We start from the raw sequence: 112,558 nt of genomic DNA on the forward strand, positions 1-112,558 counted from the left end.
GCATCAGCATCACCTTGTGCGGGCCGAGATCGCGCACCAGGCGGACCTGCTCGTCGAGGTCGATGGCGACGCCTTCGTAATCGTGGAACGCCTGACGGTCGTAGAAGCGCATCGCGAACTGGCTGAGCGGCAGCAGGCCCTTCTCCTGTCCGGACACCGCGACGCTGGCATCGGAATGGGTATGCAGAACGCAGGCCGCGTCGTGGTTCGAGGTGTGGATCGCCGCATGGATGACGAAGGCCGCGACGTTGACGGCCTGCGGCGAGTCGTCGAGCTTGTTGCCCTTGGTGTCGATCTTCACCAGGCTCGACGCCGTGATCTCGTCGAACAGCAACCCGTAGGGATTAATGAGGAACTGATCCTCGTGGCCGGGAACGCGCAAAGAAATGTGATTGTAGATCAGGTCGTCCATGCCGAGCTTGGCGACCATGCGATAGCAGGCTGCAAGCTTGATGCGGGCATCCCACTCCGCCGGTTCGATCCCGTGCGGCGCGGACTCCCTTGCTGATATCGCGTTCACTGTGTCTTCTCCTGCACGATGGAGGATTGGAACGACTTCATGCTCTCCTCCTCGATCGCGTCGAGCAGCGTGCGCTTGAGGCGCACGAATTCGGGGGAGGTGACGATCTCGGGCCGGCGCGGGCGCGGGAGATCGACGGTTTGTTCTAGCTTCACCGAGCCGGGACGCGCCGTCATGACCAGCACGCGGTCGCCGAGGAAGATGGCTTCGTCGACGTCATGGGTGATGAAGAGGATGGTGCGGCGGTATTTCTGCCAGACATCGAGCAGCCAGCGCTGCATCATCGCCCGCGTCAGCGCGTCGAGCGCGCCGAACGGCTCGTCGAGCAGCATCAGGTCGCGTTCGAACAAGAAGGTGCGCATCAAGGCGACGCGCTGGCGCATGCCGCCCGACAATTGATTGGGATACTGCTTCTCGAAACCGGCCAGTCCGAACTCGGGCAGCATCTTCAACGCCTTGGCGCGCGCTTGGTCGCGCGGCATGCCCTCGACCTCGAGCGCGAGGATGGCGTTGTCCACCACATTGCGCCAGGGAAACAGCAAATCGCGTTGCGGCATGAAGGTGACGCGGCCGAGCAGGTCGGCGGCATGGCAGCTCTTGCCTTCGAAGCGCAGGATGCCGCCGGCATCAGGCTCTTCGAGGCCCGCGACGATATTGAAGAGAGTGCTCTTGCCGCAGCCGCTGGGGCCGACGACGGTGACGAACTCGCCGGGGGCGACGCTCGCCTCAAGTCCCGACAGCGCCGCGACGGAGCCGAAGGTCTTGTTGATCGCGCGCAGTTCGAGCAGCGGCTCAGGCTTCGGGTGGGCCTGCGGGGCTTCAATGGCCGGTCCGGGATGGGGGAGGCGGGCAGCCTGCACCGGGATGTCCTTGTATAATGGCGGCGGCCATTCGCATACGAAAGCGGACCGCGTCGAAATCTCTTAGCAACTCGTGTGCCAGCGCGATTTCTGGCCAAATCAGGCATAAGATTTGCGAGACCGACGGGGAATAGGTCGGAGTCGCGTGCGCCTCCGAGACAAAATCGGTCGTTTCTCTGGAAGATGGGTGCTTTGTTGTATACTTATATCTTTGTCGGAGAAACATAATGGTCGATATTGGTGCACATGTCGGAGGCAGGCGCGTGAAAAACGGGCAGGAGTCCCTAGCGCCGAGCCCCGGCATGACGCTCGCCGAAAGCCTGCGCCAGAAGCTCGAAGGGGCGATTGCGGCGGGGCACCTCGAGCCGGGCAGCCGGCTCGATGAGCAGGAGATCGCCCAGCGCTTCGGCGTCTCGCGTACGCCGGTGCGGGAGGCGTTCCGCCTGATGGCCGCCAACAATCTGGTCGAGCTGCGCGGCCGGCAGGGCGCGACCGTCCGCAGCATCAAGGCCCAGGCGCTGATCGAGATGTTCCAGGTTATGGCGGAGTTGGAGGGGCTTTGCGCAAGGCTCGCCGCCCGGCGTGTCTCCCAGGCCTGGGGGACTGAAATTGGCGAGATTCACCAGCGGCTTGTGGCAGCAGGCGAAACCGGTGACATCGACGTTTTCTACGACATCAACCAGGAATTCCACGAGGCGATCTACGAGGCCTCGCGCAACACTTTCCTCGCCGACCAGACCCGCAAGCTGCGCAACCAGGTGGCTGCGTATCGCCGCCGGGTGACGCGGATGCCGAACCGGATCGCCGACACCGTTCGCGAGCACGAGGCGATCATGCAGGCGATCCTGGCCCATGATCCGGAGCGGGCGCACAGCGCGATGCGCGACCACGTCAACCTGCTCGGCGACAACCTGCTGGACTTCCTTGCCGCCTTCGAATGACCCCCCGATGTCGCTTGGTATGCAAATTGCTAGACCTTGTATATCTAGCTTGCATCCTGGAGACCCGGAGTGGACCTGAAGCTGACGAACAAGACCGCCCTGATCACCGGCGCGTCGAAAGGAATTGGACTTGCCGTGGCCGAGCTCTTCGCCGGGGAGGGGTGCCATCTGCATCTGGCCGCCCGCAATGGCGAGGCGATGCTCGAGGCCAAGAAGCAGCTCGAAGCGCGCCATGGCGTGAAGATCACGATCCATGCGCTCGACCTGTCGAGCACGGTTGCGATGGAAAAGCTCGCTGCCGAAGTCGGCGATATCGACATCCTCATCAACAATGCCGGCGACATTCCGGCGGGTTCGCTGGAAATCCTCGACGACGCGGCCTGGCGGCGCGGCTTCGATCTTAAGGTGTTCGGCTACATCACGCTGTCGCGTCTCTATTATCCGCGCATGAAGGGCAAGGACGGCGTCATCATCAACATCATCGGCAATTCCGGTGAGAACTGGGACGCGAGCTACATCGCGGGTTCGACCGGCAACGCGGCGCTGATGTCCTTTACCAAGGCGCTCGGTGGCCGCAGCCTCGATCACGGTGTCCGCGTGGTCGCGGTCAATCCTGGCCCGGTGGCCACCGACCGGATGCTCAAGATCATGAAGCGCAAGGCGATCGACATGCTCGGCGACGAGAGCCGCTGGGAGGAACTGTTCGACAAATATCCGGGCAAGCGGCCCGCGACCTCGGAGGAAGTCGCCGATCTCGTCGCCTTCCTGTCTTCGCCGAGGTCCGGCTACATCACCGGCACGGTGGTGACGATCGATGGCGGCATTGCCGCGCGCGGCTCGGTGATCTGAGGCATTGATGTCGAAGCCTCAATCCGCGGCGCTGGTCCGCAACCGCTATTTCGACGAGCTCTCAGCGACGCCGGGACTCTTCTGGCTCGGTCAGAACACCAACCATATCGAGAGCCATCCCGCCGTGCGCGAGGCGATGCTGCGCTCGATCGAGGCGGGCGAGTTCAACGCCTATGCCCCGCCGCTCGGCTTTGAGGCGCTGCGCGCCGCGATCGTCGCCGATCTCGGCGTGCCCGGCGCAGAAGCGCTGGTGACCGAGGGCGGCGTCAACGCGCTGGCGATGATCTGCCGCGCGCGCTGCAAGCCGGGCACAACGCTGGTGACGACCGATCCGACCTGGAAATGGCCGTGCCTGTTCGCGCGCCAGCAGGGCGCCGAGGTGATCGAGATTCCGATCTACGATCCGGCCTGCAATTATCGCCTGACACCGGAGGCGCTGAAGGCGAATGTCGACGAGCGCACCGCGATCATCTATCTCGTCGATCCCAACAATCCGCTCGGCATTCGCTACACCCGCGAAGAGATCGAGAGCTTTGCCGCGATCGCGCGCGATTGCGGCGCACTACTGGTGCACGACTGCACCTATCGCGACTTCGCCGATGGTCACACGCCGGCGCTTCACGTGGCTCCCAAGGGCTCGGTGGTCTCGACCAGCTTTTCGAAATGGCTTGGGCTCGCAGGTCTGCGGATCGGCGCTCTCGTTGCCGCACCTGATCTGTTCGAGGAGTTCGCGCAGACCTCCACGAGCGTGCTCGGCGCGAGCGTCATCGCCCAGCGCGCGGCGCAGGCGGGGCTGTCGGTCAAGACCGAATGGATGAAGAAGGTCCGCAGCACCGACCGGGCCAACAAGACGATGATCCAGGAGGCGGCTGCCGCGATCGAGGGATTGGCGCTGCCGATCATGCCCTCGCACGGAAACTTTCTGGTGCTGGAGACCATCGCGGCAGGCATCCGTCCTGAGGCGCTGGTCGAGTGCTATCGCCGGCAGGGCATCATGATCCGGCAGGGCACCTACCACACTCAGCGCTTCGGCGACCGTTTCGTCAAGATCAGCACCTCGGTGCCGCAGGCCTGGGCCGAGAAGTTCTGCACGCTGCTGCCGGAGATGGTCGCGCAGGCGCGCACGCTCAACGACCTGCCGCCGCAATTCTAGGGACGATTCCGATGACGATGATCACAGCGAAGGACGGCGTGAAACTCTACGTGGAAGAAACGGGTGAGGGCACGCCGATCCTCTTCATCCATGAATTCGGCGGCAATCACGAAAGCTGGGAGCCGCAGTTGCGCTATTTCAGCCGCCGCCATCGCTGCATCAGCTACGCCGCGCGTGGCTATCCGCCCTCGGATGTGCCTGACAGCGTGGAGGCCTATTCGCAGGCGATCGCCGCTGACGACGCTGTCGCCGTGCTCGATGCGCTCAAGCTCGAGAAGGCGCACATCGTCGGTCTCTCCATGGGCGGCTTCTGCACGGTGCATTTCGGTCTGCGCACGCCGGAGCGCGCTTTGTCGCTCACGGTGGCGGGCGCCGGCTACGGCTGTGAAAAGGAGTTTGAGGAGTATTTTCGCGGTGTCTCGCTCGAAGTCGCCGACAATTTCGAGAAGCAGGGCGCAAAGGAATTCTCCTCGGTCTACGCGCTCGGCGCGAGCCGGGTGCAGTTCCAGAACAAGGATCCGCGCGGCTGGCAGGAATTTGCCGATCGCCTTGCCACCCATTCCGATCGCGGCGCCGCCAACACCATGCGCGGCGTCCAGGCGCGGCGACCGTCGTTCTACGACCTTGAAGACGGCCTGAAGACAATGATGGTGCCCACGCTGGTGGTTGTCGGAGACGAAGATGATCACTGTCTCCAGCCAGGCATCTTCCTGAAGAAGACCATTCCGGCCTGCGGGCTCTCGGTCTTCCCCAAGACCGGCCACACCCTCAACCTCGAAGAGCCGGCGGCGTTTAACGCGCTGCTCGCCGAGTTCATCGCCCAGGTCGAGGCCGGACGCTGGCTCCCGCGCGATCCGCGCGCGCTGCCGGGCCAGATCATGCGCACGAAGTAGGGAATCGATGACGACCCGACCTCTGATCGACGCCGATCGGCTCTGGACCCGTTTGATGGCGCTTGCCGAGATCGGGGCAACGCCCGCGGGCGGCGTCAACCGTCAGGCATTGAGCGACGGCGAGATTGCGGCATGGCGTCGCGTTATCGGCTGGGGGTTAGAAGCGGGTTTGACGCCGTCGACGGATGCCGCGGGAAATCTGTTTCTGACGCTGGCCGGGCGCGACCGTGCCGCGCCGCCGCTCCTGCTCGGCAGCCATCTCGACAGCCAGCCGACCGGAGGGAAATTCGACGGGGCGGCCGGCGTCATGGCGGCGCTCGAGGCGACGATCTCGTTGGCTGAACAAGGCGACACGCCGACGCGCGACGTCATCGTTGTTGCCTGGATGAACGAGGAGGGCTCGCGTTTCGCGCCGGGCATGATGGGTTCGGAGACTTTTACGGGCGAGCGTGACATGGCGGCGATTCGCGCCGCGCGTGATACAGGCGGCGTCAGCGTTGGCGAAGCGCTCGATCGGCTCCATCAGGCTTTTCCCGATCTGCCACACCGGCCGCTCGGCTTCGCCGCCGAGAGCTATCTCGAACTGCACATCGAGCAGGGACCGGTGCTGGAGGCGGCCGCCTGCACGATCGGCGTCGTCACCGGCATCCAGGGCAAGAAGACCTTTCAGGTGGTCGTCGAGGGTGCGGAGGGACACGCAGGAACGCTTGCGCAGCAGGAGAGACGGGATGCGCTCGGGGCCTTCGCGCGCATCGCAACAGCGCTTCATGGTGAGATTGGCACCATCGACGCCGACATCAAGTTCACGATTGGCCGCCTCTCCGTTCAGCCCAACGCGCCTTCTGTGGTGCCGTCACGCGTCAGCTTCAGCATCGATCTGCGCCATCCGGACAATTCCGTGCTGGACGCGGCGGGTGCGCGCATCACCGCGCTGTGCGGCCAGCATGCACCGCCGTGCCTGGTGACGGTGACGCCGCTGGTCGACGCGCCTTCGAACGCGTTCGATCCGCGCTTGCGCGAGTTGATCGCGCAGGCCGCGCGCGACCAGGAGTTTCCGGCCATGAGCATCCTGTCGGCCGCCGGTCACGACGCGCGCCATTTGGCCAAAGTCTGTCCGGCGGCGATGATCTTCATTCCTTGCCGGGACGGTGCGAGCCATGTGGAGCACGAATGGGCCGAGCCGGCTGATGTCGTCGCCGGCGCGTCCGTCCTGGCGCAGGTGTTGCGAGAAGTTGCATTCACCACCCGGTCTTTCGCCGCGGGAGGTGAGGTGGGGGGATGACGGAAATTGCCTCAGAGGACTATCGCGATGCGATGGCAGGTCTCGGCGCCGCGGTCAGCATTATCACGACCGATGGGCCGCAGGTCGCGCAGGCTTCACTGCGTCCGCCGTCTGTAGTGTGACCGACGATCCGCCGACGCTTCTGGTGTGCATGAATCGTACATCCTCGGCGTATGCAAGCGTGGCCGGCAACAAATTGGTTTGTGTCAATGTGCTGTCAGCTCAGCAAGAGCCACTGTCACGGCTATTTGGCGGCAAGGTTCCCATCGCGGAACGGTTCGCTGCGGCGGTGTGGTCGACGCTCGAGACGGGTGCACCCGTTCTCAGCGACTGCGCGGTTGCCTTCGACTGCCAGATTGCGAATGTCACCACGGTCGGCACGCACGATGTCTTGTTCTGCCGCGTTGTAGCGCTCCAGAGATCTGGCTTGACGGAAAACCTGATCTATTTAGGCCGCGCCTACCACTCTGTACGGGCGTGCTCCAGTTGAGGTTTTCCAGCCGGACTTCTCACTTCGGGATTTTGGTCCGCGGGTTTGTGCCGGCTAGCCCGATATAGGCTGGATGCTCATCCTTTGTTGAAGGCTTGGACCAGCTGTGCGGACGCTGGACTCCGACTCCTCTCGGCTTACCATTTTTGAACTGGGGGGTTTTCTCTTCTCAGCCCTGATGTTTATTTCAATTGAATTGAAGGCCCGTTCAAGCGAAAGATAGGAGCGAACCGCTTTCCAATAGTCAGGATGCGCCTGCTGGCTCAAGAGATAATTCATTGAAGTCACGAGATTACCGATTTTCCGTTGCACCCATGATGGACTGGACCGACCGGCATTGCCGGGTGTTCCACCGTCACCTGACGAAGCGGGCGCTGCTCTATACGGAGATGCTGATGACGGGTGCCATCATTCATGGAGACCGGCAGCGGCTGCTTGGCTTCGACGTGGTCGAGCACCCGGTCGCGCTTCAGCTCGGCGGGTCGAGTCCGCGCGAGCTGGCGCTGGCGGCGCGGATCGGCGAGGAGTTCGGTTATGACGAGATCAACCTCAACGTCGGCTGCCCCTCCGATCGCGTGAAGGACGGCCGTTTCGGCGCTTGCCTCATGGCAGAGCCTGATCTCGTCGCAAGGTGCGTCGAGGCGATGAAGGGTGCGGTTGCCGTGCCCGTCACCGTGAAGTGCCGCATCGGCATCGACGACCAGGATCCGGAAGTCGCGCTCGACAACCTTGCGCGCGCGGTCGTCGCCTCCGGCTGCGATGCGCTGATCGTGCATGCCCGGAAAGCATGGCTTAGCGGTTTGTCACCGAAGGAGAATCGCGACATCCCGCCGCTCGACTATGAGCGCGTCTATCGCCTCAAGCGCGCGATGGCCGATGTGCCTGTCATCATCAACGGTGGCATCCCCGGCATCGACGAGGCAAGAGCACATCTCGATCACGTTGATGGTGCGATGCTCGGACGGGCCGCCTATCAGGAGCCGTGGCGGCTGCTCTCGGTCGATACCGACATTTTCGGCGACGCGGCGCCGCATGCCTCGATGCAGGATGCCCTCGAGGCGATGATGCCTTACATCGAACAGCAGCTCGCGCGCGGCACGCGGCTGCACTCCATGACGAGGCATTTCGTCGGCGCATTCCACGCCGTGCCCGGTGCGCGCGCCTTCCGCCGCCATCTTGCCGAGCAGGGGGTGAAGCCCGGCGCCGGCCTCGAGGTGCTGCGCGATGCGATTGCGCGTGTCGGTGCCCGCGCGCCGGCAGAGGCGGCGGCCTAGCCGGAGGCAGCCGGATTGCAAAAGTCTAGTCGACTGCCAGGCGCGAGCGGCGGTGACTGGTCTGTAGCTCCGGATAACCGGTGAGCATCAGCTTGTCGGAGCGCACGCCCCAGCTCTCCAGTCGGTCCAGGAAGCTCATGCCGAGCAGGTTGGTCTTCATCTGCCCGCGCTGCACGACGAGGGCCGGCACCGATTTCTCGACGAGGTGGCCGACCGAGAGGCGGTCGATCGTGAGGCGGGCTGCCTTGGTGTGACCGCCCGCGGTTTCGAGATCGACGTCGTATTCGAGCATCTCGAGCGGCAGCCCGATCGCTTTCGCGGTTTCCCAGGTCAGCACCACCGAAGTCGCGCCGGTGTCGATGACCATCGGTGCGGCCACGCCGTTGATCTTCGCGCGCAACGCGAATTCGCCGCCCTGGCCGCGCGGAATCTGCACGGCGGGAGCGGGCGCTGCGGTCTGCGTGCGAAAGATATGCGAGACCTTGCTGCTCGCGCGCGCGATCTGGTCTGAATCGCCATAGGCGACGACGGCACCGGCCGTGCAGGCGAGCATGACGAGAACGAGCAGGAAGCGGATCATTGCGCATCTCCAGATGCGCGCCGACCGGTCAGGTGCGTTCCGGCGATCCCGCGATGGGCGCAAGTCCAGCCTGATTCATGCGCGCCGGCAACAGCGCCATGACCGCGAGCCGTTCCGCGCTCTCCATGGCGTGCCAGCGCGCGATCTCCGGCAATGTGCGTCCACAGCCGAAGCACAGCCTGGTCTTGGGATCGATCATGCAGACGGCCACGCACGGCGTTTCTTCGCTCATTCGGACATAGTGGCGGATGGTCGGGCATGTCTGCAAGCATCTCGTTACGAGCCCGTACCTGCGCTCATGATCGGCTTGCGACGGGGCCGGCGCTTCTCGTCCGCTACCGCGGAACTCTCGGGTTGGAGCGGCGGAGAATCATCCGACATCGGCGCCAGCGCGCTCATCACGCGCTCGGGCGGGAAGGTGACGATCACTTCGGTGCCGATGCGCAGCTTCGATTTCAGCGTGAACGTACCGCCATGCAGGTCGATCAGATTCTTGGCGATCGGCAGGCCGAGACCGGCGCCCTGTTCGGCCGACTTGATCGAGTTGGAGCCTTGGCCGAACGAGGCCAGCACGACGGGGATCTCGTCCTCGGGAATTCCGGAGCCGGTATCCTTCACCGAGAGATATTGTCCGCCTGAGGCCGTCCAGCCCGCCTTGAGCCAGATCTCGCCGCCTTGCGGAGTGAACTTGATCGAGTTGGAGAGCAGATTGAGCACGACCTGGCGGATCGCGCGCTCGTCGGCCCAGAGCCGCGGCATGGCCTGCTCGAACACCTCGTGGATGGTGATGCCACGGCTCGAAGCGCGCAGCTTCATCAGATGATGGCAGTCGGCGACAATGCCGACCAGCGAGACCGCTTCCTCGTTGAGCTCGTAACGGCCGGCCTCGATCCGCGACAGATCGAGGATCTCGTTGATGAGGTTGAGCAGGTGGACGCCGGAATTGTGGATGTCGGCCGAGTACTCCTTGTAGACCGGAACAGCATGCGCGCCGAAAATCTCGCTCTTCATCACCTCGGAGAACCCGAGGATCGCGTTGAGCGGTGTCCGCAATTCGTGGCTCATCTGCGCCAGAAAGCGCGACTTGGCGACATTGGCGGATTCGGCGCGGTGGCGCGCCTCGTCCGAGATCGCCTTGGCCTGTTCGAGCTCGCCGATCAGCGCGTCCTTCTCGGCGCGCGCCTCGAGCGTGGCGAAGGTCGAAGAGTGCAGGCGATGCGCCAGCAGCACGAAATAGCCTTCGGCGGCAAGGGCGAGCGCGGCCAGGATGTAATTGTCCAGCGAGCCGGTCATCACGAAGCTCAGCGCCATCGCGACCGCGACCGGCGCGGTGGCGGCGAGGGCGGCGATCGGCAGATTGGCGGCCAGCATGCTCGACACTGCGATCACCAGCAGCATCAGGAACATCATCAGCGATTCCGTGATCATATCGAGCACGGGATGGATCAGGATCGCCATCCAGCAAAGGCCATAGAGCAGGTCGAGCACGACGAAGCGCGTCTGCCATGCGCGCGTTGCCGCGGGCGAGGCGGGCTCGGCCAGGAAGCGGTGACAGCTGCGGATCATCGCGGCATGGATGCAAAGCATGCCGGCGGTCCAGGCCGCGGCCGGGATCGGCTGCATCCACAGCCCAAACAGAACGCCCGTCGCGACCACAAGCAGCATCACGACATAGGAGGCCGACAGCCGGGTCTGGGCGTAATGGCGCAGCATTTCGGCGTCGAAAGCCGGGCGGGTTCCACTTGTCGACGTTAACTTGTCGCGCGCCTCGCGCACCCGCTGTGCCGCAGCCCGGCGATGGCTCGCCGACGGCACGCTCACCGGCTCGGCCGGAAGCTGCACAACCTCGGGCTTTTCAGCGGGTTTACTCATCGCACAACAACAATTCCTGCCCGCGCGGGACGGGCCTTCTGCATTGTCTATCTCTGGCAAGAAATCCTTAAGAGGTGACTTAAGGAGCTAAAGAATTACGTTAACCCGGCGTTAATTTTGGATCCGGCGTGAGCCGCTCAATGCAGCGCCGCGTGCTGCGCGATGTATACCACGGCGCCCGCCAGATAGCCGGCGAGCGCGGGAACGGCGATGCGGCGGGCGTACCAGAGGAACTCGATGCGCTCGAGCCCCATGGCGGCGACGCCCGCGGCCGAGCCGATGATCAGGATCGAGCCGCCGGTTCCGGCGCAATAGGCGATGAACTCCCAGAGGAAGCTGTCGGCCGGATAATGCGCCAGGTCGTACATGCCCATGGTCGCGGCGACCAGCGGCACGTTGTCGATGACAGCGCTGAGCAGGCCGAGCACGATCACGATGATGTCCTGGCGGCCGATCGCGGTGTCCAGCCATTTGGCCAGCATGGAGAGCAGGCCGGCATGTTCGAGGCAGGCGACCGCGAGCAAGATGCCGAGGAAGAACACGATCGAGCCCATGTCGATCCGCGTCAGCGCATTCGCGAGCGTGAGCGGACCGCGGACATGCTCATCCTTGTCGCGATGAACGATCTCGCCGACCAACCACACGATGCCAAGCCCGAGCAGGACGCCCATGAAGGGCGGCAGGTGCGTGACCGTCTTGAAGGCGGGCACCGCGATCAGCACGCCTAGCCCGAGATAGAACATCACGTTCCGCTCGAACGGATCGACGCCCTGCAATCCGTCCTCTTTCGGCGGCGGTGCGATGGTCTTGCCCTTGAGCGAAAAGCTGATGAACGCGAGCGGTACCAGCAGGTTGAGCAGGGAGGGCAGGAACACCCCGCCCATGATTTTCAGGGGTGAGATCTGTCCGCCGATCCACAGCATGGTCGTGGTGACGTCGCCGATCACGGTCCATGCGCCGCCGGCATTTGCGGCGATGACGATGAGGGAGGCGAACAGCAGCCGGTCGTCGCGCTTGGCGATCAGCCGCTGGATCAGCGAGATCATGACGATGGTGGTGGTCAGATTGTCGAGAATCGCACTGAGGAAGAAGGTCACGAAGCCAATCAGCCATATCAGACGGACCTGGCTGGTCGTGCTGATGCGGGAGGTGATGACTTCGAAACCGTCATGGGCGTCGATGACCTCGACGATGGTCATCGCGCCGATCAGGAAGAACACGATCTGCGCGGTGGAAGCGACGGACTCATCTAGCTGACGGCCGACCAGCGTGTGGTCGCCGGTCGCGAGCGCGTAGATTGTCCAGAGCACGCCCGCGCCGAGGAGCGCAGACGCACTCTTGTTCACCCCGATGGGATGCTCGAGCGCGATCGCCGCATAGGCGAGGACGAAGATTGCGGCGAGTGCGATCAGCAAGGCAGGATCACTTCGTCAGGGGTCAGCGATTGAGGCGCGCGAGCAGGCTCGAGGTATCCCAACGCTTGCCGCCCATCTTCTCGACCTCGGCGTAGAACTGGTCGACCAGCGCGGTCACGGGCAAATTGGCGCCGTTGCGGCGGGCTTCGGCCAGCGAGATCGAGAGATCCTTGCGCATCCATTCGACCGCGAAGCCGAAATCGTATTTGTCCTCGTTCATGGTCTTGTAGCGGTTCTCCATCTGCCAGGACTGCGCGGCGCCCTTTGAGATGGTTTCGATCACGGCCGCGACGTCGAGGCCACTTTTCTTGGCGAAGTGAATGCCCTCGGAGAGGCCCTGGACGAGGCCAGCGATGCAGATCTGATTGACCATCTTGGTCAGCTGGCCGGAGCCGGCGGGCCCGAGCAGTTTGCACATCCGCGCATAGGCGCCTGTGATGATCGGCTCGGCGCCGGCATAGGCGTCCTGCGCGCCGCCGCACATCACCGTCAGCACGCCGTTCTCGGCGCCGGCCTGGCCGCCGGAGACCGGGGCGTCGATGAATTTGAAGCCGGCCTTGGTGGCGGCCGCATCGAGCTCACGCGCGACCTCGGCGGAAGCGGTGGTGTGGTCGACGAAGGTCGCACCCTTCTTCATGCCGGCAAACGCGCCGTCGGCACCGATCGTGACCGCGCGCAGATCGTTGTCGTTGCCGACGCAGCACATCACGAAGTCCTGGCCCTCGGCTGCAGCCTTCGGGGTCGCCGCGGTCTTGCCGCCGAACTTTTCCGCCCACTCCTTCGCCTTGGCCGCGGTGCGGTTGTAGACGGTGACCTCATGGCCCCCTTTTTTCACGAGGTGTCCGGCCATGGGGAAGCCCATCACGCCGAGACCGAGGAAAGCGACTTTAGCCATCTGTGGTGCCTTATCCGTAGTTTGGGTTTTACGGTTCTTGCCGGGCGAGGGGCGCCGGGTTCCGCCATTGCGGCAGATCGGGCGCACCATAAACCCTTGAGGCCGGAGGGCAACGGCTTCGTTTGGCCCCCGCCTGTGCTAGGATGGCGGACCCAAGGACTTCAAAAAAAGGGAGCGAAAGCATGGGCGGCGTAAGCGTGGGCGTGCTCGATCATTTCAACATCCGGACCCGGAATCTGGCCGAGACCGTCCGCTTCTATGAGGACGTGCTGGGCCTGGAAAAAGGCGCCCGGCCGAATTTCGCCTTCCCCGGCGCCTGGATGTACAGCGAGGGTAAGCCGGTGGTGCACCTCGTCGATATTTCTCCGACTGCCGAGCCACAAAAGCCGGATTCCGGCGTTGTCCACCACGTCGCCTTCGCCAGCCGCGGGTTTGACGGCATGAAGCAGCGGCTGGGCTCAAAGGGGATGAAGTTCGACTCCCGCCAGGTGCCCGGCGGCGAACTCTGGCAGATCTTCGTCCATGACCCCAACGGGGTCATGATCGAGCTGAATTACGAGGCGGCCCTGGAGCAGGGCGCGGCGCCCGCCGAGATGGCTGACGATATCGGCAGGCAGTAGCCTTTTGGGCGTTTCCGCTCTAATGGGGCATCTTGAATTCTAGGAGATGCGCTTTGAGCGTGACGCAGCAACAGGTTCTCGACAGCCTCGCCAGGATCAAGTCGCCCCGCGGGGTCGCGCTCACCAATGCCAATGTGCTGAGCGCGATCAGCGCGGCCGACGGCAAGGTGTTCTTCTCGATCAATGTCGATGCCGCCGAGGCGCGAGCCTGGGAATCCGTCCGGGCCGAGGCCGAGGCCGCGGTGCGCGCCATTCCCGGCGTCACCACGGTCATGGTGGCTCTCACGGCTGAGCGCAAGGCCGGCGCGGCACCACCACCGCCGCCAACTCCCAGCCGCGGCACGCCGGGCGTGCAGCCGGTCCACGCCCACAAGCCGCCGCCGCAGGGCGGCGCCCAATCGCCGATGGCGCGGCAGTCCGAGATTCCGGGCGTCGCGGCCGTGATCGCGGTCGCCTCCGGCAAGGGCGGCGTCGGCAAGTCCACGACCGCGCTCAATCTTGCGCTGGGCCTGCGCGATCTCGGCCTCAAGGTCGGGCTGCTCGATGCCGACATCTACGGCCCCTCAGTGCCGCGGCTGACCGGCCTCCACCAGAAGCCGGAGCTGAACGACGAGCGCAAGATGATTCCGCTCAAGCGTTTCGGCCTGGCCATCATGTCGATCGGCTTCCTGGTTGAGGAAGAGACCGCGATGATCTGGCGCGGGCCGATGGTGATGTCGGCGGTGACGCAGATGCTGCGCGACGTCGCATGGGGAGAGCTCGACGTCCTCGTCGTTGACATGCCGCCAGGCACCGGCGATGCCCAGCTCACGCTGGCGCAGAACGTCCCCTTGAAGGGCGCCGTGATCGTCTCGACCCCGCAGGACCTGTCCCTGATCGACGCAAGGCGGGGGCTTGCGATGTTCAAGAAGGTCAACGTGCCCGTGCTCGGCATCGTCGAGAACATGAGCTATTTCCAGTGCCCGCAATGCGGCACGAAATCCGACATTTTCGGCCATGGCGGCGCGCGCCACGAGGCCGAGAAGCTCGGGGTACCGTTCCTGGGCGAGGTCCCCCTGCACATGGCGATTCGTGCCACCTCGGATGCCGGCACGCCCGTGGTGGACAGCGAGCCGGACGGTCCCCATGCGGCGATCTACCGCGCCATTGCGGGACAGGTTCGGGACCAGCTCAAGGGCGTCATCGCCGCCGCCTGAGCGGATCAAGCGAATCCCTTTAAACCAATACCCTGGGGACATGCGACTTTCGTAGAGCCCTGTCATGCCAATGTCGCGTTTCGAAAGCGGGGCTTCCGTGTTAAAGGCCCACGGCAGTCAAGCCCCTTCGGTTCGACGCGGCCCAAGAACGCGTCGCCGGAAATGAGCGGCAGCAAAGAGGAAGTTAGGGGAAACGCCCCAACAAGGAGAGACTGAAGATGAAGCGTCGTGATTTTCTGAAAGTGTCGGCAGCCGGCGCGGCGGCGACCGCCGCGGTGGCCTCGCCGGCGATCGCGCAGTCCTCGCCCGAGATCAAGTGGCGCCTGACATCGAGCTTCCCGAAGTCGCTCGACACCATCTATGGCGGTGCCGAGCAGATGGCGAAGTACGTCGCCGAGATGACCGACAACAAGTTTCAGATCCAGGTCTTCCAGGCGGGTGAAATCGTTCCGGGCCTGCAGGCGCTGGATGCGACGCAGAAGGGCACCGTCGAGATGTGCCACACGGTGTCGTATTATTACGTCGGCAAGGACCCGACCTTCGCGATCTTCGCGTCGGTGCCTTTCGGCCTGAACGCACGCCAGCAGAATTCCTGGCTGTACCAGGGCGGCGGCAACGAGCTCGCCAACGAGTTCTTCAAGAAGACGAACGTGGTGGGTTTCCCCTGCGGCAACACCGGCACCCAGATGGGCGGCTGGTTCCGCAAGGAGATCAAGACCGTTGCCGACCTCTCGGGCCTTAAGATGCGCATCGGCGGCATTGCCGGCCAGGTGCTCCAGAAGGTCGGCGTGGTGCCGCAGCAGCTCGCCGGCGGCGACATCTATCCGTCGCTGGAGAAGGGCACCATCGACGCGGCCGAATGGGTCGGCCCCTACGATGACGAGAAGCTCGGCTTCGCCAAGGTCGCCAAGTACTACTACTACCCGGGCTTCTGGGAAGGCGGTCCGACCGTTCACGCCTTCGCCAACATCGACAAGTGGAACGAGCTGCCGAAGAACTACCAGGCGATCCTCACCAACGCGACCGTCAACACCAACACCTGGATGGCCGCGCGCTATGACATGGTGAACCCCGGCGCCCTGAAGCGTCTGGTCGCCGGCGGAACGCAGCTTCGCCCGTTCACCAATGAGGTTCTGGAAGCCTGTCTCAAGGCGACCAACGAATTGTGGGGCGAGATCTCGGCCAAGAATCCCGATTTCAAGAAGTCGATCGATGCCATGCAGGCCTACCGCTCCGACGAATATCTGTGGTGGCAGGTCGCCGAATACACCTACGACAGCTTCATGATCCGCTCGCGCACCCGCGGCTGATCTTCGAACAAGTCGCAAGACGACACGCCCGGTCTCGTTCGCGAGGCCGGGCTTTTTCTTTGGGACGACGCCGCGGAGCGGCGTTGTCGCCGCGGTAGGGGCGGGGCGTCCAGCAAAAAATCTGAAAAACAACCCCATGCACAGTAGACGAGGGGTGAGAGGACAAGGCGCTGCGAGTGCAGCCAACAGCTTGATGCGATGGAGTTAATTGGCAGGCAGGCCCAGGCATCGCGCGGTCGGTAGGAACTTCGCATTTTGGAGCCAAAAGCGGGGTGGGTCAGGCGTACGAAGCGACTGCTTCAGCGGGACCGTTTGACTCGTCGGGCAAAACAGTGGCAGAAAGGCTTATCGAATAATCCGAAATTGGCGCCTCGGTGGTCAGCCTGGGGTGACGATGAGCTTCGATCCCGATGAGGTTCAAAGCGCGCTGCGCAAGTGGGCGCGGGAAATCAGCTGAACATCAATTCGCAAGACGGTCTTTGCTCATGCGCAGGATGACCACCAAACCCTCTTCCGACCAGTCAAAAGTTATAGCCCCTCCAAGCTGGGCGGCCATACTTCGGTGCACCAACTTGCTTCCAAAGCCTTCGAGCTTTGTTGGAGCGACAACGGGGGGACCACCCCGCTCCGTCCACTTGACCACGACCTCGTCCTCGTGGGCGTTGCACGATACGTCCAGGGTGCCACTTGAAAGCGACAGCGCACCGTATTTCGCAGAGTTGGTTGCCAGTTCATGCATCACCAGGGCGAGTGCTGTGCTGGAAGTCTCTCCCACCTTCATCTTGGGGACCGAGACACGAATACGAACGCTGGCTCCTTCCTCGTCGTACGGCGCAAGCAGAACAGAGATGAGGTCTCCAAGAAGCGTCCCCTCTCTATTTCGTCCTGGCACCGGGCGAACAAGGTCCTGCGCACGTCCAAGAGCGATCAGGCGACTGGTCAGTTCCTGGGCCATATCTTCTTTTGATGCTGCCGAGCGCGAGCTCATTTGAGTCAGCGCCGTTGCGACGGTGAGAAGGTTTTTCAACCGGTGGCTCATCTCGCCCGCCAGTAGCTCGTTGGCTTCCTCAGCTTGCTTGCGTTGGGTTACATCCAGGAAAATACCGAACATAGTTCGATCCGCCATGTCGGCGTCGTCGCCTTGGCCCCGAGCGGAAATCCAGCGGATATCGCTTCCGGTCAGGATACGAAAATCGATCTCGTAAGAGCCCACGACTGCGCGAGTAGCCGCAAATGCCGATCTCACCCTCTCGAGATCGGCGGGGTGGATGTTTTTGGACAGTATCTCGAACGTAATTTTCTGCTGGCCCTTGGGCACCTCCCAAAGGTCGTACGCGGGCTCATCCATGGTGATGGCGTCGGTATCGACGTTCCAGGACCATAGAGCGACACCGGCGGCGCGAGTGGCAGCCCGGAGGTGCTTTTCGTGCCACAACGGCATCGTCACCTGGCTAGGAAACATCGCGCTTTGCTTTCCTGCTGATCGGACCAAATCGGCACCTCTGCCGAAGGGCAATCGACAGATACCATACCCGGTCGAAAAGGTCTTGGTTCGTTCGCAAGGCGGTCCCGCGCCGCAGTTGGCTTAGAAGCGATCCTCAAACGAGCCATGCGGTTCGCCGACGGCCATCAGCGGCGTTGTTCGTCAGCGACTAGCATTGCTTCGCGAACCTTCATTCAGCAATTTTGAGGTGATCTCGATTTTGAGCATGTCTGCGCACTGGTAAGGCAGCGTCGCTGGACGATTGCCCTACGCCGGGTCACCGCGTCCTTTGGAGCACTCGGCTTCTTCTTCGGATAGTCCGGACAGCCGCTTTCTCGCCAACAATCTGCTGTCAGGCGCCGGAAGTCTCTCGGGGCTGTTGTGCGCGTGAGCCTTCCCTTCCGTGAGTCAACACGGCCTCGGCAGCAGCTTCGTCGATGGCCGCCATCACGTCAGCGGTTGCGGAATGATGAATCATGTGTCCCACGCCGTCGATGCGGCGCAATTTGCTCTGCTTGATCTCGCCATGCAGCCTGACCGACTGCTTGATATCGATCAGACGATCGTCCTGGCCCGCGATAATGACCGTGGGCATCTTGAGTTCTGCATAGGTCTTCGAACCTGAGAATGCGGCGGGGATCAACATCGTCGCTTCGGCCGCTGTGGCCCGCATCTGTGATGGACGGAGCGCCAGTTCTTTCGGAAAGCCCGCGAACTTGTTCGGGACCTGCCGGGGGCCGAACAGCTTCCGCAACATCGCGGGCCACATCATCCGACCGGCTAGCGGCGAAATCGTGGAGCTGATGATGTCCCCGACCACCGGTAGGGCGGACAGCACCGACGCGGCGCTGTCTGCGCGGGAAGTGGGAAAATAATAGCCCGAGGCCAGCACGAGAGCCTGCACGAACGAAGGATGTCTTGTCGCCAGCGCAACCGCAACCGACGCTCCCCACGAATGGCCAAGCACAATCGCTTGAGAGACGCCCAGCTGATCGAACGCCTTCTTGAACAGGTCTGCTTGGGCCTCCGGGGTCCAGACGACGTGTCGCGGTCGCGAACTATGCCCAAAGCCGGGGCGATCGAACACCATGACCCTGTAGTTCTCGGCTGCGAGATCGATCAATCCACTCGAGTCGAAATCCTGGACCATGCTGCCATTGCCGTGAAACAAAACCAGCGGCTTGCCGCTGCCGCGTTCCAAATAGTGCAGGCGGACCCCCTCGACGTCGATGAACCGCCCCTGCGGAGGATTATCGCGTTGCGCTTTGTTCGCGAGCTGCCGGTTGATGATTGCGGTAGCCGCGATGAGGGTGCCTGCGGCAGCAAACGCGGTGGCGCGCGGATGTCGCGTGAAGGCGGTCAGGCAGTCGGATAGAAGGGAGCTGGAGCGTGTTCGTCGTGCGAGCCGCATGTGCATTGCCTTAGGTGGTCTGCACGACGCCCCATCAAATGAGAAATGTTGCAGCTGAGTTAAACGGTTCGCGGGGGTGTTCGTTCCTTGGGTGGGTCGATGGGGTGCCGGCAGCGGGGCCCAAGGGGGCAAACGTCCGCGCCATCCGCGACGTCATCCGCAAGTGCCCTGATTGGCTTACAGGAACCTGACTGAAGGAAGCGGCCGGCCAGCCGGGTGCTTTTTCGCTGGCCGAGATGCCCCGGATGGTGGAAGACAGCGACATGCGGCACGAGCCGTGCGGTGGGACCGGAACATCCCGCGGGACAATGCGATGCGCCTTCTGATCGTCGAGGATAATGCCGAGCTGTCGCGGCTCGTTGCCGGCGGGCTGTCGGCGGCCGGCTATGAGAGCGACATCGTCGGCAGCGCCGCCGAAGCGCGCGAGGCGGTCAGCAGCGTCAGCTATGCCGCGATGATCCTCGACCTCGGACTGCCCGACGGCGATGGCCTGTCGGTGCTGCGCGAGCTGCGCCGGCTGATGGAGCCGTTGCCGGTGCTGGTGCTGACCGCGCGCGGCGGCTTGCAGGACCGCGTCAGCGGCCTGCGCAGCGGCGCCGACGACTATCTGGCAAAACCGTTCGCGATGGAGGAGCTGGTGGCGCGGTTGGAGGCGATCATGCGCCGTCCGGGCCAGTTGCTCGGCCGCTCGCTGCGCCTCGCCAACCTCGTCTATGACACCGAGAGCCGCCAGATCTTCGTCAACGACCAGCCGCGCATCATCTCCGCGCGCGAGGCCTCGGTGCTCGAGATATTGCTGCGCCGGCAGGGGCGGGTGGTGCCGAAGAAGAACGTCGAGGATCACATCTTCGGCCTCGACGGCGAGGTCGCCTCCAACGCGGTCGAGGTCTACGTCTCGCGGTTGCGCAAGCAGCTCACCGAGCACGGCGCCAGGGTCGTGATCCACACCATCCGTGGCGTCGGCTATCTCATGGCCGAGGAGAAATAGCGTGGCCCGGATCGGACCTCACGCCGGATTCCGCGCCGGGATCCATGCGAGGTCGCCGACATTCAAATCGCTGATCTGGCGCATCGTGTTCCTGCACATCGTGGCGGTCGCGGTGGTCGCGATCTTCCTGCCGCTGGTGCTGTTCTGGCTGCTCAATTCCGAGATCGACCAGCTGCATCGCGATGCCATGCGCGCGCAGGCCGAGGTGCTGGCCGAGCGGATCGTCGCCCAGCCCGACGGGCTCTTGACGTTCAACCTGCCTGACAGTCTCAAGGGTCTTTATTCGGAAGCCTATGGCCGCTACCAGTACGACATTCGCGATGCCGAGGGGAATCTGCTGTTTTCGTCGCGGCGCAAGACCGGCACTGCCACGGCCGCGCCACCGCCGCTCTCCGAGACGATTTCCGGCGCCGGCGTCACCCGCACCATCGACGGCAAAGTGATGCGTATTCGCGTCGCGGAGGACCTCGGGCACCGCGACGTCATCATCGACGACATCGTGTCGAACTTCTTCCGGCGGGTCGGGTGGATCACCATTCCGATCCTGCTGATCCTGCTCGCCATCGACATCATCATCTTTCGCCGCGCTGTCGCGCCGCTGTGGAAGGCCTCCGAGGAGGCGAGCAATATCGGCCCGGCGCGCACCGACATCCGCTTGCCGACGGAGCAGATCCCGCGCGAGATCATGCCGCTCGTCACCGCCGTCAACCGGGCGCTCGACCGACTCGAGGACGGCTTTCGGGTGCAACGGCAGTTCACCGCCGACGCCGCGCACCAATTGCGCACGCCGCTCGCGATCCTGCGCACGCGGATCGAGACGCTCAGCGACGGCGCTGCAAGGCAGGCGCTGCATGCCGATATCGAGGGCATGAGCCGCATCGTCGCCCAGCTGCTGGAGATCGCCGAACTCGACACGCTGGTGCTCGATCCCGGCGAGACCGCGGATTTGCGCGCGGTCTGCGCCGAGGTGGTCGGTTCGATCGCGCCGCTCGCGATCGCGCAGCACAAGGATATCGCGCTGAGGGGTAGCGAGGCGCCGGTCATGATCCACGGCAATTCCGTGATGCTCCAGCGCGCGATCTTCAACCTCGCCGAAAACGCCATCAAGTTCACGGCAAGGGACACATCGGTCGATGTCGATGTGAGCGAGGACGGCGCCGTGCACGTGCGCGATTGCGGACCGGGAATTGCGGAAGCCGAGCGCGAGTTGATCTTCCAGCGCTTCTGGCGCGCCGACCGCCAGCGCAGCGACGGCGCCGGCCTCGGGCTCTCGATCGTGCGCGCGGTGGCGGATGACCACGCCGCGACGGTTGCGGTGGAGAATCTTCCGGGCGGCGGCGCGCAGTTCACGCTGCGGTTCAGGCTGGCGGAGAAGTCGGGCGACGTTGATTTGAACGGGGTGCGGCACTGACGCTGCACCCTCGCGAGCACTATTTCAGCTTGCCGGTGGAGAGGTCCATGATCATGCGCGTGGTCAGATAAAGCCGCGGCACGATGCTGTTGAGCTGCACGTATTCGGCATCGTTGGAATGCGCACCGAAGCCCGACAGGCCCATACCTTCCACCACGGCTCCGTTGGTCTTGAGCGCGGCAAACGCCGCGTCGGTGCCGCCGCCGGTCGCCTTCTCGTCGACCTTGAGGGACAGTCCGAGCTCTTGATAGATCGTCTTGCCGTGGGCTGCGACGCGGCGTGAGGCCTCGTTGGCCTCCAGCGGCGGACGGCGCACTTCGAATTTCAGGTCGACCTTGGAGTCGGGCAGCAGGTGATTCTTGATCTTCTCCTGAAGCGTCTTCTCCAGCTGGTCGAAATCGGCGACCTTTAGCGCGCGCGCGTCGGCCTGGGCCGTGGCCTCCGCGGGGATCACGTTGCGGTTGGTGCCGGCCTTGGAGACCGTCCAGTTCAATTTCAGGCCCTGTTCTGGTTTGGACAGGTCCTTCATCTGGAGCAGCTGGTGCGAGAGTTCGTACAGCGCGTTGACGCCGCCCTCGGGCCGCGAGCCTGCATGCGACGACTTGCCCTGCACCGTGAGATAGGCCGAGCCGATGCCGCTGGTGGCCAGCCGCAGCGTACCGTCGGTGCCGCCGCCTTCAAACGAGAACACCACGTCCTGATCGGCGGCGAACCTGGTGATGGTGCTGCGCCAGCCCGGCGAGGAGATCTCTTCGTCGCCATTGGTGAGCACCGTGAGCGTGCCGTAATCCCTGAAGCTCAGCTTCTGCAGCAACGCCACGGTATGGAGAATGAGCGCGACGCCCTGCTTGTCGTCGGCAATGCCGAGGCCGTAGGCCTTGTCGCCGTCGATGCGGAACGGTTGATCCTTCAGCATGCCCTTCAGGTACACCGTGTCCATGTGGGCGATCAGCATGATCTTCCTGCTGCCTGTGCCCTTGAATACGGCGTGTACGGCCGGGCCGATCTTCTCGGGCGTGTCGTCCAGGCGATAGACGTCGGTGGGTTGCAGGATCTCTACCGTGCCGCCGAGCTGCTTGAGCTGGCCGGCAACGCGCTCGGCGATCTGGTTCAAGCCTTCGACATCCTTGCTGCCGGATTCGATGCTGACGAGATCGCGCAGTGTGTCGAGCAGCGGCTGCTGCTCCTTTTGCGCCAGCGCATGGATGTCGGCCACGACATTCGCACCGGGCTCCGCATGCGCCGTGGTTGCAGCACATGCCAGCCAGAGCGACGCGATCAACGGACCAACGAGCGATGGAGCAGGGTGCGATCGAGACATGCGCGACGGCCTTAGGTTGGGGGGATGACGCGGTATGCCCGTGTTTCCGGCGCTTGTCACGCGCCCGGCGCACTCGTCAGGCACCGCCCAGGCGGACATGATGTGGAGGGGCAGGGCCGCTGGCCGTCTAAGCCTAAAGTCGTAGGACCGGAGGGCGCTGGAGCTGGGCATTTTCATCCCTCACGTCGTGAGGGATGGAAATCGGGCGACACATGTTCCATGCTGGCCTCCAAGCCTCAACAAGAAGGCCCACCGTCACAATCCATCAGGGTAGGAAATCATGAAAAGACGAGATTTCATCAAGGTCACCGGGCTTGGTGCGGCGGGTGTCGCCACGCTCGCCGCTCCAGCGATCGCGCAGACGACGCCCGAGATCAAATGGCGCATGCCGACGAGCTGGCCGAAATCACTCGATACGCTCTATGGCGGTGCCGAGATGATGGCCAAGATGGTCGCGGAAGCGACCGACAACAAATTCCAGATTCAGACATTTGCCGGCGGCGAGATCGTGCCGGGCCTGCAGGTGCTCGATGCCGTGCAGAACGGCACCTGCGAAATCGGCCACACCGCGTCCTACTATTATTTCGGCAAGGACCCGACCTTCACCTTCGGATCGTCGGTGCCGTTCGGACCGAACATGCGCATCAACCAGGCCTGGTACACACTGGGCGGCGGCAGGGAGATTCTCAACGAATTCTACAAGAAGTACAACGTCGTCTCGCTGCTTGCCGGCAACACCGGCTGTCAGATGGGTGGCTGGTTCCGCAAGGAGGTCAAGACGCCCCAGGACTTCAGCGGGTTGAAATTCCGCATCGGCGGCTTCGCCGGAAAAGTGATGGCCAAACTCGGCGCGGTGCCGCAGCAGATCGCCGGAGGCGACATTTATCCGGCGCTGGAGAAGGGCACCATCGACGCCGCGGAATGGGTCGGACCCTATGACGACGAGAAGCTCGGCTTCGTCAAGGTCGCGCCGCATTATTACTTCCCGGGCTGGTGGGAAGGCGGGCCCATGCTTCTAGCCTTCGTCAACCAGGACAAGTGGAATGCGCTGCCGAAGCACTACCAGAGCATCCTCGAGCAGGCGGGTCATTATGCCAACAACTGGATGATGGCCAAGTACGACCAGTCCAATCCACCGGCGTTGCGGCGCCTGCTCGCCGCCGGCGCCAAGCTGCATCCGTTCTCGCCCGAGGTCATGCAGGCCTGCTTCAAGGCATCAAAGGAGCTGCACACCGAAGTCTCGGCCACCAATCCGGACTTCAAGAAGGTCTATGAATCGCTGACCGCGTTCTCGAACAACGGATATCAGTGGTTCCAGGTCGCCGAAGTCGGCTATGACAACTTCATGGCGCGCAATTCGCAGAGCTGATCGGGCGCGATCGGCCCAAACGAAAGAACCCGGAGCGAAAGCTCCGGGTTCTTTTTTACGGGCGGGCCGGGCGCTATTGCTTCGGCTGGCCGAAGTCGAGCGGCGGCAGATCGATCTGGGGAATGTCGATCTTGATGCTGTTGGGATCGACTGTGGACTGCACGCCCTTGTAGTGCATCACCATCGACGGGAACGTGATCACCAGCAGCACCATGATGAGCTGGATGACCACGAACGGCACCGCGCCCCAATAGATCTGTCCCGTCGTGACCGGCTCCATGCGTTTGCCGGTGACGCGATCGGTATAACGTTCCTTCGGCGCGACCGAGCGCAAATAGAACAGCGCAAATCCGAACGGCGGGTGCATGAACGACGTCTGCATGTTGACGCCGAGGATGACGCCGAACCAGATCAGGTCGATGCCGAGATGCTCGGCAGCCGGCCCGAGCAGCGGGATCACGATGAAGGCGAGCTCGAAGAAGTCGAGGAAGAACGCCAGCACGAACACGAAGGCGTTGACGAAGATCAGGAAGCCGATCTGGCCGCCAGGTAGCGAGGTCAGCAGGTGCTCGACCCAGACGTGGCCGCTGACGCCGTAAAAGGTGAGCGAGAACACGCGTGCCCCGACCAGGATGAAGACGACGAAGGCAGAGAGCTTTGCCGTCGATTCGGTGGCCTGACGAACGAGGTCCCAGGTCAGGCGCCGTTTCATGGCACCGAGAATGAGGGCGCCGGCTGCGCCCATCGCACCGCCTTCGGTGGGCGTCGCGACACCGATGAAGATCGTGCCCAGCACCAGGAAGATCAGGAACAGCGGCGGCACCATGACGAAGGTGGTCTGTTGCGCCATCTTCGAGAGGAAACGGAAGCCCGTCAGCTTGTCGAGGACCCAGTTCGCGATAGCGACGAAGAACGCGAAGAGGATGCCGAAGAACATGCTGAGCACGACGAAGTCGGCGCCGTGGGTCTCCGAATTCCGCATCATGAACCAGCCGAACACACAGCTCGCCAGGAACAGGACGCCGAGCGACCTCAGGCCGCGGTCGCCGCTCTCCTCGCGGAAGCCGATGGCTTCCTTCGGCAGGCCCGGGGCGGCGTTCGGGAAAATCAGGGTCACGAGAAAGGCGTATCCCGCGTAGAGGCCCGCGAGCACGAGACCCGGAATGAACGCGCCCTCATACATGTCGCCGACCGACTTGCCGAGCTGGTCGGCCATCACGATCAGGACGAGCGAGGGCGGAATGATCTGCGCCAGCGTGCCGGAGGCAGCGATGATGCCGGTCGCCATGCGGCGGTCATAGCCGTAGCGCAGCATGATCGGCAGCGAGATCAGGCCCATCGAGATCACCGAGGCCGCCACGACGCCGGTCGTCGCCGCGAGCAGGGCGCCGACGAACACCACCGCGTAGGCGAGGCCGCCGCGGATGGTGCCGAACAATTGGCCGATGGTGTCGAGCAGATCCTCCGCCATGCCGGAGCGCTCAAGCACCAGCCCCATGAAGGTGAAGAAGGGAATGGCAAGCAGCGTGTCGTTGTTCATCACGCCGTAGACGCGCTCCGGCAGGGCCTGGAGAAAGTCCGGGTGGAATTGTCCGAGCTCGACGCCGATGATGGCGAAGAACAGGCCGACGGCGCCGAGCGAAAATGCCGCCGGGTAGCCGAGCAGCAACACGACGACGAGCGTCGCGAACATGATGGGCGCCAGATTGGCGATAATAAACGCGGTCATGACTTCCCCCTAAACCGTCGCCAACGGCTACTTCTTTTCGATCGCTTCGACGAGGTGCTCGACCTCGGCCTCCAGTGCGGACACCTGCGACTCGTGTGGGTCCGGGATCATGCCGCGCATGATCGCGATTCGCTTGATCAGCTCGGAGATGCCTTGAACGAGCAGGAGGGCGAAGCCGATCATGATCAGCGACTTGGCCGGCCATTGCGGCAGGCCGCCCGCATTGCCGGATTGCTCGTTGATCTGGAGTGAGCGCAGGAAGAACGGTACCCCGGTGACGATCATGACGACGGTCAGCGGGATCAGGAAGAAGATGTGCCCGATGATGTCGATGATGTTGCGGACCCGCTTCGGCATCATGCTGTTGAAGATGTCGATCCGGATGTGCTCGTTGTCGAGCAGCGTCCAGGACGCGCACAGCAGGAACACGATGCTGAAAAGCACCCATTGCAGCTCGAGCCACGAGTTGGAGGACGTGTCCAACGTCTTTCGAACGATCGCATTCAGCGCCGAGATGACGACGGCGAGCAGGATCAGCCAAGCCAGACGCTTGCCCGTCCAACGTGTGAACGCGTCAATTCCATTGCTCAGCTTCAGGAGCGCTTGCAAGATTGGTCCTCCCCGATTTGCCCCGGCCGTCTTGACTGCGCCGAGTGGCGCGTTGGCTTGTCTCGCCGCGCAGGCATGAGGCAGCCGCACCAAACCAGCGAGTTTGCCGCCAGTCAATCGGAAGTTTGTTGATAGTTAAGGGGAATAAGCCGCGGCCGGCCAGCCGATGCTAGCCGCCGGTGACGCTCATGTGCCTGCTGACGCTGGGACGGTCGTGGCGGCGGTCGATGATGAAGTCGTGGCCCTTGGGCTTGAGCCCAATGGCGCGGTCGATCGCATCCGCAAGCAGCGAATCGTCGTCCGATGCACGCAAAGGTTTGCGCAAATCGGAGGCATCCTCGTGGCCGAGGCAGGTGTGCAGCGTTCCTGTGCAAGTCACGCGCACGCGATTGCAGGATTCGCAGAAATTATGAGTCATCGGGGTGATGAAGCCGAGCTTGCCGCCGGTCTCGGCGATGCTGACATAGCGCGCCGGCCCGCCAGTGCTCTCGGCCAGATCCGTCAACGTGAATTGCTGGGCGAGGCGCGCGCGCACCAGCGACAGCGGCAGGTATTGATCGATTCGTCCCGATCCGATCTCGCCCATCGGCATGACCTCGATCAGCGTCAGCCCCATGCCCTTGCCGTGGGCCCAGCGCATCAGGTCGGGAAGTTCGTCCTCGTTGAGGTTCTTCAGCGCAACGGCATTGATCTTGACTGCGAGGCCCGCAGCGCGTGCCGCCTCGATGCCTTCCAGCACCTTGTCGATCTCGCCCCACCGGGTGATCTCGCGAAACTTTAACGGGTCGAGCGTGTCGAGCGAGACGTTGATGCGGCGGACGCCGCAATCGGCGAGCTCGCTTGCGTATTTCGCAAGCTGGGTGCCGTTGGTGGTCAGCGTCAGCTCGCTCAGCGCGCCGCTCTTGAGATGCCGCGACAGCGAGCGCACCAGTGTCATCACGTTGCGGCGGACCAGCGGCTCGCCGCCGGTGAGCCGCAGCTTCTTCACGCCCTTGGCAATGAAGGCCGAGCAGAGCCGATCGAGTTCCTCCAGCGTCAGCAGGTCCGCCTTGGGCAGGAACGTCATGTCTTCCGACATGCAGTAGAAGCAGCGCAGGTCGCAGCGGTCGGTGACGGACACGCGCAAATACGAGATGGTCCGCCCGAACGGATCGGTCATCGCGCTCGACAGCGCGGTGCGGGGGCTCGCGGAAAGTCCGTTCATACCAGATGCCTTGTCACTTGCGGCGACGGGAGCAGCTTTGCTTGCGCGGCGCCCTGGACGCAATCTAAGCATCGGCGGCGTCAGAGACAATTGGGGGGATAACGGAGATCAGCGCTTGCCCGCGTTCGGATCGGGAAACGGCGAGCCCGCGGCCGGTGCGGCAGCAGCAGCCGGGGCAGCGGCGGGCGCCGCCGGTTTCGGCTTCTTCGGCCGGTGCGGCTTGCGGACCGGTCTTGGCGGAGTGCTCGGCTGAAGTTCCGCAAAAACCGGGTTGGGGTCAGTGGTGACCGAGGCGGGCGTAGTAAAATCGCCGGGATTCTTGATGACGTTCACCGGCACGCTCGCTGGCTGGTATTTTGGCAGCGCGAAAGCGACCGTGAAGGGGGCGTCGGGGGCGGGAACCGAGACGGAGCAGGGGGTCTTGCAGCTTGCACCTAGTGAAGTCGTGGCGTCAGCACCCGGGGGGTTGGATTCGAGCCGGACCTGGACGGTCGGCGGGGCCGATTTGAACATGTCCCAGGAAGTCGAAGACATCGAGGAGCAGCCGCCAAGACTTGTTGCTCCCAGGAGGCTTACCCCTGCTAACGCAATCGCGATGACACGACGCATGACCACCCACTCTTACTGCGACGAACCGCCACATCCCGCGCGAACTTAGGAGCGTCGTTCCATGCAAGCAATTGGCGGGCCGCGCATAGTTAGCAGATGGTTAATGCGGGTCTGCGAAATAGGCAAGTGATATCAATTGCTTGAGGGGGGCTGCACAGTCATCAGGCTGAGGGCTGCGGCCGGCAGGTCGCGCATGTGATGGATCAGCCGGTCCGGCTTCAGCTCGGCGATCGGCACGTCCGTATAGCCGAAGCTGACGCCGATCACGGGAACTCCGGCGCGCCGGGCCACGCCGACATCGGGTCCGGCATCGCCGACCATGATGCTGGCTTTGACGTCGCCGCCGGCCCGCGCCACCGTTTCGCGGAAAATGGTCGGATCGGGCTTCTGGACGCCAAAAGTGTCGGCGCCGCAGATCGCTGCGAAGCGCCGGCTCAGGTCGAGCTGGTCCAGCAGGCGCTTCGACAGCCATTCCAGCTTGTTGGTGCAGACCGCGAGGCGATGGCCCTGGGCCGCAAAATGGTCGAGCGCGGCCTCCAGCCCCTCGAAGGGACGGGATTCGACGGCGATATTGTCGGCGTAATAGGCGATGAAATCGGCCGTCATCCGGTCCATGTCGGCAACCGTGACGCTGCGGCCCTCGGCCTCCAGCCCCCGCTCGATCAGCTTGCGGGCGCCGGCGCCGATCATGTTACGGGCTGAGGCCATCGGCACGGGCGGCAGCCCTTCGCGGTCGAGCACGTAATTGAGCGCGGTGATCAGGTCGGGCGCCGTATCCACAAGGGTGCCGTCGAGATCGAAGACGATGGTGTGGGAGGAGGTCATGGTCCAGCGCTACCGGCCCGGCCCCGCCCGCGCAAGGGCCGAAGCCATAAGATCACCTTATAAGATCGGTCCGGAAGCCTGTTCCCCCAGACCCTGTTCTCCGAGGGAAAACGAGGCTACACAGGCCGCCGCGAGCCTATCCGGCAGCCACACTCATAATTCAGGGACGGCGCAAACGTGAACATGGACCAGTTGAAGCGGCAGGCTGCGGCGCGCGCCCTCGAGGACGTCCGTGACGGCATGCAGCTCGGGCTCGGCACCGGCTCGACCGCCAAACATTTCGTCGAGCTGCTCGGCGAGCGGGTCCGCGCCGGACTGAAAGTGATCGGCGTGCCGACCTCCGAGGCGACGCGCCTCGATGCAATGCGCTGCGGCGTGCCGCTGACCACGCTGGACGAGATCGACCATCTCGACATCACCGTCGACGGCGCCGACGAGATCGACCCCGAACTCAATCTGATCAAGGGCGGCGGCGGCGCGCTGTTGCGCGAGAAGATCGTGGCGGCCGCCTCGGATCGCATGATCGTGATTGCCGACGACACCAAATGGGTGCCGACGCTCGGCCGCTTTCCGCTGCCGGTCGAAGTCATCCCGTTCGGGCTCGGCGCAACGCGTCGCGCGATCGAGAAGGCGTTTGCGGAATGCGGCGTTTCCGGGCAGATGGCGGTCCGCAAGGGCAAGGACGGCCACGTTTTCGTCACTGATGGCGGCCACTGGATCGTCGATGCCCAGCTCGAAAAGATTGAGGATCCCGCCCGCCTCGCCACGGCGTTGAGCGCGATCCCCGGCGTTGTCGAGCATGGTTTGTTCATCGGCTTGGCCAGCTCGGCTGTTTTGGCGGGTGGCGATGGAATCCGCGTGATTGAACGGCGAAAGCCGAAAGGAGACTAGGAATGAAGAGCGTTTTGAAATTGTTGCCGGTCGCGACTCTCGCTGTGGGACTGGCCTTCTCGGTCGCCCCGGCCGCGGCCCAGCAGGCAGCGCCGCCGAAATCGTCACCGGCAGCCGTCGCGGCGGCCAAGGAGATCCTGACGATCAAGAACGCCAGTGCGATGTACGCCAACGCCGTGCCCGGCCTGGTCGATAAGACCAAGATCGCGCTGATCCAGCAGAACCTCAACTACCAGAAGGACCTCACCGAGGTCGCCCAGATCGTCGCCCAGCAGCTCAAGGGCCGCGAGAGCGAAATCGGTGATGGCATGGCGCAGGTCTATGCCAGCGAGTTCACCGAGCAGGAGCTGAAGGATCTCGTCACCTTCTACAAGTCGCCGCTGGGCAAGAAGCTGATCGAGGCCGAGCCGCGCGCCATCGGGCTGAGCATGGCCTTCATGAACTCCTGGGCCCAGAACTTCTCCGAGACCGTGATGGGCAACTTCCGCGCCGAGATGCGCAAGCGTGGCAAGGAAATCTGACAGTCCCTATCTGATCAGAATCCGGATCATGTTCTGAAAGAGGTCGGAGTGGACAATGGCTGAATTCGACGTCGACCTCTTTGTCATCGGTGGCGGTTCGGGCGGCGTGCGTGCCGCCCGCATCGCGGCCGGTTACGGCGCCCGCGTGATGATCGCGGAAGAGTACCGCATGGGCGGGACCTGCGTGATCCGCGGCTGCGTGCCGAAGAAGCTGTTCGTCATCGGCTCGCATTTCCGCCATGAGATCGAGGACGCCGCCGGTTTTGGCTGGACCGTTCCGCCTGCGACCTTCGACTGGCCGACGCTGATCGCCAACAAGGACAAGGAGATCGCGCGTCTGGAGGCGGCTTATACCGCCAATGTCGAGAAGTCAGGCGCGCAAATCGTCAAGAGCCGCGCGGTGATCGAGGACAAGCACACCGTCCGCCTGCTCGAGAACGACAAGAAGATCACCGCAAAATACATTTTGATCGCTACCGGCGGCGCGCCCAATCATGGCGCTCCGATTCCCGGCATCGAGCACGTGATCTCCTCCAACGAGGCGTTTCACCTGACCAGGCTGCCGAAGCGGATCGTGATCCAGGGCGGCGGCTACATCGCGCTGGAGTTCGCCGGCATCTTCGCCGGCTTCGGCTCCGACGTCACGGTGATCTATCGCGGCGACAACATTCTTCGCGGTTTTGACGAGGATGTTCGCGCCCACGTCCGCGCCGAGATGGAGAAGCAGGGCATCACCATCCTCACCGGCTGCACGGTGGCGAAGGTCGATCGCCACCGCGAGGAATTCACCACGCATCTGTCGAACGGATCGAGCCTCGCCTCCGACCAGGTGATGTTCGCGATCGGCCGCCATCCCGCCGTCGCCAATCTCGGCCTGGAGAAGGCCGGCGTCGCCATCAACCCGCGGAACGGCGGCATCGCGGTCGACCATTTCTCGAAGAGCTCGGTCGACAGCATCTATGCGATCGGCGACGTCACCCATCGCTTCAACCTGACGCCGGTCGCGATCCGCGAGGGCCACGCGTTCGCCGACACCGTGTTCGGCAAGCGCGAGGTGCAGGTGGATCACGCCAACATCCCGACCGCCGTGTTCTCGCAGCCGGAGGTCGGCACCGTCGGCCTCACCGAGACCGAGGCGCGCGCGCAATTCAGCCATGTCGACATTTACAAGACCACGTTCCGCCCCATCAAGGCGACGATGTCGGGCCGCGATACCCGCGTGCTGATGAAACTCGTCGTCGACGGTTCAACCGATCGCGTGCTCGGCTGTCACATCGTCGGCGATGCCGCGGCTGAGATCACGCAGGCGGTCGCGATTGCAGTGAAAATGAAGGCGACCAAGGCCGATTTCGATGCGACGATCGCGTTGCATCCGACCGCGTCCGAAGAGCTCGTCACCATGCGCACACCGACCGCACGCCACGTCCGCCAGGCGGCGGAGTAACTCCGCTCAGCCGTAGAGGTACCCGACCGGCTTGCCCTCGGTGCGCAGGGGACGGATGTCCTTCTGCGTGATGATCTGACCAGCGAGGCCGTCGATCTCGTCGCGTTGCGTCGGCGTCCAGCTGCGGAGGTCGTTCATGCCTTTGAGAAGGCCGAGCCGAAGGACCTGCGTGTTCTCACCGACACCGACGAGGCTTGTGGCGTTCTTGCCTGCCGTCACCACGTCTCCGGCCGTGAGCTCAAAGCTCTCGCCAGACTTGTTCCTGAATTCGGCCGTGCCGCGGATCACGCGGTAGATCACGACCTCGCCCTTGGCGAAACATGTGGTGTCCGCTGCCGCCGATGTGCTCTTGGGCAAGAGCGATTGGCCGCGCGGATCGGTCGCGATGATGTGGCCGGTGACGAGATGGCCGCTCGGGACTTCGATCCCGATATCGCGCACGTAAACCGGCATGGCCGATTTGACCGGGCTGTCGGTGAGAGGCTTGAACAGCGCATCCAGCGCCAACGGGTCCTGGAGCCAGAAGCCTGCGTTCGCAGGGCGATCGTGCAGAGAGTGGCTCCAGGCCACCCGTGGCGTCTCGTCTTCGTTGATCTGATCCGGGCCGACAATAGTCGGGTTTGGAAAGGTCGTCGGATCGGTGATGAAGGCTTCGAGGAATTTGCCGGAATAGCCCATCGAAATCGGATCCGGCGCCACCGTTTGTGGTGTCTTCAAATTCTCTTCGGTCGACAGTCCCGACCAGGTGTAGAACAGCTGGCGGTGCACGATCGCGCTTTGCAGCATCACCGCGCCGGGGCCAACATTGTAGAAGCGCCCATCATAGTCGAAGGTGAACGCGCCCGAGGTGACCAGTACGAGCTGAAAGCCGCCCGGCGGCAGATGAAGATGGAAGTCGGTCGGGCCAGTGTCGGGAAGGTAGATCGGCAGATTGGTCGCGACCTCGTGCAGCAGGAAGGTTTCGTTGTTGGCGTGAAAGCCTTCGTTGGCGCGATTGTAGAGGGCCTGCGGCCGGTACGTCGCCTCGAACTTCGCATTCCGGTCGCGGTCGATCGCCACAAAATCCTGAGCGTTGAGGCGGAGAGGCGCGCCGTCCGGACGGGTGAGGCCGGTGATTTTGAGATCGCCGGCGGCATGCACGTTCATGGCATTCTCCGATCTGGCCCGCTCACCCTCTCTCGGCGCACGCATCTTGCCGCTCCAATCGGGAGCGCAGGGGATCAGGACTGATGCTGCCTTGCGAATTTTGGGCCAATCGAGGTGCTGCGCGGTACGGACGCTTTGCGACTCGCCGCCACGCGAAGAAAAATTGAGGTTGCACCTGAGGTTAGATGACACGCTTCACCGGCCTGCATGGCCATGTTCGCCCAGTCTGCGAACCTGGCGGCGAGACGTGTCTTGTCTAATTTGTCGGCATTCTGGCGCGAACGTGCAGCTGCGCCGATCAGGAGAAGTCGGCGGCCGGGTGTCTGAAGCCGTTCATTCGAAAGATCGACGGACGGTCCGCTCGGGCTTGCCGTACGGGCTGTCAGCCCACTTCGCCATGTCCACTGCACGCGCCTCGATGAGCTCGCACCACAGGCAGCTGAGCTCCGCGCGCCCTTTGGCCGAGAGCATCGGAATGAGGCCATGGCCACAGCCGGCGCAACATTTGACGCGATTCATGGTTCTCTCCGCGACCTTCCGCATTCAGGAGCGGCATTGTTGCTCCCGAAGCTTGCGCGGGCGCTATGAGGGCGCTGCGACGCCAACGGCCGGGGCGCTCGTCCCCGAGATCGTCGAGTCTGCGATCCAGCGCGACACGGCGGCGATGTCTTCCGCATTGTCGCGGAAGGCACGAAGCTGGAATTCAGCCGAGCTGCCGCGCTCGACGATGGTGCGGCAGTGTTCGACCTCGGCGGCGCAGTTCAGCGCGGCGGCGTCTTCGGCGATGTCCTCGATCACGCGGGAGAGCAGCTCGGAGATCTCGACCGGCCCGTCCTTGGAGGCAAAGATGCAATCGGTGCCGTAGCGCTGGGCGCGCCATTTGTTCTCAACCGCAATCGCGCGTTCGACCGCGGTGACCTCTTTCGACAGATGAGGTCGCAGGTAGAGATAGCGGGTCAGGCAGCGATACAGCGAGGCAATGGCAACGGCGTCGTCGACGAAGGTGCAGGTATCGGGTGCACGCAGCTCAAGGGTCGGGTGCTTCATCGAGGGGCGCATGGCCCACCAGATGTGACTTTCATCGGGGATCACGCCCGATCGCTGCAACGCGCCGACATAGTCGTCGTAGTCCCGCCTGCTCTCGAACAATTCGGGCAGGCCGGTGCGCGGCAGCTCGGAATAGGCGGCCAGCCGATAGCCCTTCAGTCCGGTCTTGTGTGAATTCCAGAACGGGGAAGAGGCCGACAAGGCGATGAACAGCGGCAGATGCGGCAGCATCGCTCGCATCACCGCCATGCGTTTTTCGGGATCGGGCAGCTGGACGTGTACATGCATGCCGCACATCAGGTTGCGGTGGCCGATGCTGCGCAGATCCTCGATCATCTCCTCGTAGCGCGGCTTCGGGCTCGGTTGCGACATGCGCCAGACCGCGGTTGGATGCGTGCCACATGCCATGATCACGAAGCCGTATTGTGCCGCGACATTCGCGACTTCCCGGCGCAGGAAGCGAAGCTCTTCGCGCGCGTCGTTGACATCCACGTGAACGTTAGTGGCGACCTCGAGCTGGGACTGCAGCATCTCCCGCATCGCCTGGCCGCCGGTGGACCAGTTCGCCGATTCGAACAGGGCATTTGGAGTTTCGATCGCAACGTCCAAGGTTTGCCGATCGGCGAGGAAATATTCCTCCTCGATGCCGAACGAATATTCCGCGGCCTTGCCGCGTCCGCCGGCCGAGCGAATCACGAGGTGCTGACTGTCCTCGGAGGAATCGAGCCGCAGCAGCTTCAAGACGTCTGATGCAAATGTCATCGTGCCACCCGGCCAAGTATTACCCGCGGGCGATAATCCTTCTGATAGGGGCGGGTTCCGCGTCGGACCCACTGGAAATTGCAAGGTCGAACGGAACAATTTTCGCGCTTTCGGACGCACGTGCGACCAGTGCGTGATTCGGGGGCACTTCCGTCCAGTCCGTTTCCTTGTCGAAAGGCTCGGACACGACGATAACCTCGCCGCCAGCCTCGCGGAAATAGAGCGTATTGGCGGCATCGTTGACCGCAACCCGGAAGGCATAGAGATCCCGGCCGTTGGCGATGGCGCTGGTGAAGCGTAACCGCTCACGAAGCTCGCCTTCATTGACGAGGCCGACGAGGGCTCGCAGCACGCGGTGCGTTGCGCCGAGCGGATCGACGTCGAGCCCCGCGCCCATCATGGCGAGAAACACGGCTTCCGAATCGGTCGTGCCTGTCCGCGAGGGATAATAGGCATCGGGGATCAGCGCCTCGACCTTGCGCCGCAGGCGGTTCCAGCTGCCGACAAAGCCGTTGTGCATGAACATCCACTGGCCGCAGGCAAAGGGATGACAGTTCTGCCGCGTCACCGCCGTGCCGGTGGCGGCGCGCACATGGGCGAAGAACAAATGCGAGCGCAGATGGCGGCAGAGGTAGCGGAGATTCTCGTCCGACCAGGCTGGGCGTGTTTCACGATAAAGACCGGGCTCCGGATGCTCGCCGTACCAGCCGAGTCCAAAGCCGTCGCCATTAGAGCCCGCCGTCGACTGGAGCGAGCGAATGCTTTGCGCGATCAGCGAATGCTCGGGCTCGGTGACGTAGGGTTCGAAAGACGTGGTCTCGCCCCGGTATGCGATCCAGCGGCACATAGGAATCCTGTCAGGAGATGCTTGCTGAAATGTATCAACGAACCTGACAGGACGATGGTTCCCGACAGCGAAAGTCGGGAACCAGGTGGCCACTACACCGGAACCGGAATCAACAGCGCAACCTCGCGATCAGCTGCATTCTCGCTCGCTGCGAGACCTCGTCCGACGCCGACGCGGTCGGCCTCGGGACGGTTCTGGCTCATTTTGCGCTTGCCTTCAAACCGCACGACTGGAATGCGCACGCCGACGATTCCGCGCAGCTGCGCCGCGATGAAATCGGCGGGGGCATCCGTAACGGCCCACGGCTTGGCCCGCGATCCTTCGTGCCTGTTCGTGAGCCGCGTTACGACGTCGAGCAGGCGCTCGGGCTGCTGGAAAAATTCGACGGGGCCGTAGGCATGCACCGCGACGTAGTTCCAGGTCGGCACGACCTTTTCGGTCTCCTGCTTGGTCGCGTACCAGGATGGCGTCACATAAGCGTCGGGACCGCTGAAGATCGCCAGCGCATCTCCGATCGGCGGCAGCTTCCATTGCGGGTTGGCCTTCGCCACATGTCCGTACAGCACGCCAGGCTCGCCTTCGCTCTCATCGAGAAGGAGCGGCAGCGGCGTGGCGACCGGGCCTTCGGTGGTAGCCGTGACCAGACTGGCGAGGCGGGCGCCGTGGATAGTCGCCCGGATGCTCTCGATGTCGTCTTTGAAGGCGGGAGGGATGTACATGGTCTATCTCCGGTGTTGGTCTGGAGATAGCCGGAATCTGGTCTGCAAAAAACTGCCAGTTAGCGTCTATTTGATCAGTCCAGTTCGGCGACGGCCTGTGCGAGAAGCCTGCAGCCGCGCTCGATCTGTGCGACCTCCAGTGCCGAATAGCCCATGACGAGGCCGACCGTCTTCCGCGGTCGACGAGGTCCGACGAACAGTGCCGAGACGGCATAGATGCCAACGCCCTTTGCATGGGCCGCCTTGATCAACGCGTCCTCACGCTTCTGCGGCAGGTCATCGAACCACGCCACGATGTGCAGGCCGGCGGCCGTGCCCTCGATCCGGACGCGATCCCCGAACCGGCGGCGAAGCGCGTCGAGCAGCGCCCGCTGGCGTTCGGCGTTGCGCCGACGCACGCGCCTGATGTGGCCGTCATAGGCGCCGCTTTCGAGCATCGACGCGAGAGCGTGCTGTTCGATCAGCGGCGTGTGCCGGTCCATGATCTGCTTGGCGGCGGCGAACAGGGATCGCAGGGCGGCGGGCGCCACCAGATAGCCGATCCGCAAGGTCGGGGAGAGCGTCTTGGAGACGGTGCCGAGATAGATCACGTTGCCGCCGCCGTCGAGCGCGTGCAGCGGCGGGATCGGCCTGGTGTCATACCGATACTCGCTGTCGTAATCGTCCTCGATCACGAAGGCGTCGTTTGCCCTGGCCCAGGCCAGCAATTGGTGCCGGCGTCCGATCGGCATGACGCCGCCGAGCGGATATTGGTGCGACGGCGTGACATAGGCGAGGCGGGCTTCGACGCCATCGAGCCGCGCTGTCTCCAGTCCATCCACGTCAACGGGAATCGGGATCGTCTCGGCGCCCGTCGCCGCAAAAGTATGCCGCGCCATCTGATAGCCTGGATCCTCCATCACGAAGCGGTCGCGGGCGTCGAGCAGCAGGCGCGCGCAGATGTCGAGGCCCTGCTGCGAGCCGTTCACGACGACGATCTGATCGACCTCACAGCGGACGCTACGCGATCGCCAGAGATAGCCCTGAAGCGCAGTCCGCAGCCGCAGAGCGCCGCAGGGATCGTCATAAGCCAGCCGCTCGGGCTTGCGGGCCATCGCAGCGGTCACGGCCTTTTTCCATGCCTGCACCGGGAAATCCGACGGCGCGAGCTCGCCATAGCGGAAGTTCGCGACGAGGCCGCGCGGCGGCTCGGTCCAGCGCGGCGGGTCCTGAAGCAACCGGTCCCCGAAGGCCGACAGCCGCATTTTCCGCGCCGACGGCTGCGACGCGACGCGCTTGCGTCCCCGTTCGACGACGGCGCGAGCCACACGCGGCCGCGCGCCACGGCGTGTCTCGATGAAGCCTTCGGCGGTGAGCTGTTCGTAGGCCACGGTGACGGTCGAGCGCGCCACGCCCATCTCACCGGCCAGCGCGCGCGAGGACGGCAGCAAGCCGTCGATCCCGTACACCCGCGTCATGATCTGATCCCGCAGGGCTTCGTAAATCTGGCGCGCACCCATGCGGTCGGCACGGGGAACGGGTTTGCTCTTCATCTGGATCATCCACATTGCACGCTGGCATTCGCCCGAGCGGACGATGTCGGAAGTGGTTCTAATCCCGTTCGCCGATCGTTTCGAGTAAGCCTTGCCGTAGGGATGAAATGCTGCTTGCGGCCCTGGTCTCACAGCGCCCTGAGGCCGGCGCACTGTCTCGCATCATGAGTCTCCACTTTCACAGATCAATCACGACATCGCTTTGGGGCCGTGAGCAGCAGATCAGGACGTTGCCGTCCGCCGGTGGATCGAGGGGATCCGGCGCATAATTGACCGCCCCCGCGATCAGCCCGCTCTCGCAATTGTGGCAGACGCCGGTCCGGCACGACCAGCGCACGGGAACGTCGCACGCCTCGGCCAGCTCCAGCAGGCTGGCATAGGATGGTCCCCAGCAGACATTGAGGCCACTGCGGGTGAACGAAACCATCGGTCCGGGGCCGGGGGCGCCGACCGGCGCATGCGCGCGCGTCGGAGGCGCAGCAGCGATGCCCGGTGTCAGCGATGGCTTGCTGCCGAACAGCTCGGTGTGGATGCGATCGGGCGGGACGCCCAATGCAGCGAGGCCGGCGGCGAGATCGCTCATGAAGGCGGCGGGGCCGCAGAGATAGAAATCACCGTCACGCGGTACATCGAGCTGTTCGAGCAGGCGCCGGTCCAGATGTCCGGCGGTGTCGAAATCGACGCCGAGACGATCGGCCGGATCAGGCACGCTGAAGCAGACGTGGCTGTGATGGTGAGCGAGCCCCGCCAACAGCCCGCGCGCCTCGGCGGCGAACGGATGCTCGCGGCCGTTGCGGGTGCCGTGCAGCCACCAGACGTCTTGCGTTGCGCCTTGCGCAGCGAGCGCGTGGAGCATGGCGAGCACCGGGGTGACGCCGATGCCCGCGCTTAGCAGGACGACGGGCCTGGCCGCCGGTCGTAGCGTGAAACTGCCGCGTGGCGCGCCGAGCTCGATGACGTTGCCAGTCTTGAGCTCATCGGCGACATAGACGCTGGCCGCGCCGTGCGTCTCCCGCTTGATGCTGATGCGGTAGGACGCGGCGTCGGTGCGGCGCGACAGCGAATAGCTGCGCGTCATCGCAGACGGGCCGAGCCGTACGACCACGAACTGACCGGGCAGGGCGGCCGCTGCGGGCTGTCCATCGGCGGGTTCGAGGATCAGCGACGTCACGTTGCCGCTTTCCGCGATCTTGCGCGTCACGCGAAAGGAGCGGAATCCGCGCCAGGCGGGAGCTGGGCTCGCCGACGGTCCAAGCCCGGCGTTTCCCGCGGTCTTGTTGTCCTTCTGCTGCTCGAGCAGCGCCTCGAAGGATCGCTGCCAGCCGCGGCTCAGCGCCGGAATTCGCAGCGCGCGCTCAAGGCGGTCGCGCGGATGCGGCGGCATGTAGAGCAGCGCATTGATCTCGAACACGCTCATACGCTCGGGCCCGGCTGCGACCTGATTGATCTCGTCACCGGCCTCGACGTCGCCCTCCTCGATCACACGGAAATAGAATCCGGGCCGGCCGTGCCTGACGAGCAGGGCCGCCATGTCCGGCTCGTCCATGCGAATGCCGAGCCGGTAGCAGGTGACGCGCGGCTGCGTCACTTCGAACAGGGCAGAGCCGATCCTGTAGCGGTCTCCGATGCACACGTTGGTGTCGGCGAGGCCCTCGACCGTAAAGTTTTCACCGAATTGGCCATGGACGAGGTTCGATCGACCGAGATGCTCCTGCCAGTATCGATAGGATTCGTCCTGATAGACGAATACGGCACGATGTTCGCCGCCATGACCGGCCGTATCGCCCTGGCCGTCGCCATCGATGTTGAGCCGGCGCACCCTGCGCGGACCTGTGACCTGTGCCTTCCAGATGCCGGTGTGGATGGTCCGGCCCTGCCAGGCGACGTCGCGCGGCAGGCCGACATTGACCGAAAGCAGACGTGCCATTGCGTGTTCCCAATCTCTCTGCGCGGCTCTGCAACATCTTGCATCCGGAGGGCGTTTTTGGCTCGTTAGTCGTTGTTAGAGGTTGCGAGCAAGTCTTGTCACCGGCGGCCTGCACGCCGATCTGAAATGGCGTAACGAGAACGCAGTCGGGAACACGGGAGATCACGATGGATGATCAGGGCAAGCTGGCCGCGCTCCAGCGCCATTGGGACGCTTCGGATGCGAACGATTTCGAGGCCGAGCACGACATCTATCGCGAGGACGCGGTGCTCGACTATCCGCAATCCGGCGAGCGCCTCCGCGGTCGCAGCAACATCCAGCAGAGCCGGTTCGTGCAGCCGAACAAGAAGCGCTTCACGGTTCGGCGAATCGTCGGCGGCAACGATCTCTGGGTGAGCGAATTCGTGCTGACCTATGACGGGGTGCCGTCTTACGTGGTGAGCATCATGGAATTCCGCGACGGCCTGGTGGCGCACGAGACGCAGTATTTCGGCGACAAGTTCGAGCCGTCGCCCTCGCGGGCGCATCTTGTCGAGCGGGTGGGGTAATACACGGAACCCGATGCGGCGGCTGGTCGCAGTCTCGTCGCCTTGATTCCGACGGCCCCACCTTTATGTGTGGAAGGAACAAGAATCCGGGCCCCTCTGGCGAGGACGCCGACGCTGTCGGCAAAACCTCGTGATGTCGGATGACCTGTCCCGCGCGAATGCGATGGATCGGCCGATCGTCGGGCCTTCTTGAGAGTCTCTCCGACCCAATCGTCCCCATCGCAGCTCCGTGCGGTCATTTCGCAAGATAAGGGAGCAACGATGTCTGACGCCAAGCATTCAAATCCGATCGCAATCGAGATCACCGAGCCGTCCAGCCTGAACGAGCAGGCTGCGGTGGCGCTGGTGATCGTCGGCGCGCTGGTTGCGGTTGCCGACCGCCAAGTTTCGCCGGTCGAACGGGACGAGGTCGTCCGGTTCATCCGGGATCGCAAGCTGGCACCGCACATCCCGGACGACCGGCTCTACGCGATGTTCGACGAGCTTGCCGAACGACTTGAGGAGCCGGATTTCGCCAATGTGGTGATCGACCATTTGCGCCCGGTTTCGGACCTGCCGCTGTCGTCTCACCTCATCGAACTGTCGGAGCGTGTCGCGGCCGCGGACGAGGACGTGCATCCCCACGAAGTGCAGGCGATCAAGCTGTTGCGCCTGCTGACGCTGGTGCTGCCGCGCGCAAAGCAGGTGGCGCCGCGTGCAGTGCGCGCCGAACAGCGCATCGCCGCCGAGGAGTAAGCATGAGCGCAGTTTCGGACGAGGATAAGACAGGGACTGCGGGCGCCGCCGGCCAGATGGCCGGCGGCGACCCGCGCCTCGACAAGCTCGTCCGCCGCCTGCCGCCGCGCATGGGCGACACCGTCACCTATCTGCTCAAGCCGTCCAGCCGCTGGGTGAGAATCCCTTCGGGCGCGCTGCTCATTGTCGGCGGCGTGCTCTCCTTTCTGCCGGTGCTCGGCGTCTGGATGCTCCCGCTCGGCCTCGCTTTGCTCGCGGAAGACGTGCCCGCGCTGCGCTCCTCGCGCGGCAAGGTTCTCGATTGGGTCGAGCGGAAGAAGCCGCAATGGCTCGATCCGTCCGCACCGAAAAATGATCAATCATGACTGAATTCATCACCACCGAAGCGCTGACCGCGCTGCTTCAGGTCGTCCTGATCGACCTCGTGCTCGCCGGCGACAACGCCGTCGTCATCGGCCTTGCCGCAGCCGGCCTCCCGGCAGAGCAGCGCCGGCGCGCCATCGTCGTCGGCATCATTGCCGCCACCGCCCTGCGCATCGTCTTTGCCGGCGTCGCGACCCAGCTTCTGCAAGTGATCGGGCTGTTGCTCGCCGGCGGCGTGTTGCTGCTCTGGGTGTGCTGGAAGATGTGGCGGGAGCTGCGCGAGCAGGCCGCGCATGCGAACGAGCTTGCGTTCAGCCATGGCGGCGGCGGAAGCGCTGCTTCTGCCTCCCGAAAGACCTTCAGGCAGGCGGCCGTGCAGATCGTCGCCGCCGACGTCTCGATGTCGCTCGACAACGTGCTCGCGGTCGCGGGCGCCGCGCGCGAGCATCCCTACATCCTCGCCTTCGGCCTGTTATTGTCGGTCGCGCTGATGGGCGTCGCCGCCGATTTGCTCGGCCGCGTGCTCCAGAAGCAGCGCTGGATCGGCTATGTCGGCCTCGCCATCATCGTTTACGTCGCCTTCGAGATGATCTATCGCGGGTCGCTCGAGCTCGCGCCTGTGATCGCGAGTCTCTGAGGCAACGTGCCTGTCCATCATCCGGAGTAATCAATGACGTCCGAACCCAAAGCACCTTCGGCGGTTTCCGTGCCGGCGCCGCAAATCGGCGCGTTCGCCCAGCTCATCTTTGGCTCGCGCTGGCTGCAGGTTCCGCTTTATGTCGGCCTGATCGTCGCGCAGGCCGTCTATGTGCTGCTGTTCCTGAAGGAGCTCTGGCACCTGGTCGTGCACTCGTTCGACGCCAGCGAGCAGCAGATCATGCTGGTCGTGCTCGGGCTGATCGACGTCGTGATGATCTCGAACCTGCTGGTGATGGTGATCGTCGGCGGTTACGAGACCTTCGTCTCGCGCCTGAACCTCAGCGGTCATCCGGACGAGCCGGAATGGCTTAGCCACGTCAATGCCAGCGTGCTCAAGATCAAGCTTGCGATGGCGATCATCGGCATCTCCTCGATCTCGCTGCTGCGGACCTTCATCGAGGCGGGCAATCTCGGCACGACGCGCAGCAATTTCACCGAGAGCGGCGTGATGTGGCAGGTGCTCATCCACCTGACCTTCATCATCTCCGCGATCGGCATCGCCTGGGTCGACCGCCTCAGCGATAGCGGCCAGCGCAAGGGAGCCGGCCACGGCTGAGCGTGACCGACGGCCTTTCAAAGGCCGAAAGCCGCGCTCAGGGACGTCGGCCCCGCGCCAGCGTCTCGGAGGGTGTCTCGCCGAACGCCAATCTGTAGCCGCGCGAGAAGTCACCAAGATGCCAGAAGCCGTTGCCGAGTGCTGCGGCCTTGACGCTCATGCCGCCGCCTCCGACCATGAGCTGGATGCGGGCGGACCACAGCCGCTTGAGACGCAGATAGTGGTGCAGGCTTACGCCGTGCACTGCATGCGCGGCGGTCTGGAGCGTACGCACCGATACGCCGAGCGCAGAGGCGAGGTCGTCACTGTAGAGTGCCCTGCTGCCGGACCACACGACCATTTCGTCGAGGCGCGCGATCAGCTTGCGGTGCTTGGCGAGCGATCCGTGTGGCGCGGCCAGCCCGCCTGCCGGCGCCAGGGCGTCGTCGAGACAGGCGAGCAGCGTCTCCTGGATCGGTCGGTTGAGCCCCTCGAACTGCCGGGGATCGTTGCACGCCGAGGCCAGCGAGAACATCTCCAGGATGGCGGTGCGCAAGCGCGTCATCGGATCGTCCTGCGCGCGAACATATGCGAGGCCCGTGTCGAAATCGGTCCAGCCGCGATGACGCATGTCAGAATTGAAGCGCAGCATCAGGTAAGTGTTGGGATGATGCTCGATCGCGTTGACGGGGGCTTTGCCGCGCATGACGGCAATCGTTGAACTATCGACCTCGCGGCCATTGGCTATGGAATGAAAGGTGAAGGGGACAACGAGGCCGACGCCGTTGTCCGTACCGATCTCGGCCTCAAGCAGCCGCGCAAAGGAACGTTGGAGCACCAAGAGCCCGTCCTGAAGTGGCAGGATGGCGCGCGACAGCGAGAATTCCCGCGGACGGAGCGGCGTGCTGGTGCTGAGGCCGAGCACCTCGTTGGCGCGAAATTCGCCGAAGTCCGAGAAACGCTCGATGCCGAGGACTCGCGAAGGCTTCAGCCGACATAGCGGCATTTCGGGATCCTGGCGTGAGGGATGAGCCGCTGAATGCAAAGGGTACCAGATGGTCGACCATCGGCCCTATTCCGGGAGACTACTGCGACGCTTCATCGCGCAACTTGCGGATAGGCCGCATTTTCCCGCCGCTCGCGCTCGCCCAATTCGCGCACCAGCTCCTGGAGGAAGGATTCCGTGTAAGCGGGCAGGGTGCGCTCGGCGCGAACGTAGATGCCGAGGTCGGACCATACCGGGCTGCCGGCATTGTCGAGCGGCAGGAAGACGAGCCGGCTGTCGCGTGACAGCCTTCCGATGCCGAGCTGGGTCTGGAACGCGACGCCGACGCCGCGCGCGGCGAGCTCGCGCATCAGGTCGATCGAGTTGGCCTGGATCGCCGGCTCCGGCGTCTCGGACAGCTGCGCGATCAGCGGCTGGAGCAGATGGTAGATCGACAGCTCCGGCAGCGCGTGGATGACGGGAAAGGCGAGACATTGGGTCAGCGTGACCGTCTTGCCGCGCGCCAGCGGATGATCGCCCGCCACGACCGCGCCGAGGCGAAACCGTTTCAAGGCGACCTGGCGCAGATCCGGCGGATGGCGAAGCGCCATGGCGATGCCGATGTCGGCCTCGCCGCGGCTCAGGGCCTCCAGCACATCCGACGATCCCTTCACCTCGGTGGTGAAGCTGACGCGCCGGGCCCGGCCGCGATGGGAGGCGATCAGGTCGGGCAGCACCGACTCCGTGAGCGACTCGATGCAGGCAATGCTGACGGTGCCGTGCCAGGTCCCCGACAGGGACGCGACGTCCGAGCGGAACCGGTCGAGGTCCTGGAGCACGTTCATGACGTGCCGGGCCAGCATCTCCCCGACGGTCGTCAGTGTCAGGCCGCGCGCATTGCGCTCGAACAATGGTGACCCAACCTCTTGTTCAAGCTTGAGAATCTGACGGCTTACGGCCGACGAGGCAACGTTCAACAGGCGCGCAGCGGCGCGGATCGAGCCGGTGCGGCGGACGGCGTGGAAGTACTGGATGGCCGGTGAGTGAAAGCGCATGGGACCTCCGGCTGGACTATAGCTGTTGCCGAAACGGCATCAACATGTACGAAACTCTGTGCTTTTCGAGCACGCTCCTGCCGCCTAGGTTCGCAGCCGGCTTGGCCGGTCCCGCCGGACCGTCATGCCATGCGCAACGAGGCGCCAGGGGATCCGGGGTGGACGAGAACATTGTTTGCGAGGTCGCGCGGGAGACCGGCCTGGTCGATCGCCGTCGCGCGGCGGCCTATGTCGGCGTGACCGCCGGACGCTTCGAGCAGCTGGTGCGCGACAACGTCGTGCCTGCGCCTGTCATGGTGGACAACAAGCGGCGCTGGCCGCTCGCGTTGCTCGACGTCGCGAAGGACGCGGTTGTCAGCAGCAGCATGCCCTGCCTGCCGCAGCTGACGGTCGAGATTGCGCAGGACGCGCGTCCCTGCGAACGGGCCCCGGCACCGGCCTCGCACGAACTGCCGGACCAGGCCTGGTTCGAGCAGCGCGCGCGGTTCGTTCAGCGCGTGCGCCGGTCGCTGCTGTCGGGCAACGAGATCCGTCTCTTACGCGAGTTCAAGCTGCTCAGGCAGAACCAGATCAGCATGTTCGGCTATTACGGCAGCTTCGAAGCCCTGATGGTGCGCGGCTACATCGTCGAGCTCGCGCGAAAGCCGCCGTCGAGCCGTCCGCTGGTGACGTATCGCCTGACCGCGCAGGGCGAGCGGGTCCTGTCGGCGCTGAAGGACGAGCCGGCGATCTGACCGGCCCGGACAAGGCGACGGCATCCTTCGGCATCATCGCACGGCATGCATCTCCAGAAACGCCTTCACGCCGGTGACGGTGCCCGTGTCCGACGGCACATAGCCGGGTAGCGTCGCGACAGCCGCGCGAAAATCGGCGCTGCGGATGATCTCCAGGATGCGCTGCATCGGCCCGGTGTCCAGGAACGCGCGCTTGCAGACGAAGAAATAATCCTCGGTCAGGAGCCGGATGAAATCGAGGCCGAAATGCCGGGCGGCGGCTTCGACGCCGAAACTCGCATCAGCCATGCCGCTCGCGACATAGGCTGCGACCGCGGCGTGGGTGAATTCGATCTGTTGCGCGCCGTTGATGCGGCTCTCGTCAATTCCGCTTGCCGCGAGCAGTTGGTCGAACAGAAGCCGCGTGCCGGAATCGTGGTCGCGGTTGACGAAGCGGACTTTTGGTCCGGTGAGATCATCAAGCGAAGAGATGCGCAGCGGATTGCCGCGCGCGACCATCAATCCCATTTCGCGTGTGACGAAGCTGATGATGCGATCCTCGCGCGGATCGAGCCATTCGCGCGCAGCCTTGATGCCCTGGGCGCGTAGCGCGCCGTGCGGCAGGTGCAGGCCGGAGAGATCGCAGGCCCCCTGCGCCAGCGAGACCAGCGAATGCTGGTTGCTGACATAGCGCAGATCGACGCCGATGCCCGGCTCGCGGTCGAGGAATTCGCGCAGTTTTGCGACCGCAAAGCCGTGGCTGGCATGCACGCGGATCACGGACGGGCGCTGCTCGAGGAACGGCTTGATCTCGCTCGCCAGCTCTTGCGCCAGATTCTCCAGCTGAGGTCCGAGCCGGGCCTGCATGCGCTCGCCAGCCCACACCAGTCGCTCGCCGAACGGCGTGAGTTTCGAGCCCTTGCCGCGCTGGGTTTCCACCAGCGGCGTGCCGAAGAACTCCGACCATTGCTCGATCAGATTCCAGACGTGACGATAGGAGAGATGCGCGTCCTTCGCCGCGCTGGTGATCTTCCCGGTTCTCCTGATCTCGTTGAGGACGCCGAGCATGATGATGGCGGTGCGCGGATTGCCCGCGCGGCGAAACCGCCAGACGGTCTCGATCTCGATCTGAAGCATTGGTATCCTTATGAACTGTACTTCATATGGTAGCCGTCCATTTGCAGTCCATATCATATTTACTCCGGCCAATCGACGCCTAGTCTGGCATACCAGAACTGGAGGAAATATGATGTCTGTTGCATATGACTTTGCACACTCGCCGGCCACTGAGTTCATGTCCCGGCCACAGCATCTGCTGATCGACGGCCGCCGCATCCCCGCGGGCTCCGGACGCACCTTCAAGTCGCTCAATCCGGCCACCGGGCAGGTCATCGCCGTCGTCGCCGAAGGCAACGAGACCGACGTCGAGCATGCCGTCGCGGCCGCGCGCCGGGCTTTCGAAGGCCCCTGGCGCACGATGCGGGCGTCCGAGCGCGGCCAGATCCTGCTGCGCTGGGCAGATCTGCTCAAGGCTCACGCCGAGGAGATCATCGAACTCGAGTCGATCGATGCGGGCAAGCCGATCACCGCGACATCGCGGCAGGATTTTCCGGCCGCGGTCGACACGCTGATCTACTACGCCGGTTGGGCCGACAAGATCAGCGGCGACGTCGTGCCCGTGCGGGATGATGCCCTGACCTACACCGTGCGCGAGCCGGTCGGCGTGGTCGCGGCGATCGTGCCCTGGAATTTCCCGCTGATGATCGGGATGTGGAAGCTCGCGCCGGCGCTGGCCTGCGGCTGCACCATCGTGATGAAGCCGGCTGAGCTGACCTCGCTGTCGGCGCTGCGCATCGCCGAGCTCGCGCTTGAGGCCGGCCTGCCGGCGGGCGTCTTCAATGTCGTCACTGGCCCCGGCCGCGTCGTAGGCGACGCGCTGGTCAATCACCCCGATGTCGACAAGGTCACCTTCACCGGCTCTCCCGGTGTGGGGCGGGGTATCATGAAGGGCGCCGCAAGCAACTTCAAGCGCGTCTCGCTCGAGCTGGGCGGCAAGTCGGCCAACGTCATTTTCGACGATGCCGATCTCGAAGCTGCATCGAAAGCTGCCGCTTCCGGCATCTTCTTCAATGCTGGCCAGGTCTGCTCGGCCGGCTCTCGCGTGCTGGTGCAGGAGAAGGCCTATGACGAGGTCGTCGAGCGACTGGCGGCGCGCGCAAAGTCACTCAGGATCGGCGACCCGCTCGACCGCAGGACGACGCTCGGCCCCGTCATATCCGAAAAGCAGATGAAGTCGGTGCTCGACTATGTCGACATCGGCCGGAAGGAGGGAGCGACCCTCGTCACCGGTGGCGAGAAGGTGGGCGATCGCGGCTACTTCATCAGCCCCGCCGTGTTCGCGAATGTCGCCCACGAGATGCGAATCTCGCAGGAGGAGATCTTTGGTCCCGTCGTCAGCGTCATCAAGTTCAAGGACGAGGCCGACGCTTTGCGGATTGCCAACGGCACGGCTTACAGCCTCGCCGCCGGCGTCTGGAGCCGCGACATCGGCAAGCTGCAGCGCTTTGCCAAGCGGGCGCGCGCGGGCACGGTCTGGATGAACACCTATGGCTATACCGACGTGCGCCTGCCCTGGGGCGGCGAGCGCGACTCCGGCCTCGGCCGCGAGCACGGCACCGCCGCGCTCGACAATTTCACGGAGCCCAAGGCTGTCTGGATGAATCTGGCCGTTTGATACCTCCCGAGCGGCCAAGCCTGGAGCCCGCCTGACCACCCGTGCAGGCGGGCTCTTTTTTCAAGATCGATAAAATTGTCTGCATTCCGCTCAGCGACGGCAAACCCTGCGGACAAGAACCATGCGGCCTTAAACCCCGGCTTTGGAACCGGCGTGCATTCTGCCTGCAACAGGGTGGGGCATCAGCATGTCAGTTCTCAGGGAGGTCGTCGTCGCGGTCGCGGGAGTCTACGCACTTCTGTTCGCGTGCGACGCAATGTTCGGGATCGGCGAGGCGCGCTTCGACGACGCCTATTACAGCGCCAGCTTCTACGCGCCGCGGCCGAAGGAGTTTCGTTTCGCCGGCGATACACCGCCGGCCGTCCGCGTCAGCGAGGCGTTTGCGCAATTCGCGGCGGGCCAAGCCAAGCCGAACAAGCGCTATTCGTCGCTGACCACGATCCTCCGGTAAGCGCCGTCTACTCTCCCTGGATCCATTCCGCGACGCCGCGCCACAATGTGTCGCGGTGGTCGGGGCGGAAGAAGCCGAAATGGCCGATCGCCTTGGCGCCGACGTCGGACGGCTTCACGTTGAGCACCTCCGGCTTGATCGCGGTGAATCCGCTCGCAAGCAGCTCGACCGCGGGCCGCGTTGCCCAGGGATCGTCGGAGAAGCAGAGTGTGCGCAACTCACCCTTGAACCTGGCGAAATTCTCCAGCGCCGGCAGCTTTGAATCGAAGAGATAACGGGGGCTCGAGACCCACTCGGCCCATTGCAGGAAGACGCCCTTGGGCAAATCCTCGCCGATGCCGGCCCAGCCCGGTGCGTAACCGAGCGCGTGGACGAGCGGCACGCCGACAAAATTCATGAAGGCGAAGACGCGGTATTTTTCCGGCGACGTCATCAGCCGCCAGGTCGCCGCCTGCGAGGCCACGAACGCGGCGCGCGAAATGTCCGTGTTGTTCGCGATCAGCCCTAGGGCCTGGCCGCCGAAGGAATGCCCGACATAGGCCAAGGGCAGGGTATTGTAGCGCTCGCGCATCCAGTGCACTGCGGCGGTGACGTCGAGCGCGGCCCAGTCCGACATCGAAGCCTTGAAGCCGACCAGAGATTTCGGCTGGTTGTAGCCGACCATGGCCGGCAGCCGGGAGTCGCCGATGCCGCGATAGTCGTAGGTCAGGACCGCGCAGCCGCGATGGGCGAGATAGGAGGCAAAGCCGCGATAGATTTTTCGCGGGACGGCGGTCGCCGAATTGACCAACACGGCATGACGTTTGGTGCCGCGCGGCAGGAATAGCGTGCCGGTCAGCGCATACCCGTCGGTCGCCGGGAAGCTGATCTCGTCGATGAAAACGTCGTCCAGTGCCACGTCCATGGGCCGAAGGTATTTTGCCAATTTCCAAGCCGTTCCCAGCAAATGCGAATTTGGCTTTCCCCGCAAGGCTTTGCAGTGCCAGACGGATTTACAACTGGCGGCCGGTGGCCAGCCTGTGTATAAGGCGACCCTCGCAACCCATGCACAGATCAGGTTGTGCTTTTTGCTTCACGGAGAGATTGCGATGTCCGAGCGGTGGACGCCCGAGTCCTGGCGCAGCAAGCCGGTGCTACAGGTGCCCGATTATCCCGACGCCAAGGCCTTGGCCGACGTCGAGGCGCAGCTTGCGACCTTTCCGCCGCTGGTGTTCGCGGGCGAGGCGCGCAATCTGAAGAAGGCCTTAGCGCGGGTCGCGGCCGGTGAGGCCTTCCTGCTGCAGGGCGGCGACTGCGCCGAGAGCTTTGCCGAGCACGGCGCCAACAACATCCGCGACTTCTTTCGCGTGCTGCTTCAGATGGCGGTGGTGCTGACCTATGCCGGCGCCGTCCCGGTGGTGAAGGTCGGGCGCGTCGCCGGCCAGTTCGCAAAACCCCGGTCCTCGCCGATGGAGAAGATCGACGGTGTCGAGCTGCCGAGCTATCGCGGCGACATCGTCAACGACATCGCCTTCACCAAGCAAGCGCGCGTCCCTGATCCGCAGCGTCAACTGATGGCCTATCGCCAGTCGGCCGCGACGCTGAACCTGCTGCGTGCGTTCGCCACCGGCGGCTACGCCAATCTCGGCAGCGTGCATCAGTGGATGCTCGGCTTCCTCAAGGATAGTCCGCAGTCCCGCCGCTACAAGGAATTGGCCGACCGCATCTCCGATGCGCTCAATTTCATGCGCGCCTGCGGCCTCGATCTCGAGGCCCATCCCGAGCTGCGCGCCACCGATTTCTACACCAGCCACGAGGCCCTGCTGCTCGGCTACGAGCAGGCCATGACCCGCGTCGATTCCACGACTGGCGACTGGTACGCGACCTCGGGCCACATGATCTGGATCGGCGACCGCACCCGCCAGCTCGACCACGGCCATATCGAATATTTCCGCGGCATCAAGAATCCGATCGGGCTCAAATGCGGCCCGTCGCTCAAGCCAGACGAGCTGCTGAAGCTGATCGACGTGCTCAATCCCGACAACGAGCCGGGCCGGCTGACGCTGATCGGCCGCTTCGGCTCCGACAAGATCGGCGAGCACCTGCCGAACATGATCCGCGCCGTGAAGCGCGAGGGCAAAGTGGTGGTCTGGTCGTGCGATCCCATGCACGGCAACACCATCACCTCGACGTCGGGCTACAAGACGCGGCCGTTCGACCGCATCCTGTCCGAGGTGAAGTCGTTCTTCGCGATCCACGCCGCGGAAGGCACCCATGCCGGCGGCGTGCATCTGGAGATGACCGGCCAGGACGTCACCGAGTGCCTCGGCGGCGCCCGTGCGATCACCGACGAGGATCTCAACGACCGCTATCACACGGTCTGTGATCCCCGGCTCAACGCCGAGCAATCCATCGACATGGCTTTCTTGGTCGCAGAACTGCTCAAGCAGGAACGTGCCGGCAAGGTCAGGCCGATGCCGGCCGCAGCGGGGCTCTGAGACCTTGCTGCGAATCTGGAAGGCCACGATCAATTCCCGTAACGGTCTGGCCTTTGCGTTCCGCTCGGAGCAGGCCGTCCGCGAGGAGATCGTTGCGCTCCTCTTGTCGTTGCCGCTTGCGTGGTTCGTCGGCGCGACCGCGATGCGCGCGGTCGAGCTGATCTGCGCGGTCGCGTTCGTGCTGGTAGTCGAGCTGCTCAATACTGCGATCGAGAAGCTTGCCGACCGGCTGACCATGGATCACGACAAGCAGATCGGACGGGTCAAGGACATGGGGTCGGCCGCGGTCGGTGTTGCGCTCCTGATGGCCGGCGCGTTCTGGATCATCGCCATCATCGAGCGATTGGGATTTCTCTAGAGCGCTGATCGCGCTTTAGGTTGTTGTTTTGAGCATGATCTTTTCGGAAAACCGCTTCACACTTTTCCGGATCATGCTCTGATCGGAGCGCGGTGGCCATGACCGAACGTCTCAACGCATTCGCGGTCACACTGGCCCAGCTCAATCCGACCATGGGCGACATCGAGGGCAATGCCGTGAAAGCGCGCGCGGCGCGCGTGCAGGCCGCCGCCGACGGGGCCGATCTCGTGCTGTTTCCGGAATTGTTCATCGCCGGTTACCCGCCGGAAGATCTCGTGCAGAAGCCTTCCTTTCAGGCCGCCTGCCGCGCTGCGATCGAAGCGTTGGCGCGCGAGACCGCCGATGGCGGGCCGGCCATGCTGATCGGCACGCCCTGGATCGAGGAGGGCAGGCTCTACAATGCCTGCGCGCTGCTCGACGGCGGCCGTATCGCTGGCTTGCGCTTCAAATGCAATCTGCCGAATTACGGCGTGTTCGACGAGAAGCGGCTGTTTTCGCGTGGCCCTGCGTCCGGCCCCGTCACCGTGCGCGGCGTGCGCATCGGTGTGCCGATCTGCGAGGACATCTGGCTGGAGGAGTCCGAAGACTACGAGAACGTGGTCGAGACGCTGGCCGAGACCGGCGCCGAGATCATCCTTGTGCCGAACGGATCTCCTTACGCCCGCAACAAGGCCGACGTGCGTTTGTCGGTCGCGGTTGCGCGCGTCACCGAGAGCGGCCTGCCGCTGGTCTATCTCAACCAGGTTTGCGGCCAGGACGAGCTGGTGTTCGACGGTGCTTCCTTCGCGCTCAATGGCGACCTTTCGCTCGCGGCGCAATTGCCGGCGTTCGCGGAGAGCGTCACCACACTGCGGTTCACGAGGAACGGCGACGATTGGCGCTGCACCGGTCCGATCGCCGCGCAGCCCGAGGGTGACCACGCCGACTACGCCGCCTGCGTGCTGGGTCTGCGGGACTACGTCGCCAAGAATGGCTTTCCCGGCGTTCTGCTCGGGATTTCCGGCGGCATCGACTCTGCTCTCTGCGCAGCGATTGCGGTCGATGCGCTGGGTGCCGATCAGGTGCACGGCGTGATGCTGCCTTATCGCTACACTGCGGCAAGCTCGATTGCGGACGCCGGCGAGCTCGCCGGCCATCTCGGCATCCGCTATGAGGTGCTGCCGATCGCGGAAGCGGTCAACGGGTTCGAGACCATCCTGTCCGGCGTCTTCAAGAATCTACCGCCCGATGTCACCGAGGAAAATCTCCAGGCCCGGACCCGCGGCACGCTGCTGATGGCGATCTCCAACAAGACCGGCCTGATGGTGGTGACCACCGGCAACAAGTCGGAAATGTCGGTCGGCTACGCCACGCTGTACGGCGACATGAACGGCGGCTTCAATCCGATCAAGGACATCTACAAGACGCAGGTGTTTCGGCTGGCAAGCTTGCGAAATTCGTGGAAGCCCGACGGGGCGCTGGGGCCGGCCGGCGAGGTGATCCCGCCCGACATCATCACGCGTCCGCCGACCGCGGAGCTGCGCGAGAACCAGGCCGACCAGGATTCGTTGCCGCCTTACGACGTGCTCGATAGCATCCTGGAGCGTCTGATCGAGCGCGAAGAGCCGCTCGACACGATCATCACCGCCGGCTTCGACCGCGAGACGGTGACCCGCATCGACCATCTCCTCAACGTCGCCGAATACAAGCGCCGCCAGGCGGCGCCCGGCGTCAAGGTCACGGCCAGGAATTTCGGCCGCGACCGCCGCTATCCCATCACCAACCGTTTTCGCGACAGGGGCGAGCAGCTGGCCGCCCCCGACGAGACGCTGGTGTCGCGTGGGAGCAAAGCCTCGATCGACGCGTTCGAGGGGTGAGGCTGGCGCGCTTGTTGAGAGACGCTGTCACCACGCATCCCAGTGTCATCATCCGCGAAGGCGGGTGATCCAGTACGCCGCGGCGGGCGTTGTCGAAAACAAGTGATGACACGGAGTACTGTCATGCCCCGCCTGCGCGGGGCATGACAGTTGTGCGTGGCGACCTACTTCTGCTGTTGCGGCAGGAAGCTCGGGCCGACCGAACGGATCGGCTTGTTCTCGGAAGGCGTCGCAGGGGTGCCCGTTTCCGCCGGCGGCGTCGCTGCCGGGGCGCCAGCAGTCGTCGTCGCCGGAGCCGCACCCTTCTTGCCATTGGCGGCAGGCGTGCCCTTGTTGAGCTGCCGCTGCTGCATCTTCTTGGCGCTCTCCTCGGTGACGATGATGTCACCCTGCTGCTCGGCTGACGCCTTGTCGTCGGCGGATTTGAGCGCGTCGGCCCAGGTCTGGCCCGCGGCCTTGCAGGAGCAGGACGGGTTGAACTCGCTGCGGAATTTGAACGCGGTCGGCAGCGCCGTGTAGGGCTGGCCGCTGGTGGAGACCGCGGAGTTCATGTCTTCCCCGGGATTGCGATGGGTGTAGAGCACGGCTTCGGCGGCCGGGCACAGCGCCTTGCAGGTCTTCTCGTCGTCGGGGAAGCGTGCCGGCACGGTCGCAAACGAGACCGGGAAGTAAGCGCCGTCGCAGGTGCGCACGCACACGGTGCGATAGGTGCCTGATTGCGGGCCGAGATCGGAAGGCGGCACGCCTTGCGGATTGTTGGGGTTGTTGCCGCCGAACAGATTGCTCAGGAAGTTGCCGCCGCCCTGCGACTGCGCGGCGTTGGCATATTGCGCCCCGCAATTGTTCTGTGCCAGCGCCGCCAGCACCGAGCGGCGCTGGTTGTCGCGCTCGGGGCTGAAGCCGCCGGGGCCGCCGCCGCGCAGACGTTCGAGATTGCCGGTGATCTGGTCCAGATTGGCGCGCATCTGCTGGATCTGGGTGTTGACCGGACCGCATTGCGCCGACTGGCCGCTGAACAGCGAGAAGAAGCCGGAGGAATCGCAACCCATGCGCTTGGCCTGCATGGTGACGCGGTCGAGCTCGGCCTGCTGCTTGGTCTGGGATTCCTGATAGCGGCGGATCTGGTCTTCGCGCGCGGGATCACCACCGCCGCCGCCACGATCGAGACCGGCGAGCTGGCCTTCCAGGCGCGCGCACATCGGGTTGGGGCCGAGCCCGTTCTGGCCGGGCTGAGGCGGCGGTCCCGGCGGGCCGGCCTGTGCGTACGCACCATTGGCGAGCACGACCGTGCTCAAGAGCACGGCGCAGGCAAGGATCGAGCGAGCACGGGAGAGAGACAAAAATTCAGGCATATCCGCCATTCTAGCGAGGTCACGGCCACGCGTGATGTGGGGGGCCGAAGCGCGCCCTCCCATAGCCGCTTCCTGCGGCATCGTCACGTCGTTTCAGAGGCCAGCGATTGGGCCTAAAGTACGCCAGTTCCGAGCGAATTCAGCGCTGGCAGGTGATTGCGACATATTCGTCGCAATGGCCATGGGAGCAGTTTGCGCCGGATTTGGGGACAGAGCCGGTAATTTCGTCGGGATCGACCCGGCGATAGGCCGAAGCCTGGGCAAAATCGCGTGACTGGCAGTAGGTGCGGGCGACCTGCGCGCCGCATTTGTCGCTCTTGGCCAGACACTGGTCGACGCCGTAGCCGTCCGCCTGGTTGGGGATGATGAAGACGCGGGTCTCGGCGAGAGCGCTGGATGCGGCAAGGATGGAGGCGCAGGAAATGAGAGCGAGCAATGATCGCATGAAAACACCGGGGGCAAAAAAATGGGAACTGCCAGTTCTAGAATGGGCTCAAATGGTTAAGGATGATGAACCATCTATGCGTGGCAGCTGCGCATTGCGGAGATAGAACGGCATTTTCGCGGCTCTCTTGACGCGGGGCCGCCTCATAGCCCATATGTTCCGCCATGAACGGTCTCCTCGTCATTTGCGCCATTTGCCGCGAGATTACGAGCTAGCGATTCGCTGGCTGGAGCCGTCTTTTCTCAAAACCATTGAGAGCACTGGACGCCCGGCCAACAGCCGACGGGTATCCTTATGGAATTGCGCCTTTACGATACGCTGAGCCGGGACAAGCGCATCTTCGTGCCGCTCGATGCGAAGGACGTCCGCATGTATGTCTGCGGACCGACCGTCTACGACTTCGCCCATATCGGCAACGCCCGGCCGGTGATCGTGTTCGACGTGCTGTTCCGACTGCTGCGCCATCTCTATGGTGCGGCCCACGTCAAATATGTCCGCAACATCACCGACGTCGACGACAAGATCAACGACCGCGCCGCGCGTGATTTCCCCGGCCTGCCGCTGAACGAGGCGATCCGGAAAGTCACCGAGCAGACCGGCAAGCAGTTTCACGCCGACGTCGACGCACTCGGCGCACTGCGGCCGAGCGTGGAGCCGCGTGCGACCGAACACATCGGCGAGATGCGCGAGATCATCGAACGGCTGGTTGCCGGCGGCTTTGCCTACGTTGCCGAGGATCACGTGCTGTTCTCGCCGCAGGCGATGAACGCGGCCGATTCCGGGCTGCCGCGCTATGGCGCGCTGTCCAATCGTTCGCTGGACGAGATGGTCGCCGGCGCCCGCGTCGATATCGCGCCCTACAAGAAGGGCAACACCGACTTCGTGCTGTGGAAGCCGTCCAAGCCCGGCGAGCCGTCATGGCCGTCACCGGCCGGCATCGCCGCGCAGGGGCGCCCGGGCTGGCACGTCGAGTGCTCGGCGATGGCCTGGAAGCATCTCGGCGAGTACTTCGACATCCATGGCGGCGGCATCGATCTCGTGTTTCCGCATCACGAGAACGAAGTCGCGCAGACCTGCTGCGCCTTCCACCGGGAGCGCATGGCGAACTACTGGATGCACAATGGCTTCCTGCAGGTCGAAAGCGAGAAGATGTCGAAGTCGCTCGGCAACTTCGTCACGATTCACGAGCTGCTCGCGGACTGGCCGGGCGAAGTGCTGCGCCTGAATATGCTCAAGACGCATTACCGCTCGCCGATCGACTGGACGATGAAGTCGCTGGAGGAGAGCGCCAAGACGCTCGACGACTGGTATCGGGTTGCGGCTGACGTCGCGCCCGGCAAGCCCGCCCCGTCAGTGGTCGAGCCGCTGCTCGACGACCTCAACACGCCGCTGGCGATTGCGGCGCTGCATGGCCTGCGCGGCAGCGATGTTGGTGCCCTCGCGGGTTCGTTGCGGCTGCTCGGCTTTCTCTCCGAGAGTGCTGCGCAGTGGGAAGGACGCAAGCAGCAGGCGAGCGGCGTCGATGCCAAGGAAGTCGAGCGCCTGCTCTCGGAGCGGACGGCGGCGCGTGCACGCAAGGACTTTGCGGAGTCCGATCGTATCCGCGATCTGCTTGCCGCGATGGGCGTTGCGATCAAAGACTCCAAGGCAGGGACGACGTGGGAGGTCGCACGATGAAGCGGCCCGACACGCCGTTTCCGCGGCACTGGTTCTATTACATCGCGCTGAAAATCCTGCTGCTTGCTGCCGCCGTGGCGCTGGCGCTGAAACTCTATGGGATGTGGTGAAGACGATGGCACAAGCACTCCCAAAGCCTGGCTTGCGGCCTTTCCTGCCCGAGGACGTGCCGGTTCTCGCCGCGATCTTCACGGCCAGCATCGAAGAGCTGACCGGCGACGACTATAACGAGGCGCAGCAGCAGGCCTGGATGGCGGCTGCGGAAAGCGAAGAGTTCGGCAATCGACTCGCCTCCGACCTGACGCTGATCGCAACGTTGGAGGGATCGCCGGTGGGCTTTGCGTCGTTGCGCGGCAAGGATCATATCCGCATGCTCTATGTGCATCCGGCCGTGGCCGGGCAGGGCCTCGCGACGATGCTGGTCGATGCGCTGGAAAAGCTTGCGGGCGGCCGCGGCGCCGACAAGCTGACGGTCGATGCCAGCGACAACGCGCAGGGCTTTTTCGCCAAGCGCGGCTATGTCGCCATGCAGCGCAACAGCATCACCGTGAACGACGAGTGGCTGGCCAACACCACCATGCAGAAGACGCTCGGCAGCGGACCCGCGTCGGGAGCCCTGCAATGAGCAAGGAGCGTCTCTATCTGTTCGACACCACGCTGCGTGACGGCGCGCAGACCAATGGCGTCGATTTCACGCTGAAGGACAAGCAAGTCATCGCGGCGATGCTCGATGAACTCGGCATCGACTATGTCGAGGGCGGCTATCCCGGCGCCAATCCGACCGACACCGAGTTTTTCGGCACCAAGCCGAAGCTCGCGCATGCGCGCTTCACTGCGTTCGGCATGACGCGCCGGGCGGGGCGCTCGGTCTCCAACGATCCTGGTGTGGCCGGGCTGCTGGAAGCCAAAGCCGACGCGATCTGCTTCGTGGCGAAGGCGTCGGCCTATCAGGTGCGCGTTGCGCTCGAGACGACGAAGGAGGAGAACCTCGCCTCGATCCGCGACAGCGTCGCAGCAGCCAAGGCCGCCGGCCGCGAGGTGATGCTCGACTGCGAGCATTTCTTCGACGGTTACAAGGAAGATTCCAGTTTCGCGCTCGCCTGCGCGAAAGCCGCCTATGAAGCCGGCGCGCGCTGGGTGGTGCTGTGCGACACCAACGGCGGCACCATGCCTGATGAGGTCGAGGCCATCGTCACCGAGGTGACGAAGCACATCCCCGGCGATCATCTCGGCATCCACGCCCATAACGATACCGAGCAGGCGGTGGCGAATTCGCTCGCCGCGGTGCGCGCCGGGGCGCGGCAGATCCAGGGTACGCTGAACGGCCTCGGCGAGCGCTGCGGCAATGCCAATCTCTGCTCGCTGATCCCGACCTTGAAGCTGAAGGCCGCGTTTGCCGACGCCTTCGAGATCGGCGTCACGGCAGAGAAGCTCGCAACCCTGGTCAAGGTGTCGCGCACGCTCGACGACATGCTCAACCGCGTGCCGAACCGGCATGCATCCTATGTCGGCGAGAGCGCCTTCGTCACCAAGACCGGCATCCATGCCTCCGCGGTGCTGAAGGATCCGCAGACCTACGAGCATGTCTTGCCGGAGCTGGTCGGCAATCACCGCAAGGTGTTGGTGTCCGACCAGGCCGGCCGCTCCAATGTCATTGCAGAGCTCGACCGCGCCGGCATCGCCTATGAGAAGAGCGATCCGAAGCTGTCGCGGCTGGTCGAGGAGTTGAAGGAGCGGGAGGCGCAAGGCTACGCCTACGAATCCGCCAATGCCTCGTTCGAGCTGCTGGCGCGGCGCACGCTCGGCAAGGTGCCGCATTATTTCGAGGTCGAGCAGTTCGACGTCAATGTCGAGCAGCGTTACAATTCGCATGGCGAGCGCGTCACCGTGGCGCTGGCGGTGGTCAAGGTCGACGTCGCCGGCGAGCATCTGATCTCGGCGGCCGAAGGCAACGGTCCCGTCAACGCGCTCGACGTTGCTTTGCGAAAAGATCTCGGCAAGTACCAGAAATATATCGAAGGCCTGACGCTGATCGACTATCGCGTGCGTATCCTCAACGGCGGCACCGGCGCGGTCACGCGCGTCCTGATCGAGAGCGAGGACGAGAACGGCGACAGCTGGACCACGGTCGGGGTTTCCCCCAACATCATCGACGCCTCGTTCCAGGCTTTGATGGATTCGGTGATCTACAAGCTGGTGAAGTCGGGGGCGCCGGCGTAGGCAACGGCGCCGCCACGATCGCCGTCATTGCGAGCGCAGCGAAGCAATCCAGAATCTCTCCGCGGACGCAGTCTGGATTGCTTCGCTACGCTCGCAATGACGAGGAGGAGAGAGGAAGCGCGGCCCATGATCGACCACATCTCCGTCGGCGTCAGCGATCTCCAACGCTCGGCGACATTTTACGAGGCGACACTCGCCGCGCTCGGTCTCGCTCGCCTCGTCACGCGACCGCGGACGGTCGGCTTCGGCAAGGCCTATCCGGAGTTCTGGATCAATCTGCGCGAGAGCGTGCCGCACGTCACGCCGGAGAGCGGCGTGCATATTTGCCTGCGGGCCAGGACGACCGCCGAGGTCGATGCATTTCACGCTGCAGCGCTGTCCGCCGGCGGAGCGTCCGACGGCGCGCCGGGTATCCGCCCGCACGATCGCGTGCGTTATTACGCTGCTTTCGTCGTCGACCCCGATGGCAACCGGATCGAGGCGGTGACGTTTCCCGCGGACTAAAGCTTGCGCGCGACTTCCGGGGCGAGCTGCTTTTCCGCGTCAGCGAGCTGTGCCACGGCGGCCTTCAGCTTCGGCAAGATCTCCTCGATGCGATCGGCCTTGAGGATGTCGACCGAGAGGCCGGCGCGGATGAACTCGGTCTGGCGCATGTGCGACAGCAGCGAGAACAGCGGCTCCCAGAAATTATCGATGTTGGCCAGCAGCACCGGCTTGGCGTGACGGCCCAGCTGTTTCCAGGTCAGCTGCTCCACCAGCTCCTCCAGCGTGCCGACGCCGCCCGGCAGCGCCACGAAGGCGTCGGAACGCTCGAACATCAGCCGCTTGCGCTCGTGCATGTCGGGAGTGACGATCATCTCCTGCACGCGGGTCAGCGCGTTCTCGCGCTTCCGGAGGAATTCGGGAATGATGCCGGTGACGGTGCCGCCGTGATCGAGCACGGAGGTCGCGACCGAGCCCATCAGGCCGAGCGAGCCGCCGCCGTAGACGAGGCGGATGTTGTTCTCGGCGAGCGCCTTGCCGAAGGCCTTGGCGCCTTCGGTGAAACGGGGATTGGTTCCTGGGCCGGAGCCGCAATAGACACAGACGGTTTTGATCGTGCTCATTGGTGCCATGATGCATTGCAGCGAAGAGGCGTCAAGCCCAATCGGTGATTCGGGACTTCCGGAAATCTACCGGTAAACGACGGCGAACAATCGAAGATTCGCCATCTGGCGGGGTGCATGGGCATCGGTAAGGCTCTATATGACAAACGAAAATCCTTAATGGCAACGCAGCCCGATCCCGCGGGCTTTTCAGGCTTCTTGATGGACCAAGCTCAATCGCCCGCCGGCCCCAACGTTCCTGATCCCGCCGGAGGGCCGCTGGAGCGGGCCACGCTGATGGGCACGCTGGCGCATCTGTGGCCTTATATCTGGCCGGGCGACCGTTTCGACCTGAAGATGCGCGTAGTCTGGTCGATGGTCCTGCTGCTCGCCGCCAAGCTAATCACGCTGACGGTTCCTTTCAGCTTCAAATGGGCGACCGACGCGCTGACCGGCGCCAACACGGCGCCGGTGCAGGCCGACAATTGGCACCTCTGGGTGATCGCCTCGCCGCTGCTGCTGACCGCCAGCTACGGCGTGATGCGCATCGTGATGGCGGTGCTGACGCAGTGGCGCGACGGCATTTTCGCGCGCGTTGCCATGCACGCGGTGCGCAAGCTCGCGACCATCACCTTCATCCACATGCACGAGCTGTCGCTGCGCTTCCACCTGGAGCGCAAGACCGGCGGCCTGACGCGTGTGCTCGAGCGCGGCCGCGAGGGCATCGAGGTCATCGTGCGCATGGTGATCCTGCAGCTGATCCCGACCATCGTCGAGGTCTCGCTGCTGATGGCCGTGCTGCTGTGGCAATTCGATTGGCGCTACGTGCTCGCGACCCTCGTCACTGTCGCGGTCTACATGTACTATACCTACATCGCGACCGAGTGGCGGATCGGCATCCGCCGCAAGATGAACGATGCCGACACCGAGGCGAACACCAAGGCGATCGACTCGCTGCTCAACTATGAGACCGTCAAATATTTCAGCGCCGAGACCCGTGAGTCGCAGCGCTACGACCGATCGGTCGCGCGTTACGAGGAGTCGAGCGTGCAGGCTTATACTTCGCTTGCCGTGCTCAACACCGGGCAGGCCGTGATCTTCACGCTGGGGCTGACCGCGACCATGCTGATGTGCGCGATCGGCGTGCGCAACGGCACCAATACGGTTGGCGATTTCGTGCTGGTCAACGCCATGATGATCCAGCTCTACCAGCCCTTGAACTTCATGGGCATGGTTTATCGCGAGATCAAGCAGGCGATCATCGACATCGAGAAGATGTTCAACGTGCTGGGGCGCGAGGCCGAGATCAAGGACGTGCCGGGCGCGAAGCCGCTGGTGGTCTCCGCGGGGAATGTGCGTTTCGAGGACGTGCGCTTTGCCTATGAGCCTGCGCGCCCGATTCTGAAGGGCATCAGCTTCGAGGTGCCGGCCGGCAAGACGGTCGCGATCGTCGGCCCGTCAGGTGCGGGCAAGTCGACCATCTCGCGCCTTTTGTTTCGCCTCTACGACATCTCCGGCGGCAAGATCCTGATCGACGGCCAAGACATTCGCGAAGTCACGCAGGCGAGCTTGCGCGCGTCCATCGGCATGGTGCCGCAGGACACCGTGCTGTTCAACGACACCATCCGCTACAACATCCGCTATGGTCGCTGGGACGCCAGCGATGCCGAGGTCGAGCAGGCGGCGCAGCTGGCGCAGATCGATCGTTTCATCCGGATGGCGCCGAAGGGTTACGAGACTCAGGTCGGCGAGCGCGGCCTGAAACTGTCCGGTGGCGAAAAACAGCGCGTCGCGATCGCGCGCACCGTGTTGAAGGCGCCGCCGATCCTGGTGCTGGACGAGGCGACCTCCGCACTGGACACCCACACCGAGCATGAAATCCAGGGCGCGCTCGAGCGCGTGGCGAAGAACCGAACCTCGCTGGTGATCGCCCATCGGCTCTCGACCATCGTCGGCGCCGACGAGATCATCGTGCTGGACCAGGGCCGCATCGCTGAACGCGGCACCCACGCAAAACTGCTCGCGGAGGGGGGACTTTACGCCAGCATGTGGAACAGGCAGCGCGAGGCCGAGGCGGCCCGCGAGAAACTGGCCAGGATGGCCGATTCCGGGGAGGCGCCCAACCGGGAGCCACCGCCGGTTGCCGATGTCCTGACGACGCCTGCGGCGGCGGAGTGACCTTGTCTCCGGTCCCAACTCTGGCCTAAACAACACCACCGCGCGGGACGACCTGCGCCATCAACCCTGAGCGGCAGATAGCGATGTCCATTCTCGATTCGATCCAGCGTCAGATCCCGCCGATCCACAAGGAGGGTTACCCCTTCATCGGCGGCTTTGCGCTGGCAAGCCTCATCCTGTTCTGGTTGTGGTCGCCATTGGGGTGGATCGGCACCATCTTGACCGTGTGGTGCGCGCTGTTCTTCCGCGACCCGGTGCGCGTGACCCCGGTGCGCGAGGGGCTCGTGGTGTCGCCGGCCGACGGCCGCGTCTCGATGATCACCATGGCGCTGCCGCCGGCCGAACTCGGGCTCGGCGACCGGCCGCTACCGCGCGTCTCGGTGTTCATGAGCGTGTTCAACTGCCATGTGAACCGCAGCCCGATCGCGGGCAGGGTGGACCGTATCGCCTACCGGCCCGGCCTGTTCATCAATGCCGAGCTGGACAAGGCGAGCGAGGACAATGAGCGCAATTCGCTGGTGATCACGACGCCGACGGCGCGGATCGGCGTGATCCAGATCGCAGGCCTGGTCGCCAAGCGCATCGTCTGCTTCGTCAAAGAGGGGCAGGCGATCGGCGCCGGTGAGCGCTTCGGTCTGATCCGCTTCGGCTCGCGGCTCGACGTCTATCTGCCGCTGGGCACCAAGGCGCTGGTCTCGGAAGGCCAGACCGCGATCGCCGGCGAGACGATTTTGGCCGATCTCGCCGGAGACGACCCGAGTCGCGCCTACCGCGCCAATTAACCAATAAGCCGGCCTGAGGGGCCTTCCGCCGCAATGGCGGAGGGGAACGCGGCTTGCTATATCTCGCCCCAAGGTGAGGACGAGCCATGACGCCCTACGACTCCAGAGATCCTGACGTGCGCCGGCGGCGGTTCCGCCCGATCCCGGTGCGCATGCTGGTGCCCAACGTCATCACGCTGCTGGCGATCTGCGCCGGCCTGACCTCGATCCGGCTCTCGATCGAGGGGCGGATGTCGCTCGCGGTCTACGCCATCGTGTTCGCGGCGGCACTCGACGGCATCGACGGCCGCATCGCGCGCATGATCAAGGGGCAGTCCAAGTTCGGCGCCGAACTCGACAGCCTCGCCGACTTCGTCAATTTCGGCGTCGCGCCCGGCCTGATGCTTTATTTCTGGCAGCTGCACGAACTCGGCAATGCCGGCTGGATCGCCGCCATGGTGTTCGCGATCTCCGGTGGCCTCAGGCTGGCGCGCTTCAATGCCACCATGGACGATCCCAACAAGCCGGCCTTTGCCGCGAATTTCTTCACCGGCGTGCCGGCGCCGGCCGGCGCGATCACGGTGCTGCTGCCGATCTATGTCGCGTTCCTCGATCTCGGCCGGCTGCCTGCGGCGGTAACGGCTGCTTATACGCTGCTGATCGCCTTCCTGATGGTGTCGCGCCTGCCGGTGTTCTCCGGCAAGACCAAGCGCATGCGCGTGCCGCCCGAACTGGTGCTGCCTGCGTTCGTCGCGGTGATCGTCTTCATCGCGATCCTGATCGCCTATCCCTGGCACGTGCTGTCGATCGGCACGGTGCTGTATCTCCTCGCTTTACCGCTCGGCTACAAATCCTATCGCGACCAGGCGCGCGCGTTGGAAACCACCGCGCCCGCCGGCGGGGAGGTCCCGTCGCCGCCGTCGGCACCGACGCTGACAAACCTGTCGGAGCCGCCGCGCGACGACGACCGGCCCGACCGGCTGCACTGAACGGCAAGGCGCTGATTACCAAGAGCACCAAGACTTGGATATCTGCCATGAGGCGCTCTGAGTTGGGTTGAGACCCGATCTCGGCTATATCGCCTGGTGCCGGCGGCACCGCGCCAACAGCGGCCGCCAATCTGGGAGAGAACGCCGTGACTGATACCGCGACCGGGCCGCTGCCCGCTTCCGTCATTGAAGCGCTGGGCCGCTATGACACCCCGACAATCTGCAATGCCATGGAGATCGTGGCGCCCGAGCGCCGGCTGATCGGCTACACCACCAAGCCACTGGTCTGCCCATTCCCCGATCTGCCGCCGATCGTCGGCTACGCCCGTACGGTCGCGATCCGCTCGGTGCTGAAAAATTCGCTGCCGCCGGAAGAGCAGTCCAAGCGCCGCATCGCATATTACGAATATGTCGGGACCGGCCACGGTCCGCGCATCTCGGTGATCCAGGACATCGACGGTCCCGACGTCGGCTACGGCGCGTTCTGGGGCGAGGTGCAGAGCAACGTGCACAAGGCGCTCGGTTGTCTCGGCGTCATCACCGACGGCTCGATCCGCGACATTCCGCAATGGGCGCCGGGCTTCCAGGCACTGGCCGGCTCGATCGGCCCGTCGCATGCCTGGGTGCATGCCGAGAGCTTTGGCGGCGAAGTGCGAGTCGCCGGCATGACCGTGAAGTCGGACGACCTGATCCATGCCGACCAGCATGGTGCCATCGTGATTCCGCACGATATCGCCGCAAAGCTGCCCGAGGCCGCCGAGCTCTGCGGCCGCCGCGAGACGCCGATCCTCGAGATCGCCCGCAGCCCCGACTTCTCGCTGGAGAAGCTGAAGGCCGCACTGAAGCGCTCGGCGGAGATCCACTAACGGCGGGACCGGAACGATCTATGGCTGCGACGTCGCTCGCAGGCTGCTCTGTTCTGTCAGGAACAGGGCGGCCTGATCCGGCTCGCCGAACACCGCGGCAGCGCATCCGATCAAGGTGAAGCCGCCGGCAAGATCCCACAGGGTGACATCGTCCCCATTGTCCGGGATGTGAATCAGGCGCGCTGCGATCACGGCCAGGGCTGCCTCGATAAAGAGCAGCACGCTGAAGGCCGGCAGCACGAGCTCGGGTTCGAGCATGTGGAGCGCCAGCACTGCGGGAAGCGCGGTGAGAAGACTGAACAGCGTCACCATTGCGATGCCTTCCGCCATGAGGTGCCGGCCCGGTCCAGAATACCAATTGATCGGTGGCCCCCGATGTGGCGCAGGGCCGCAGCCGAAGGGCACGCGCACGGCCTTGAGTGCTGGGTACGCGCGACGCCCTATGGTTAGCGAAATGTTGAAATCCCTGTCGGCAGTCGGCAAAAGCCGGCGCCTTTCGGCGCGCTGCGGCCGCGAGGCGCGTCGGCTCAACTTAACCTTTACGCGTCTTTAATCGCGGCTCACTAGGGTTTCCGATGCGGTTCGGGGTTGGGCCGCGCCATCGGCCAGGACGGCCGTTGTTGCGTTCGCGTTGGAGTCTCCCATGGATATCATGACGAGCATCGGGCTCGTGGCGGGCATTGTCGTCATCGCGACGATGATGCTGCTGGGCGGCGATCTCCACATGTTCGTTTCCGAGCATGCGATGATCATCATCTTCGGCGGCTCGACGGCTGCGACCATGATCCGCTTTCCGCTCTCGACGCTGATCCACGGCCTGCCGCTCGGCGCCAAGTTTGCCTTCACGATGAGCCGTCTGTCGGCGCACGATCTGGTCGACGAACTCGCCCGCATCGCCGAGATCGCCCGCAAGCAGGGCCCGGTGGGACTGGAAAAGGTCGAGACCGACGAGCCGTTCCTCGCCAAGGGCATCCGCTACGTCGCCGACGGCTACGACCTCGATTTCATTCGCGACAATCTCGAGCGCGACCGCGACAATTTCTTGATGCATCTGGACGAAGGCAGCAAGATCTACCGCGCCATCGGTGACTGCGCCCCGGCCTTCGGCATGGTCGGCACGCTGATCGGCATGGTGCAGATGTTCGCCAACATGACCGATCCGTCAAAGCTCGGGCCGTTCATGGCGACCGCGCTGCTCGCGACTCTCTATGGCGCGCTGGTCGCCAACCTGTTCTGTACCCCGATCGCCGACAAGCTGCATGGCAAGCTCCTGGACGAAGAGACCAACCGCACGCTGATCATCGACGGCATCCTGATGATCCGCGACTCCAAGAGCCCCACGCTGGTCCGCGAAATGCTGCTGGCCTATCTGCCCGAGAAGCACCGCCACGCTGAAGGCGAGCCGGTTCCGGCCTGATGCCGCCCGCCGGGATTTGAGATATGGCCAAGAAGAAGCGCGGCGATTCACACGGAGGCGGTCACGGCTGGTTCGTGACCTTCGCCGACCTGATGGGCCTGATGATGAGCTTCTTCGTGATGCTCGTCGCGTTTTCGACGCAGGATGCCAACAAGCTGAAGGTCGTCGCGGGCTCCATGCGCGACGCCTTCGGTGTCCAGACCGAAGCGCGCTATTCCGGCATTGTCGAGTCCGACGGCCTGCCGACCCGTCCTCGGCTGAAGAACGTCGATCACATTCAGCCTGAGGACTCCTCCAACACGCCGACGCCGGACCAGGAGGATCGTGACCGCACGTCGGGCGCGAAGATCAAGGTCGACCGGAATTTTGCGCTGGCGGCGGCCTCGCTGCGTCAGGCGTTGCAGGACATGCCGGAGCTGACCGAGATGTCCAAGCACATCATGTTCGAGGAGACCAAGCAGGGCCTCAACCTCGAGATTGTGGACCAGGACGGCCGCTCGATGTTCGCCGACGGCTCCAAGGTGCCCTATGACCGCACCCGCCGCCTGATCGAGAAGCTCGCTGTCCCGCTCAAGGCAACGCCGCTGCGCGTCTCCATCGCCGGCCACACCGCGGCCGGATTCGTGCCGACCCGCAGCGACTACGGCGCGTTCGATCTGTCGGCCGACCGCGCCAATGCCGTGCGTCAGATCCTCGAACGTGAGGGCCTGCCGGCCGCCCATGTCTTCGCCGTCGCCGGCAAGGCGGACACCCAGCCGCTGTTTCCGGACGATCCCTCGCTGGCGGCCAACCGGCGCGTGACCATCACCCTGATGCGTGAAGATCCGCCGCTGCCGCCAAATCTGAAGCCTTAAGGCGTCTTCGAGCGAAGTGAACGCCGTTTCGCGCGAAGAAAACGCGACAAAACAAGAATGTAGAGCCCGTTTCGCTTCAATCGGAACGGAAAGGCCCGGGGCTATTGCGCTACCACTTTACCTGAGGCATGTCGTCGCGTGAGCGGCGACCGTTGCTGCGCCGTTACAGCATCTGCCCCGGCGCCTGCTATGGTGCCAATTGACAGGGGCGCCGGAACCGTCAAAAGGCGCCGGATCAATTCTCGGGCAGAAGCGTTCCAGTTTCATATGACGGCGAGCATCACATCGACCGAAGCTCCGGACGGGCCGGTCACCTCTGGTTTCTGGGGCCTGACGCTCGGGAGCATCGGCGTCGTCTTCGGCGACATCGGCACGTCGCCGCTCTACGCATTCCATGAAGCAGTCAGGGGCGCGGCCCATGGCCAGCCGGTCTCGCGGGTCATGGTGCTCGGCGTGCTCTCGCTGATCCTCTGGGCGCTGCTGATCGTCGTCACCGCCAAATACGTCCTGCTGCTGCTGCGCGCCGACAATAACGGGGAGGGCGGCACGCTTTCCCTCATGGCGCTCGGTCAGCGCGCGCTCGGGCGGCGGAGCTGGTTCCTGATGGCGCTCGGCGTGGTCGGCGCCTCCATGTTCATCGGCGATTCCATGATCACACCCGCGATCTCGGTGCTGTCGGCGGTCGAGGGTCTGAAGCTCGCAACGCCCGCCTTCGAGCACTATGTCGTTCCCCTGACCGTGCTCATCCTGGCGCTGCTGTTCGCGGTCCAGAGCAAGGGGACGGCGCTGGTCGCCTCGGCCTTCGGGCCGGTGATGGTCGTCTGGTTCACCGTTCTTGCCGTATTGGGCGCCGTTCACATCGCCGACGATCCGTCGGTGCTAGCAGCGATCAATCCCTATTACGCGCTGCAATTCCTGCTGTCGCACGGCACGATTGGCCTGGTGACACTGGGCGCGGTGTTCCTCGCGGTGACCGGCGGCGAGGCGCTCTACGCAGATCTGGGCCATTTCGGCCGCAAGCCGATCCAGTCGGCCTGGATGTTCTTCGTGCTGCCCTCGCTCCTAATCAACTATTTCGGGCAGGGCGCACTGGTGCTGTCCGATCCCAGCGCAATCGAACACTCCTTCTACCGCATGGTGCCCGAGCACTTCGTGCTGCCGCTGGTTGGGCTTGCGACCGCGGCGACCGTGATCGCGAGCCAGGCGGTGATCACCGGGGCCTATTCGCTGGTCTATCAGGCTGTGCAGCTCGGCCTCCTGCCGCGCTTCGAGGTGCGCTTCACCTCGGAAACCCACGCCGGCCAGATCTATCTGCCGCGTGTAAACCGGCTGCTCCTGATCGGTGTGATGCTGCTGGTGCTGTTGTTCCACACCCCTAGTAATCTGGCTTCGGCCTACGGCATTGCGGTCTCCACCACCATGGTTGCCGACGGCATCATGGGCTTCATCGTGATCTGGAAATTGTGGAACTGGCGGGCCGCGACGGCCGCAGCCGTGATCCTGCCCTTCGTCGTGGTCGACATAAGCTTCTTCAGCGCGAATCTTCTGAAGCTGCTCGAAGGCGCCTGGGTGCCGCTGCTGTTCGGCGTCGTCATGGCCGGGACAATCTGGACCTGGCGGCGAGGGTCCGCGATCCTGGTCCAGAAAACGCGCCGGATCGAAGTGCCGCTGGACGATCTGATCCGGAGCCTGGAGAAGCGGCCGCCGCACATCGTCAAGGGCACCGCGGTGTTCCTGACCAGCGATCCCTCCTTCGTGCCGACCGCGCTGCTGCACAATCTCAAGCACAACAAGGTGCTGCACGAGCACAACGTGGTCCTCACCATCGAGACCGCGCATACGCCACGGGTCGACTTGTCGGAGCGTTTCCGGATGGAGAAGATCAGCGACAAGTTCTTCAAGGTCCGCCTGCGCTTCGGCTACATGGAGCAGCCGAACGTGCCGAAGGCGCTCGCGATCGCGCGCAAGCAGGGCTGGCAGTTCGACATCATGTCGACCTCGTTCTTCGTGTCGCGGCGCTCGCTGAAGGCGTCGGCGCAGTCCGGCATGCCGCTTTGGCAGGACCATTTGTTCATCGCGCTGAGCCGGTCCGCCAACGACGCCACCGACTATTTCCAGATTCCCACCGGACGGGTGGTTGAAGTCGGAACCCAGGTCACCATCTAAACGACGATTGGCCAAGTCATGCAAAATTGCATGTCAAAGCCCCGAAATCGGGCTAGGCTATGCCAGCAGCGCAGGCCTATAAGCCGCGCGCCCTTCTGCCGTTGTGCAGTGAAGCATTTTTAGAGGCCATCAGGCTCTCCCATGACAAGTGATGCAGCGATTTCCGCCCCGGAAACGGCGGCGGCCAATGGGCATGGCGATGCCCACACCACCGCCGGTTTCGGTGCGCTGACACTCGGCAGCATTGGCGTCGTCTACGGCGATATCGGCACCAGCCCGCTCTACGCGTTCCGCGAGGCGGTCATGGCGGCTTCTGGCGCGGAGGGAGTACCGACGCCGGCGGCGGTGCTCGGCGTGCTCTCCCTGATCCTGTGGGCGCTCATCATCGTGGTGACGCTCAAATATGTCGTGATCCTGCTCCGTGCCGACAACAACGGCGAGGGCGGCACGTTGGCCCTGATGGCGCTGGCCCAGCGCGCAGTCGGCACCCGCGGAACCACCATCGTCCTGCTCGGCATCATTTCCGGCGCCCTGTTCTACGGCGACGCCGTGATCACGCCGGCGCTCTCGGTGCTGTCGGCGATCGAAGGTATGAAGGACATCACCCTGCACTTCGAGCCTTACATCGTACCGCTGACCGTGATCATCCTGGTCGGTCTGTTTGCCGTGCAGTCCCGCGGCACCGCTCGCGTCGCCGCCTTCTTCGGCCCGATCATGTGCGTCTGGTTCGCTGTGATCGCGATCGCGGCGATCCACCCGATCATCCAGCAGCCGCAGGTGCTGTTCGCGCTGAACCCGCTCTACGCCGTGTCCTTCATGATTCACCACGGCATCATCGGCTTCGTGACGCTCGGCGCGGTGTTCCTGGCGGTCACCGGCGCCGAGGCGCTCTATGCCGACCTCGGCCATTTCGGCAAGCGGCCGATCCAGACCGCCTGGCTGTTTATCGTGCTGCCGTCGCTGGCGCTGAACTATCTGGGGCAGGGCGCCCTCGTGCTCGGCGATCCCGGCGCGATCGTGAGCCCGTTCTTCCAGCTCTTTCCGCAAGGCTTTTTCCGCGGCTGCATGGTCGTGCTGGCGACCGCCGCAACCGTTATCGCGAGCCAGGCGGTCATCACCGGTGCCTATTCGCTGACGCGCCAGGCGATCCAGCTCGGTCTGTTGCCGCGCTTTGAAATTCGCCATACATCCGAAGCCCATTCGGGCCAGATCTTCATCCCGCGCATCAACCAGCTCCTGCTGGTCGCGGTGGTGCTGCTGGTGCTGTTGTTCCGCTCCTCCAGCGCGCTGGCCTCGGCCTACGGCATCTCCGTCACCGGGACCATGGTGGTCACGGCGATGATGGGCTTCGTGGTGATCTGGAAGGTCTGGAAATGGTCGCCGTTCACGGCCGCCGCCCTGATCGCGCCGTTCCTGTTCCTCGACCTCACCTTCCTGGCCGCCAACCTGCTCAAGGTGTTCGAGGGCGGCTGGGTGCCGCTGGCGCTCGGCGCGCTCATGATCATCCTGATGTACACATGGCGGCGCGGCAGCCGGCTGCTCTTCGAGAAGTCGCGCAAGCTCGAATTCCCGCTCGCCGACCTCGTGGCGATGCTGGAGAAGCGGCCGCCGCAGCGCGTGCCCGGCACCGCCGTGTTCCTGACCAGCGACCCCCTCAGCGCGCCGACCGCGCTGATGCATAGTCTGAAGCACTACAAGGTGCTGCACGAGAAGAACGTCATTCTGACCATCGAGACCGCGCAGACCCCGCGCATCGATCCGGCCGAGCGGGTGAAACTGGAGCAGATCTCGCCGACCTTCTCCAAGGTGACGCTGAAATTCGGCTTCATGGAATCGCCCAACGTGCCGAAGGCGCTGGCGATCGCCCGCAAGCTCGGCTGGCAGTTCGACATCATGTCGACCTCGTTCTTCCTGTCGCGGCGGGCGCTGAAACCGGCCGCCCATTCGGGCATGCCGCGCTGGCAGGACCGGCTGTTCATCTCGCTCAGCCGTTCCGCCAACGACGCCACCGACTATTTCCAGATCCCCTCCGGCCGCGTCGTCGAGGTCGGCACCCAGGTGACGATTTAGCTCCACCGCTGTCATCGCCCGCGAAGGCGGGCGATCAAGTCTTCCAGAGACCGCGAGGGGATACGGGGAGGCCGCGGCGTACTGGATTCCCCGCTTTCGCGGGGAATGACACCGAGCTTGGCGAGAGACCTCACAGCCCAACGGCGAGAAGTAAAGTAGCGTTCGCCCGGGCCTGACCACGAAGGTCGCGCTTCAAGTCGCTGCGATTTAGCTTTAACTTGCGCAAGGCAGCTCAAGCCTTTGTAGCGCTTGATTTTCACCGGCCGAGAGGCGAGGTTGCCGGCCGCCGGGATCGCCCCGGCAGCGGCCCGCGACGTTGGAGGATGATGTGGCAAATCAAGTACAGGATCTGACCCCGGACGAGGTCTCCAAGGGTGTCGCGGAAGGGCGCTATCTCCTCGTCGACGTGCGCGAGCCGAACGAGGTCGAGGCCGAGGCTTATCCCTACGGCGTGGTCGTGCCGCTCTCGACCTTCGATCCCAAAGCGATCCCCGATCCCGCCGGCAAAGAGGTCGTGTTCGCCTGCCGCTCCGGCAAGCGTTCGGTGACGGCCTCGCTGGCAGCGCAGGCCGCGGGCCTGCCTTACGACAAGCATCTGGCTGGCGGCATGCTGGGCTGGAAGGCGGCGGGTCTTCCCAGCAAGGTCGGCGGCTGATCCCGCCGATGTCCAAGAGCTCGTCCCTCAACAAGGTCTTCGCGGACCTTCCCGTCACCATATTCGAGGCGATGTCGCAGGCCGCGCGCGACAATGCCGCCATCAATCTCGGGCAGGGCTTTCCCGACGATCCCGGTCCCGAGGACATCCGCCGCGCCGCGGCCGATGCCTCGCTGAACGGCTACAACCAGTACCCGTCGATGATGGGCCTGCCGGAGCTGCGCCAGGCGATCGCGACCCATTACGGCCACTGGCACGGCCTCGAGCTCGATCCGATGAGCGAGGTGATGGTGACCTCCGGCGGCACCGAGGCCCTGACCTCGGCCATCCTCGCCGTCGTCCAGCCCGGTGACGAGGTGGTGTGCTTCCAGCCGGTGTACGATTCCTACCTGCCGATCATCCGTCAGGCCGGCGGCATTCCGCGCCTGGTCCGGCTCGAGCCGCCGCATTGGCGGCTGAATGAGGACATGCTGAAAAGCGTCTTCAATTCAAAGACCAAGGCGGTGCTCTTCAACAATCCCCTGAATCCGTCCGCGGTGGTGTTTCCGCGCGAGGACCTCGAGCTGCTGGCGCGCTACTGCCAGGAGTTCGACGTCATCGCGATCTGCGACGAGGTCTGGGAACACGTCACCTTCGACGAGCACAAGCACATCCCGCTGATCACCATCCCGGGCATGCGCGACCGCACCATCAAGGTTGGCTCGGCCGGCAAGATCTTCTCGCTGACGGGCTGGAAGATCGGCTTCGTCTGCGCCGCGCCGCCGCTGCTGCGCGTTGCCGCCAAGGTGCACCAGTTCCTGACCTTCACCACCGCGCCGAACCTCCAGGCCGCCGTCGCCTACGGGCTCGGCAAGCCCGACGACTACTTCCTGTCGATGCGCAAGGACCTGGCGCGGAGCAGGGACCGCCTCGCCAAGGGGCTGGAGAGCCTCGGCTTCCCCGTGCTGAAGTCGCAAGGCACCTACTTCCTCACCGTCGACCTGTCGCCGCTCGGGCTGAACGAGAGCGACACCGAGTTCTGCTGGCGGATCGTGAAGGACTACAAAGTCGCGGCAATCCCGGTGTCGGCCTTCTACGAGCAGGACCCTGTGACCTCGGTGGTGCGCTTCTGCTTCGCCAAGAAAGACCAGACGCTCGATACCGCGCTGGAGCGGCTGTCGGACGCAGTGCGCGGGCGCAAGAGGTAGGAGATGACGATCGTCAGCCGCTTTGGTTTTGGCCTCGCGATCGCCGCCGCGCTGACGTTGCTCTCCGCCCCCGCAGGGGCCGAGGAGCGGGTCGTCAATTTCTACAACTGGTCGAACTACGTGGCGCCCGACGTCCTCGAGGCCTTCACCAAGGAGACCGGCATCAAGGTCGTCTACGACACCTTCGACGCCAACGAGACGCTGGAGACGCGCCTGATGGCCGGAAAGTCCGGCTATGACGTCGTGGTGCCCACCGCCTATTTCCTCCAGCGCCAGATCAAGGCCAACATCTTCCAGAAGCTCGACAAGTCGAAGCTGCCGAATTTGGCCAATGCCTGGCCGGTGGTGACCGAACGTCTCGCGATCTACGACCCCGGCAATGTCTACGCCGCCAATTACATGTGGGGCACGACGGGCATCGGCTACAACGTCGCCAAGCTGAAGCAGATTCTCGGAGCGGACGCCAAGATCGACAGCTGGGACATCGTGTTCAAGCCGGAAAATTTGGCGAAATTCAAAGGCTGCGGCGTGCACATGCTGGATTCCGCCGACGACATCTTCCCAGCGGCGTTGAACTATCTTGGGCTCGATCCGAACTCGACCAAGCAGGCCGACCTCGAGAAGGCTGCTGACGTCGTGGCCAAGGTTCGGCCCTCCGTCCGCAAGTTCCATTCGTCCGAATACTTAAGCGCGCTTGCGACCGGCGAGATCTGCTTCGTGGTCGGCTGGTCCGGCGACATCATGCAGGCCCGCGCCCGCGCAGCGGAGGCGAAGGGCGGTATCGAGATCGGCTACACGATTCCGAAGGAGGGCGCGCAGATGTTCTTCGACAATCTCGCGATCCCCGCGGATGCCAGGAACGTCAAGGAAGCCTACGAGCTGATCAACTATCTCTATCGTCCTGATGTCGCCGCCAAGAACTCGGACTTCCTGTCCTACGCCAACGGCAACCTCGCCAGCCAGAAGCTGGTCGATCCGAAAATTTTGAACGACAAAAATATCTATCCAGACGAGGCGACGCTCGCAAAGCTGTTCGTCATCACGGCGCGTGAGCCGGCGACCCAGCGGGTCATCAACCGGCTGTGGACCAGGGTGAAGACGGGAAGGTAATCGCGCCCGTCATTGCGAGGAGCGAAGCGACGAAGCAATCCAGAATCTTTCCGCAGAGGGATTCTGGATTGCTTCGCTTCGCTCGCAATGACGGAACAAGATCACCGCCACCTGCGATGCAACCACAGCCACTGCTCGGGATGCTCGCGGACCCAGCCTTCCACCACGCTCGTGATCGCCTGCGTGGTGCCCTGAATGTCGATCTTGCCGTCGGCGTCCCGCACCGGCGGGACCTCTTCGGTGAGCTCGGCGGTGAAGCGGCCGCCGGGGAGGCGGATGATGCGGGCGCCGTGGATCGGGCATTCGACCTGGCGCAACAGGCGCGCCAGCATCGGATTGGCGCGGGTCTTGCGGCCGAAGAAGGTGACCTCGACGCCGCCGGTCAGATACTGGTCGATCAGCATGGCGACGTGCTTGCCGTCCTTGAGCGCCTGCGCGAGCCGCAGCGGCGCGTCGCGCCCCGCCGGGATCAGCGTGCCCATGTTGACCTGGCGCATCTCCTGGATGATGCGGTCGGCGGAGGCGATATTCGGGCGACGGTAGAGGATCGCCGCATCGAGCCCGTGTGCGACGGCGGCGAGCGCCGGCAGTTCCCAGTTGGCCAGATGCGCGGCGAAGATCAGCGCCGGCTTGCCGTCGTCGCGGATGCGGTCGAACAGCTCGATGCTGCGGCTGGGCAGGTCGATCCGACTGTTTTCCGGATGATCGCGGTCGTAATCCCAGACGTGGTCCATATGGGCGAATTCGGCGCCGACGCGACCGAGATTGTCCCAGACGCCCATCAGGATGGATTCGATTTCCTCGGGCGACTTTTCCGGAAAGGCGGCAGCGAGGTTGGCGCGACCGATGCGGTGCTCGCGAAGTCGGGGCCCGATCAGCCTCGTGACGCGTGCGAAAAAGTCCGAGGTCTTGGCCGGATCGAAATAACGCGTGGTGCGCAACATGCCGACGGTGGCAGCGCCGATCAGGCCTCCACCGATCGACTTGGCCGTCTCCCGCGCGCGGGCCTTCGTCCTCGCCGGAAGCAGCGCCATGCGTCCGGTCAGGCCGGTTCGCGGGTCAGGATCAGCGAGGCGTTCTGGCCGCCGAAGCCGAACGAGTTCGACATGACAGCGGTGACGCGGGCATCGCGTGCCTTGTTGCCGACGACGTCGAACAGGATCGTGGGATCCGGATTGTCATAGTTGATCGTCGGCGGGATGCGCTGATGCTCCAGCGTCAGCAGCGAGAAGATCGCCTCGACCGCGCCGGCGGCCGAGATCGTGTGGCCGACCATCGACTTGTTGGAGGTGACCGGAATCTTCGAGACGAGATCGCCGAACACGGCCGATGTCGTATTGTACTCCATCTTGTCGTTCTCGGGCGTCGCGGTGCCGTGCGCGTTGATGTGGTCGATCTGGTCCGGCGTCATGCCGGCATCGGCCAGTGTCTTGTTCATGCACCCGATGATCGGCTTGCCGTCGGGCGACGAGCGGGTGCGATGGAAAGAATCGGTGAGCTCGCCGCAGCCGGCGATCACACCGAGGATTTTTGCGCCGCGCGCGGTGGCGGCTTCATAGCTTTCGAGCACCAGTGCACCCGCGCCTTCGGCCATGACAAAACCGTCGCGGTTCTTGGAGAAGGGACGGGAGGCCGCCTGCGGCGGGTCGTTCTGGGTCGACAGCGCCGAGAGCAGCGAGAAGCGCACCAGCGCCTCCGGATTCACGGTGCCGTCGGTCGCCACGCACAGCGCGGCATCGGTTTCGCCGCGGCGGATCGCCTCGACGCCGAGCTGGATCGAGGTCGCGCCCGAAGCGCAGGCCGTCGACAACGAGATCGGCGAGCCCTTGGTGCCGAAGGTCTCGGCGAGGTAGGCCGCGACCGAACCAAACATGAAGCGGTGGTGATAGGCGCTGTACTTGCCGCCGCCGGAGATGCGCAGCAGATCGTCGTAATTGAAGTCGGGCTTACCGACGGCGCGGCCGAGCTCGCGGCGCTGCGGCCATTCGACCTCGACTGGTGCGACCGCAAGGAAGAGAGGACCCGGGAAATCCGCCTTGGCGCCGATGCCGGCCTGGTCCAGCGCTTCCTGCGTCACCAGTTCGGCCATCCGCTCGGACAGGCCGGTGGAGGAGAACGGATCGACGCTGACGAAATCCACCGTGCCGGCCATCGTGGTTTTCAGGCCATCGACCGGAAAGCGCGTGATGGTGCGGATGCCGGATTCGCCGGCGACGAGCTTCGCCCAATTGTCGGTCTTGCCGTTGCCGAGCGAGGTCATGATACCCATGCCGGTGACGACGACGACGGGACGCCCGAGTTTGTCGCGTGGTGCAGTCATGTCGATCCCCGCTTGAGCTGGAGCATGATCCGAAAAAGCGTGACGCGGTTTTCCGAGAAAATCATGCCCAAACAATAACCTGCCAAAGCGCAATGCGCTTTAGCTTACTGCCTCGACCAGCGCCATGCCTTCGCCGCGCCAGTGTCCGGCCCCCACCACCACAATCTGGGTGGGCGCTCCCTGCATTTCAATCTCGGTGCCCGTGGAATCGTTCGGCGGAAACAGCGCGCCGCGCGAGATCGACAGTGCGGCGAGCGCGATGCCGAGCGGGAATTGCGTCTCCATGGTGTGGCCGAACATCGTACCGGTCGAGCGCACCGGGAACTCGGCGTGGCCCTTCAGGAAGCCGCGCTCTTCCGATGTCGCCGGCTCCGCGCCGGTCGCACCGGATATGATCGCGCCCTTGCCGTCGCGCTTCGGCAGCTTCGCCCAAAGCTTCTCCAGCGTCGCGGCCATGTCGCCGGGGGTCTTGCGCCGGGCAAGGTCGGCAACGACACTCGACAGCTTCGCGAATGGCTTTGCGCCGCGCGCTTCCGCATGCGCCTTCGATTCCAGCACCAGGAACGCGCCAGCCGAGCCGAGCGCGAAGCCGGCGTGGTCCTTGCGCGCCCACACGGGTGCGAACTTGTCCTTGAGATTGAAATCGCCGAATTCGTAGAGGACCATCAGGTCCTTGCGCTCGCCATTGTGCGAGCCGCCGATCAATGCGATGTCGCTCTCGCCGGAGGCGATGCGCGACAATGCAATGCGGGCGGCATCGGCGCCGGCAACCTCTTCACCCATGAAGGTGCGCGAGGTGCCGCCAATGCCGTGCACGATGGCGATGTTGCCGGCGAGGAGGTTGGAGAGCTGGGCCAGGAACAGCGTCGGCCTGAGATCGCTCATCAGCCGCTCGTTGAGGAAGCCGGGCGCGTTGGCGCCCTTGGCCTCGGCCGTGAGCACGCCGGTGTCGACGTTGAGATCGCGCTCGCCGCCGCCGGCGGCGACCACCATGTCGATCTTCGACAGGATGTCCTTGTTGCCCTTGATCCCGGCGGAGTCGAGCGCAAGCCCGGCCGCATAGGTGCCGATGCGCTGCCAGGCTTCCATCTGGCGCTGGTCGCCCTTCTTCGGGATCTGGCTGTCGAAGGTGACGGGCATCAGGGGGTGCACGATGTAGGGTGCAAAGCCCTTCTCGTCGACATTGATGCGCTTCTCCTGAAGCGCGGCCCAGTTGGCGTCCAGGCCCTCGCCGAGCGAGGTGGCCAGGCCAATGCCGGTGATCCAGACTTCCGTCTGGGCGGGCTTCGAAGCAGTCTCGGTCATGGCGATACGGCCTGTTGCGGAAAGCCGACGCGTTTGGCAATCGCGTCCATATGGGAGCGCATATCCGCATTGGGGAAGGGAATCTGCGTGAAGGTCAGTGTCGAATTCGCACGCAGCTTGCCGCCGACCTTGATCTTGGCTTCGGTCACGGCGTAGCCCGAGCCCTGATGGGCCAGGCTCGCCTCGATGCTCATGAGATCGCCGGGGAAGACCGAGCCGCGGACCTTTGCCTCCTTGACGGCGGCCAGGATCGGCATGCGCTCGAATTTGAGCACGCCAAGCTGAAGCCAGCCCGAGGCCTGCGCCATCGATTCGATCAGGAGCACGCCGGGCATCAGGGGATAGCCCGGGAAGTGCCCCTCGAAGATGGTGCTCTCCATCGGGACCTGAGCCTCGACGACAATCGTCTTCGCGTCGACGTTGAGGTCGACGACGCGATCTATCATGTGGAAGTATTCGAGTTGCATGACCGCGCGCTTAGGCGCTCGCGCCCTTGGCCGCAACCAGTTCGTCGATGCGGGCGCACAGGTTTTTCAGCACGAAATACTGCTCGGTGGTCGCTTTGCCGTCGTTGACCTCCTGGGTCCATTTTTCCAGCGGCAGCTTGATACCGAACTGCTTGTCGATCGCGAACGCGATGTCCAGGAAATCGAGGCTGTCGATGCCGAGGTCATCGATGGCGTGGCTATCCGGCGTGATCGTGTCGCGCGGGATGTCGCAGGTTTCAGCGATGATCGTAGCGACCTGATCGAATGTGGAGGACATCACTAAGCCTTTGATAGATTGCGGATATTTGTCAGATTGTCCAGAGTGGAACGGTGGGTGGGCATCGCGCCCCGATGACGCCCTCAACCCCCCTCTGGCCGGGTCGAGAGCCCGTATATCGGAGCGCCGCCCTGAGTTCAATGGAGCCGGCGAGTGTGGGGACAGGGCTGGCGATGCCCGGTTGAGCCGTTTCCGCCGAAGGACCGTCGGCGGGCCTCGCCAGACGTCTTGCTAGCAGATGTCTTGCCTACCAGATGTGTTGCCTAGATGTGCGGCGTCGTGATCTTGACGCAGTCGCGGCGGCCCATCAGCACGCAATCCTGGGTCCGGCGCAGGTCGGCGATGCTCACCGCGAGCCAGATCCCGATCGCGGTCAGTGCGATGGTGAAGGCCAGCGCCGCGATGTTGGCGAGCATGCGATGGCGGAAATCGTCCGGTCCAGTGCGGGGCTGCTCGTAGCGCGACAGGTCGAGCGGCTCGGGCGCGACGCGCAATTGCTGCACGGTACCGTTGCCGCGGTAGCCCGTCGGGGAAGGCGAGGTGCGCGGCCTGAACTGGACCACCCGGTGCTCGTCATCCGAGCTTATGGGCCGCTGGGTTGTCATGGTGCAGGGATCACTCCGAAGCAGCGATTTTAGATAGCATACGTGGTCAACGCGTTGCAGAAAATCTTCTCAACGCGCACGTGCATTGCGCGTACGCACTATCCTGCAGGGCTGCGGACGAATGACCGCGGAACCCGAGGTCGTGCCGGGCATGCAGAGGGTGCGATGCAATAATCTCCGCTGAGCCGAATGCATTTGCCGGCGCGATGCCCGTGGCATAGTTCAGGGAACCTGACCACGCTGTTGCAACCATGTGAAGGGCCTGTCGACCATGACCAATACGCGCGAACCGAGAGTGCATCCGGTGTCGATCCTGTCGCTGCGGCCGACGCAGATGACCGTCGGGATGCGCGAGGTCAAGGAGAAGCGCAAGCGCTGGCGCGAGCACGACAAGAAGAAGCAGGCCGATCTGCTCGGCAAGCATATGATCCCCGTCGTGCACGGCCCCGACGAGCGCTATTACGTGATCGACCATCATCATCTCGGTCGCGCGCTGCACGACGAGGGCGTCAAGGAGGTGCTGGTCACCATTGTCGGCGATCTCAGGATGGTCGAACGCGAAGCGTTCTGGGGCGTGATGGACAACAAGCGCTGGGTCTATCCCTACGACGCCAAGGGCGAACGGCGACCGTTCCGCGATTTGCCCAAATCAGTCGTCGATCTCAAGGACGATCCTTTCCGGAGCCTTGCCGGCGAGCTGCGCCGCATGGGCGGCTTCGCCAAGGACACCACGCCGTTCTCCGAATTCCTGTGGGCCGATTATCTGCGCCGGAAGCTGTCGCGCAAGGCCGTGGATGCCAATTTCGACAAGGCGCTCGAGAAGGCGATGTCCTCAGCCAAGAGCAAGGACGCGATCTATCTGCCCGGCTGGTGCGGTCCGGCGGACGATGATTAGGCGCAACGCTCACGTCAGTACGGCATGCGACCCCGCAAACCGGATCTGATCACGACCTCTTGAGCGAAACCATCTTCCGTCCGCGCGAAGCAGTGCTGAAACAAAGCCGGTGCCATCTGTTGGAGTTGTCGAACTCACACAGGAGGCCGAAATGCGCCGTCTGGTTTTCGCCGTTGCCCTGCTCGTGGTCGCTTCAGCCGGGATATCGGCATCGTTCGCTGCAGTTCACCATGCCAAGGCATTGACGTTTTCAGAGCGCTTTGCCCCGGCGCTCGAGTTGATGGCGAAGCGCTAGTCCGGATTCGCGCCAGTTCAACCAGCAGCGTCGCGATCGATTTTGCGCAACCGCACAAAGGCGGCCCAGGCCCGCGGATAATCCTTGTCCGCGGGATCAATCGCAAGTAGCGCGCGGCATGCTTCCTTGATCTCCTCAGGCGAAGGACGCTTAGCCGGAACGCCAGATGAGTTGGCTTCCTCCAAGCGATGCTCGACATCCTTCGCGAAAGCCAGGGCCTCGGCGCTCGTCCGCTTCTGCGCCGATTTAGCCAGCGGATGGTCCGAGGTGAAACTCGGCCATGCGGCCGGCGGCTGATCGACACGCCACGTCAGTTCATCTGCCCGTCGCGCCTCCACGCCCGAACTTGAATGCTGTGCTGCCGGCCGTCCTGCCCCTGCTGAGGCTGCCGAACCCGATAAGCCGGCCGATCTCTGCGGGACCGCTGAACCTGGCGCGATCGCCGCTGTCTGTCCGGCCAGCTGGCCAAGCTGTTGTTCCATCGTTCCGCCGCTGGACTTGGGGATGATTTTTTCGACGGTCTTGATCATCGACAGCGCGCCTGGCGATATGAGTGTGTTCTGGTCGGCAATTTTTTCATCGTCCGCACTTGGGCAGGGCTTGTAAGGAGAGCGCTGCGACGTTATCCGCCCACCGTCGTCGATACGGGCAAAATCGATCGCGACGGTGTAAACGAACGCTGCCTCGACATACTGCCTCTCCTTGTCCATCGCCTTTACGGAGCCGCATACGTATTTTGCCTGATCTGCATCGATCGTTCGCAGGCCGTTGAAGTGAGCTGAATTCGGCGCAAGGAGGACGCGCAAAACGGCAGCCCGCGCCTTGCCATGCTCCGATTCGAACATGCTCCGTATCTCGTTCGCATTGATGATTTCGGGCTGATAGTTCCATGCGTATCCGGCCGCGAAGAATGCCGTGCCAATACAGGTCGCGATAACAAATGCCCGCACGTTCATGAGAGGCCCTCAACAGGCACGACTCATCCGCGTCTCCAGTGACGGAAACCGCGCAAGTTGTGCCAAAGCGTTGTGCTAGTTGAGGGTGAGATTCTTAATTAAACGTGTGCGATTGCGAAAACACAGAGTTCCCGTCAAACGGGAACTCATCCGCTCCATTTGTCGGCGGCGCGTTTCTTCCGCGCTCGCCGCGGTCGGTCATTTCTTCGGCAGCCGTCCCATCAGATAGAATTCGTCATTCGGGCGCATGCCGGTGAAATTCGCCAGCCGGTTTGATAATGCGAAGAAGGCGGAGATTGCGGCGATGTCCCAGATGTCGTCGTCGCTGAAGCCATGCGGCGCGAGCGCGGTGAAATCGTCCTCGGAAATCCGCTGCGCATCGGCCGAGACCTTCATCGCGAAGTCGAGCATCGCCTTTTGCCGCGGCGTGATGTCGGCCTTGCGGTAGTTCGTCGCGACCTGGTCCGCGATCAGCGGGTTCTTGGCGCGGATGCGCAGGATCGCGCCATGCGCAATCACGCAATACTGGCACTGATTGGCTGCCGAGGTCGCGACCACGATCATCTCGCGCTCGGCCTTGGTGAGGCCGCCGTCCTTCTCCATCAGCGCGTCGTGATAGGCGAAGAAGGCGCGGAACTCGTCCGGGCGGTAGGCGAGAGTCAAAAACACGTTCGGCACGAAGCCGCTCTTCTCCTGCACGGCGAGGAGACGTGTGCGGATGTCGTCAGGGAGCGCATCGAGGGCGGGAGCGGGGAAGCGTTGAGCGGGCGTTGTCATGAGCATGGATTCCGGCTTGGGGCCGGCAACCATAGTCGATGCCGGTGCCTTGCTCAACGTGACGTCAGGCTCGCAATGCCGGGGCTGGAAAACGAGCGTTGCTTTACCGCAGCGGCTTCTTCAGCAGCGAGAAGCGGTCCGGATCCAGTCCCATCGACGGTTGCAGCATCGGGGCTTCGACGTTGGAGAGCGTCTTCGCGGGCGGCACCGAGAACACCGGATCGTTCGGAACGTCGCGCTGCGAGGTGGCACCGCGCCAGCGCTCGAGCACGGCGCCGACGAAATGCATGTCGTGACCGGAGGTGACGGACGGCACGCTGCTGATGGTGGCTTCGCCGCGCGGCAATTGATGCGGCGGGACCTCTTTGAAGCGCAGCCGCGTCGGCAGCGCGACACCTTCGCCGAATGCCAGCACTTCGCGGGTGCCGAGCGAGGGCACGAACGAGAGCAGGTTCGCGGCCGCATCGGACACCGCGGCGCGCAGCAGCGCCTGGTCGCGCTCGTTGGCAAGACGCATCGTGAACAGCGTGTTGCACTGGGAGATGATGGTGGCGTCGAGCTCGGCCGGACGCTGGGTGATGAGGCCGAGATAGACGCCGTATTTGCGGCCTTCCTTGGCGATGCGCGACACCGCCTTGCGGGTCGGCCCGAAGCCCACGTTGCGATCGGCGGAGGCGTAGCGATGAGCCTCTTCGCAGACGAACAGCATCGGCGAAACGCCGTCGCTCCACAGGCCGAAGTCGAAGGCCATGCGGCAGAGCACCGAGACGACGGAATCGATGACCTCGGCCGGGAAGCCGGCGAGCTGCATCACCGTCATCGGCTTGCCGTTGGCCGGCAGGCGGAACAGATGGCTGATCACCTCGGCCATGGTGTCACCGCCGACATTGGCGTTGTCGAACATGAAGGCGTAGCGCGGGTCGTTGCGGACGGCCTCGATGCGGGAGATCAGCTTGTGATAGATGATGCGCGAGGAGCGGTTCTCGAGCTTGCCCATGCGCTCGTCGATCAGCGACATCAGATCGACCAGGCGATAGGGCACCGGCGTGTCGACGGTATAACCGATCTGCTTTGGATCGATGCGCTTCAGGCCAATGCGGTCGGCGTTCTGGTACTGAGTGTAGACGCCCTTGGCGAGCGGAATGACCTCGGCGAGGACGTCGAGCTCCTCCGGTACGCCGGCGCGGCCGCCGAACAGCACGTCAACGATTTCCTCGAAATTGAACAGCCAGAACGGCAGTTTCAGATTGCGCGGGTTGAGCACCAGCGCGCGGTCGCCGAAGCAGCGGCCATATTCGTTGTGCACATCGAGCAGGAAGATGCGCAGGTTCGGGCGTGCCTTGAGGATCTCGTTGAGCAGGAGCGACACACCGGTCGATTTGCCGACGCCGGTCGATCCCAGCACCGCAAAGTGCTTGGAGAGCATTTCCTCGATGTCGACATAGGCGATGACGGATGGGTCCTGCTGAAGGAAGCCGACATTGATCTGGTCGGAGCCGGTCGGCGCGTAGATCGTGCGCAGCTCCTGGCTCGTGATCAGGTCGACGGAATCCCCGATAGTCGGATAGTTGGTGACGCCGCGCTGGAATTTGGCCTTGCCTGCGGCATTGAGGATTTCGCCCAGCAGGTCGACCGAGGCGATGGCGATCAAATTGTCGGTGCTCGACAGGTTTTCGCAGGACACCTCGGTGATCATCGCGACGATGACCGAACTGGCGCAGCGGATGCTGACGAAGCGGCCGACGGTTGCCCGCACTTCCGAGACTGGCATCCGGCTTTCAGCCAGCAGGCCGACCCGGGCGAGCGATCCGCGAACCGAAATCACGCGTCCAAAAGATGTCACAATGAATGAACCTGACAAGAGCAACGGGTTGTCCGGGACTATGCATGGCCGTCGCTGGACAAACGGTTAAGCGGCAGGCGCCGGCGCTTCGTTAAATCCGCGACAATTCGGGTGCGAGGTTTGTTCCCAATGCATACTTCCTGGCAGAAGCGGACGGAAAATGCTGCTTTTTCCCGGCGGGCGGGCCCCAGGCGTGTTTAAGGAAGATTTTACCATTCGGGCAGTCGACCGCCGTTCGAAGGAGGGCTTGTCATCCTGGATGGCCCGTCATTCACTCTCGGCGGCGATGTTTGATTTGTTGACGGGACCTAATCATTTGTACATTGGTACAAATGAACTGGCAGCCTCGGGGCCGCCCACCGGCGCTTGAGCGGATTGCTGCCTGTGCCAGATCGCGGGATCCGGTCCAGCGGATCGCAAGCCACGTCTTGGAGGACATGATGCAGCCTGAACCGATCCTCGATCTCGCTCATCTCGGCCACATGGAGCTGTTGACGCCGAAGCCCGACGAGAGCCTGAAATTCTTCGTCGACGTGATGGGCATGACCATCAGCGGACAAAAGGGCGAGTCGGTCTATTTGCGCGGCTGGGACGATTACGAGCGCTATTCGCTCAAACTGACGGCGTCGAAGACGTCAGGCATGGAACACATGGCGTTGCGCGCGCGCAGCCAGCAGGCGCTGGAGCGCCGCGTCGCTGCGCTGAAGGGTTCCGGCTTCGATATCGGCTGGATCGACGGCGACATGGGGCAGGGGCCGACCTTCCGCTGCCGCGATCCCGATGGACACATCGTCGAGCTCTATTACGAGACCGAATGGTATCAAGCGCCGCCCGAGTTGAAGCCCGCACTGAAGAACCAGGCACAGCGCTTCCCCGCGCGCGGCGTCAATGTCCGCCGCCTCGACCACCTCAATTGCCTCGCTGTGGACATCAAGGCCAACCGCGAGTTCTTCGAGAACTATCTCGGCTGCCGCCTCACCGAGCAGATCGTGCTGAACGACGGCCGCGAAGCGGCGATGTGGCTGACGATGTCGAACAAGAGCTACGATTTCGCCTATTCACTCGACCATTCCGGCACGCCCGGCCGCTTCCACCACGTCACCTACGCGCTCGACAGCCGCGAAGAAATCTTGCGCGCCGCCGACATCTTCCTGGAGAACGGCATCCACATCGAGACCGGCCCGCACAAGCATGCGATCCAGCAGACCTTCTTCCTCTACGTCTACGAGCCCGGCGGCAACCGCGTCGAAGTCGCCAATGCCGGCGCGCGCCTCATCCTCGCGCCCGACTGGAAGCCGATCGTGTGGACGGAAGAGGAGCGGAAGAAGGGGCAGGCATGGGGCCTGAAGACGATCGAGTCGTTCCATACGCACGGCACGCCGCCGGTAGAGGCGAAGAAGCACGCTTGATTTAGTGTGTGGATGACGATCGCACGCGTGCGATCGTCTCACGCACGCCGGTCCATGCCGGCTTACCGGGCGCGAACTGCTGGCGAAGGAACGCGACGAGCTCTTCAACTTGCGTATCGCTCATGCTGTTCTTGAAGGCGGGCATATAGCCGAGATCGCTCGACACGGGCTCGGCGATGCCGTGCAGGATCACCTGCAAGAGATTGTCTGATGTCGCGCTGTGCAGATTGGTGTTGAGCGCGAGCGAGGGGCGGCTGCCGAACAGCGGCAGGCCGCCGACCTCGTGGCAGACGGCGCAGGCGCCCTGATAGAGCCGCGCTCCGGTGGAGGACGCCACCGTGACCTGCGTTGAGCTCTCAAGTTTTGCAGCAAGTGCATCTAGGCCCCGCGTTTCGGTCACGGTGTCGTTGAACGAGTTGAGATAGACCGCCATGGCACGAATGTCCTGGTCGGGCAGGGCCGCGAGATCCCTGACGATCGGCGCCATCGGCCCGGCGGCGACGCCATGGTATCGCGAGTGGCCCGTGCGCAAATAGGCGTAGAGCTCGTCCTCGCTCCACGGGATCGGCGCGTGCGAGATCGATGTCAGCGCCGGTGCTTCCCAGCCCTCGGCAAAACCGCCGGCGAGATAGGCATTGCGCTGCTCTGCGCCGAGCGCGTTGCGCGGCGAGTGGCAGGCGCTGCAATGGCCGAGTCCCTCGACGAGATAAGCGCCGCGATTCCAGACCTCGGATCTGGCGGGATCGGGCTTGAACTCTCGCGTCTGGTGGAACAGCGCATTCCATCCGGCAAGTAGCGGGCGGAGATTGAACGGGAAGGCGAGCGCATTCGCAGGCTGCGTCGCGCGCACCGCAGGCTGTGCCATCAGGTAGGCGTAGAGCGCCTGCATGTCGGCGTCGCCGGTCTTCGAAAAGTGCGTGTAAGGGAAGGCGGGATAGAGCTGCCGCCCGTCGCGATGCAGCCCGTCGCGCATCGCGCGCTCGAACGCGGGATAGGACCAGGCGCCGATACCGGTTTCAGCGTCTGGCGTGATGTTGGTTGCGTAGATCGTGCCGAACGGCGTCTCCAGGGCGCGGCCACCGGCGTTGAGCGCACCGCCGATCATCGTGTGGCACTCTGCGCAATTGCCGAGTGCGGCCAGTTGTTGCCCGCGCGCGATGGTCGCTGCCGAATAGACCGATGGGTCGGGCCGCGCGATCGGCGCGATGGCGCGTCCCGGAAGAAGCGCCGCGCCGATGCCGATCGCGGCAGTGCAGACGGCCGCGATCGTCGCGAAGACGCCGGCGCGTTTGGCGAACGGATTCTCCCAGATGCGGGATGGCTGTGGCGTAGCGGAAGCGGGCAGCGCCTGCGGCGTGGCCGGCCCGCCGCTGTGTAGTCCTTTCAGGATGCGCTCGGGCGTGAACGGCGGCTCGCGAAAGCGCACGCCGGTGGCATCGAAGATCGCGTTCGCAATCGCAGCCGCACTCGGGACCGAGGCGGACTCGCCGACGCCGAGCGGCGGCTGGTCCGGCCGGGGCAGCAACAACACATCGATTTTGGGCACGTCAGGGAAGGGGATGATCGGATAAGCGCCCCATTCGCGCGCCGCGACTGCGCCGCGCTCGAACGAGACCTCCTCCATCAGCGCGCGGCTGGTGGACTGGATGACGTTGCCGCGGATCTGGTGGCGCACGCCGTCCGGGTTGATCATCAATCCGGAATCCTGGCCCGCGACGACTCGCGTGACGCTGACCTCGCCGGTCGACTTGTTCACGGCAACGTCGGTGACCCAGGCCGACCACGCCGCGCCATAGCCGGGAAATTTGCTGTGGACGTAGAGCGCATAGGCAAAGCCGCGCCCATGCACGATCTCGCCGTCTTTCTCTTCGCGCACCGGCCGCGGCGTCCAGCCCGCGCGCTCGGCGACCGCATGGACGAGATCGACGGCGCGCTGGTCCTTCAGGTAACGCAGGCGGTATTCGATCGGGTCGACGCCGGCCTCGGTCGCGGCCTCGTCGATATAGGATTCATGCGCAAAGGTGTTCGGCAGGGCCGAGACGCCGCGAAACCAGGACGCGCGCACGATCGGCGCCATGTCGTGGGCGACGACGCGCATGTGGTCGTAATCGTAAGGCGGGATCGCGGTGCGGTCGCCCATCTGGAGGACGTCCGGCTTCGGCGATATCCGCCCCGTCAGCAACAGCGCCAACGTCGGCGCGGCATTCGACGGATAGCGTGTGGCGAGATCGTAAGCCGCGACGTCGCCCTTCGCGTCCAGGCCGCCATTGACGTCGATGAGCTGCGCGGCCCCCTTGGGCTCCCAGGCATGTTCCTGCTCGCGCGTCAGCTGCACGCGCACGGGTCGGCCGACCGCGCGCGAGAGCAACAATGCGTCCGCGGTGACGTCGTCGGCGCAGTTGCGGCCGTAGCAGCCGGCGGCCTCCAACCTGATCACCTCGATCTCGCTCTCGGGACGCTCGATCAGCAGCGACAGGTCTCCGCGCAGCAGGTGCGGATTTTGCGTGCCCGACCAGACGCGGATGTTGCCGTCCTGGACGTCGGCGACCGCGCAGGACGGGCCGATCGAGGCATGCATCTGATATGGCCAGACGTAAGTGCGCTGCATCGGCTTGGCCGCACCGGCAATGGCAGCATCGACATCGCCCTTGTCGATCAGCGTGCGCGGCGTGGACGGGTTGGCACGAAGTGCGTTCTCGACGTCGGCGAGATCGGTCAGATCAGGCGTCGGCCTCCAGCTCACCGCAAGCTGCTCTGCCGCGCGGATCGCGTTCTCCTCGCGCTCCGCGACCACGCCGACGAAATCGCCGATGCGCACGACGGCTATGATGCCGGGAATGTCGCGCACCGAGGATTCATCGACCGAAATCAGGCTGGTGCCGACGAACGGGCCGGCGTCGACGCCGGCATAGGGCGGGCGCACCACGCGGCCATGCAGCATGCCTGATACGCGGATGTCGTGCACGAAGGTCAGCTCGCCGGTGGCCTTGGCGGGCAGGTCGACGCGGGGCATCGATTGGCCGACAATGGCGTAATCGCCGACGGGCTTAACGGCGACGTCGTCGGCAAGCTCCAGACGAATGGTCTCTCCGCCGATCAACTCGCCGTAGCTGACGCTGCGATTGTCGTGCCCGCGCACAAGGCCGTCTTCGATTCTGAGATCGGCAGCCGGCAGCTCCAGGCGCTCGGCCGCACGTGCGATCAGAAAGTGCCGCGCCTGCGCGGCGGCTTTGCGCAGGGGAACGGCGGTGATCTGGATGGTCTCGCTCGCGATCGTGGCGCCCTGGTTCGGCACCGTTGCGGTGTCGCCGAGCACCACGACGACGCGGGCAAAGGAGACGTCGAGCTCTTCAGCCACGATCTGGCCAAGCGCCGTGCGTATGCCGGTGCCGAGATCGACATGGCCGTTATAGGCGTTGACCGACCCGTCCGCGGTGATGCGGACGAAGGTCTCGGATGTGACCTCGTCCACGGTGCGGACGACGACGAGCGAGCCGGCTTGGCGCTCAGCTCCGTTGGAGGAAGGGGAGGCCATCAATCAGCGGCCTCGGCGAGTTGGCCCGACGCACGCATCACGGCGCGCAGGATTTCAATATGTGTTCCACAACGACAGAGATTGTAGCGCAGCGCCGCCAGCGCCTCCTGTTCGGTGGGCCGCGGGTTGATCGCAAGCAGCGCCTCGGTGGTCATGATCATGCCGTTGACGCAATAGCCGCATTGCGCGGCCTGTTCGTCGATGAAAGCCTGCTGCACCACATCCGGCTTGTCGCGGGTGCCGAGCCCTTCGAGCGTCACGATGTCGCGGCCGGCGCAGCCACCGATCGGAATAACGCAGGAGCGCGCCGCCGAGCCATCGATCAGGACGGTGCAGGTGCCGCATTCACCGAGGCCGCAACCGTATTTCGGACCGTTGAGCGCGAGATCGTTGCGCAGCACGTAGAGCAGCGGCGTGTCTCGCGCCGCAGTGATTTCGTGCATTCTACCGTTCACTGTGATGCGGATCGGTGTCTGCGTCATCCTCGTTCCCAAGTCGACTCGTTGAGCGCCGCAGCCAAAGCATCGCGAAAATTCCAAGTCCCGCTCAAAATCTACGTTGCGACGATACCGTTTGTACACAAACGTGCAAGCCGTGCATGCCGCAGTGCAGCGCGAATGCCTTCTTTGTGGACAGGGCGGATAGGCAAATGAGGCTTTATGCGGCAGGCGCATCTTTTGCGCCGCACCGCCGCTTGACAGCACTCCGGAGCGCGCGCAACATCGTTCGTATACGAATGATAACCGCGGTGTCCGCCGGCTTTGACATGGTGATGGAAACAACCAACTCTGCCACCGACAAGATCCGCTGCGATGCGTGTCCGGTGATGTGCTACATCAAGCCGGGCGCGGCGGGCGCTTGCGACCGCTATGCCAACCACGACGGCAAGCTCGTCCGCGTCGATCCGCATGTGATCCTGGAGCGTACCGTTTCGCATGGCGGCAAGCTCGTCCCGTTCAGCCGCACCGAAGATTGGGACGGCAAGATCGTCCACGAGCCTTCAACCTTTGTGACGGCGATTGGCGCGGGTACGACCTATCCCGACTACAAGCCGGCGCCGTTCATCGTCTCCGCGGAGGTCGACGGCGTCGACATGGTGACTGTCGTCACCGAAGGCATCTTCTCCTATTGCGGCATCAAGGTGAAGATCGACACCGACCGCTATCTCGGGCCGGAGACCGCAACCGTCCGTGCACAAGGCGAGGCGGTCGGTCATGTCACCACCAGCGAATACGGTTCGCAGATGCTGTCGCTCGGCGGCGTGCATCATCTGACCGGCGGCTCCAAGAAGGAAGGTCGCGTCACCTGCGACACGCTGATGGATCTCGCCAATTGCAAGGCGGTCGAGCTCACCATCGACGGCGGCGCAAGCGTGGTCGTGCAGGCCGGCCAGCCGCCGATCGTCAACGGCAGGAAAGAAGAGCGCATGCGCGTCGGCTGCGGCTCGGCCACGATCGGCATGTTCGCCAAGCAATGGCACGGCAAGGTCGACGAGGTCGTCGTGGTCGACGACCATATCACCGGCGTGCTTTCGGAGCACCAGGCCGGCAAGCTGCTCGACATTGCCGACACCGGCATCAAGATGAAAGGGCGCCGCTCGACGCCCGGCCGCTATTTCCAGGTCGCCGATCCCGGCACGGGTTGGGGCGGCACCAATATCTCCGATCCGCTCGCAATCCTCGGACCGTTCGACGCCAAGGAAGCCAGGGCTGGTCTTTCCATGCTGATGGTCTCCACGACCGGCGAGCATTCGTCCTATTACGTGCTCGACGAGGCCTTGAAGCCGGTCGAGACCGAGATGCCTGACGACCTCAAGTTTTCGGTCGAGCGCATTCAGGAGAATTGCGAGCCGGCGCTGTGCACGGTGCTGTTCATGGCGGGTGCCGGTGGTTCTTTGCGAGCCGGCGTGACCGACAATCCGGTGCGGCTGACGCGCTCGGTGAAGGACGCGCTGACGCGCGTCACCAGTGGCGGTGCACCGGTCTATGTCTGGCCGGGTGGCGGCATCACCTACATGGTCGACGTGACGCAGATGCCGGCGGGGGCGTTCGGTTACGTGCCGACACCCGCGCTGGTCGCGCCGATCGAATTCACGATGAAGCTGTCGGATTATGCGGCGCTCGGCGGGCACATGGATTATGTGAAACCGCTCTCCGAAGTTCAGGGTGGCGACGATGTCCGCCAGTTGCCCTGGCAGAACCCGATTCCGGGGCCTCGGGCATGACAAGGCTCCCGCAAATCGCGTTGCTGTCTGACGGCCGGCGGCTGCATTTGCAGGATGGACCGATTGATTTGGTCGTCGAGGCGAGGGGGACCGCCGACGCAGTGCGCGCGGCCTATGAGGCTGCGGCCGAACGGTTCACCGGGCTTCTCGACGAGCTCTGCGCGGAACTGCCCGAGCTGCGGACCGCTGTCGAGGAGCGGACCTCGTTGAAAGGCGTTGTGGCGCGTCGCATGCACGCTGCGGTGACGCCCTATGCGGCTGACGGCTTCATCACGCCGATGGCTGCTGTGGCCGGCAGTGTGGCGGAGGAGATTCTCGGCGCAATGCTGAATGCAGCGGCGCTCGATCGGGCCTATGTCAACAATGGCGGCGACATCGCCCTGCATCTCGGCGAGGGCGAGCATTTTTCGGTCGGCCTGATGGACCGGCCTGATCGCGACGGCGTGATGCGGACAATCAGGGTGGATGTCGATGATCCCGTGCGCGGCATTGCGACCAGCGGGCGGCACGGCCGCAGCTTTTCGCTCGGGATTGCCGATGCGGTGACCGTGCTGGCGGGATCAGCGTCGCAGGCCGATGCCGCCGCGACGATCATCGCGAATGCCGTCGATTTGCCGGGGCATCCCGCTATCATCCGAAAACCTGCGAACGAACTTCAGCCCGACACCGATCTCGGCGCGCGGCTCGTGACCCGAGACGTCAGTGAATTGTCGCAGGATGAGATCGCGACCGCGCTCGAATCTGGCGCGGAATGTGCACGGCAATTATTCGATCGCGGATTGATCGAGGGTGCCGTGTTGCAGCTTTGTGGTGATATGCTTGTCATCGGGACCAAGGATATTGAACCGCAACGATCGCGCCCGCTCGTGGCGGAGAACGCGGTTCATGCCTGAACAGGGAAGCGGCTTGAGGACACAATCATGAGCGCGATCATCCGCAAGATCGTCACCGTCGTCGAAGAGACCCAGATGGAGATGGGCCGCCAGGTCTCGCCGCCGACGCGGCGTGCGGCGGCAATCGCCGTGATCGAGAATCCGCTTGCCGGAAAGTATGTCGAGGATCTCTCGCCGCTGATCGCGATTGGCGAGGAGCTCGGCGAGCTGCTGTCAAAGCGTGCGGTGGCGGCGCTCGGCATCGACGGTTCCAAGGCGCAGAGCTATGGCAAGGCGGCGGCCGTCGGCGAGAACGGCGAGCTGGAGCATGCAGCCGCCATCCTTCACCCGAAAATGGGCGCGCCGGTGCGCAAAGTGCTGAGCAAGGGCGCTGCGCTGATCCCGTCGTCGAAGAAGCGCAGTGGACCCGGCACGACGCTGGACATTCCGCTGGGCCACAAGGATGCAGCCTTCGTGCGCAGTCATTTCGACGGCATGGAAGTGCAGATCAACGACGCGCCGCGCGCCAATGAGATCATGGTCGCGGTCGCCGTCACCGACAGCGGCCGTCCGCTGCCGCGCGTCGGCGGGCTGACGGTTGCGGAGATCAAGGGCGAAGACGGACTGCGTTAATCTTTTCAGAAAAGTGGAGGTTGGGATGCGAGCAAAGAACTATTTTGTCGGTGCGGCGTTCGCGCTGTTGGCAAGCGGCATGGCTCATTCGGCCCTGGCGCAGGACATCAAGATCGGCGAGATCAACAGTTATTCGTTGCTGCCGGCGTTCACCGAGCCCTATCGCAAGGGCTGGCAGCTCGCGGTCGAAGAGATCAACGCGGCCGGCGGCATCAACGGCAAGAAACTCATCGTCGTCTCCAAGGACGACGGCGGCAAGCCGGCAGATGCGCAGACCGCGGCCAACGAGCTGGTGTCGAGCGAGGGCGTGGCGATGCTGACGGGTACGTTCCTGTCGAACATCGGTCTTGCGGTCAGCGACTTCGCCAACCAGAAGAAGGTGTTCTTCCTGGCGGCAGAGCCGCTGACGGACGCTGTCACCTGGTCGAAGGGCAACAAGTACACGTTCCGACTGCGCCCCTCCAACTACATGCAGGCGGCGATGCTGGTGGAAGCAGCCAGCAAGCTGCCGGCAAAGCGTTGGGCGACGATTGCGCCGAACTATGAATACGGCCAGTCCGCGGTCGCAGTGTTCAAGAAGCTGATGTCGGAGAAGCGGCCCGACATCCAGTGGGTCGACGAGCAGTGGCCGCCGCAGGGCAAGATCGACGCGGGTCCAGTGGTGCAGGCGGTTGCCGCTGCCAATCCCGAAGCGATCCTCAACGTCACCTTCGGCGCGGATCTCGTGAAGCTCGTGCGTGAAGGCAACACCCGCGGACTGTTCAAGGGACGCGAAGTCGTCTCGTTCCTCACCGGCGAGCCCGAATATCTCGACCCGCTCAAGGAGGAGACGCCCGAGGGCTGGATCGTCACAGGCTATCCCTGGTACTCGATCAAGACGCCCGAGCACGACGCGTTCCTGAAGGCCTATCAGGCCAAGTACAACGACTATCCGCGGCTCGGCTCGATCGTCGGCTACCAGACCATCAAGTCCGCAGCGGCGATCCTGGCCAAGGCCAACTCGACCGATCCGGAGAAGCTGATTGCTGCCGCGGAGGGCCTGTCGATGCCGTCGCCGTTCGGCGAGATCACCTTCCGCAAGATCGATCACCAGTCCACGCTGGGTGCCTATGTTGGCAAGACCGCGCTGAAGGACGGCAAGGGCGTGATGGTGGACTCTGTCTACAAGAAGGGCGCGGACTATCTGCCAAGTGATGCCGAAGTCGAGAAGCTGCGTCCGAAGGATTGATCTCCGCTGCCGTAGGGTGGGTTAGCCGCAGGCGTAACCCACCACCTTCGATGCCGCACGATAAGAAGCGGTGGGTTACGCTTCGCTAACCCACCCTACAAGGTGAGCGCTCCCCGCGGGGGGAGCGCACTGAAACCCAACCCGGACCGCCGATGGCCTTTTACGTCGTACAGTTTCTGACCGGTCTCGCCAGCGCAGCGTCGCTGTTCCTGGTGGCGTCGGGCCTGTCGATCATCTTTGGCGTGACGCGGATCGTGAATTTTGCGCATGGCGCCTTTTACATGATCGGCGCCTACGTTGCCTTCACGCTGACGGAGCGCCTGTCAGGTGCATTCGGCTTCTGGGGCGCGATCGTCATAGCGGCGTTCGCGGTGGCGCTGATCGGCGTGCTGGTCGAGATGGTCCTGCTTCGGCGTATCTATCACGCGCCCGAGCTGTTCCAGCTGCTCGCGACCTTCGGCCTGACCTTGATGGTCGAGGACCTGGTCGTCCTGATCTGGGGGCCGGACGATCTGGTCGGGCGCCGTGCGCCTGGCTTCAAGGGGGCGATCGACTTCTTCGGCCAGAACATCCCGAGCTATGATTTGTTCCTGATCGTGCTCGGACCGGTCGTGCTCGGCATTCTCTGGCTCTTGTTCCAGCGCACGCGCTGGGGCGTGCTGGTGCGCGCAGCGACGCAGGACCGCGACATGGTCGCGGCGCTGGGCGTCAATCAGAAATGGCTGTTCACGAGCGTGTTTGCGGTCGGCGTTTTCCTCGCCGCTCTCGGCGGTGCGCTCCAGATCCCACGCGATGCCGTGCATCATGCAATGGATTTGCGCATCATCGTCGAGGTCTTCGTCGTCGTGGTGATCGGAGGCCTCGGCAGCATCATCGGCGCTTTCGTCGCGGCGGTGCTGGTCTCCGAGCTCAACGCCTTCGGCATCCTGATCTTTCCAAAAATCTCCATCATCCTGGTCTTCCTGGTGATGGCGGCAGTGCTGATCGTGCGGCCCTGGGGTCTGTTCGGCAGGCCCGAGGCGCCGGCGCGCAAGACACCGGGCCTCACCGTCAATCCCTGGCGACCGCTGACGTCGAATGAACGGCTTGCTGCACTTGCGGCGCTCGTCATCGCGGCGACACTGCCGCTGTTCGCCGGCAACTATGCACTGACCGTCGGCTCGGAGATCGCGATCTCAGTGATCTTCGCCGTCAGCCTGCACTTCCTGATGTCGGTCGGGGGGCTCGCCTCCTTTGGCCACGCCGCCTATTTCGGCCTCGGCGCTTACGGCGTCGCTTTCCTCGCCAAGATGGCGGGTCTGCCGATGATCGTCTGCCTGTTGCTCGGTCCGTTGCTCGGCTGCATGGGGGCTGCCGTGTTCGGCTTCTTCGCGGTCCAGCTCTCCGGCGTCTATTTTGCGATGCTGACGCTCGCGTTCGCGCAGATCGTCTGGTCGATTGCGTTCCAGTGGGTGAGCGTGACCGGCGGCGACAACGGTATCCTGGGCGTCTGGCCCTCGAGCTGGGCCGCGAGCCCATCGCATTTCTATTGGCTGTCGCTCGGCGTTGCGGCGCTCGTGACGATCGCGCTGCGGGCCATGGTGTTCTCGCCGTTTGGCTATGCGCTGAGGGCAACGCGCGACTCGCTGCTGCGCAGCGAAGCGGTCGGGATCAACGCCAAGCGCATCCAGTGGACGGCCTTCGTGATCGCGGGCACGACCGCCGGCATCGGCGGCGCGCTGTTTGCCTACCTCAAGGGTAGCGTCTTCCCGGACAATCTCGGCATCTCGCTCTCGGTCGATGCGCTTGTCATGGTGCTGCTCGGCGGCGTCGAGACGGTGTCGGGCGCAGTGATCGGCGCCATCGTCTACAAGGCCTTGAACATCTGGCTGGTCAGCCAGACCGACCTGTCAAAACTCGTGCTCGGCGGCTTCATCGTTCTGATCGTCGTCGTCTTCCCCAAGGGCATCGTCGGCATGCTGGAGATGCTGGCGCATCGCCGCGGGAAGACATCGCCGCCGGGGTCACCCTTGCTTGCCAAGCCGATCGAGTCCGCCGAATGAGCGTCGCCCCCCCACTTCTCGCGGTCGAAGGACTGACAAAATCCTATGGCGGCGTCCACGCCGTGCGCGGCGTCTCCTTCTCGCTGCGCGCCGGCGAAATCCTGGCGCTGATCGGACCGAACGGCGCGGGCAAGAGCACCTGTTTCGACATGCTCAACGGCCAGAACAGGCCTGATAGCGGCCACGTCCGCTTGCTCGGCGAGGACACAACCGGCAGGAAGCCGCGCGAGATCTGGCGAATGGGCGTGGGCCGTACCTTCCAGATCACCGCGACCTTCGCGACCATGACGGTGCGCGAGAACGTGCAGGTCGCGCTGATCTCGCATGGCAAGCAATTGTACAATCTTTGGGGCTCGGCGCCGAACTTCGACCGCGGTGAGGCCGGGCGACTGCTCGAGCTGGTCGGCATGGGTGGTTACGCGGATCGCCCCTGTGGCGAGCTTGCCTATGGCGATCTCAAGCGGCTCGAACTCGCCGTCGCGCTCGCCAACCAGCCAAAACTGCTGCTGATGGACGAGCCGACCGCCGGCATGGCGCCGCGCGAGCGCGTCGATTTGATGCGGCTGACCGCGCAGATCGCCCGGGAGAAATCGATCGGCGTTCTCTTCACCGAGCACGACATGGACGTGGTGTTCGAGCACGCCGATCGCATCATCGTGCTCAACCGCGGCACGTTGATCGCCGAGGGCTCGCCGGCCGAGGTCCGCGGCAATCCGCAGGTGCAGGCGGTCTACCTCGGCGAGGGCCTCCTTTACGAGGCCGGGCATCGTGAGGGAGCATCGGCATGAAGCTCACGGTGCAAGATCTCAACAGTCATTACGGCCCGGCGCATATCCTGTTCGACATCGGCTTCGAGGTCGGTGAGGGCGAGGTTGTCGCGCTTCTCGGCCGCAATGGCGCCGGCAAGTCGACGACGTTTCGCTCGATCGTCGGGCTCGTCGCGCAGCGCTCGGGACGGATCATGTTCGAAGGCAAGGATGTCTCGGCGCGTCCGACACATGAGATCGTGCGGGATGGGCTTGGCTATGTGCCCGAGGAGCGGCGTATCTTCACCGACCTGACGGTGGAAGAGAATCTCGAAGTCGGCCGCCAGCCGAAGCGCCCGAACGCCCCGCACTGGACCCGCGACAAGCTGTTTTCGCTGTTCCCTAACCTTGGCGAGATGAAAAATCGTCCGGGCGGCCGCATGAGCGGCGGCGAGCAGCAGATGCTCACCATCGCCCGCACGCTGATGGGCAATCCGTCGCTGGTGCTGTTGGACGAGCCTTCGGAAGGCCTGTCGCCGAAGATCGTGGAGCAGATGGTCGATGCCATCCTGACCATGAAGAAGGAGGGCGTCAGCATCGTCGTCTCCGAGCAGAATCTGCATTTTGCGCGACTGATCTCCGATCGCGCCTATATCATTGAGCGCGGCCGTATCTGTTTCGGGGGTACCATGGCCGAGCTCGACGCGCGTCCGGATATCCGCGACGCGCATTTGTCGTTGTGAGGGGCGGGGAGCGGATGGCGAGAAGCGTCGCGGCGAAGAAAAGCGTCAAACCGGCAAAGCCGCCTTATGTGCTCGATGAGCAGGTTGGCTTCATCCTTCGCCAGGTCTGGCAGCGCCACAGCGCGATCTTCTCTCGCGAGATCGGCACCAATATTACGCCGACGCAATGGGCGGCGCTGTCGAAGCTTGCCGAGGCCGGGCCATGCTCGCAGAACCAGCTTGGACGGCTGACGGCGATGGATGTGGCGACCATCAAGGGCGTGATCGATCGTTTGACGGCGCGTGGCCTGACCGAGACCAGCCAGGATCCCGAGGACGGACGGCGGCTTCTGGTCAGCCTGACGCGCGCGGGGCAGCAACTGGCGGAAAAGGTCGCGCCGAATGCGCTCGCGATCACACGGGAGACGCTGGCGCCGCTCGAGGCAAAGGAGCGTGAGATGCTGATGACGCTGTTGAACAAGCTACGGTGAGCCGCGACTAACCTCGGTGAAGGTCTTGTCGAGGTGTTTCGATATGAGAGCGGCGACGCGGTTTACGATGGCTCTGAGTATGAGCGCGGTGCTGGTGGGCCAGTGTGCTCCCGCCTTGGCGGCGCAAGCCTATGAGGGGTTCTGGGCGTCGACCAAGAAGGATTGCCGCGACCAGGACAGCGCCAACCGCATGAGCATCGAGGGCGGCAACCGTCTCTTTTGGTACGAGACCCGGTGCCGCGCCACTGAGATCACTGCCGACGGGAAGCTGAGCTGGAAAATGAAGCTCTCCTGCGAAGGCGAAGGCGAGAAGTACCGCTCCAGTCCCCGGGTTTCCATTGCCGCGGATGGCAAGCTGGTGATGGACAACAGCCCGGTCGGCCAAGGGAAGCGCCAGACCTACGTGCGTTGTGAGATCGCCAAACCGCGGTGATCCCCTTTACGTCTTTCCTGGCCATTTCGCGCGATAGCGGATTTCGCTGCCGTCGCCGAGCCGTCGCCACGTTCCGAACTCCGGCGTATGCGGAGCCCAGGCCGTCAATCCGATCGGGCAGACTCGGCTGGGCTGTCCCTGGATGTTGACGGCGAGCTGCCGGTGCGAGGTTCGGAACGCCAGCTCGACCTCGCCTGCGATGACGGGCTGATCGCCGTCACTATGGAAGCGGGCTGGGTCCAACTCGCCCGGCATGGTGTTGAGGTCGGTCTGCAATTCGATGGTGATGCCTTGTGGTGATTTCGGCACCGTTGCGCCGGCCGGAAACCGGACTTCGAAGACGAGCAGAGGAGTGGCGCCGTTCCGGTTGAGCCACGGCGTGGCCGTCATGTACGCGACGCCCATGTAAGTGGCCGCAGCCGCAACGCAGAGCAGGACGACGACGCCGAGCGACTTCAGACTGTTGCGCGCGAGACCGCTGTTGCTTGCATCTGTGCCGGAACGTGTCACCAGCCAGCTGGCAAGCACCAGGCCAGCGATCGCTCCGATGGGTGAGTAGACGAACAGTGCCAACAGACCAGACGTGATCGGGTCGGCCCGGTTGCCCAGATCGAGCACTGAAAACAGCACAAAGGTCGCGACATAACCTCCGACCGCACCGGCAACACCGGCGGCAATCCGCGACGAATTCTTCATGTCTCCCTCGGCGTTCCAGCAATGAACTGCCTGCGTTAGACGTAGCAGGCTGGCGACTTGTTCAATGCTTTCAGGGGACCGCGCGGAGCGGCGAGCCGCTCCGACCGCGTCACTTCGCCACCACCTCCGGCACCCTGCCGGCCGGCGGCGTGTTGCGGCTGCGCTGGGTGCGCACGATACCATCGATGATGGTCATGCCGATGCCGGGGAGGTCGCCGAGCTGGACGCTCTCCAGGATGTTCTTGCCGGCCGAATGCTGCGCCTTGTCCATGATGACGAAGTCGGCGGAACGGCCGACTTCGATCAGGCCGCAATCCAATTCGCGCATGCGCGCCGTGTTGCCGGTGGCGAGGCAAAACGCGATCTCGGCCGGCAGGTCGCCAAGCGAAGACAGCATCGAGACCATGCGCAGAATGCCAAGCGGCTGCACGCCGGAGCCGGCCGGCGCGTCGGTGCCGAGGATGACGCGGTTCAGATCGCCCATCTCGCGCGCGATGCGCAACGTGAACAGCGCCGAGCGCTCATTGCCATTGTGCACGAGCTCGAGGCCGCGCTTGCAGCCCTCGCAGATGCAGCGGATCTGGTCGTCGGGAAGCGCGGTGTGGCCGCCATTGATGTGGCCGACCACATCGGTGTCGGCCTCCAGCACCACGTCCTTGTCGATCAGGCCGGAGCCGGGGATCGAGGGACCGCCGGTGTGGATCGTGCTCTGGATGCCGTATTTGCGGGCCCAGCCGACCATTTTTCGCGCGGTCGGGCCGTCCTTGACGCCGCCCAGGCCAACTTCGCCGAGCAGCTTGACACCGGCTGCGGCCAACTCCTTGAAGTCCTCCTCGACCATCTCGCATTCGATCACAGGCGCGCCGGCGTGAACCTTCACGCCGCCGGGCCGCAGATTCCAGAATGCGCGCTGTGCGAAGATGGCCATCGCCTTCAACCCGACGACGTCGCGCGGGCGGCCGGGCATGTGCACTTCGCCGGCGGAGATCATGGTGGTGACGCCGCCATGTAAATTGCTGTCGATCCAGCCGATCTGGTTCTGGCGAGGCGTCCAGTCGCCCGCAACAGGGTGGACATGGCTGTCGATCAGGCCGGGCGCCACCGTGGTGCCGTTGGCCTCGACGATGGTGGTCGCGCCTTCGGTGTCGAGGTCCTTGAAGCGGCCGATCGCGGTGATCTTGCCGTTCTCGGCGACGATGGTGTCGCCGTCCAGGATCGGCTTTTCCAGCGCGCCGGACAGGATCAGGCCGATATTGCGGATCACGAGCTTCGAGGGTCCGGTGGCCTGGGGTGCGTCATGCGCCATGGAATGGGTCCTTGTCCTTAACTGCAACGCTTCCGATCTTGGGCAGCCTTGACCGCGGGATCAAGCCGGATTATTCATTAGTATACAAATGATCGTGTACAAACGACGCATAGCTGCCGCCTTGAAAACCGCCACGACGCGCCACGGAAGGGTGAGATGAGCAATTTCAATCAGGAAGCCGTTTTGAGCGTCCACCACTGGACCGACACGCTGTTCTCCTTCAAGACCACCCGCAGCCCGACCTTCCGCTTCCGCAACGGCGAATTCACCATGATCGGCCTCAAGGTCGGCGAGAAGCCCCTGCTGCGGGCCTACAGCGTCGCCAGCGCCAATTACGAGGACACGCTGGAGTTCTTCTCGATCAAGGTGCCGGACGGCCCGCTCACCTCGCGGCTCCAGCATCTGAAGGAAGGCGACGAGATCATCGTCAGCCGCAAGGCCACCGGCACGCTGGTCATCGACAATCTCGAGGACGGCCGCAACCTCTATCTCATCGGCACAGGTACGGGCCTTGCGCCGTTCCTGAGCGTGATCAAGGACCCCGAAACCTACGAGCGGTTCGAGAAGGTCGTGCTGCTGCACGGTTGCCGGCACGTGAAGGAGCTCGCCTATGGCGAGATGATCACCGAGACGCTGCCCAAGGACGAGCTGATCGGCGAGTACATCCGCAACCAGCTGATCTACTATCCGACCGTGACGCGCGATCCCTTCCGCAACCGCGGCCGCATCACCGACCTCATCACCTCCGGCAAGCTGTTTTCCGATATCGGCCTGCCGGCCCTGGAAGCCGCCCACGACCGCGTCATGATCTGCGGCAGCCCGGCGCTGGTGGCGGATACCCGCGTGCTCCTCGGCGAGCGGGGGCTTGTCGAGGGTAATCACGGCGAGCCGGCCCAATTCGTGGTCGAAAAGGCCTTCGCCGAGCGCTAGGCTCGGAACTCCCCCGCAAGAAGACCGTATTTTCGCCGCCGGGCGCCCGTTGCGGCGCCGATTCGGCACGCGATACACTGCGGGAACGAATCAGCGGAGTTCCCACATGGTTGCGGACAGCGACAGCAACATCGCCTGGCACCGGGTTCAGTTGAAGAAGAATCGCGCCGAGCTGAAGGCGCTCGAGACCGCGCGCTTCACGATGGGCGAGATCGCGTCTTCGAAGCGGAACGGCCAGACTCAGAAGGCGATCGGAGAATTCAAGCGCAAGATCGCGCAGTCCGAGCGCGCCATCGCCGATCACGACAAGCGCACGCGCCGGCCGCTCACCACCGACCTGCAAAGCCTCAGCAACGGCAGCTGGAGCAATTGGGACGCCTACACCAATCAGCAGCAGCGCAAGATCGGCCCGCGTTCGCCCGGGCGGGGGTAGACTCGTCTCTCTACGCCTGCTCCGCCGAAGCGAAGGTTCCGCACCCCTTGCGCGCGCGGTGTCGTGCACCATCTCGGTGAGACGCCATCAACCGCTCCGGTGATCACATGGCACCACGCCTCGATTTCACCAGCGAGGCCTTCTTTCGCGATCCGCCCAGGGCGATCGCAACGTTGCGCATGTCCGGTCCTGTGGTCGCGGCGCGATTTCCTATCGTCGGCGATGTCTGGATCACCACGACCCACGAGGCCACGGCGCAAGTCCTGAAGGACGGCACCAATTTCACGCTGCGCAAGGAGGATGGCGACGTCGCGGGCCTGCGCTGGTGGATGCCGAACTACGTCAGAACCATCGCCAACAACATGCTGACGATGGACGAGCCGGACCACACAAGGCTGCGCAGCATCGTGGACGAGGCATTCCGGCGCCGCGCGATCGTCGCGATGGAGCCGCGCATCCGCGCCATCGCGGACGGTCTCGCCGACGAGCTGTTTCTGGCCGGAAGCCCGGCCGATCTCGTCCAGCGCTACGCCCGCATCCTGCCGCTCGCGGTGATCTCCGAGCTGCTCGGATTGCCGTTGGCCGATCGCCCTCGCTTCATCGCCTGGGCCAATACGATGTCCTCGCTTACGAACGTCGTTAGCTTCTTCCGCCTGCTGTTCGCGTTCCGCAAGATGCGAGCTTACCTCGAACGGCAGTTGCAGATTGCGCGCGTACGGGGCGGCGAGGGCCTGATCGCGGAACTGGTCCAGGTCGAGCGTGAGGGCGGCCAGATCACGCCGGACGAAATGGTGTCGATGGTGTTCCTGCTGCTCGCGGCGGGCTCGGAGACCACCACGCATCTCATCAGCGGTTCTGTCTACGAACTCCTCAGAAATCCCGGCGTTCGCGACTGGCTGGCACAGGACTGGAGCCGCGTCGGGCTCGCGGTGGAGGAATTCCTGCGCTTCGTGTCGCCGGTGCAGTTCTCCAAGCCGCGCTATGTGAGGCGGGATATCGAGCTCGCGGGCGTGCGTCTCAAAAAGGGCGATCGCGTCATGGTGATGCTCGCGGCCGCGAACATGGACCCGGCGATGCATGATCGTCCCGAAAGCCTCGATCTCGCGCGCAAGCCGAACCGTCACATGTCCTTCGGAACGGGAATCCATTTCTGCCTCGGCCACCAACTTGCGCGCATCGAGGCAGCTTGTGCGCTGGAAGCGCTGTTCGTGCGATGGCCGCGGCTTGGTCTCGCGGTCGAGTCCTCACAGATTCATTGGCGCAAGCGGCCGGGGCTTCGCGCGATCGCGAAGCTGCCCGTGATTGCCGATGCCGGCGAAAGCCGCCAACGGAGTTCCGATGTCGAGCAATTGCTCGCCGGCTGAAGGAGATTGTGATCACCGTTCCCTGATGCAACCGCGAAACAAACTCAGCGGGGCATGCGTTGGCATTGCGGACCACAACGAGGGAGCAATCTATGCCGAGTGGAGGCAAAACGCATATCGGTTCGGGCGCGCACGGCAAGGGCGCAGGCAGCGGGGCGCTGACGGATCTCCCAAAGTACAAGATCGGCGACAACATGATCCTGTCGAACCGCGACAAGGCGCAGCATTCCGACATTCGCGGTTTGGACGGGAAATTCATCCAGACGGAGCAGTATCAGGATCATTCGGCCAACAGGCTGCTCGACGATGGGGAGTCTGAAAACTAGGCGATAGTCCAACCGACAGCTTCAGGAGCCGGTCGACTTCTTCGAAGCGATGAGATCACGCTCCCAGCCGAACACGGAGCGGCCGCCGAGATCGGAAGAGGCCGCACGCTCTCCGGCGATATAGGCCTCGACCGATGGCCCGCGCGCGGTGCGCTCCAGCCGCCGCGCCTGGTCGTCGAGCCGCTGGATCGCCTGCACCTCTTCCTCGCGCCCGAGCTTTGCGTTCTGGATCGCACCCTTCAGCACGCGAATGGTTTCGTCATAGACCTTGATCGGGACAGGGTAGGGATGCCGGTCCTTGCCGCCGTGCGCGAGTGAGAAGCGGGCGGGATCGTTGAAGCGGTAGGGCGCGCCGTGCACCACTTCGGCCACCATCGCCAGTGAACGCACCGTGCGAGCGCCGACGCCGGGCGTCAGCAGCAGCTCCGGAAAGTCGACCGGGCCGCGCTCGGCCGCCGCCGCGAGTGTGCCGTGCAGGCGGCGCGCGAACACGTCCTTTGGCCGGACGTCGTGATGTGACGGCATGATCAGGTGCGGCAGCATCGCTTGCGCGGGCTCGGGCGCGGTCCCGGTAAGCCGCTCGAATTCGCAGAGGATGCGATCCGGGCCGAGATCGCTCAAGAGCTCAAGCTGGGCATTGCGCGAGATAGCGGCGCGATGGTCGGTGAGGTTGACGATCTCGCCTTGCAGCGGCCCGTCGATCGCGCTGTGCGGCGTGTCGACAAAACTCTTCAGCGCTTCGGAATGCCAGTGATAGCGGCGAGCCTGCCGCTTGTCGCCATTCATGCCCTGCTGCACCACGGTCCATTTGGCGTCGGTCGTGACGAAGAACCCGTGGAGGTAAAGGTCAAAGCCGTCCTGGACCGCGGCGCTGTCTACTTTCGCGACGAGGCGACTCGCACGCGTGAGCTTTGCGCCGTCGAAACCCACGCGGTCGCCGAGCTGCATCAGTTCGTCCGGGGTCTTGCGTGAGTGCTGGCCACGCCCGCCGCAGACGTAGATTCCGAGCTCGTCCTGGAGCGGGCCCAGACCCCGCTTCAGCGCGCCTATCACGGAGGTCGTGATGCCGGAGGAGTGCCAGTCCATCCCCATCACGGCACCGAATGACTGGAACCAGAATGGATGCGAGAGCCGCTGGAGGAATGCATCCCGTCCGTAGTGATGCACGATCGCCTGGGTGACGATCGCGCCCAGCGAAGACATGCGGGTCGCCAGCCAGGGTGGAACCCGGCCGGTGTGAAGGGGAAGATCGGCGCTGCCGGTCCGTCGAGTCATGATCAGCCAGAAATAGCGCAGTTCGGCGCTGATTGCACCAGAGGGATGCTGCATTGCACCGAGCGGGGGAGCGAACCACGCTGCAATGCGTTGAACCGCAAGCGCGAATGCAAATGCGGGGACTTTAATGAATCGGCAGGCCCTTTTGGCCGACATCGACAGGATGTTCGCGTGGATACCGTCGTGGTTCGTCGGCCTCTGTCTGGTCGCTGGCGTGATTCTGATCGCCCTGTCGATCTATCGCCTCTCGGTTTGGCTGTTCAACCGCGCCTTCGGAACCCGTCTCCCGCTCATGAGCGTGTTCATCGAGCGCACGGCTGGCCCTGCTCAGCTGGCCCTCTGTCTTGCCGCCGTGGCGTTGGTGCTGCCGCTCGCGCCGCTGGACGACGCCTTCCGCACGCCGCTGACGCGCCTGTTCGTTGTCGCCTTCATCGCGCTGATCGGCTGGATCTCGATCCGGATCGTGGATATGAGCGCGGCACGGTATCTCCTGAACTTTCGCGACGTCACCGAGAATTTCGTCGCGCGCAAGCACGTCACCCAGGTCCGCGTCTTCAAGCGCGTCACCGATATCATCATCGTCATCATCACAGTGTCGACCGCGCTGATGACGTTCGACTCGGTCAGGCAATACGGCGTCAGCCTGTTCGCCTCCGCCGGCGCCGCCGGTATCATCGTTGGTCTTGCCGCCCGGCCGCTGCTGAGCAATCTGATCGCGGGCATGCAGATCGCGATCACCCAGCCGATCCGCATCGAGGATGCCGTCATCATCGAGAACGAGTGGGGCTGGGTGGAGGACATCGCCTCGACCTATGTGGTGATCCGGCTGTGGGACTGGCGCCGCATGGTGGTGCCGCTGTCCTATTTCATCGAAAAGCCATTTCAGAACTGGACCCGCGACACCGCGTCCCTGATCGGCGTGATTGCGTTCCATGTCGACTATCGTGCCGACGTGCCGCGGATCCGGCGCTGGCTGGAAGAAGCAGTGAAGGAGTCCAAGCTCTGGGACGGCGAGGTAGTCAATCTCCAGGTGATCGACGCGGATTCGCGCACCATCGAGCTTCGCGCCCTCGTCAGCGCCAGGAATGCGCCGCAGTCCTGGGACCTGCGCTGCGAGATGAGGGAGAAGCTGATCGCCTTCATCCGCGACGAGATGCCGGAAGCGCTGCCGCGCGAGCGAGCGATCCTGATCCCGTCGGGAGGAGGCGACGATGATGCCGATGTCGTGCGGCGTCCCGCCGCGTCCGAAAAGATGCGGGCGAGCGCCCGCAATTGACCTACTCGCGCGCCGCCTTGGTCGCGCCGCGCAAGCTGGCGTGCTGCTGGATCGTGTCCAGCGCGCCGGTCCTCATGTGAAGAGCCTCATTGCGCTCGGATGTCGGCGGCCTTCAGCACCGGCTCCCATTTGGTTGCTTCGGCATGCATGTAGGCGTCGAAATCCCTCGACGACGAACCGACCGGGGCCGCGCCGATCTTGCCGAGCGTCGAAAGCACGTTCGGGTCCTGCAACGCCGCCTTCAGATCGGTTTCGAGCTTCGCCGCGATCTCCGGCGGCATTTTCGCCGGGCCGAGAACGCCCCACCAGACGGAGACGTCGTAACCTGGCACGCCCGACTCGGCCACGGTCGGAACATTGGGCAGCGCCTTGGAGCGTTCGGCCGAGGTCACCGCGAGCGCGCGCACCGCGCCGCCGTCGATCTGGCTGATGGCCTCCGCAAGCGGGTTGATGCTGAGCGGGATATCGCCGGCGATCACGGCCGTCAGCGCCGGCGCGCCGCCCTTGTAGGGGATCGCGACGATCTTGGTGCCGGACATGTATTTCAGCAGCTCCCCGGCGAGATGCGCCGAGGTGCCGTTGCCGGACATGCCGTAGGAGAGCTTGTCAGGCTCCTTGTTCGCCGCAGCGAGGAGATCGCCGAGCGTCTTGTAGGGACTGTCCTTGGCGACGACGATCGCGAGCGGCGAGGAGGCGACTTCGGTGATCGTGGTAAAGTCCTTGAAGGTGTCGTAGGGCACGCTCGGATAAATGAACTGATTGAGGGGATGACCGCTCGCGACCAGGATCAGCGTATAGCCGTCGGGGGCGGCCTGCGTCAGTGCCTGCGAGGCGACGATGCCGCCGGCGCCGGGGCGGTTGTCGATCACCGGCTGCTGGCCCCAGGTTTTCGCCAATGCCTGTCCGAGCGTGCGCGCGAGCACGTCGACCGCACCGCCGGCCGCGTAGGGCACCAGGATGTGAACCGGCTTGCTCGGATAGTTGTCGGCGGCCTGTGCGGCGCCGCCCGCCAGCAGCAGACCGGCACCCAGCATCAAGCCGCCGATCTTCTTGTTCAAACCCAGCATTTTCCAGCACTCCTTGTGGGCGTTTGCGTGCGGACGTCGGTCTTTCGAGCCGTCCTGACGGCTGCCCATGGTTTTTGTTGACGAGACCTGATCTTTTGTACGATAGTACAAATCGCATGATACGCAACCCCGCCAGCAAGCCAACGGCCCGCAAGCCGAACATGCGCGAGGCTATCCTCGTCGCGGCCGAGGAACTGTTCGCCACCAACGGCTTCAACGCCGTGTCGGTGCGCGATATCGCACAGGCCGCCGGCGCCAATCCCGGCAGCGTCACCTACCATTTCAAGACCAAAGACGGCCTGCTGCTGGAGATCTACCGGCGCCATTGCGGGCCAATGAATTTGCGCCGTTCCGAGCTGCTCGCGGCCGCCAAGCGCGTGCGGGATCTCCAGGACCGGCTCGAAGCGATGGTGCGGGCCTATGTCGCGCCAGCCTTCACTTCGGGCAGCGATCTTGCCGGGGGCGGGGCGCGGTTCACGCGGCTGCGCGCGGTGATGTCTGCGGAGGGCAATGAGGTCGCGCGGAAAATCATCGCGCAGACTTTCGACGACACCAGCCACGCCTTCATCGATGCGATCCACGACAGCCTACCGCACGTTCCGCGCACCGACATCGTCTGGCGCAGTCACTTCCTGCTTGGCGCACTCTATTATTCGCTGGTGACGCCGGATCGCGTCTCGCGCCTGTCGCGCGGCGAGGCCGACGGTAGCGATGCCGCAAGCGCCATCGAGCAATTGGTGCAAGCGACCGTGGCCGCGTTCCAGGCCCCCGCACTCGATCAGGCTGCGCCGACGCGGCGACGACCGGTCGTCAGCAGCAAGACTTGAACACGTGGTCCCGTTCGGCGGTTGATCTGATGGCAATGATGTACACGCCGACCATTCCGCCGCCCGATCCTGACACGCGAACGCCAAAGTTCAGGCTGCCGAAGCTGTCTTGCGATGCGCATTGCCACATCTTCGGGCCCGGTTCGAAATACCCTTACGCGCCGGACCGTTCCTACACGCCGCCGGATGCGCCGCTCGAGGATTTCCGCGCGCTGCACGTCAAGCTCGGGGTCGAGCGTGCTGTCATCGTCAATGCCAGTGTGCATGGCACCGACAATGCAGTGGCGCTTGACGCCATCGCGCAGAGCAATGGCGCCTATCGCGCGGTTGCCAATATCGACGACACCATCACGGAGCGCGGGATTCGCGTGCTGCACGAGGGCGGCTTTCGCGGCTGCCGCTTCAATTTCGTTCGCCATCTAGGCGGCGTTCCCGACAAGCGCGTGTTCGACCGCATCGTCGCGATGGTCGCGCCGCTCGGCTGGCACATCGATCTGCATTTCGACGCGATCGATCTGCCCGAATATGCCGACACGCTGACAAGGCTGCCGCTGAGCTACACTATCGATCATATGGGACGGGTGAAGGCATCCGAAGGGCTCGACCAGCTTCCGTTCAAGATCCTGATCGAGCTGATGCAGCGCGACGAGAAATGCTGGGTCAAGATCTGCGGCTCGGAGCGGGTGTCCTCCAGCGGTCCGCCGTTCACCGACGCTGTGCCGTTCGCGCGAAGGATCGTCGAGACCGCGCCCGATCGGGTCATCTGGGGCACCGATTGGCCACATCCCAACGTCAAGGCGATGCCGAATGACGGCGATCTCGTCGACCTGATCCCGCTGTTCGCGCCGGAGCCCGAGTATCAACAGAAGATCCTCGTCTATAATCCAGCGCGCCTGTTCGGGTTCGAGGAATGACGGTGTCCGTGATCGATAAATTGCTCATCAAGGCAAGAGGGGAATAAGCCCATGAAAACAGGTCTCGTGATCACGGCCCATCCGGGCGATTTCGTCTGGCGCGCTGGCGGCGCCATCGCGCTGCATGCGAAGAAGGGCTATCGCATGAAGATCGTCTGCTTGTCTTTCGGCGAGCGCGGCGAGAGTCAGTTCGCCTGGAAGGAGAAGGGCGCGACGCTGGACTCGGTCAAGGCCGGCCGCAAGGACGAGGCGGAGCGTGCTGCAAAGCTGCTCGGCGCCGAGATCGAGTTCTTCGATTGCGGCGACTATCCGCTGAAGCTGACGGAAGCGCATTTCGACCGTATGGTCGACATCTACCGAGAGCTCAATCCGAGCTTCGTGCTGACGCACGCGCTGGAAGACCCCTACAATTTCGACCATCCGAACGCCGCGCATTTCGCGCAGGAAACCCGCGTGGTCGCGCAGGCGATGGGCCACAAGCCCGGCGCGAAGTACAAATATTCGGCGCCGCCGGTGTTTCTGTTCGAGCCGCACCAGCCCGAGCAGTGCAACTACAAGCCGGACCTGCTCCTCAAGATCGACGAGGTCTGGAAGGAGAAGTACGAGGCGTTCCAGATCCTCGCCGCGCAGAAGCATCTGTGGGGCTACTACGAGCGCGTCGCGCTCAATCGCGGTATCCAGGGCAGCCGCAACACCGGTGTGCCGATGACGTATGGCGAGGCCTATCAGCGCCTGTTTCCGACGGTCGCGGAGGAGCTGGCATGAAGCCGGTCGTCGTTCGCAACATCAAGCGTGCCGATCCCGCCGGGATGGCCGAATACGGCGTCTCGACGGTGCACGAGGCTTATGGTCGCAGCGGCCTGATGAAGCCTTATCTGCGGCCGGTGTGGCCGGGCGCGGCGATCGCCGGTCCCGCCGTCACCGTGCTGGCGCAGCCCGGGGACAATTGGATGATCCATGTCGCGGTCGAGCAGTGCAAAAAGGGCGACATCCTCGTCGTCGGCTGTACCACCGACAATACCGACGGCATGTTCGGCGAGCTGCTCGCAACCTCGCTGCAAGCACGCGGCGTGCAGGGGCTGATTATTGATGCCGGCTGCCGCGACGTCAGAGCGCTGCACGCGATGAACTTTCCGGTGTGGTCGCGCGCGGTTTCGGCCAAGGGCACGGTCAAGGCGACACTCGGCTCGGTCAACGTCCCCGTGGTCTGCGCCGGCGTCAACGTCGATCCCGGCGACATCATCGTGGCCGATGACGACGGCGTCGTGGTGGTGCCGAAGCGCTGCGCGGCTGAGGTCGCCGAGAGGGCGAAGAAGCGCAACGCGGACGAGGGCGGCAAGCGCAAGCGGCTGGCTTCGGGCGAGCTGGGCCTCGAAATGTACAGCATGCGCGAGGCCTTGGCGAAGGCTGGGCTCGTCTATGTCGACAATCCCGAGGATATCTGAAGAGAAGCGGAGCGGGCCGATGGATCGTCTGAAGCTGAAGGCCGTGCTCGGCAGTCACCCCCATGTCCAGGCGGTGAAGAGCGGCGAGCTCCGCTCCGACCTGTTCGATCTCGATTTCGTCGCGTACACGCCGACCAACACCGCGTTCAAACCGATGGTGCGCGAGCAGGCATTCGACGTCTGCGAGATGGCGATCGTCACCTACCTGATGGCAAAGGCACATGGCAAGCCGCTGGTGCTGCTGCCTGCCAGCATGCTCGGCCGCTTCCAGCATTCCTACGCGCTGTACAATCCTGCGCATGGAACGCTCGCTCCCTCCGATCTCGAAGGCAAGCGCGTCGGTATCCGCTCGTTCACGACCACGACCGGCGCCTGGATCAGGGGCATCCTCGCCAACGACTACGGCGTCAGTCTCGACAACATCCGCTGGGTCACGTTCGAGGACCCGCATGTGGCGGAATATGTCGACACCACCGAGCGCGCACCGAAGGACAAGAAGATCCTGCAGATGCTGCTCGACGGCGAGCTCGACGCCGTTCTCGGCGAGACCTCGACCGATCCCAAGCTGAAGACGCTGTTCCCCGATCCGGCCGCGGAGGCCGCCGAATGGTACGCGCGGCACGGCGTCGTGCCGGTCAACCATCTCGTCGTCGTGACCGAGCAATTGGCGAAATCGCGGCCTGACGTAGTTTCGGGCATTTATGATCTCCTCAAGCAGAACAAGGCGCATGCCCGGCCGGCGGCAACGCCGGACCTTGTTCCGTTCGGGATCGAGGCGAACAGAAAGCCGCTGGAGCTGATCGTCGACTACGCGTTCCAGCAAGCGCTGATCCCGCGCCGCTATGCGGTCGAGGAGTTCTTCGACGAGACGACGCGAGGACTGAACTGATGGCGGGTGATCCCAAGCGATGGCAGATCGGGCTGGTCGGTTACGGCGAGGTCGGCAGGATCCTGGCCGAGGATTTGCGCCAGCAGGACATCAGGGTCTCAGCCTATGACATCAAGCTCGGAGGCGAGCAGGGCGGTTCGCTGAAGGAGCATGCGGAAAAATTCGGTGTCGGGCTCGCAGCCTCGCACACTGAGCTGACCGCCAGATCCGATTTCATCATCTCCGCGGTCACCGCGAGCCAGGCCGTGCCGGTGGCAAAGGCCTGCGCGGCCGCGATCAATCAGGGCACCTGGTTCCTGGATTTCAATTCGGCGTCTCCCGGGGCCAAGCAGCGCGCGGCCGCGCTGATCGATGGCGCCGCCGGACGTTATGTCGAGGGCGCCGTTATGACGTCGGTGCCGCCTTATCGCATCAAAGTGCCGCTGCTGCTCGGTGGTCCCGGCGCCAGGGAGCTGGAGCCGCTTTTGAACGCGGTCGGTTTTGCGGCCAAGGTTGCGAGCGACAAGCTCGGTGTTTCATCGGCGGTGAAGATGTGCCGCAGCATCATGATCAAGGGCCTGGAGGCCATGGTCATCGAAAGCTTCACCACCGCGCGCGCCTATGGCGTCGAGGATGCGGTGCTGGCTTCACTGGCGGAAACCTTTCCCACGATCGATTGGGAGAAGCAGGGCGCCTATTGCTTCCAGCGGGTGATCGAGCATGGCCGCCGTAGAGCCGAGGAAGTGCGCGAGGTCGCCGAGACCGTGCGTGAAGCGGGGCTGGCGCCGTGGTCCGCGCAGGGCACCGCCGAGCGGCAGGCCTGGGTGGCGGACCTCGCCGATGGGGGTCTGTTCGGAACGAAAGGCACCGAGGAATTCGCCCGCAGCTCCGACTGGCGCACCGAGGCCGACCGAATCCTGGCGAAGATCAATCGCGAGAAATAGGGCGGCTCCTGCTCAGGACTTTGCCGTGCGACAGCCGGTGAGCTCGTCGCGGGCGCGTTCGATCAACGCCATCAGGTCTTCGGCCTTGCGGGCCAGCCGATCGTTCGCGACTTCGGTCCGGAATTCTGCGCGGATCGATCGAATACATTTGTCGGCGGTATCGAGCGTCAGGAGCATGCGCGTCAAGTTATCCTGTGTCTGCATGCCCGCCAGATCGAGCTCCGACAGGACGTGCCCGATGCCGTCGAGCCGCTTCACGGCAGCCTCGCTGGGCGTTCTCGCTCGATTGGATTGGTAGTCGATGT

General features: G+C 64.1%; 110 protein-coding genes and 1 pseudogene (2 of these 111 running past the window's edge). 65 read left to right on the forward strand and 46 right to left on the reverse strand.

The window, feature by feature from the left end; genetic code table 11:
* On the reverse strand, positions 1-520 hold the 5' portion of the coding sequence (locus C7G41_RS13160) for a class II aldolase/adducin family protein (protein ID WP_106943004.1). Its footprint begins 266 nt before the window's first position; the window shows 520 of its 786 coding nt (coding positions 1-520); its start codon is at positions 518-520; its stop codon lies off the left edge, out of view.
* Positions 517-1,380 carry an ABC transporter ATP-binding protein gene (locus tag C7G41_RS13165; RefSeq protein WP_106943005.1) on the reverse strand — a complete coding sequence of 288 codons (864 nt, stop codon included), beginning with the start codon at positions 1,378-1,380 and terminating at the stop codon, positions 517-519. The genes C7G41_RS13160 and C7G41_RS13165 overlap by 4 nt, the downstream gene beginning before the upstream one ends.
* A 302-nt stretch (positions 1,381-1,682) precedes the next feature.
* Between C7G41_RS13165 and C7G41_RS13170 the strand changes: the two genes are divergently transcribed.
* The 7 genes and pseudogenes from C7G41_RS13170 to dusA all read left to right on the forward strand — a co-directional run bounded on the left by C7G41_RS13170 (position 1,683) and on the right by dusA (position 8,262).
* Positions 1,683-2,321, forward strand: coding sequence for a GntR family transcriptional regulator (locus C7G41_RS13170; protein WP_199198349.1), 639 nt, complete (start codon positions 1,683-1,685; stop codon positions 2,319-2,321).
* 69 nt (positions 2,322-2,390) lie between these two features.
* Positions 2,391-3,170, forward strand: a complete 780-nt coding sequence (locus C7G41_RS13175; RefSeq protein ID WP_106943006.1) for an SDR family oxidoreductase — start codon at positions 2,391-2,393, stop codon at positions 3,168-3,170.
* Between the two features lie 7 nt (positions 3,171-3,177).
* Positions 3,178-4,323 carry a pyridoxal phosphate-dependent aminotransferase gene (locus tag C7G41_RS13180; protein ID WP_106943007.1) on the forward strand — a complete coding sequence of 382 codons (1,146 nt, stop codon included), beginning with the start codon at positions 3,178-3,180 and terminating at the stop codon, positions 4,321-4,323.
* Between the two features lie 11 nt (positions 4,324-4,334).
* Entirely contained in the window at positions 4,335-5,216 is an 882-nt protein-coding gene (locus C7G41_RS13185) for an alpha/beta fold hydrolase (protein WP_199198350.1), read from the forward strand.
* Between the two features lie 7 nt (positions 5,217-5,223).
* Complete coding sequence (locus C7G41_RS13190; protein ID WP_106943008.1) at positions 5,224-6,498, forward strand: Zn-dependent hydrolase; 1,275 nt, start codon at positions 5,224-5,226, stop codon at positions 6,496-6,498.
* Positions 6,495-6,988: pseudogene (locus C7G41_RS13195) on the forward strand (flavin reductase). Before C7G41_RS13190 ends, C7G41_RS13195 begins: the two are co-directional and overlap by 4 nt.
* 278 nt (positions 6,989-7,266) lie before the next feature.
* The gene (gene dusA / locus C7G41_RS13200) at positions 7,267-8,262 is read left to right on the forward strand and encodes a tRNA dihydrouridine(20/20a) synthase DusA (RefSeq protein ID WP_106943009.1); all 996 of its coding nucleotides are present in this window, start codon (positions 7,267-7,269) and stop codon (positions 8,260-8,262) included.
* 25 nt (positions 8,263-8,287) lie between these two features.
* On the opposite strand, the gene C7G41_RS13205 is transcribed toward dusA, so the two are convergent.
* The 5 genes from C7G41_RS13205 to C7G41_RS13225 all read right to left on the reverse strand — a co-directional run bounded on the left by C7G41_RS13205 (position 8,288) and on the right by C7G41_RS13225 (position 13,024).
* Positions 8,288-8,842 carry a TIGR02281 family clan AA aspartic protease gene (locus C7G41_RS13205; protein ID WP_106943010.1) on the reverse strand — a complete coding sequence of 185 codons (555 nt, stop codon included), beginning with the start codon at positions 8,840-8,842 and terminating at the stop codon, positions 8,288-8,290.
* A gap of 28 nt (positions 8,843-8,870) precedes the next feature.
* A complete protein-coding gene (locus tag C7G41_RS13210) occupies positions 8,871-9,074 on the reverse strand; it encodes a DUF1289 domain-containing protein (protein WP_106943011.1) in 204 nt (67 codons plus the stop codon).
* Between the two features lie 44 nt (positions 9,075-9,118).
* Positions 9,119-10,714, reverse strand: a complete 1,596-nt coding sequence (locus C7G41_RS13215; protein WP_106943012.1) for a HAMP domain-containing sensor histidine kinase — start codon at positions 10,712-10,714, stop codon at positions 9,119-9,121.
* Between the two features lie 137 nt (positions 10,715-10,851).
* On the reverse strand, positions 10,852-12,129 hold the full coding sequence (nhaD, locus tag C7G41_RS13220; RefSeq protein ID WP_106943013.1) for a sodium:proton antiporter NhaD: 1,278 nt from the start codon (positions 12,127-12,129) through the stop codon (positions 10,852-10,854).
* Between the two features lie 22 nt (positions 12,130-12,151).
* Entirely contained in the window at positions 12,152-13,024 is an 873-nt protein-coding gene (locus C7G41_RS13225; RefSeq protein WP_106943014.1) for an NAD(P)-dependent oxidoreductase, read from the reverse strand.
* 182 nt (positions 13,025-13,206) lie between these two features.
* On the opposite strand from C7G41_RS13225, the gene C7G41_RS13230 reads away from it, so the two are divergent.
* The 3 genes from C7G41_RS13230 to C7G41_RS13240 all read left to right on the forward strand — a co-directional run bounded on the left by C7G41_RS13230 (position 13,207) and on the right by C7G41_RS13240 (position 16,150).
* Complete coding sequence (locus C7G41_RS13230; protein WP_106943015.1) at positions 13,207-13,644, forward strand: VOC family protein; 438 nt, start codon at positions 13,207-13,209, stop codon at positions 13,642-13,644.
* Positions 13,645-13,697: 53 nt separating this feature from the next.
* A complete protein-coding gene (locus tag C7G41_RS13235) occupies positions 13,698-14,840 on the forward strand; it encodes an Mrp/NBP35 family ATP-binding protein (RefSeq protein WP_106943016.1) in 1,143 nt (380 codons plus the stop codon).
* A 218-nt stretch (positions 14,841-15,058) separates the two neighbouring features.
* A complete protein-coding gene (locus C7G41_RS13240) occupies positions 15,059-16,150 on the forward strand; it encodes a TRAP transporter substrate-binding protein (RefSeq protein WP_018459388.1) in 1,092 nt (363 codons plus the stop codon).
* Positions 16,151-16,610: 460 nt separating this feature from the next.
* Here C7G41_RS13240 and C7G41_RS13245 read toward each other — a convergent pair whose 3' ends face one another.
* Positions 16,611-17,612 (reverse strand): sensor histidine kinase, encoded by a 1,002-nt coding sequence (locus C7G41_RS13245; protein ID WP_106943017.1) that lies wholly within the window; start codon positions 17,610-17,612, stop codon positions 16,611-16,613.
* A 373-nt stretch (positions 17,613-17,985) separates the two neighbouring features.
* On the reverse strand, positions 17,986-19,044 hold the full coding sequence (locus tag C7G41_RS13250; RefSeq protein WP_199198351.1) for an alpha/beta fold hydrolase: 1,059 nt from the start codon (positions 19,042-19,044) through the stop codon (positions 17,986-17,988).
* A gap of 313 nt (positions 19,045-19,357) precedes the next feature.
* Here C7G41_RS13250 and C7G41_RS13255 point away from each other — a divergent pair, with 313 nt between their 5' ends.
* Both C7G41_RS13255 and C7G41_RS13260 read left to right on the forward strand, forming a co-directional pair.
* Positions 19,358-20,032 (forward strand): response regulator transcription factor, encoded by a 675-nt coding sequence (locus tag C7G41_RS13255; RefSeq protein ID WP_106943018.1) that lies wholly within the window; start codon positions 19,358-19,360, stop codon positions 20,030-20,032.
* Between the two features lies 1 nt (position 20,033).
* Entirely contained in the window at positions 20,034-21,443 is a 1,410-nt protein-coding gene (locus C7G41_RS13260; RefSeq protein ID WP_199198352.1) for a HAMP domain-containing sensor histidine kinase, read from the forward strand.
* Positions 21,444-21,462: 19 nt separating this feature from the next.
* On the opposite strand, the gene C7G41_RS13265 is transcribed toward C7G41_RS13260, so the two are convergent.
* Positions 21,463-22,764, reverse strand: a complete 1,302-nt coding sequence (locus C7G41_RS13265) for a M20/M25/M40 family metallo-hydrolase (RefSeq protein ID WP_199198353.1) — start codon at positions 22,762-22,764, stop codon at positions 21,463-21,465.
* Positions 22,765-23,044: 280 nt separating this feature from the next.
* On the opposite strand from C7G41_RS13265, the gene C7G41_RS13270 reads away from it, so the two are divergent.
* A complete protein-coding gene (locus C7G41_RS13270; RefSeq protein ID WP_018459382.1) occupies positions 23,045-24,133 on the forward strand; it encodes a TRAP transporter substrate-binding protein in 1,089 nt (362 codons plus the stop codon).
* Positions 24,134-24,206: 73 nt separating this feature from the next.
* On the opposite strand, the gene C7G41_RS13275 is transcribed toward C7G41_RS13270, so the two are convergent.
* From C7G41_RS13275 to C7G41_RS13295, 5 genes are all read right to left on the reverse strand, one after another.
* A complete protein-coding gene (locus C7G41_RS13275) occupies positions 24,207-25,862 on the reverse strand; it encodes a TRAP transporter large permease subunit (protein ID WP_106943020.1) in 1,656 nt (551 codons plus the stop codon).
* Between the two features lie 27 nt (positions 25,863-25,889).
* Positions 25,890-26,471: a TRAP transporter small permease subunit gene (locus C7G41_RS13280; protein WP_106943021.1), complete on the reverse strand. Its 582-nt coding sequence runs from the start codon at positions 26,469-26,471 to the stop codon at positions 25,890-25,892.
* A gap of 169 nt (positions 26,472-26,640) precedes the next feature.
* Positions 26,641-27,675 carry a GTP 3',8-cyclase MoaA gene (gene moaA, locus C7G41_RS13285; RefSeq protein ID WP_106943022.1) on the reverse strand — a complete coding sequence of 345 codons (1,035 nt, stop codon included), beginning with the start codon at positions 27,673-27,675 and terminating at the stop codon, positions 26,641-26,643.
* A gap of 108 nt (positions 27,676-27,783) precedes the next feature.
* Entirely contained in the window at positions 27,784-28,284 is a 501-nt protein-coding gene (locus C7G41_RS13290) for a hypothetical protein (protein ID WP_106943023.1), read from the reverse strand.
* Between the two features lie 132 nt (positions 28,285-28,416).
* Positions 28,417-29,109, reverse strand: coding sequence for an HAD-IA family hydrolase (locus C7G41_RS13295; RefSeq protein ID WP_106943024.1), 693 nt, complete (start codon positions 29,107-29,109; stop codon positions 28,417-28,419).
* Positions 29,110-29,286: 177 nt separating this feature from the next.
* On the opposite strand from C7G41_RS13295, the gene rpiA reads away from it, so the two are divergent.
* From rpiA to gor, 3 genes are read left to right on the forward strand one after another with little or no spacing between them, the layout of a single operon-like run.
* Positions 29,287-30,000, forward strand: a complete 714-nt coding sequence (gene rpiA / locus C7G41_RS13300) for a ribose-5-phosphate isomerase RpiA (protein ID WP_106943025.1) — start codon at positions 29,287-29,289, stop codon at positions 29,998-30,000.
* A 2-nt stretch (positions 30,001-30,002) separates the two neighbouring features.
* Positions 30,003-30,521, forward strand: coding sequence for a DUF2059 domain-containing protein (locus C7G41_RS13305; protein ID WP_106943026.1), 519 nt, complete (start codon positions 30,003-30,005; stop codon positions 30,519-30,521).
* Between the two features lie 55 nt (positions 30,522-30,576).
* Positions 30,577-31,965: a glutathione-disulfide reductase gene (gor, locus tag C7G41_RS13310; RefSeq protein ID WP_106943027.1), complete on the forward strand. Its 1,389-nt coding sequence runs from the start codon at positions 30,577-30,579 to the stop codon at positions 31,963-31,965.
* Positions 31,966-31,971: 6 nt separating this feature from the next.
* On the opposite strand, the gene C7G41_RS13315 is transcribed toward gor, so the two are convergent.
* The 7 genes from C7G41_RS13315 to C7G41_RS13345 all read right to left on the reverse strand — a co-directional run bounded on the left by C7G41_RS13315 (position 31,972) and on the right by C7G41_RS13345 (position 39,945).
* Entirely contained in the window at positions 31,972-33,111 is a 1,140-nt protein-coding gene (locus C7G41_RS13315; RefSeq protein WP_106943028.1) for a hypothetical protein, read from the reverse strand.
* A 333-nt stretch (positions 33,112-33,444) separates the two neighbouring features.
* Complete coding sequence (locus tag C7G41_RS13320; RefSeq protein WP_106943635.1) at positions 33,445-33,630, reverse strand: hypothetical protein; 186 nt, start codon at positions 33,628-33,630, stop codon at positions 33,445-33,447.
* A 63-nt stretch (positions 33,631-33,693) separates the two neighbouring features.
* Positions 33,694-34,920: a carboxylate-amine ligase gene (locus tag C7G41_RS13325; protein ID WP_106943029.1), complete on the reverse strand. Its 1,227-nt coding sequence runs from the start codon at positions 34,918-34,920 to the stop codon at positions 33,694-33,696.
* A gap of 19 nt (positions 34,921-34,939) precedes the next feature.
* Positions 34,940-35,767 (reverse strand): class II glutamine amidotransferase, encoded by an 828-nt coding sequence (locus tag C7G41_RS13330; protein WP_106943030.1) that lies wholly within the window; start codon positions 35,765-35,767, stop codon positions 34,940-34,942.
* Between the two features lie 92 nt (positions 35,768-35,859).
* The gene (locus C7G41_RS13335; protein ID WP_106943031.1) at positions 35,860-36,486 is read right to left on the reverse strand and encodes an FMN-binding negative transcriptional regulator; all 627 of its coding nucleotides are present in this window, start codon (positions 36,484-36,486) and stop codon (positions 35,860-35,862) included.
* Positions 36,487-36,560: 74 nt separating this feature from the next.
* Positions 36,561-38,027 (reverse strand): PLP-dependent aminotransferase family protein, encoded by a 1,467-nt coding sequence (locus tag C7G41_RS13340; RefSeq protein ID WP_106943636.1) that lies wholly within the window; start codon positions 38,025-38,027, stop codon positions 36,561-36,563.
* A 169-nt stretch (positions 38,028-38,196) separates the two neighbouring features.
* Positions 38,197-39,945, reverse strand: a complete 1,749-nt coding sequence (locus C7G41_RS13345; RefSeq protein ID WP_106943032.1) for an MOSC and FAD-binding oxidoreductase domain-containing protein — start codon at positions 39,943-39,945, stop codon at positions 38,197-38,199.
* Positions 39,946-40,112: 167 nt separating this feature from the next.
* On the opposite strand from C7G41_RS13345, the gene C7G41_RS13350 reads away from it, so the two are divergent.
* The 5 genes from C7G41_RS13350 to C7G41_RS13370 all read left to right on the forward strand — a co-directional run bounded on the left by C7G41_RS13350 (position 40,113) and on the right by C7G41_RS13370 (position 42,846).
* Positions 40,113-40,493 (forward strand): nuclear transport factor 2 family protein, encoded by a 381-nt coding sequence (locus tag C7G41_RS13350; protein WP_106943033.1) that lies wholly within the window; start codon positions 40,113-40,115, stop codon positions 40,491-40,493.
* Between the two features lie 261 nt (positions 40,494-40,754).
* Positions 40,755-41,228, forward strand: coding sequence for a TerB family tellurite resistance protein (locus tag C7G41_RS13355; protein ID WP_106943034.1), 474 nt, complete (start codon positions 40,755-40,757; stop codon positions 41,226-41,228).
* A gap of 2 nt (positions 41,229-41,230) precedes the next feature.
* The gene (locus C7G41_RS13360; protein ID WP_106943035.1) at positions 41,231-41,593 is read left to right on the forward strand and encodes a hypothetical protein; all 363 of its coding nucleotides are present in this window, start codon (positions 41,231-41,233) and stop codon (positions 41,591-41,593) included.
* On the forward strand, positions 41,590-42,228 hold the full coding sequence (locus C7G41_RS13365; protein WP_106943036.1) for a TerC family protein: 639 nt from the start codon (positions 41,590-41,592) through the stop codon (positions 42,226-42,228). The genes C7G41_RS13360 and C7G41_RS13365 overlap by 4 nt, the downstream gene beginning before the upstream one ends.
* A 33-nt stretch (positions 42,229-42,261) precedes the next feature.
* Complete coding sequence (locus C7G41_RS13370; protein ID WP_106943037.1) at positions 42,262-42,846, forward strand: TIGR00645 family protein; 585 nt, start codon at positions 42,262-42,264, stop codon at positions 42,844-42,846.
* Positions 42,847-42,883: 37 nt separating this feature from the next.
* On the opposite strand, the gene C7G41_RS13375 is transcribed toward C7G41_RS13370, so the two are convergent.
* Entirely contained in the window at positions 42,884-43,831 is a 948-nt protein-coding gene (locus tag C7G41_RS13375; RefSeq protein WP_106943038.1) for a helix-turn-helix domain-containing protein, read from the reverse strand.
* A 92-nt stretch (positions 43,832-43,923) separates the two neighbouring features.
* On the reverse strand, positions 43,924-44,865 hold the full coding sequence (locus tag C7G41_RS13380; protein WP_106943039.1) for a LysR family transcriptional regulator: 942 nt from the start codon (positions 44,863-44,865) through the stop codon (positions 43,924-43,926).
* Positions 44,866-45,023: 158 nt separating this feature from the next.
* On the opposite strand from C7G41_RS13380, the gene C7G41_RS13385 reads away from it, so the two are divergent.
* Positions 45,024-45,599, forward strand: a complete 576-nt coding sequence (locus C7G41_RS13385) for a hypothetical protein (protein ID WP_199198354.1) — start codon at positions 45,024-45,026, stop codon at positions 45,597-45,599.
* A gap of 33 nt (positions 45,600-45,632) precedes the next feature.
* On the opposite strand, the gene C7G41_RS13390 is transcribed toward C7G41_RS13385, so the two are convergent.
* Positions 45,633-46,715: a substrate-binding domain-containing protein gene (locus C7G41_RS13390; protein WP_106943041.1), complete on the reverse strand. Its 1,083-nt coding sequence runs from the start codon at positions 46,713-46,715 to the stop codon at positions 45,633-45,635.
* 112 nt (positions 46,716-46,827) lie between these two features.
* Between C7G41_RS13390 and C7G41_RS13395 the strand changes: the two genes are divergently transcribed.
* Both C7G41_RS13395 and C7G41_RS13400 read left to right on the forward strand, forming a co-directional pair.
* On the forward strand, positions 46,828-48,312 hold the full coding sequence (locus C7G41_RS13395; protein WP_199198431.1) for an aldehyde dehydrogenase family protein: 1,485 nt from the start codon (positions 46,828-46,830) through the stop codon (positions 48,310-48,312).
* Positions 48,313-48,499: 187 nt separating this feature from the next.
* Positions 48,500-48,763 (forward strand): hypothetical protein, encoded by a 264-nt coding sequence (locus C7G41_RS13400; protein ID WP_106943043.1) that lies wholly within the window; start codon positions 48,500-48,502, stop codon positions 48,761-48,763.
* A 7-nt stretch (positions 48,764-48,770) separates the two neighbouring features.
* Here C7G41_RS13400 and C7G41_RS13405 read toward each other — a convergent pair whose 3' ends face one another.
* Positions 48,771-49,667 carry an alpha/beta fold hydrolase gene (locus C7G41_RS13405; protein WP_106943044.1) on the reverse strand — a complete coding sequence of 299 codons (897 nt, stop codon included), beginning with the start codon at positions 49,665-49,667 and terminating at the stop codon, positions 48,771-48,773.
* A 184-nt stretch (positions 49,668-49,851) separates the two neighbouring features.
* On the opposite strand from C7G41_RS13405, the gene C7G41_RS13410 reads away from it, so the two are divergent.
* The 3 genes from C7G41_RS13410 to C7G41_RS13420 all read left to right on the forward strand — a co-directional run bounded on the left by C7G41_RS13410 (position 49,852) and on the right by C7G41_RS13420 (position 53,454).
* The gene (locus C7G41_RS13410) at positions 49,852-51,240 is read left to right on the forward strand and encodes a class II 3-deoxy-7-phosphoheptulonate synthase (RefSeq protein WP_106943045.1); all 1,389 of its coding nucleotides are present in this window, start codon (positions 49,852-49,854) and stop codon (positions 51,238-51,240) included.
* Between the two features lie 4 nt (positions 51,241-51,244).
* Complete coding sequence (locus tag C7G41_RS13415) at positions 51,245-51,598, forward strand: diacylglycerol kinase (RefSeq protein WP_018459355.1); 354 nt, start codon at positions 51,245-51,247, stop codon at positions 51,596-51,598.
* 98 nt (positions 51,599-51,696) lie between these two features.
* On the forward strand, positions 51,697-53,454 hold the full coding sequence (locus C7G41_RS13420; protein WP_106943046.1) for an NAD+ synthase: 1,758 nt from the start codon (positions 51,697-51,699) through the stop codon (positions 53,452-53,454).
* A gap of 164 nt (positions 53,455-53,618) precedes the next feature.
* Here C7G41_RS13420 and C7G41_RS13425 read toward each other — a convergent pair whose 3' ends face one another.
* Positions 53,619-54,815, reverse strand: a complete 1,197-nt coding sequence (locus C7G41_RS13425; RefSeq protein ID WP_106943047.1) for a DUF2865 domain-containing protein — start codon at positions 54,813-54,815, stop codon at positions 53,619-53,621.
* 130 nt (positions 54,816-54,945) lie between these two features.
* Positions 54,946-55,251: a hypothetical protein gene (locus C7G41_RS13430; protein ID WP_106943048.1), complete on the reverse strand. Its 306-nt coding sequence runs from the start codon at positions 55,249-55,251 to the stop codon at positions 54,946-54,948.
* Between the two features lie 294 nt (positions 55,252-55,545).
* Here C7G41_RS13430 and cysS point away from each other — a divergent pair, with 294 nt between their 5' ends.
* The 4 genes from cysS (at position 55,546) to C7G41_RS13450 (ending at position 59,652) form a co-directional block, all read left to right on the forward strand.
* On the forward strand, positions 55,546-56,928 hold the full coding sequence (gene cysS / locus C7G41_RS13435) for a cysteine--tRNA ligase (RefSeq protein WP_106943049.1): 1,383 nt from the start codon (positions 55,546-55,548) through the stop codon (positions 56,926-56,928).
* Between the two features lie 115 nt (positions 56,929-57,043).
* Entirely contained in the window at positions 57,044-57,553 is a 510-nt protein-coding gene (locus C7G41_RS13440) for a GNAT family N-acetyltransferase (RefSeq protein WP_199198355.1), read from the forward strand.
* The gene (cimA, locus tag C7G41_RS13445) at positions 57,550-59,148 is read left to right on the forward strand and encodes a citramalate synthase (RefSeq protein WP_106943051.1); all 1,599 of its coding nucleotides are present in this window, start codon (positions 57,550-57,552) and stop codon (positions 59,146-59,148) included. Before C7G41_RS13440 ends, cimA begins: the two co-directional genes overlap by 4 nt.
* A 126-nt stretch (positions 59,149-59,274) precedes the next feature.
* Complete coding sequence (locus C7G41_RS13450; protein ID WP_106943052.1) at positions 59,275-59,652, forward strand: VOC family protein; 378 nt, start codon at positions 59,275-59,277, stop codon at positions 59,650-59,652.
* Here the strand turns inward: C7G41_RS13450 and C7G41_RS13455 are convergent.
* Entirely contained in the window at positions 59,649-60,254 is a 606-nt protein-coding gene (locus tag C7G41_RS13455; protein WP_007608828.1) for a TIGR00730 family Rossman fold protein, read from the reverse strand. The two genes, C7G41_RS13450 and C7G41_RS13455, sit on opposite strands and share 4 nt — an antisense overlap.
* A gap of 201 nt (positions 60,255-60,455) precedes the next feature.
* Here C7G41_RS13455 and C7G41_RS13460 point away from each other — a divergent pair, with 201 nt between their 5' ends.
* From C7G41_RS13460 to C7G41_RS13475, 4 genes are all read left to right on the forward strand, one after another.
* Entirely contained in the window at positions 60,456-62,411 is a 1,956-nt protein-coding gene (locus tag C7G41_RS13460) for an ABC transporter ATP-binding protein/permease (RefSeq protein WP_106943637.1), read from the forward strand.
* Positions 62,412-62,488: 77 nt separating this feature from the next.
* On the forward strand, positions 62,489-63,193 hold the full coding sequence (locus tag C7G41_RS13465; RefSeq protein WP_306768040.1) for a phosphatidylserine decarboxylase: 705 nt from the start codon (positions 62,489-62,491) through the stop codon (positions 63,191-63,193).
* A gap of 86 nt (positions 63,194-63,279) precedes the next feature.
* Positions 63,280-64,161, forward strand: coding sequence for a phosphatidylcholine/phosphatidylserine synthase (locus C7G41_RS13470; RefSeq protein ID WP_106943054.1), 882 nt, complete (start codon positions 63,280-63,282; stop codon positions 64,159-64,161).
* 146 nt (positions 64,162-64,307) lie between these two features.
* Positions 64,308-65,027 carry an RraA family protein gene (locus C7G41_RS13475; protein ID WP_106943055.1) on the forward strand — a complete coding sequence of 240 codons (720 nt, stop codon included), beginning with the start codon at positions 64,308-64,310 and terminating at the stop codon, positions 65,025-65,027.
* Positions 65,028-65,045: 18 nt separating this feature from the next.
* Here C7G41_RS13475 and C7G41_RS13480 read toward each other — a convergent pair whose 3' ends face one another.
* Positions 65,046-65,357, reverse strand: coding sequence for a hypothetical protein (locus C7G41_RS13480; protein WP_245446529.1), 312 nt, complete (start codon positions 65,355-65,357; stop codon positions 65,046-65,048).
* 313 nt (positions 65,358-65,670) lie between these two features.
* Between C7G41_RS13480 and C7G41_RS13485 the strand changes: the two genes are divergently transcribed.
* The 7 genes from C7G41_RS13485 (at position 65,671) to C7G41_RS13515 (ending at position 74,486) form a co-directional block, all read left to right on the forward strand.
* A complete protein-coding gene (locus C7G41_RS13485) occupies positions 65,671-66,444 on the forward strand; it encodes a motility protein A (RefSeq protein ID WP_018459340.1) in 774 nt (257 codons plus the stop codon).
* A 23-nt stretch (positions 66,445-66,467) separates the two neighbouring features.
* Positions 66,468-67,298 carry a flagellar motor protein MotB gene (locus C7G41_RS13490; protein WP_007592497.1) on the forward strand — a complete coding sequence of 277 codons (831 nt, stop codon included), beginning with the start codon at positions 66,468-66,470 and terminating at the stop codon, positions 67,296-67,298.
* A gap of 267 nt (positions 67,299-67,565) precedes the next feature.
* A complete protein-coding gene (locus C7G41_RS13495) occupies positions 67,566-69,464 on the forward strand; it encodes a potassium transporter Kup (protein WP_199198356.1) in 1,899 nt (632 codons plus the stop codon).
* Positions 69,465-69,605: 141 nt separating this feature from the next.
* On the forward strand, positions 69,606-71,534 hold the full coding sequence (locus C7G41_RS13500) for a potassium transporter Kup (protein ID WP_106943056.1): 1,929 nt from the start codon (positions 69,606-69,608) through the stop codon (positions 71,532-71,534).
* 328 nt (positions 71,535-71,862) lie between these two features.
* Positions 71,863-72,189 carry a rhodanese-like domain-containing protein gene (locus C7G41_RS13505; RefSeq protein WP_015686918.1) on the forward strand — a complete coding sequence of 109 codons (327 nt, stop codon included), beginning with the start codon at positions 71,863-71,865 and terminating at the stop codon, positions 72,187-72,189.
* Positions 72,190-72,197: 8 nt separating this feature from the next.
* Positions 72,198-73,376: an aminotransferase gene (locus C7G41_RS13510; protein WP_106943057.1), complete on the forward strand. Its 1,179-nt coding sequence runs from the start codon at positions 72,198-72,200 to the stop codon at positions 73,374-73,376.
* A 3-nt stretch (positions 73,377-73,379) separates the two neighbouring features.
* Complete coding sequence (locus C7G41_RS13515; RefSeq protein WP_106943058.1) at positions 73,380-74,486, forward strand: polyamine ABC transporter substrate-binding protein; 1,107 nt, start codon at positions 73,380-73,382, stop codon at positions 74,484-74,486.
* A gap of 101 nt (positions 74,487-74,587) precedes the next feature.
* On the opposite strand, the gene C7G41_RS13520 is transcribed toward C7G41_RS13515, so the two are convergent.
* The 6 genes from C7G41_RS13520 to C7G41_RS13545 form a co-directional block, all read right to left on the reverse strand.
* The gene (locus C7G41_RS13520; protein WP_106943059.1) at positions 74,588-75,520 is read right to left on the reverse strand and encodes a lipid A biosynthesis lauroyl acyltransferase; all 933 of its coding nucleotides are present in this window, start codon (positions 75,518-75,520) and stop codon (positions 74,588-74,590) included.
* Positions 75,521-75,528: 8 nt separating this feature from the next.
* The gene (locus C7G41_RS13525; protein ID WP_007608847.1) at positions 75,529-76,806 is read right to left on the reverse strand and encodes a beta-ketoacyl-ACP synthase; all 1,278 of its coding nucleotides are present in this window, start codon (positions 76,804-76,806) and stop codon (positions 75,529-75,531) included.
* A gap of 99 nt (positions 76,807-76,905) precedes the next feature.
* Positions 76,906-78,111, reverse strand: a complete 1,206-nt coding sequence (locus C7G41_RS13530) for a beta-ketoacyl-ACP synthase (RefSeq protein WP_007592478.1) — start codon at positions 78,109-78,111, stop codon at positions 76,906-76,908.
* Positions 78,108-78,578 (reverse strand): 3-hydroxyacyl-ACP dehydratase FabZ family protein, encoded by a 471-nt coding sequence (locus C7G41_RS13535; protein ID WP_106943060.1) that lies wholly within the window; start codon positions 78,576-78,578, stop codon positions 78,108-78,110. The genes C7G41_RS13530 and C7G41_RS13535 overlap by 4 nt, the downstream gene beginning before the upstream one ends.
* A gap of 10 nt (positions 78,579-78,588) precedes the next feature.
* Positions 78,589-78,876, reverse strand: coding sequence for an acyl carrier protein (locus tag C7G41_RS13540; RefSeq protein WP_007592476.1), 288 nt, complete (start codon positions 78,874-78,876; stop codon positions 78,589-78,591).
* A 263-nt stretch (positions 78,877-79,139) separates the two neighbouring features.
* Positions 79,140-79,481 (reverse strand): hypothetical protein, encoded by a 342-nt coding sequence (locus tag C7G41_RS13545; RefSeq protein WP_106943061.1) that lies wholly within the window; start codon positions 79,479-79,481, stop codon positions 79,140-79,142.
* Positions 79,482-79,752: 271 nt separating this feature from the next.
* Between C7G41_RS13545 and C7G41_RS13550 the strand changes: the two genes are divergently transcribed.
* On the forward strand, positions 79,753-80,376 hold the full coding sequence (locus tag C7G41_RS13550) for a ParB-like protein (RefSeq protein ID WP_063992858.1): 624 nt from the start codon (positions 79,753-79,755) through the stop codon (positions 80,374-80,376).
* A 151-nt stretch (positions 80,377-80,527) separates the two neighbouring features.
* Positions 80,528-80,671 carry a hypothetical protein gene (locus C7G41_RS37765; protein WP_199198357.1) on the forward strand — a complete coding sequence of 48 codons (144 nt, stop codon included), beginning with the start codon at positions 80,528-80,530 and terminating at the stop codon, positions 80,669-80,671.
* Between the two features lie 17 nt (positions 80,672-80,688).
* On the opposite strand, the gene C7G41_RS13555 is transcribed toward C7G41_RS37765, so the two are convergent.
* The 3 genes from C7G41_RS13555 to C7G41_RS13565 all read right to left on the reverse strand — a co-directional run bounded on the left by C7G41_RS13555 (position 80,689) and on the right by C7G41_RS13565 (position 84,247).
* Positions 80,689-81,627 (reverse strand): hypothetical protein, encoded by a 939-nt coding sequence (locus tag C7G41_RS13555; RefSeq protein WP_106943062.1) that lies wholly within the window; start codon positions 81,625-81,627, stop codon positions 80,689-80,691.
* 198 nt (positions 81,628-81,825) lie between these two features.
* Positions 81,826-82,404 carry a peroxidase-related enzyme gene (locus C7G41_RS13560; protein WP_106943640.1) on the reverse strand — a complete coding sequence of 193 codons (579 nt, stop codon included), beginning with the start codon at positions 82,402-82,404 and terminating at the stop codon, positions 81,826-81,828.
* A 103-nt stretch (positions 82,405-82,507) separates the two neighbouring features.
* Entirely contained in the window at positions 82,508-84,247 is a 1,740-nt protein-coding gene (locus tag C7G41_RS13565; RefSeq protein ID WP_199198358.1) for an ATP-binding protein, read from the reverse strand.
* A gap of 440 nt (positions 84,248-84,687) precedes the next feature.
* On the opposite strand from C7G41_RS13565, the gene C7G41_RS13570 reads away from it, so the two are divergent.
* On the forward strand, positions 84,688-85,656 hold the full coding sequence (locus C7G41_RS13570; RefSeq protein ID WP_106943641.1) for a catechol 2,3-dioxygenase: 969 nt from the start codon (positions 84,688-84,690) through the stop codon (positions 85,654-85,656).
* 1 nt (position 85,657) lies between these two features.
* Here the strand turns inward: C7G41_RS13570 and C7G41_RS13575 are convergent, their stop codons facing one another.
* Together C7G41_RS13575 and C7G41_RS13580 are read right to left on the reverse strand one after the other, a co-directional pair.
* Complete coding sequence (locus C7G41_RS13575; protein ID WP_106943064.1) at positions 85,658-89,191, reverse strand: molybdopterin cofactor-binding domain-containing protein; 3,534 nt, start codon at positions 89,189-89,191, stop codon at positions 85,658-85,660.
* The gene (locus C7G41_RS13580; RefSeq protein ID WP_106943065.1) at positions 89,191-89,673 is read right to left on the reverse strand and encodes a (2Fe-2S)-binding protein; all 483 of its coding nucleotides are present in this window, start codon (positions 89,671-89,673) and stop codon (positions 89,191-89,193) included. The genes C7G41_RS13575 and C7G41_RS13580 overlap by 1 nt, the downstream gene beginning before the upstream one ends.
* A 284-nt stretch (positions 89,674-89,957) precedes the next feature.
* On the opposite strand from C7G41_RS13580, the gene C7G41_RS13585 reads away from it, so the two are divergent.
* The 9 genes from C7G41_RS13585 (at position 89,958) to C7G41_RS13625 (ending at position 98,582) form a co-directional block, all read left to right on the forward strand.
* Positions 89,958-91,415, forward strand: coding sequence for a 6-hydroxynicotinate reductase (locus C7G41_RS13585; protein ID WP_199198432.1), 1,458 nt, complete (start codon positions 89,958-89,960; stop codon positions 91,413-91,415).
* Positions 91,412-92,308 (forward strand): UPF0280 family protein, encoded by an 897-nt coding sequence (locus C7G41_RS13590; protein ID WP_106943067.1) that lies wholly within the window; start codon positions 91,412-91,414, stop codon positions 92,306-92,308. Before C7G41_RS13585 ends, C7G41_RS13590 begins: the two co-directional genes overlap by 4 nt.
* A 27-nt stretch (positions 92,309-92,335) precedes the next feature.
* Entirely contained in the window at positions 92,336-92,920 is a 585-nt protein-coding gene (locus tag C7G41_RS13595; RefSeq protein WP_106943068.1) for an amino acid synthesis family protein, read from the forward strand.
* 25 nt (positions 92,921-92,945) lie between these two features.
* On the forward strand, positions 92,946-94,148 hold the full coding sequence (locus tag C7G41_RS13600) for an ABC transporter substrate-binding protein (RefSeq protein ID WP_106943069.1): 1,203 nt from the start codon (positions 92,946-92,948) through the stop codon (positions 94,146-94,148).
* A gap of 152 nt (positions 94,149-94,300) precedes the next feature.
* Positions 94,301-96,190, forward strand: a complete 1,890-nt coding sequence (locus tag C7G41_RS13605) for an ABC transporter permease (protein WP_106943070.1) — start codon at positions 94,301-94,303, stop codon at positions 96,188-96,190.
* Entirely contained in the window at positions 96,187-96,978 is a 792-nt protein-coding gene (locus C7G41_RS13610) for an ABC transporter ATP-binding protein (RefSeq protein ID WP_106943071.1), read from the forward strand. The genes C7G41_RS13605 and C7G41_RS13610 overlap by 4 nt, the downstream gene beginning before the upstream one ends.
* On the forward strand, positions 96,975-97,679 hold the full coding sequence (locus C7G41_RS13615; RefSeq protein WP_027569464.1) for an ABC transporter ATP-binding protein: 705 nt from the start codon (positions 96,975-96,977) through the stop codon (positions 97,677-97,679). The genes C7G41_RS13610 and C7G41_RS13615 overlap by 4 nt, the downstream gene beginning before the upstream one ends.
* Before the next feature lie 14 nt (positions 97,680-97,693).
* The gene (locus C7G41_RS13620; RefSeq protein WP_106943072.1) at positions 97,694-98,149 is read left to right on the forward strand and encodes a MarR family winged helix-turn-helix transcriptional regulator; all 456 of its coding nucleotides are present in this window, start codon (positions 97,694-97,696) and stop codon (positions 98,147-98,149) included.
* A gap of 43 nt (positions 98,150-98,192) precedes the next feature.
* A complete protein-coding gene (locus tag C7G41_RS13625) occupies positions 98,193-98,582 on the forward strand; it encodes a hypothetical protein (RefSeq protein WP_106943073.1) in 390 nt (129 codons plus the stop codon).
* Between the two features lie 6 nt (positions 98,583-98,588).
* Here the strand turns inward: C7G41_RS13625 and C7G41_RS13630 are convergent, their stop codons facing one another.
* Positions 98,589-99,278 carry a hypothetical protein gene (locus tag C7G41_RS13630; protein ID WP_106943074.1) on the reverse strand — a complete coding sequence of 230 codons (690 nt, stop codon included), beginning with the start codon at positions 99,276-99,278 and terminating at the stop codon, positions 98,589-98,591.
* A 109-nt stretch (positions 99,279-99,387) separates the two neighbouring features.
* Positions 99,388-100,584: an amidohydrolase family protein gene (locus tag C7G41_RS13635; protein ID WP_106943075.1), complete on the reverse strand. Its 1,197-nt coding sequence runs from the start codon at positions 100,582-100,584 to the stop codon at positions 99,388-99,390.
* 156 nt (positions 100,585-100,740) lie between these two features.
* On the opposite strand from C7G41_RS13635, the gene C7G41_RS13640 reads away from it, so the two are divergent.
* The 4 genes from C7G41_RS13640 to C7G41_RS13655 all read left to right on the forward strand — a co-directional run bounded on the left by C7G41_RS13640 (position 100,741) and on the right by C7G41_RS13655 (position 103,637).
* On the forward strand, positions 100,741-101,514 hold the full coding sequence (locus tag C7G41_RS13640; RefSeq protein ID WP_106943076.1) for a ferredoxin--NADP reductase: 774 nt from the start codon (positions 100,741-100,743) through the stop codon (positions 101,512-101,514).
* A gap of 106 nt (positions 101,515-101,620) precedes the next feature.
* A complete protein-coding gene (locus C7G41_RS13645; protein ID WP_106943077.1) occupies positions 101,621-101,947 on the forward strand; it encodes a hypothetical protein in 327 nt (108 codons plus the stop codon).
* Between the two features lie 107 nt (positions 101,948-102,054).
* Positions 102,055-103,311, forward strand: a complete 1,257-nt coding sequence (locus tag C7G41_RS13650) for a cytochrome P450 (RefSeq protein WP_106943078.1) — start codon at positions 102,055-102,057, stop codon at positions 103,309-103,311.
* Positions 103,312-103,403: 92 nt separating this feature from the next.
* Positions 103,404-103,637 carry a hypothetical protein gene (locus C7G41_RS13655; protein ID WP_199198359.1) on the forward strand — a complete coding sequence of 78 codons (234 nt, stop codon included), beginning with the start codon at positions 103,404-103,406 and terminating at the stop codon, positions 103,635-103,637.
* Positions 103,638-103,658: 21 nt separating this feature from the next.
* On the opposite strand, the gene C7G41_RS13660 is transcribed toward C7G41_RS13655, so the two are convergent.
* Entirely contained in the window at positions 103,659-104,912 is a 1,254-nt protein-coding gene (locus C7G41_RS13660; protein WP_106943642.1) for a DUF763 domain-containing protein, read from the reverse strand.
* A 127-nt stretch (positions 104,913-105,039) separates the two neighbouring features.
* Between C7G41_RS13660 and C7G41_RS13665 the strand changes: the two genes are divergently transcribed.
* Positions 105,040-106,188: a mechanosensitive ion channel family protein gene (locus C7G41_RS13665; protein ID WP_106943080.1), complete on the forward strand. Its 1,149-nt coding sequence runs from the start codon at positions 105,040-105,042 to the stop codon at positions 106,186-106,188.
* 86 nt (positions 106,189-106,274) lie between these two features.
* Here the strand turns inward: C7G41_RS13665 and C7G41_RS13670 are convergent, their stop codons facing one another.
* Positions 106,275-107,255, reverse strand: a complete 981-nt coding sequence (locus C7G41_RS13670) for a tripartite tricarboxylate transporter substrate binding protein (RefSeq protein ID WP_106943643.1) — start codon at positions 107,253-107,255, stop codon at positions 106,275-106,277.
* Positions 107,256-107,371: 116 nt separating this feature from the next.
* On the opposite strand from C7G41_RS13670, the gene C7G41_RS13675 reads away from it, so the two are divergent.
* The 6 genes from C7G41_RS13675 to C7G41_RS13700 are packed head-to-tail and all read left to right on the forward strand — an operon-like array spanning position 107,372 to position 112,253.
* Entirely contained in the window at positions 107,372-108,082 is a 711-nt protein-coding gene (locus C7G41_RS13675; protein ID WP_106943081.1) for a TetR/AcrR family transcriptional regulator, read from the forward strand.
* 29 nt (positions 108,083-108,111) lie between these two features.
* Complete coding sequence (locus C7G41_RS13680) at positions 108,112-108,996, forward strand: amidohydrolase (protein ID WP_106943082.1); 885 nt, start codon at positions 108,112-108,114, stop codon at positions 108,994-108,996.
* Between the two features lie 51 nt (positions 108,997-109,047).
* Positions 109,048-109,761, forward strand: coding sequence for a PIG-L deacetylase family protein (locus C7G41_RS13685; protein ID WP_106943083.1), 714 nt, complete (start codon positions 109,048-109,050; stop codon positions 109,759-109,761).
* Positions 109,758-110,441: a 4-carboxy-4-hydroxy-2-oxoadipate aldolase/oxaloacetate decarboxylase gene (locus C7G41_RS13690; RefSeq protein WP_106943084.1), complete on the forward strand. Its 684-nt coding sequence runs from the start codon at positions 109,758-109,760 to the stop codon at positions 110,439-110,441. Before C7G41_RS13685 ends, C7G41_RS13690 begins: the two co-directional genes overlap by 4 nt.
* Before the next feature lie 19 nt (positions 110,442-110,460).
* On the forward strand, positions 110,461-111,330 hold the full coding sequence (locus tag C7G41_RS13695) for a hypothetical protein (protein WP_106943085.1): 870 nt from the start codon (positions 110,461-110,463) through the stop codon (positions 111,328-111,330).
* Positions 111,330-112,253, forward strand: a complete 924-nt coding sequence (locus C7G41_RS13700) for an NAD(P)-dependent oxidoreductase (RefSeq protein WP_106943086.1) — start codon at positions 111,330-111,332, stop codon at positions 112,251-112,253. The genes C7G41_RS13695 and C7G41_RS13700 overlap by 1 nt, the downstream gene beginning before the upstream one ends.
* Positions 112,254-112,265: 12 nt before the next feature.
* Here C7G41_RS13700 and C7G41_RS13705 read toward each other — a convergent pair whose 3' ends face one another.
* Positions 112,266-112,558, reverse strand: partial view of a hypothetical protein gene (locus C7G41_RS13705; protein ID WP_199198360.1) — the 3' portion only. The gene runs 19 nt beyond the window's last position; the window shows 293 of its 312 coding nt (coding positions 20-312); its start codon lies off the right edge, out of view; the stop codon is at positions 112,266-112,268.

The organism is Bradyrhizobium sp. MOS002 (assembly GCF_003020115.1).
In the GTDB taxonomy this organism is placed as follows: domain Bacteria; phylum Pseudomonadota; class Alphaproteobacteria; order Rhizobiales; family Xanthobacteraceae; genus Bradyrhizobium.

Excerpts from the sequence above, each read along its gene's own strand:
- C7G41_RS13170 (WP_199198349.1), top strand. The coding sequence starts at position 1,683 with ATGACGCTCGCCGAAAGCCTGCGCCAGAAGCTCGAAGGGGCGATTGCG.
- C7G41_RS13180 (WP_106943007.1), top strand. The coding sequence starts at position 3,178 with ATGTCGAAGCCTCAATCCGCGGCGCTGGTCCGCAACCGCTATTTCGAC.
- C7G41_RS13185 (WP_199198350.1), top strand. The coding sequence starts at position 4,335 with ATGACGATGATCACAGCGAAGGACGGCGTGAAACTCTACGTGGAAGAA.
- C7G41_RS13190 (WP_106943008.1), top strand. The coding sequence starts at position 5,224 with ATGACGACCCGACCTCTGATCGACGCCGATCGGCTCTGGACCCGTTTG.
- C7G41_RS13205 (WP_106943010.1), bottom strand. The coding sequence starts at position 8,842 with ATGATCCGCTTCCTGCTCGTTCTCGTCATGCTCGCCTGCACGGCCGGT.
- C7G41_RS13210 (WP_106943011.1), bottom strand. The coding sequence starts at position 9,074 with ATGAGCGAAGAAACGCCGTGCGTGGCCGTCTGCATGATCGATCCCAAG.
- C7G41_RS13215 (WP_106943012.1), bottom strand. The coding sequence starts at position 10,714 with ATGAGTAAACCCGCTGAAAAGCCCGAGGTTGTGCAGCTTCCGGCCGAG.
- C7G41_RS13225 (WP_106943014.1), bottom strand. The coding sequence starts at position 13,024 with ATGGCTAAAGTCGCTTTCCTCGGTCTCGGCGTGATGGGCTTCCCCATG.
- C7G41_RS13230 (WP_106943015.1), top strand. The coding sequence starts at position 13,207 with ATGGGCGGCGTAAGCGTGGGCGTGCTCGATCATTTCAACATCCGGACC.
- C7G41_RS13240 (WP_018459388.1), top strand. The coding sequence starts at position 15,059 with ATGAAGCGTCGTGATTTTCTGAAAGTGTCGGCAGCCGGCGCGGCGGCG.
- C7G41_RS13245 (WP_106943017.1), bottom strand. The coding sequence starts at position 17,612 with ATGTTTCCTAGCCAGGTGACGATGCCGTTGTGGCACGAAAAGCACCTC.
- C7G41_RS13250 (WP_199198351.1), bottom strand. The coding sequence starts at position 19,044 with ATGCGGCTCGCACGACGAACACGCTCCAGCTCCCTTCTATCCGACTGC.
- C7G41_RS13255 (WP_106943018.1), top strand. The coding sequence starts at position 19,358 with ATGCGCCTTCTGATCGTCGAGGATAATGCCGAGCTGTCGCGGCTCGTT.
- C7G41_RS13265 (WP_199198353.1), bottom strand. The coding sequence starts at position 22,764 with ATGTCTCGATCGCACCCTGCTCCATCGCTCGTTGGTCCGTTGATCGCG.
- C7G41_RS13270 (WP_018459382.1), top strand. The coding sequence starts at position 23,045 with ATGAAAAGACGAGATTTCATCAAGGTCACCGGGCTTGGTGCGGCGGGT.
- C7G41_RS13275 (WP_106943020.1), bottom strand. The coding sequence starts at position 25,862 with ATGACCGCGTTTATTATCGCCAATCTGGCGCCCATCATGTTCGCGACG.
- moaA (WP_106943022.1), bottom strand. The coding sequence starts at position 27,675 with ATGAACGGACTTTCCGCGAGCCCCCGCACCGCGCTGTCGAGCGCGATG.
- C7G41_RS13290 (WP_106943023.1), bottom strand. The coding sequence starts at position 28,284 with ATGCGTCGTGTCATCGCGATTGCGTTAGCAGGGGTAAGCCTCCTGGGA.
- C7G41_RS13295 (WP_106943024.1), bottom strand. The coding sequence starts at position 29,109 with ATGACCTCCTCCCACACCATCGTCTTCGATCTCGACGGCACCCTTGTG.
- C7G41_RS13305 (WP_106943026.1), top strand. The coding sequence starts at position 30,003 with ATGAAGAGCGTTTTGAAATTGTTGCCGGTCGCGACTCTCGCTGTGGGA.
- gor (WP_106943027.1), top strand. The coding sequence starts at position 30,577 with ATGGCTGAATTCGACGTCGACCTCTTTGTCATCGGTGGCGGTTCGGGC.
- C7G41_RS13315 (WP_106943028.1), bottom strand. The coding sequence starts at position 33,111 with ATGAACGTGCATGCCGCCGGCGATCTCAAAATCACCGGCCTCACCCGT.
- C7G41_RS13320 (WP_106943635.1), bottom strand. The coding sequence starts at position 33,630 with ATGAATCGCGTCAAATGTTGCGCCGGCTGTGGCCATGGCCTCATTCCG.
- C7G41_RS13325 (WP_106943029.1), bottom strand. The coding sequence starts at position 34,920 with ATGACATTTGCATCAGACGTCTTGAAGCTGCTGCGGCTCGATTCCTCC.
- C7G41_RS13330 (WP_106943030.1), bottom strand. The coding sequence starts at position 35,767 with ATGTGCCGCTGGATCGCATACCGGGGCGAGACCACGTCTTTCGAACCC.
- C7G41_RS13335 (WP_106943031.1), bottom strand. The coding sequence starts at position 36,486 with ATGTACATCCCTCCCGCCTTCAAAGACGACATCGAGAGCATCCGGGCG.
- C7G41_RS13340 (WP_106943636.1), bottom strand. The coding sequence starts at position 38,027 with ATGATCCAGATGAAGAGCAAACCCGTTCCCCGTGCCGACCGCATGGGT.
- C7G41_RS13345 (WP_106943032.1), bottom strand. The coding sequence starts at position 39,945 with ATGGCACGTCTGCTTTCGGTCAATGTCGGCCTGCCGCGCGACGTCGCC.
- C7G41_RS13350 (WP_106943033.1), top strand. The coding sequence starts at position 40,113 with ATGGATGATCAGGGCAAGCTGGCCGCGCTCCAGCGCCATTGGGACGCT.
- C7G41_RS13355 (WP_106943034.1), top strand. The coding sequence starts at position 40,755 with ATGTCTGACGCCAAGCATTCAAATCCGATCGCAATCGAGATCACCGAG.
- C7G41_RS13360 (WP_106943035.1), top strand. The coding sequence starts at position 41,231 with ATGAGCGCAGTTTCGGACGAGGATAAGACAGGGACTGCGGGCGCCGCC.
- C7G41_RS13365 (WP_106943036.1), top strand. The coding sequence starts at position 41,590 with ATGACTGAATTCATCACCACCGAAGCGCTGACCGCGCTGCTTCAGGTC.
- C7G41_RS13370 (WP_106943037.1), top strand. The coding sequence starts at position 42,262 with ATGACGTCCGAACCCAAAGCACCTTCGGCGGTTTCCGTGCCGGCGCCG.
- C7G41_RS13375 (WP_106943038.1), bottom strand. The coding sequence starts at position 43,831 with ATGCCGCTATGTCGGCTGAAGCCTTCGCGAGTCCTCGGCATCGAGCGT.
- C7G41_RS13380 (WP_106943039.1), bottom strand. The coding sequence starts at position 44,865 with ATGCGCTTTCACTCACCGGCCATCCAGTACTTCCACGCCGTCCGCCGC.
- C7G41_RS13390 (WP_106943041.1), bottom strand. The coding sequence starts at position 46,715 with ATGCTTCAGATCGAGATCGAGACCGTCTGGCGGTTTCGCCGCGCGGGC.
- C7G41_RS13395 (WP_199198431.1), top strand. The coding sequence starts at position 46,828 with ATGTCTGTTGCATATGACTTTGCACACTCGCCGGCCACTGAGTTCATG.
- C7G41_RS13400 (WP_106943043.1), top strand. The coding sequence starts at position 48,500 with ATGTCAGTTCTCAGGGAGGTCGTCGTCGCGGTCGCGGGAGTCTACGCA.
- C7G41_RS13405 (WP_106943044.1), bottom strand. The coding sequence starts at position 49,667 with ATGGACGTGGCACTGGACGACGTTTTCATCGACGAGATCAGCTTCCCG.
- C7G41_RS13410 (WP_106943045.1), top strand. The coding sequence starts at position 49,852 with ATGTCCGAGCGGTGGACGCCCGAGTCCTGGCGCAGCAAGCCGGTGCTA.
- C7G41_RS13420 (WP_106943046.1), top strand. The coding sequence starts at position 51,697 with ATGACCGAACGTCTCAACGCATTCGCGGTCACACTGGCCCAGCTCAAT.
- C7G41_RS13425 (WP_106943047.1), bottom strand. The coding sequence starts at position 54,815 with ATGGCGGATATGCCTGAATTTTTGTCTCTCTCCCGTGCTCGCTCGATC.
- C7G41_RS13430 (WP_106943048.1), bottom strand. The coding sequence starts at position 55,251 with ATGCGATCATTGCTCGCTCTCATTTCCTGCGCCTCCATCCTTGCCGCA.
- cysS (WP_106943049.1), top strand. The coding sequence starts at position 55,546 with ATGGAATTGCGCCTTTACGATACGCTGAGCCGGGACAAGCGCATCTTC.
- C7G41_RS13440 (WP_199198355.1), top strand. The coding sequence starts at position 57,044 with ATGGCACAAGCACTCCCAAAGCCTGGCTTGCGGCCTTTCCTGCCCGAG.
- cimA (WP_106943051.1), top strand. The coding sequence starts at position 57,550 with ATGAGCAAGGAGCGTCTCTATCTGTTCGACACCACGCTGCGTGACGGC.
- C7G41_RS13450 (WP_106943052.1), top strand. The coding sequence starts at position 59,275 with ATGATCGACCACATCTCCGTCGGCGTCAGCGATCTCCAACGCTCGGCG.
- C7G41_RS13455 (WP_007608828.1), bottom strand. The coding sequence starts at position 60,254 with ATGAGCACGATCAAAACCGTCTGTGTCTATTGCGGCTCCGGCCCAGGA.
- C7G41_RS13460 (WP_106943637.1), top strand. The coding sequence starts at position 60,456 with ATGGACCAAGCTCAATCGCCCGCCGGCCCCAACGTTCCTGATCCCGCC.
- C7G41_RS13470 (WP_106943054.1), top strand. The coding sequence starts at position 63,280 with ATGACGCCCTACGACTCCAGAGATCCTGACGTGCGCCGGCGGCGGTTC.
- C7G41_RS13480 (WP_245446529.1), bottom strand. The coding sequence starts at position 65,357 with ATGGCGGAAGGCATCGCAATGGTGACGCTGTTCAGTCTTCTCACCGCG.
- C7G41_RS13485 (WP_018459340.1), top strand. The coding sequence starts at position 65,671 with ATGGATATCATGACGAGCATCGGGCTCGTGGCGGGCATTGTCGTCATC.
- C7G41_RS13490 (WP_007592497.1), top strand. The coding sequence starts at position 66,468 with ATGGCCAAGAAGAAGCGCGGCGATTCACACGGAGGCGGTCACGGCTGG.
- C7G41_RS13495 (WP_199198356.1), top strand. The coding sequence starts at position 67,566 with ATGACGGCGAGCATCACATCGACCGAAGCTCCGGACGGGCCGGTCACC.
- C7G41_RS13500 (WP_106943056.1), top strand. The coding sequence starts at position 69,606 with ATGACAAGTGATGCAGCGATTTCCGCCCCGGAAACGGCGGCGGCCAAT.
- C7G41_RS13510 (WP_106943057.1), top strand. The coding sequence starts at position 72,198 with ATGTCCAAGAGCTCGTCCCTCAACAAGGTCTTCGCGGACCTTCCCGTC.
- C7G41_RS13515 (WP_106943058.1), top strand. The coding sequence starts at position 73,380 with ATGACGATCGTCAGCCGCTTTGGTTTTGGCCTCGCGATCGCCGCCGCG.
- C7G41_RS13520 (WP_106943059.1), bottom strand. The coding sequence starts at position 75,520 with ATGGCGCTGCTTCCGGCGAGGACGAAGGCCCGCGCGCGGGAGACGGCC.
- C7G41_RS13525 (WP_007608847.1), bottom strand. The coding sequence starts at position 76,806 with ATGACTGCACCACGCGACAAACTCGGGCGTCCCGTCGTCGTCGTCACC.
- C7G41_RS13530 (WP_007592478.1), bottom strand. The coding sequence starts at position 78,111 with ATGACCGAGACTGCTTCGAAGCCCGCCCAGACGGAAGTCTGGATCACC.
- C7G41_RS13535 (WP_106943060.1), bottom strand. The coding sequence starts at position 78,578 with ATGCAACTCGAATACTTCCACATGATAGATCGCGTCGTCGACCTCAAC.
- C7G41_RS13540 (WP_007592476.1), bottom strand. The coding sequence starts at position 78,876 with ATGTCCTCCACATTCGATCAGGTCGCTACGATCATCGCTGAAACCTGC.
- C7G41_RS13545 (WP_106943061.1), bottom strand. The coding sequence starts at position 79,481 with ATGACAACCCAGCGGCCCATAAGCTCGGATGACGAGCACCGGGTGGTC.
- C7G41_RS13550 (WP_063992858.1), top strand. The coding sequence starts at position 79,753 with ATGACCAATACGCGCGAACCGAGAGTGCATCCGGTGTCGATCCTGTCG.
- C7G41_RS37765 (WP_199198357.1), top strand. The coding sequence starts at position 80,528 with ATGCGCCGTCTGGTTTTCGCCGTTGCCCTGCTCGTGGTCGCTTCAGCC.
- C7G41_RS13555 (WP_106943062.1), bottom strand. The coding sequence starts at position 81,627 with ATGAACGTGCGGGCATTTGTTATCGCGACCTGTATTGGCACGGCATTC.
- C7G41_RS13560 (WP_106943640.1), bottom strand. The coding sequence starts at position 82,404 with ATGACAACGCCCGCTCAACGCTTCCCCGCTCCCGCCCTCGATGCGCTC.
- C7G41_RS13570 (WP_106943641.1), top strand. The coding sequence starts at position 84,688 with ATGCAGCCTGAACCGATCCTCGATCTCGCTCATCTCGGCCACATGGAG.
- C7G41_RS13575 (WP_106943064.1), bottom strand. The coding sequence starts at position 89,191 with ATGGCCTCCCCTTCCTCCAACGGAGCTGAGCGCCAAGCCGGCTCGCTC.
- C7G41_RS13580 (WP_106943065.1), bottom strand. The coding sequence starts at position 89,673 with ATGACGCAGACACCGATCCGCATCACAGTGAACGGTAGAATGCACGAA.
- C7G41_RS13585 (WP_199198432.1), top strand. The coding sequence starts at position 89,958 with ATGGTGATGGAAACAACCAACTCTGCCACCGACAAGATCCGCTGCGAT.
- C7G41_RS13590 (WP_106943067.1), top strand. The coding sequence starts at position 91,412 with ATGACAAGGCTCCCGCAAATCGCGTTGCTGTCTGACGGCCGGCGGCTG.
- C7G41_RS13595 (WP_106943068.1), top strand. The coding sequence starts at position 92,336 with ATGAGCGCGATCATCCGCAAGATCGTCACCGTCGTCGAAGAGACCCAG.
- C7G41_RS13600 (WP_106943069.1), top strand. The coding sequence starts at position 92,946 with ATGCGAGCAAAGAACTATTTTGTCGGTGCGGCGTTCGCGCTGTTGGCA.
- C7G41_RS13605 (WP_106943070.1), top strand. The coding sequence starts at position 94,301 with ATGGCCTTTTACGTCGTACAGTTTCTGACCGGTCTCGCCAGCGCAGCG.
- C7G41_RS13610 (WP_106943071.1), top strand. The coding sequence starts at position 96,187 with ATGAGCGTCGCCCCCCCACTTCTCGCGGTCGAAGGACTGACAAAATCC.
- C7G41_RS13615 (WP_027569464.1), top strand. The coding sequence starts at position 96,975 with ATGAAGCTCACGGTGCAAGATCTCAACAGTCATTACGGCCCGGCGCAT.
- C7G41_RS13620 (WP_106943072.1), top strand. The coding sequence starts at position 97,694 with ATGGCGAGAAGCGTCGCGGCGAAGAAAAGCGTCAAACCGGCAAAGCCG.
- C7G41_RS13625 (WP_106943073.1), top strand. The coding sequence starts at position 98,193 with ATGAGAGCGGCGACGCGGTTTACGATGGCTCTGAGTATGAGCGCGGTG.
- C7G41_RS13630 (WP_106943074.1), bottom strand. The coding sequence starts at position 99,278 with ATGAAGAATTCGTCGCGGATTGCCGCCGGTGTTGCCGGTGCGGTCGGA.
- C7G41_RS13635 (WP_106943075.1), bottom strand. The coding sequence starts at position 100,584 with ATGGCGCATGACGCACCCCAGGCCACCGGACCCTCGAAGCTCGTGATC.
- C7G41_RS13640 (WP_106943076.1), top strand. The coding sequence starts at position 100,741 with ATGAGCAATTTCAATCAGGAAGCCGTTTTGAGCGTCCACCACTGGACC.
- C7G41_RS13645 (WP_106943077.1), top strand. The coding sequence starts at position 101,621 with ATGGTTGCGGACAGCGACAGCAACATCGCCTGGCACCGGGTTCAGTTG.
- C7G41_RS13650 (WP_106943078.1), top strand. The coding sequence starts at position 102,055 with ATGGCACCACGCCTCGATTTCACCAGCGAGGCCTTCTTTCGCGATCCG.
- C7G41_RS13655 (WP_199198359.1), top strand. The coding sequence starts at position 103,404 with ATGCCGAGTGGAGGCAAAACGCATATCGGTTCGGGCGCGCACGGCAAG.
- C7G41_RS13660 (WP_106943642.1), bottom strand. The coding sequence starts at position 104,912 with ATGACTCGACGGACCGGCAGCGCCGATCTTCCCCTTCACACCGGCCGG.
- C7G41_RS13665 (WP_106943080.1), top strand. The coding sequence starts at position 105,040 with ATGAATCGGCAGGCCCTTTTGGCCGACATCGACAGGATGTTCGCGTGG.
- C7G41_RS13670 (WP_106943643.1), bottom strand. The coding sequence starts at position 107,255 with ATGCTGGGTTTGAACAAGAAGATCGGCGGCTTGATGCTGGGTGCCGGT.
- C7G41_RS13675 (WP_106943081.1), top strand. The coding sequence starts at position 107,372 with ATGATACGCAACCCCGCCAGCAAGCCAACGGCCCGCAAGCCGAACATG.
- C7G41_RS13680 (WP_106943082.1), top strand. The coding sequence starts at position 108,112 with ATGGCAATGATGTACACGCCGACCATTCCGCCGCCCGATCCTGACACG.
- C7G41_RS13685 (WP_106943083.1), top strand. The coding sequence starts at position 109,048 with ATGAAAACAGGTCTCGTGATCACGGCCCATCCGGGCGATTTCGTCTGG.
- C7G41_RS13690 (WP_106943084.1), top strand. The coding sequence starts at position 109,758 with ATGAAGCCGGTCGTCGTTCGCAACATCAAGCGTGCCGATCCCGCCGGG.
- C7G41_RS13695 (WP_106943085.1), top strand. The coding sequence starts at position 110,461 with ATGGATCGTCTGAAGCTGAAGGCCGTGCTCGGCAGTCACCCCCATGTC.
- C7G41_RS13700 (WP_106943086.1), top strand. The coding sequence starts at position 111,330 with ATGGCGGGTGATCCCAAGCGATGGCAGATCGGGCTGGTCGGTTACGGC.